Annotated in this window: 112 protein-coding genes and 1 tRNA gene (1 of these 113 cut by a window edge); 69 read left to right on the plus strand and 44 right to left on the minus strand. The window is 70.9% G+C overall.

Annotated features, from left to right (window positions below; all coding sequences use genetic code 11):
• The 11 genes from MTS1_RS10580 to MTS1_RS10630 all read right to left on the minus strand — a co-directional run.
• Window positions 1-809, minus strand: partial view of a FliI/YscN family ATPase gene (locus MTS1_RS10580; protein ID WP_023953671.1) — the 5' portion only. 511 nt of this gene lie to the left of the window's left edge; only the first 809 of its 1,320 coding nucleotides appear in the window; it begins with the start codon at window positions 807-809; its stop codon lies off the left edge, out of view.
• On the minus strand, window positions 806-1,423 hold the full coding sequence (locus MTS1_RS10585) for a FliH/SctL family protein (protein ID WP_023953672.1): 618 nt from the start codon (window positions 1,421-1,423) through the stop codon (window positions 806-808). Before MTS1_RS10585 ends, MTS1_RS10580 begins: the two co-directional genes overlap by 4 nt.
• Window positions 1,413-2,414, minus strand: a complete 1,002-nt coding sequence (fliG, locus tag MTS1_RS10590) for a flagellar motor switch protein FliG (protein ID WP_023953673.1) — start codon at window positions 2,412-2,414, stop codon at window positions 1,413-1,415. Before fliG ends, MTS1_RS10585 begins: the two co-directional genes overlap by 11 nt.
• Window positions 2,411-4,036 carry a flagellar basal-body MS-ring/collar protein FliF gene (gene fliF / locus MTS1_RS10595; RefSeq protein WP_036304749.1) on the minus strand — a complete coding sequence of 542 codons (1,626 nt, stop codon included), beginning with the start codon at window positions 4,034-4,036 and terminating at the stop codon, window positions 2,411-2,413. Before fliF ends, fliG begins: the two co-directional genes overlap by 4 nt.
• Window positions 4,036-4,341 (minus strand): flagellar hook-basal body complex protein FliE, encoded by a 306-nt coding sequence (gene fliE, locus MTS1_RS10600; protein ID WP_023953674.1) that lies wholly within the window; start codon window positions 4,339-4,341, stop codon window positions 4,036-4,038. Before fliE ends, fliF begins: the two co-directional genes overlap by 1 nt.
• On the minus strand, window positions 4,341-4,733 hold the full coding sequence (locus MTS1_RS10605) for a flagellar basal body rod protein FlgC (RefSeq protein WP_023953675.1): 393 nt from the start codon (window positions 4,731-4,733) through the stop codon (window positions 4,341-4,343). The genes fliE and MTS1_RS10605 overlap by 1 nt, the downstream gene beginning before the upstream one ends.
• Window positions 4,730-5,071 (minus strand): flagellar basal body protein, encoded by a 342-nt coding sequence (locus MTS1_RS10610; RefSeq protein ID WP_023953676.1) that lies wholly within the window; start codon window positions 5,069-5,071, stop codon window positions 4,730-4,732. The genes MTS1_RS10605 and MTS1_RS10610 overlap by 4 nt, the downstream gene beginning before the upstream one ends.
• 108 nt (window positions 5,072-5,179) lie before the next feature.
• Window positions 5,180-5,440, minus strand: a complete 261-nt coding sequence (locus MTS1_RS10615) for a signal transduction histidine kinase (RefSeq protein ID WP_023953677.1) — start codon at window positions 5,438-5,440, stop codon at window positions 5,180-5,182.
• The gene (gene fliS / locus MTS1_RS10620) at window positions 5,437-5,814 is read right to left on the minus strand and encodes a flagellar export chaperone FliS (RefSeq protein ID WP_023953678.1); all 378 of its coding nucleotides are present in this window, start codon (window positions 5,812-5,814) and stop codon (window positions 5,437-5,439) included. Before fliS ends, MTS1_RS10615 begins: the two co-directional genes overlap by 4 nt.
• Entirely contained in the window at window positions 5,811-7,190 is a 1,380-nt protein-coding gene (gene fliD / locus MTS1_RS10625) for a flagellar filament capping protein FliD (RefSeq protein WP_023953679.1), read from the minus strand. The genes fliS and fliD overlap by 4 nt, the downstream gene beginning before the upstream one ends.
• Window positions 7,191-7,281: 91 nt before the next feature.
• A complete protein-coding gene (locus tag MTS1_RS10630; RefSeq protein ID WP_036305568.1) occupies window positions 7,282-8,082 on the minus strand; it encodes a sigma-70 family RNA polymerase sigma factor in 801 nt (266 codons plus the stop codon).
• Between the two features lie 239 nt (window positions 8,083-8,321).
• Between MTS1_RS10630 and flgN the strand changes: the two genes are divergently transcribed.
• From flgN to MTS1_RS10650, 4 genes are read left to right on the plus strand one after another with little or no spacing between them, the layout of a single operon-like run.
• Entirely contained in the window at window positions 8,322-8,804 is a 483-nt protein-coding gene (flgN, locus tag MTS1_RS10635; RefSeq protein ID WP_036304750.1) for a flagellar export chaperone FlgN, read from the plus strand.
• A gap of 8 nt (window positions 8,805-8,812) precedes the next feature.
• Window positions 8,813-10,216, plus strand: coding sequence for a flagellar hook-associated protein FlgK (gene flgK, locus MTS1_RS10640; RefSeq protein ID WP_023953682.1), 1,404 nt, complete (start codon window positions 8,813-8,815; stop codon window positions 10,214-10,216).
• 13 nt (window positions 10,217-10,229) lie between these two features.
• Entirely contained in the window at window positions 10,230-11,111 is an 882-nt protein-coding gene (locus tag MTS1_RS10645; protein ID WP_023953683.1) for a flagellin, read from the plus strand.
• Complete coding sequence (locus MTS1_RS10650; protein ID WP_023953684.1) at window positions 11,108-11,476, plus strand: flagellar assembly protein FliW; 369 nt, start codon at window positions 11,108-11,110, stop codon at window positions 11,474-11,476. The genes MTS1_RS10645 and MTS1_RS10650 overlap by 4 nt, the downstream gene beginning before the upstream one ends.
• Window positions 11,477-11,489: 13 nt before the next feature.
• Here MTS1_RS10650 and MTS1_RS10655 read toward each other — a convergent pair whose 3' ends face one another.
• Window positions 11,490-12,566, minus strand: coding sequence for a sugar-transfer associated ATP-grasp domain-containing protein (locus tag MTS1_RS10655; RefSeq protein ID WP_023953685.1), 1,077 nt, complete (start codon window positions 12,564-12,566; stop codon window positions 11,490-11,492).
• A gap of 97 nt (window positions 12,567-12,663) precedes the next feature.
• On the minus strand, window positions 12,664-13,509 hold the full coding sequence (locus MTS1_RS10660; protein WP_023953686.1) for a flagellin: 846 nt from the start codon (window positions 13,507-13,509) through the stop codon (window positions 12,664-12,666).
• Window positions 13,510-13,581: 72 nt separating this feature from the next.
• On the opposite strand from MTS1_RS10660, the gene MTS1_RS10665 reads away from it, so the two are divergent.
• Genes MTS1_RS10665 through MTS1_RS10695 form a run of 7 tightly spaced genes read left to right on the plus strand, consistent with a single transcriptional unit; the run spans window position 13,582 to window position 19,820 of the window.
• A complete protein-coding gene (locus MTS1_RS10665) occupies window positions 13,582-14,436 on the plus strand; it encodes a metal ABC transporter ATP-binding protein (protein ID WP_052007849.1) in 855 nt (284 codons plus the stop codon).
• Window positions 14,433-15,314 (plus strand): metal ABC transporter permease, encoded by an 882-nt coding sequence (locus tag MTS1_RS10670; RefSeq protein ID WP_023953688.1) that lies wholly within the window; start codon window positions 14,433-14,435, stop codon window positions 15,312-15,314. Before MTS1_RS10665 ends, MTS1_RS10670 begins: the two co-directional genes overlap by 4 nt.
• A 10-nt stretch (window positions 15,315-15,324) precedes the next feature.
• Window positions 15,325-15,741 (plus strand): Fur family transcriptional regulator, encoded by a 417-nt coding sequence (locus MTS1_RS10675; protein ID WP_023953689.1) that lies wholly within the window; start codon window positions 15,325-15,327, stop codon window positions 15,739-15,741.
• Window positions 15,719-16,738: a permease gene (locus MTS1_RS10680; protein ID WP_036304751.1), complete on the plus strand. Its 1,020-nt coding sequence runs from the start codon at window positions 15,719-15,721 to the stop codon at window positions 16,736-16,738. The genes MTS1_RS10675 and MTS1_RS10680 overlap by 23 nt, the downstream gene beginning before the upstream one ends.
• Window positions 16,731-17,705: a hypothetical protein gene (locus MTS1_RS10685; protein WP_023953691.1), complete on the plus strand. Its 975-nt coding sequence runs from the start codon at window positions 16,731-16,733 to the stop codon at window positions 17,703-17,705. The genes MTS1_RS10680 and MTS1_RS10685 overlap by 8 nt, the downstream gene beginning before the upstream one ends.
• A complete protein-coding gene (locus MTS1_RS10690) occupies window positions 17,695-19,125 on the plus strand; it encodes a hypothetical protein (protein WP_036304752.1) in 1,431 nt (476 codons plus the stop codon). The genes MTS1_RS10685 and MTS1_RS10690 overlap by 11 nt, the downstream gene beginning before the upstream one ends.
• Window positions 19,122-19,820 (plus strand): DNA-3-methyladenine glycosylase, encoded by a 699-nt coding sequence (locus MTS1_RS10695; RefSeq protein WP_023953693.1) that lies wholly within the window; start codon window positions 19,122-19,124, stop codon window positions 19,818-19,820. Before MTS1_RS10690 ends, MTS1_RS10695 begins: the two co-directional genes overlap by 4 nt.
• Before the next feature lie 112 nt (window positions 19,821-19,932).
• Here the strand turns inward: MTS1_RS10695 and MTS1_RS10700 are convergent, their stop codons facing one another.
• Entirely contained in the window at window positions 19,933-22,962 is a 3,030-nt protein-coding gene (locus tag MTS1_RS10700) for a DEAD/DEAH box helicase family protein (protein ID WP_023953695.1), read from the minus strand.
• 232 nt (window positions 22,963-23,194) lie between these two features.
• Here MTS1_RS10700 and rpmB point away from each other — a divergent pair, with 232 nt between their 5' ends.
• The 7 genes from rpmB to MTS1_RS10730 all read left to right on the plus strand — a co-directional run bounded on the left by rpmB (window position 23,195) and on the right by MTS1_RS10730 (window position 27,996).
• Window positions 23,195-23,431, plus strand: a complete 237-nt coding sequence (gene rpmB / locus MTS1_RS10705) for a 50S ribosomal protein L28 (protein ID WP_005051771.1) — start codon at window positions 23,195-23,197, stop codon at window positions 23,429-23,431.
• A complete protein-coding gene (gene rpmG / locus MTS1_RS10710; protein ID WP_005051772.1) occupies window positions 23,431-23,601 on the plus strand; it encodes a 50S ribosomal protein L33 in 171 nt (56 codons plus the stop codon). Before rpmB ends, rpmG begins: the two co-directional genes overlap by 1 nt.
• A 4-nt stretch (window positions 23,602-23,605) precedes the next feature.
• Window positions 23,606-23,911 carry a 30S ribosomal protein S14 gene (rpsN, locus tag MTS1_RS10715; RefSeq protein ID WP_023953697.1) on the plus strand — a complete coding sequence of 102 codons (306 nt, stop codon included), beginning with the start codon at window positions 23,606-23,608 and terminating at the stop codon, window positions 23,909-23,911.
• A gap of 114 nt (window positions 23,912-24,025) precedes the next feature.
• Window positions 24,026-24,154, plus strand: coding sequence for a hypothetical protein (locus tag MTS1_RS16885; RefSeq protein WP_256977545.1), 129 nt, complete (start codon window positions 24,026-24,028; stop codon window positions 24,152-24,154).
• Window positions 24,155-24,156: 2 nt separating this feature from the next.
• Window positions 24,157-25,263 (plus strand): alpha/beta hydrolase, encoded by a 1,107-nt coding sequence (locus tag MTS1_RS10720; RefSeq protein WP_023953701.1) that lies wholly within the window; start codon window positions 24,157-24,159, stop codon window positions 25,261-25,263.
• A gap of 232 nt (window positions 25,264-25,495) precedes the next feature.
• Window positions 25,496-25,783: an HU family DNA-binding protein gene (locus tag MTS1_RS10725; protein WP_036304753.1), complete on the plus strand. Its 288-nt coding sequence runs from the start codon at window positions 25,496-25,498 to the stop codon at window positions 25,781-25,783.
• 236 nt (window positions 25,784-26,019) lie between these two features.
• A complete protein-coding gene (locus MTS1_RS10730; protein WP_023953705.1) occupies window positions 26,020-27,996 on the plus strand; it encodes a cytochrome c oxidase assembly protein in 1,977 nt (658 codons plus the stop codon).
• A 6-nt stretch (window positions 27,997-28,002) separates the two neighbouring features.
• Here MTS1_RS10730 and MTS1_RS10735 read toward each other — a convergent pair whose 3' ends face one another.
• Window positions 28,003-29,139: a hypothetical protein gene (locus MTS1_RS10735; protein ID WP_023953707.1), complete on the minus strand. Its 1,137-nt coding sequence runs from the start codon at window positions 29,137-29,139 to the stop codon at window positions 28,003-28,005.
• Window positions 29,140-29,181: 42 nt separating this feature from the next.
• Between MTS1_RS10735 and MTS1_RS10740 the strand changes: the two genes are divergently transcribed.
• Window positions 29,182-30,561 (plus strand): ATP-dependent RecD-like DNA helicase, encoded by a 1,380-nt coding sequence (locus tag MTS1_RS10740; protein ID WP_036304754.1) that lies wholly within the window; start codon window positions 29,182-29,184, stop codon window positions 30,559-30,561.
• Window positions 30,562-30,586: 25 nt separating this feature from the next.
• On the opposite strand, the gene MTS1_RS10745 is transcribed toward MTS1_RS10740, so the two are convergent.
• Both MTS1_RS10745 and MTS1_RS10750 read right to left on the minus strand, forming a co-directional pair.
• Window positions 30,587-31,252 carry a heme oxygenase (biliverdin-producing) gene (locus MTS1_RS10745; RefSeq protein WP_023953711.1) on the minus strand — a complete coding sequence of 222 codons (666 nt, stop codon included), beginning with the start codon at window positions 31,250-31,252 and terminating at the stop codon, window positions 30,587-30,589.
• Window positions 31,253-31,323: 71 nt separating this feature from the next.
• Entirely contained in the window at window positions 31,324-31,632 is a 309-nt protein-coding gene (locus tag MTS1_RS10750) for a DUF2470 domain-containing protein (protein WP_023953713.1), read from the minus strand.
• A gap of 78 nt (window positions 31,633-31,710) precedes the next feature.
• On the opposite strand from MTS1_RS10750, the gene MTS1_RS10755 reads away from it, so the two are divergent.
• The 17 genes from MTS1_RS10755 to MTS1_RS10835 all read left to right on the plus strand — a co-directional run bounded on the left by MTS1_RS10755 (window position 31,711) and on the right by MTS1_RS10835 (window position 52,290).
• Window positions 31,711-32,958, plus strand: coding sequence for a serine hydrolase (locus MTS1_RS10755; protein WP_036304755.1), 1,248 nt, complete (start codon window positions 31,711-31,713; stop codon window positions 32,956-32,958).
• Window positions 32,959-33,254: 296 nt separating this feature from the next.
• Window positions 33,255-34,949: an ABC transporter substrate-binding protein gene (locus MTS1_RS10760; protein WP_023953717.1), complete on the plus strand. Its 1,695-nt coding sequence runs from the start codon at window positions 33,255-33,257 to the stop codon at window positions 34,947-34,949.
• A 1-nt stretch (window position 34,950) separates the two neighbouring features.
• Entirely contained in the window at window positions 34,951-35,925 is a 975-nt protein-coding gene (locus MTS1_RS10765) for an ABC transporter permease (protein ID WP_023953719.1), read from the plus strand.
• Entirely contained in the window at window positions 35,922-36,920 is a 999-nt protein-coding gene (locus MTS1_RS10770) for an ABC transporter permease (RefSeq protein WP_023953721.1), read from the plus strand. Before MTS1_RS10765 ends, MTS1_RS10770 begins: the two co-directional genes overlap by 4 nt.
• Before the next feature lie 17 nt (window positions 36,921-36,937).
• Complete coding sequence (locus MTS1_RS10775) at window positions 36,938-37,816, plus strand: ABC transporter ATP-binding protein (protein ID WP_023953723.1); 879 nt, start codon at window positions 36,938-36,940, stop codon at window positions 37,814-37,816.
• Window positions 37,813-38,703, plus strand: a complete 891-nt coding sequence (locus tag MTS1_RS10780; RefSeq protein WP_023953725.1) for an ATP-binding cassette domain-containing protein — start codon at window positions 37,813-37,815, stop codon at window positions 38,701-38,703. The genes MTS1_RS10775 and MTS1_RS10780 overlap by 4 nt, the downstream gene beginning before the upstream one ends.
• Window positions 38,700-39,989 carry an alpha/beta fold hydrolase gene (locus MTS1_RS10785; protein ID WP_023953727.1) on the plus strand — a complete coding sequence of 430 codons (1,290 nt, stop codon included), beginning with the start codon at window positions 38,700-38,702 and terminating at the stop codon, window positions 39,987-39,989. Before MTS1_RS10780 ends, MTS1_RS10785 begins: the two co-directional genes overlap by 4 nt.
• Window positions 39,986-41,428, plus strand: a complete 1,443-nt coding sequence (locus MTS1_RS10790; protein WP_023953729.1) for an aminopeptidase P family protein — start codon at window positions 39,986-39,988, stop codon at window positions 41,426-41,428. The genes MTS1_RS10785 and MTS1_RS10790 overlap by 4 nt, the downstream gene beginning before the upstream one ends.
• On the plus strand, window positions 41,395-44,178 hold the full coding sequence (locus tag MTS1_RS10795; protein WP_233494920.1) for a beta-L-arabinofuranosidase domain-containing protein: 2,784 nt from the start codon (window positions 41,395-41,397) through the stop codon (window positions 44,176-44,178). Before MTS1_RS10790 ends, MTS1_RS10795 begins: the two co-directional genes overlap by 34 nt.
• Window positions 44,175-45,077 (plus strand): dihydrodipicolinate synthase family protein, encoded by a 903-nt coding sequence (locus MTS1_RS10800; RefSeq protein ID WP_023953734.1) that lies wholly within the window; start codon window positions 44,175-44,177, stop codon window positions 45,075-45,077. The genes MTS1_RS10795 and MTS1_RS10800 overlap by 4 nt, the downstream gene beginning before the upstream one ends.
• A 58-nt stretch (window positions 45,078-45,135) precedes the next feature.
• Window positions 45,136-46,137 (plus strand): proline racemase family protein, encoded by a 1,002-nt coding sequence (locus tag MTS1_RS10805; RefSeq protein ID WP_023953736.1) that lies wholly within the window; start codon window positions 45,136-45,138, stop codon window positions 46,135-46,137.
• Window positions 46,134-47,114, plus strand: coding sequence for an ornithine cyclodeaminase family protein (locus MTS1_RS10810; RefSeq protein ID WP_023953738.1), 981 nt, complete (start codon window positions 46,134-46,136; stop codon window positions 47,112-47,114). The genes MTS1_RS10805 and MTS1_RS10810 overlap by 4 nt, the downstream gene beginning before the upstream one ends.
• Window positions 47,111-47,821 (plus strand): GntR family transcriptional regulator, encoded by a 711-nt coding sequence (locus tag MTS1_RS10815; RefSeq protein WP_023953740.1) that lies wholly within the window; start codon window positions 47,111-47,113, stop codon window positions 47,819-47,821. The genes MTS1_RS10810 and MTS1_RS10815 overlap by 4 nt, the downstream gene beginning before the upstream one ends.
• Window positions 47,818-48,984: an FAD-binding oxidoreductase gene (locus MTS1_RS10820; RefSeq protein ID WP_023953742.1), complete on the plus strand. Its 1,167-nt coding sequence runs from the start codon at window positions 47,818-47,820 to the stop codon at window positions 48,982-48,984. Before MTS1_RS10815 ends, MTS1_RS10820 begins: the two co-directional genes overlap by 4 nt.
• Window positions 48,981-49,304, plus strand: coding sequence for a (2Fe-2S)-binding protein (locus tag MTS1_RS10825; protein WP_023953744.1), 324 nt, complete (start codon window positions 48,981-48,983; stop codon window positions 49,302-49,304). Before MTS1_RS10820 ends, MTS1_RS10825 begins: the two co-directional genes overlap by 4 nt.
• Window positions 49,301-50,800, plus strand: coding sequence for an FAD-dependent oxidoreductase (locus MTS1_RS10830; protein ID WP_023953746.1), 1,500 nt, complete (start codon window positions 49,301-49,303; stop codon window positions 50,798-50,800). The genes MTS1_RS10825 and MTS1_RS10830 overlap by 4 nt, the downstream gene beginning before the upstream one ends.
• A complete protein-coding gene (locus MTS1_RS10835) occupies window positions 50,797-52,290 on the plus strand; it encodes an aldehyde dehydrogenase (NADP(+)) (protein ID WP_023953748.1) in 1,494 nt (497 codons plus the stop codon). The genes MTS1_RS10830 and MTS1_RS10835 overlap by 4 nt, the downstream gene beginning before the upstream one ends.
• Window positions 52,291-52,480: 190 nt before the next feature.
• On the opposite strand, the gene MTS1_RS10840 is transcribed toward MTS1_RS10835, so the two are convergent.
• Window positions 52,481-53,347: a MurR/RpiR family transcriptional regulator gene (locus MTS1_RS10840; protein WP_023953750.1), complete on the minus strand. Its 867-nt coding sequence runs from the start codon at window positions 53,345-53,347 to the stop codon at window positions 52,481-52,483.
• 126 nt (window positions 53,348-53,473) lie between these two features.
• On the opposite strand from MTS1_RS10840, the gene murQ reads away from it, so the two are divergent.
• The 6 genes from murQ (at window position 53,474) to MTS1_RS10870 (ending at window position 59,687) form a co-directional block, all read left to right on the plus strand.
• The gene (murQ, locus tag MTS1_RS10845; protein WP_023953752.1) at window positions 53,474-54,379 is read left to right on the plus strand and encodes an N-acetylmuramic acid 6-phosphate etherase; all 906 of its coding nucleotides are present in this window, start codon (window positions 53,474-53,476) and stop codon (window positions 54,377-54,379) included.
• Between the two features lie 74 nt (window positions 54,380-54,453).
• Window positions 54,454-55,989 carry a PTS transporter subunit EIIC gene (locus tag MTS1_RS10850; protein WP_023953754.1) on the plus strand — a complete coding sequence of 512 codons (1,536 nt, stop codon included), beginning with the start codon at window positions 54,454-54,456 and terminating at the stop codon, window positions 55,987-55,989.
• A gap of 15 nt (window positions 55,990-56,004) precedes the next feature.
• A complete protein-coding gene (locus MTS1_RS10855; RefSeq protein ID WP_023953756.1) occupies window positions 56,005-57,087 on the plus strand; it encodes a MupG family TIM beta-alpha barrel fold protein in 1,083 nt (360 codons plus the stop codon).
• Between the two features lie 113 nt (window positions 57,088-57,200).
• Window positions 57,201-57,992, plus strand: a complete 792-nt coding sequence (locus MTS1_RS10860; RefSeq protein ID WP_023953758.1) for a phosphotransferase — start codon at window positions 57,201-57,203, stop codon at window positions 57,990-57,992.
• Window positions 57,993-58,183: 191 nt separating this feature from the next.
• Window positions 58,184-59,194: a LacI family DNA-binding transcriptional regulator gene (locus MTS1_RS10865; protein WP_036304757.1), complete on the plus strand. Its 1,011-nt coding sequence runs from the start codon at window positions 58,184-58,186 to the stop codon at window positions 59,192-59,194.
• A 100-nt stretch (window positions 59,195-59,294) separates the two neighbouring features.
• Window positions 59,295-59,687, plus strand: a complete 393-nt coding sequence (locus MTS1_RS10870) for a VOC family protein (protein WP_023953762.1) — start codon at window positions 59,295-59,297, stop codon at window positions 59,685-59,687.
• Between the two features lie 84 nt (window positions 59,688-59,771).
• Here the strand turns inward: MTS1_RS10870 and MTS1_RS10875 are convergent, their stop codons facing one another.
• Together MTS1_RS10875 and MTS1_RS10880 are read right to left on the minus strand one after the other, a co-directional pair.
• Complete coding sequence (locus MTS1_RS10875) at window positions 59,772-60,416, minus strand: TetR/AcrR family transcriptional regulator (RefSeq protein ID WP_023953764.1); 645 nt, start codon at window positions 60,414-60,416, stop codon at window positions 59,772-59,774.
• A gap of 100 nt (window positions 60,417-60,516) precedes the next feature.
• Window positions 60,517-62,031 carry a sodium:alanine symporter family protein gene (locus tag MTS1_RS10880; RefSeq protein WP_233494921.1) on the minus strand — a complete coding sequence of 505 codons (1,515 nt, stop codon included), beginning with the start codon at window positions 62,029-62,031 and terminating at the stop codon, window positions 60,517-60,519.
• 272 nt (window positions 62,032-62,303) lie between these two features.
• Here MTS1_RS10880 and mbhE point away from each other — a divergent pair, with 272 nt between their 5' ends.
• The 7 genes from mbhE (at window position 62,304) to MTS1_RS16100 (ending at window position 68,551) form a co-directional block, all read left to right on the plus strand.
• Entirely contained in the window at window positions 62,304-65,081 is a 2,778-nt protein-coding gene (gene mbhE, locus MTS1_RS10885; RefSeq protein WP_023953768.1) for a hydrogen gas-evolving membrane-bound hydrogenase subunit E, read from the plus strand.
• Entirely contained in the window at window positions 65,078-65,476 is a 399-nt protein-coding gene (locus MTS1_RS10890) for a sodium:proton antiporter (RefSeq protein ID WP_023953770.1), read from the plus strand. The genes mbhE and MTS1_RS10890 overlap by 4 nt, the downstream gene beginning before the upstream one ends.
• The gene (locus MTS1_RS10895) at window positions 65,473-66,993 is read left to right on the plus strand and encodes a monovalent cation/H+ antiporter subunit D family protein (RefSeq protein ID WP_023953772.1); all 1,521 of its coding nucleotides are present in this window, start codon (window positions 65,473-65,475) and stop codon (window positions 66,991-66,993) included. Before MTS1_RS10890 ends, MTS1_RS10895 begins: the two co-directional genes overlap by 4 nt.
• Complete coding sequence (locus tag MTS1_RS10900) at window positions 66,990-67,352, plus strand: Na+/H+ antiporter subunit E (protein WP_023953774.1); 363 nt, start codon at window positions 66,990-66,992, stop codon at window positions 67,350-67,352. Before MTS1_RS10895 ends, MTS1_RS10900 begins: the two co-directional genes overlap by 4 nt.
• Window positions 67,349-67,606, plus strand: coding sequence for a monovalent cation/H+ antiporter complex subunit F (locus tag MTS1_RS10905; protein ID WP_023953776.1), 258 nt, complete (start codon window positions 67,349-67,351; stop codon window positions 67,604-67,606). Before MTS1_RS10900 ends, MTS1_RS10905 begins: the two co-directional genes overlap by 4 nt.
• Window positions 67,603-67,932: a monovalent cation/H(+) antiporter subunit G gene (locus MTS1_RS10910; RefSeq protein ID WP_023953778.1), complete on the plus strand. Its 330-nt coding sequence runs from the start codon at window positions 67,603-67,605 to the stop codon at window positions 67,930-67,932. Before MTS1_RS10905 ends, MTS1_RS10910 begins: the two co-directional genes overlap by 4 nt.
• A 127-nt stretch (window positions 67,933-68,059) precedes the next feature.
• Window positions 68,060-68,551, plus strand: a complete 492-nt coding sequence (locus tag MTS1_RS16100) for a hypothetical protein (RefSeq protein WP_052007668.1) — start codon at window positions 68,060-68,062, stop codon at window positions 68,549-68,551.
• A 99-nt stretch (window positions 68,552-68,650) separates the two neighbouring features.
• Here MTS1_RS16100 and MTS1_RS10920 read toward each other — a convergent pair whose 3' ends face one another.
• The 3 genes from MTS1_RS10920 to catA are packed head-to-tail and all read right to left on the minus strand — an operon-like array spanning window position 68,651 to window position 70,271.
• On the minus strand, window positions 68,651-69,058 hold the full coding sequence (locus tag MTS1_RS10920) for a GNAT family N-acetyltransferase (RefSeq protein ID WP_023953782.1): 408 nt from the start codon (window positions 69,056-69,058) through the stop codon (window positions 68,651-68,653).
• Entirely contained in the window at window positions 69,055-69,618 is a 564-nt protein-coding gene (locus MTS1_RS10925; protein ID WP_023953784.1) for a pyridoxamine 5'-phosphate oxidase family protein, read from the minus strand. Before MTS1_RS10925 ends, MTS1_RS10920 begins: the two co-directional genes overlap by 4 nt.
• On the minus strand, window positions 69,615-70,271 hold the full coding sequence (catA, locus tag MTS1_RS10930) for a type A chloramphenicol O-acetyltransferase (protein ID WP_023953786.1): 657 nt from the start codon (window positions 70,269-70,271) through the stop codon (window positions 69,615-69,617). The genes MTS1_RS10925 and catA overlap by 4 nt, the downstream gene beginning before the upstream one ends.
• Before the next feature lie 56 nt (window positions 70,272-70,327).
• Between catA and MTS1_RS10935 the strand changes: the two genes are divergently transcribed.
• Complete coding sequence (locus MTS1_RS10935; protein ID WP_023953788.1) at window positions 70,328-70,729, plus strand: arsenate reductase ArsC; 402 nt, start codon at window positions 70,328-70,330, stop codon at window positions 70,727-70,729.
• Window positions 70,730-70,795: 66 nt separating this feature from the next.
• On the opposite strand, the gene MTS1_RS10940 is transcribed toward MTS1_RS10935, so the two are convergent.
• Window positions 70,796-71,311, minus strand: a complete 516-nt coding sequence (locus MTS1_RS10940) for a septum formation family protein (RefSeq protein ID WP_023953790.1) — start codon at window positions 71,309-71,311, stop codon at window positions 70,796-70,798.
• A gap of 73 nt (window positions 71,312-71,384) precedes the next feature.
• The gene (locus MTS1_RS10945; protein ID WP_023953792.1) at window positions 71,385-71,786 is read right to left on the minus strand and encodes a polyphosphate kinase; all 402 of its coding nucleotides are present in this window, start codon (window positions 71,784-71,786) and stop codon (window positions 71,385-71,387) included.
• Between the two features lie 45 nt (window positions 71,787-71,831).
• Between MTS1_RS10945 and MTS1_RS10950 the strand changes: the two genes are divergently transcribed.
• Window positions 71,832-72,587 (plus strand): DeoR/GlpR family DNA-binding transcription regulator, encoded by a 756-nt coding sequence (locus MTS1_RS10950; RefSeq protein WP_023953794.1) that lies wholly within the window; start codon window positions 71,832-71,834, stop codon window positions 72,585-72,587.
• A gap of 117 nt (window positions 72,588-72,704) precedes the next feature.
• Complete coding sequence (locus MTS1_RS10955; RefSeq protein ID WP_023953796.1) at window positions 72,705-73,592, plus strand: SDR family oxidoreductase; 888 nt, start codon at window positions 72,705-72,707, stop codon at window positions 73,590-73,592.
• Window positions 73,593-73,603: 11 nt separating this feature from the next.
• Here the strand turns inward: MTS1_RS10955 and MTS1_RS10960 are convergent, their stop codons facing one another.
• The 4 genes from MTS1_RS10960 to MTS1_RS10975 all read right to left on the minus strand — a co-directional run bounded on the left by MTS1_RS10960 (window position 73,604) and on the right by MTS1_RS10975 (window position 78,488).
• The gene (locus MTS1_RS10960; RefSeq protein ID WP_023953798.1) at window positions 73,604-76,225 is read right to left on the minus strand and encodes a helix-turn-helix transcriptional regulator; all 2,622 of its coding nucleotides are present in this window, start codon (window positions 76,223-76,225) and stop codon (window positions 73,604-73,606) included.
• 118 nt (window positions 76,226-76,343) lie between these two features.
• Window positions 76,344-76,871 (minus strand): S26 family signal peptidase, encoded by a 528-nt coding sequence (locus tag MTS1_RS10965; protein WP_023953800.1) that lies wholly within the window; start codon window positions 76,869-76,871, stop codon window positions 76,344-76,346.
• Window positions 76,872-76,958: 87 nt separating this feature from the next.
• Window positions 76,959-77,576 (minus strand): hypothetical protein, encoded by a 618-nt coding sequence (locus MTS1_RS10970; protein ID WP_144083388.1) that lies wholly within the window; start codon window positions 77,574-77,576, stop codon window positions 76,959-76,961.
• A 177-nt stretch (window positions 77,577-77,753) separates the two neighbouring features.
• The gene (locus tag MTS1_RS10975) at window positions 77,754-78,488 is read right to left on the minus strand and encodes a hypothetical protein (protein WP_023953806.1); all 735 of its coding nucleotides are present in this window, start codon (window positions 78,486-78,488) and stop codon (window positions 77,754-77,756) included.
• 300 nt (window positions 78,489-78,788) lie between these two features.
• On the opposite strand from MTS1_RS10975, the gene MTS1_RS10980 reads away from it, so the two are divergent.
• On the plus strand, window positions 78,789-79,283 hold the full coding sequence (locus MTS1_RS10980) for a DUF1269 domain-containing protein (protein WP_023953810.1): 495 nt from the start codon (window positions 78,789-78,791) through the stop codon (window positions 79,281-79,283).
• A 52-nt stretch (window positions 79,284-79,335) separates the two neighbouring features.
• On the opposite strand, the gene MTS1_RS10985 is transcribed toward MTS1_RS10980, so the two are convergent.
• From MTS1_RS10985 to MTS1_RS10995, 3 genes are read right to left on the minus strand one after another with little or no spacing between them, the layout of a single operon-like run.
• Complete coding sequence (locus tag MTS1_RS10985; protein WP_023953812.1) at window positions 79,336-79,566, minus strand: helix-turn-helix transcriptional regulator; 231 nt, start codon at window positions 79,564-79,566, stop codon at window positions 79,336-79,338.
• Window positions 79,563-80,177 carry a hypothetical protein gene (locus MTS1_RS10990; protein WP_023953814.1) on the minus strand — a complete coding sequence of 205 codons (615 nt, stop codon included), beginning with the start codon at window positions 80,175-80,177 and terminating at the stop codon, window positions 79,563-79,565. The genes MTS1_RS10985 and MTS1_RS10990 overlap by 4 nt, the downstream gene beginning before the upstream one ends.
• Window positions 80,177-80,935 (minus strand): hypothetical protein, encoded by a 759-nt coding sequence (locus MTS1_RS10995; RefSeq protein WP_023953816.1) that lies wholly within the window; start codon window positions 80,933-80,935, stop codon window positions 80,177-80,179. The genes MTS1_RS10990 and MTS1_RS10995 overlap by 1 nt, the downstream gene beginning before the upstream one ends.
• Before the next feature lie 175 nt (window positions 80,936-81,110).
• Between MTS1_RS10995 and MTS1_RS11000 the strand changes: the two genes are divergently transcribed.
• From MTS1_RS11000 to MTS1_RS11010, 3 genes are all read left to right on the plus strand, one after another.
• A complete protein-coding gene (locus MTS1_RS11000) occupies window positions 81,111-83,636 on the plus strand; it encodes an ATP-dependent Clp protease ATP-binding subunit (protein ID WP_023953818.1) in 2,526 nt (841 codons plus the stop codon).
• A gap of 145 nt (window positions 83,637-83,781) precedes the next feature.
• Entirely contained in the window at window positions 83,782-84,288 is a 507-nt protein-coding gene (locus MTS1_RS11005) for an N-acetyltransferase (protein ID WP_023953820.1), read from the plus strand.
• Between the two features lie 231 nt (window positions 84,289-84,519).
• A complete protein-coding gene (locus tag MTS1_RS11010; protein ID WP_036304759.1) occupies window positions 84,520-85,269 on the plus strand; it encodes a gamma-glutamyl-gamma-aminobutyrate hydrolase family protein in 750 nt (249 codons plus the stop codon).
• A gap of 154 nt (window positions 85,270-85,423) precedes the next feature.
• On the opposite strand, the gene MTS1_RS11015 is transcribed toward MTS1_RS11010, so the two are convergent.
• Both MTS1_RS11015 and MTS1_RS11020 read right to left on the minus strand, forming a co-directional pair.
• Entirely contained in the window at window positions 85,424-86,308 is an 885-nt protein-coding gene (locus tag MTS1_RS11015; RefSeq protein ID WP_023953824.1) for a transglutaminase family protein, read from the minus strand.
• Window positions 86,305-88,824: a circularly permuted type 2 ATP-grasp protein gene (locus MTS1_RS11020; protein WP_023953826.1), complete on the minus strand. Its 2,520-nt coding sequence runs from the start codon at window positions 88,822-88,824 to the stop codon at window positions 86,305-86,307. Before MTS1_RS11020 ends, MTS1_RS11015 begins: the two co-directional genes overlap by 4 nt.
• Before the next feature lie 68 nt (window positions 88,825-88,892).
• On the opposite strand from MTS1_RS11020, the gene MTS1_RS11025 reads away from it, so the two are divergent.
• The 3 genes from MTS1_RS11025 to MTS1_RS11035 all read left to right on the plus strand — a co-directional run bounded on the left by MTS1_RS11025 (window position 88,893) and on the right by MTS1_RS11035 (window position 90,763).
• Window positions 88,893-89,405: an amino-acid N-acetyltransferase gene (locus tag MTS1_RS11025; protein WP_023953828.1), complete on the plus strand. Its 513-nt coding sequence runs from the start codon at window positions 88,893-88,895 to the stop codon at window positions 89,403-89,405.
• Between the two features lie 45 nt (window positions 89,406-89,450).
• On the plus strand, window positions 89,451-90,119 hold the full coding sequence (locus MTS1_RS11030; protein WP_036304760.1) for a hypothetical protein: 669 nt from the start codon (window positions 89,451-89,453) through the stop codon (window positions 90,117-90,119).
• 236 nt (window positions 90,120-90,355) lie between these two features.
• On the plus strand, window positions 90,356-90,763 hold the full coding sequence (locus tag MTS1_RS11035) for a hypothetical protein (RefSeq protein WP_023953832.1): 408 nt from the start codon (window positions 90,356-90,358) through the stop codon (window positions 90,761-90,763).
• A 469-nt stretch (window positions 90,764-91,232) separates the two neighbouring features.
• Here MTS1_RS11035 and radA read toward each other — a convergent pair whose 3' ends face one another.
• The 3 genes from radA to MTS1_RS11050 all read right to left on the minus strand — a co-directional run bounded on the left by radA (window position 91,233) and on the right by MTS1_RS11050 (window position 94,553).
• Window positions 91,233-92,597 carry a DNA repair protein RadA gene (gene radA, locus MTS1_RS11040; protein ID WP_023953834.1) on the minus strand — a complete coding sequence of 455 codons (1,365 nt, stop codon included), beginning with the start codon at window positions 92,595-92,597 and terminating at the stop codon, window positions 91,233-91,235.
• A 187-nt stretch (window positions 92,598-92,784) separates the two neighbouring features.
• Window positions 92,785-93,741, minus strand: a complete 957-nt coding sequence (locus tag MTS1_RS11045) for an L-lactate dehydrogenase (protein ID WP_036304761.1) — start codon at window positions 93,739-93,741, stop codon at window positions 92,785-92,787.
• Window positions 93,742-93,773: 32 nt separating this feature from the next.
• Entirely contained in the window at window positions 93,774-94,553 is a 780-nt protein-coding gene (locus tag MTS1_RS11050) for an SDR family oxidoreductase (protein ID WP_023953836.1), read from the minus strand.
• A gap of 100 nt (window positions 94,554-94,653) precedes the next feature.
• On the opposite strand from MTS1_RS11050, the gene MTS1_RS11055 reads away from it, so the two are divergent.
• Window positions 94,654-95,511, plus strand: a complete 858-nt coding sequence (locus tag MTS1_RS11055; protein WP_023953838.1) for a helix-turn-helix transcriptional regulator — start codon at window positions 94,654-94,656, stop codon at window positions 95,509-95,511.
• Here the strand turns inward: MTS1_RS11055 and MTS1_RS11060 are convergent.
• A complete protein-coding gene (locus MTS1_RS11060; protein ID WP_036304762.1) occupies window positions 95,508-96,893 on the minus strand; it encodes an MFS transporter in 1,386 nt (461 codons plus the stop codon). The two genes, MTS1_RS11055 and MTS1_RS11060, sit on opposite strands and share 4 nt — an antisense overlap.
• 70 nt (window positions 96,894-96,963) lie before the next feature.
• Between MTS1_RS11060 and MTS1_RS11065 the strand changes: the two genes are divergently transcribed.
• The 4 genes from MTS1_RS11065 to MTS1_RS11085 all read left to right on the plus strand — a co-directional run bounded on the left by MTS1_RS11065 (window position 96,964) and on the right by MTS1_RS11085 (window position 101,051).
• Window positions 96,964-97,054, plus strand: a tRNA-Ser gene (locus MTS1_RS11065).
• Window positions 97,055-97,806: 752 nt separating this feature from the next.
• Entirely contained in the window at window positions 97,807-98,334 is a 528-nt protein-coding gene (locus MTS1_RS11075; RefSeq protein WP_144083389.1) for a hypothetical protein, read from the plus strand.
• A gap of 47 nt (window positions 98,335-98,381) precedes the next feature.
• Entirely contained in the window at window positions 98,382-98,795 is a 414-nt protein-coding gene (locus MTS1_RS11080; protein WP_144083390.1) for a hypothetical protein, read from the plus strand.
• Between the two features lie 840 nt (window positions 98,796-99,635).
• Complete coding sequence (locus MTS1_RS11085) at window positions 99,636-101,051, plus strand: hypothetical protein (protein WP_023953844.1); 1,416 nt, start codon at window positions 99,636-99,638, stop codon at window positions 101,049-101,051.
• A 28-nt stretch (window positions 101,052-101,079) separates the two neighbouring features.
• Here the strand turns inward: MTS1_RS11085 and MTS1_RS11090 are convergent, their stop codons facing one another.
• From MTS1_RS11090 to MTS1_RS11100, 3 genes are all read right to left on the minus strand, one after another.
• Window positions 101,080-101,349 carry a hypothetical protein gene (locus MTS1_RS11090; RefSeq protein ID WP_137750795.1) on the minus strand — a complete coding sequence of 90 codons (270 nt, stop codon included), beginning with the start codon at window positions 101,347-101,349 and terminating at the stop codon, window positions 101,080-101,082.
• A gap of 258 nt (window positions 101,350-101,607) precedes the next feature.
• Entirely contained in the window at window positions 101,608-102,534 is a 927-nt protein-coding gene (locus MTS1_RS11095) for an SDR family oxidoreductase (RefSeq protein ID WP_023953848.1), read from the minus strand.
• Between the two features lie 95 nt (window positions 102,535-102,629).
• Window positions 102,630-103,478 (minus strand): helix-turn-helix transcriptional regulator, encoded by an 849-nt coding sequence (locus MTS1_RS11100; protein ID WP_036304768.1) that lies wholly within the window; start codon window positions 103,476-103,478, stop codon window positions 102,630-102,632.
• Between the two features lie 210 nt (window positions 103,479-103,688).
• On the opposite strand from MTS1_RS11100, the gene MTS1_RS11105 reads away from it, so the two are divergent.
• From MTS1_RS11105 to treS, 3 genes are all read left to right on the plus strand, one after another.
• Window positions 103,689-103,871, plus strand: coding sequence for a hypothetical protein (locus MTS1_RS11105; RefSeq protein ID WP_023953852.1), 183 nt, complete (start codon window positions 103,689-103,691; stop codon window positions 103,869-103,871).
• 153 nt (window positions 103,872-104,024) lie between these two features.
• Entirely contained in the window at window positions 104,025-105,005 is a 981-nt protein-coding gene (locus MTS1_RS11110; RefSeq protein ID WP_023953854.1) for a S41 family peptidase, read from the plus strand.
• A gap of 318 nt (window positions 105,006-105,323) precedes the next feature.
• A complete protein-coding gene (gene treS / locus MTS1_RS11115) occupies window positions 105,324-107,621 on the plus strand; it encodes a maltose alpha-D-glucosyltransferase (RefSeq protein WP_023953856.1) in 2,298 nt (765 codons plus the stop codon).
• 154 nt (window positions 107,622-107,775) lie between these two features.
• Here the strand turns inward: treS and MTS1_RS11120 are convergent, their stop codons facing one another.
• Window positions 107,776-109,020 carry a phosphotransferase gene (locus MTS1_RS11120; protein WP_023953859.1) on the minus strand — a complete coding sequence of 415 codons (1,245 nt, stop codon included), beginning with the start codon at window positions 109,018-109,020 and terminating at the stop codon, window positions 107,776-107,778.
• A 190-nt stretch (window positions 109,021-109,210) separates the two neighbouring features.
• Window positions 109,211-110,515 carry an MFS transporter gene (locus MTS1_RS11125; RefSeq protein WP_233494922.1) on the minus strand — a complete coding sequence of 435 codons (1,305 nt, stop codon included), beginning with the start codon at window positions 110,513-110,515 and terminating at the stop codon, window positions 109,211-109,213.
• 70 nt (window positions 110,516-110,585) lie between these two features.
• On the opposite strand from MTS1_RS11125, the gene MTS1_RS11130 reads away from it, so the two are divergent.
• The gene (locus tag MTS1_RS11130) at window positions 110,586-111,194 is read left to right on the plus strand and encodes a TetR/AcrR family transcriptional regulator (RefSeq protein ID WP_023953863.1); all 609 of its coding nucleotides are present in this window, start codon (window positions 110,586-110,588) and stop codon (window positions 111,192-111,194) included.
• Window positions 111,191-111,892, plus strand: a complete 702-nt coding sequence (locus tag MTS1_RS11135; RefSeq protein WP_023953865.1) for a FadR/GntR family transcriptional regulator — start codon at window positions 111,191-111,193, stop codon at window positions 111,890-111,892. The genes MTS1_RS11130 and MTS1_RS11135 overlap by 4 nt, the downstream gene beginning before the upstream one ends.
• Before the next feature lie 7 nt (window positions 111,893-111,899).
• On the opposite strand, the gene MTS1_RS11140 is transcribed toward MTS1_RS11135, so the two are convergent.
• Window positions 111,900-112,088, minus strand: coding sequence for a hypothetical protein (locus MTS1_RS11140; protein ID WP_023953867.1), 189 nt, complete (start codon window positions 112,086-112,088; stop codon window positions 111,900-111,902).
• Window positions 112,089-112,252 lie beyond the last annotated feature (164 nt).

The following is a 112,252-nucleotide window of genomic DNA, read 5'->3' on the forward strand; positions in this document are numbered from 1 at the left end:
CCGGCCGCCAGCCCGATCTCGCGCTGGGCCATCGCGACGCGGGTGAGCGAGTCCATCATCAGGACGACGTGCTGGCCCTCGTCGCGGAACGATTCGGCGATGCGCGTTGCGGTCGACGCCGCGCGCAGGCGCGCCATCGCGGGCTGATCGGAGGTCGAGACGACGACGACCGAGCGGGCGAGACCCGCGGGGCCGAGGTCGTCCTCGAGGAACTCCCGCACCTCGCGGCCGCGCTCGCCGACGAGGGCGATGACGTTGGCCGAGGCCGACGACCCCCGCGCGATCATCGACAGCAGCGACGACTTGCCGACGCCGGACCCGGCGAACAGTCCCACCCGCTGACCGCGGCCGAGCGGGGTGAGCGTGTCGATCGCGCGCACACCCGTGACGAGCGACTCGGTGATGCGTTCGCGTCCCATCGCCGACGGCGGGGCATGGTCGAGGTCGACCCGTGGCCCGACGAGGGGGCCGCGGCCGTCGATGGGGCGGCCGAGCCCGTCGAGCACGCGCCCGAGCACGGCGGGGCCGACCGGCACGCGGGCTCGACCGGACAGGGCGCGCGCCGCGTCGCCGACGCGCAGTCCGTCGGTGACCCCGAGCGGCATGCAGCGCAGGATGCCGCGGTCCGCAGCGACGACCTCCGCGGGCACGCCGGCCGTGCCGCGATCGGTCGTCCCGCCGAGCTCGATCAGGTCGCCGACCGCTCCGTGCACGCCGCGGATGTCGACGCCGAGGCCGACGATCCGCGAAACGGTCCCGGTCCGCAGCGGGCGCGCGGCCTCGACGACCGCCGGCCAGCCCCCGTTCATGCGCTCTCCTCGAGCGCCCGGCGGGCCCGCGCGAACGCGGCGGCGATCCGCAGGTCGATCGCGCCGTCGGCCAGACGGATCGTCGCGTCGCCCGGCGCGAGCCCCGGGTCGACCTCGACCTCGACCGATCGTGGCAGCGTCTCGGTGAGGGCCGAGGCGACCACGTCGGCGTCGGCGGCGGAGAGCCGGACGACCGGCGCCGCGGCACCATCGCCATCGGGCACCGCGCTCTCAACCCGAGCCGCCGTCGTGAGCGCCGCGCGCACGGGATCGGACAGCTCGCGCTCGACGATGGCCTCCGCCAGCTCGATCGCCATCGCATGAAGCTCGGCCACGACGGGCGCCGTCAGCTCGGCCGCGCGCGCGTCGAACCGGGCGGCCGCGCGTTCGAGCGCCGCGACGGCGGCAGCCACGCGCGCCCGGGCGGCTGCGTCCGCCGCCTGCTCGCGTTCGGCCCGTTCCGCTGCGTCGCGCTCGGCGTGGGCTGCGGCCAGCCGCATCCCTTCGGCGTACCCGGCGGCGTGACCGCGGGCGCGGGCGCGGTCGCGCTCCTGGGTGAGCGACGGACCCGACAGGCGCGGGATCTCGAGGCGGGTGAAGGCGTCAGACGACATACTCCTCCTCGACCCGTTGCACCCGGATGTCGCCGGCGGCCTCGAGCTCGCGGATCGTCCGGACGATCGCCGCACGCGCCTCTTCGACCTGCGAGACGCGCACGGTGCCGAGCAGGCGCGACTCCTCCTGCAGCGCCTCGCGGTTGCGTTCGGTCATGTTCCGGAGGATCACATCGGCGACGGGACCCGACGAGCCCTTCAGCGCGAGGGCGAGCACGCGGACGTCGATGCCGCGCAGGACGCGCTGGGCGTCGCGGTCGTCGAGCACGACGATGTCGGCGAAGGTGAACATGCGCGAGCGGATGTCTTCGGCCAGGGCGCTGTCGCGGGCCTCGATGCTCGCGAGCAGGGCCTTCTCGACGGTCGCGTCGGAGCGGTTGATGATGTCGACCAGGGGCTGGACGCCCCCGAGGGTCTCGCGGGCGTCGCGCGTGGTCAGTGCACCCGAGCGCGCACGCAGCGCGGTGGCGACGACGGCCACGGCATCCTGCGACGCGGTGCCCATCGTCGCGATCGCCTGCGCGACGTCGGTGCGGGCGGGATCGGCGATCTCGGCCAGGACGGCCGCGGCGCGCTCGACCGGCAGGTGCGCGATGACGAGCGCGACGGTCTGGGGCAGTTCGCCGTCGAGGATGCTGGCGACCTGGGCCGGCTCGACGGCGGTGAGGAACTCGAACGACGAGCTCGTCATCGACGACGAGACCTTCGTGAGGACCCCCGCGGCCCGCTCGGGACCCAGCGAGGCCTCCAGCAGTCCTGTCGCGAGATCGCGTCCGCCGCGGACGGGCGGCAGGTGTCCGCGCACGACCCGCTGGAAGTCGGTCAGCGCGTCGCGCGTCGTCTCGAGGTCGAGGTCGCGCAGCCGGATGATCTCGGCCGCGATCGCCTCGGCCTCGTCGTCGGAGAGGTGTTTGAGCACCTCGACGGCCTGTGCCCGGTCGAGGTTCATGATGACGACGGCGGCCGTCTGGGTTCCGGTGAGGTCGCTCATGCGTCGGTCGAGTCCCGGACGAGCCGGCGCAGCAGGTCGGCGGTGCGGGCGGGGTCGCGGCGGGCGAAGTCGCCGATCTCGGCGCGGCGGCGGTCGAGGGCCACCTGCACGGGCTCGGGGTCGGGCTCCGGCTCGGGGTCGACCGCCATCGCGGGCAGGGGCACCGTGGGCGCCTCGTCGAGGAGCGGGGTCGCGAGGCCCCGGGTAAGGGCGTCGAACCGGTCGAGCGGCTCGTCGACCGGCGTGAGCGTCATGACCGACTCCGCCTCGGCGGCCGCGCGCCGACGGCGGGCGATCACCAGGCCCGCGATCGTCGCGCCGACGAGCCCGAGCACGACGACGACGGCGATGATCGCCGTGCGGAGCGTCTCGGCCGAGCGCTCGGCCTCCTCCGCCTCGCGAGCCGCGTCGAGGGCGGCCTGGGCGGCCGCGGCGCCCTGATCGCTGAATGCGACGAGCTCGACGGTCACCTGGTCGCCGCGGGCCCGGTCGATGCCGGCGGCCGAGGTCACGAGGGCCTCGAGCTGCGCGACGTCGACGACATCGGTGCCGTCGGCGTTGACCGCGACGGCGACGGTCTGCCGCGCAACGGCGCCCGCCGGGGTCGAGGTGCTCTCGACGGTCTTGTTCACGACGTTCGAGCGGTTGGTCTGCGTCGACTCGTAGGTACCCGCGCCGCCGACGCCGGCGGGAAGCTCGGTGCCCAGAACGCCGGTCTGACCCCCGGTGCCGGTGTAGCTCTCGGTGCTCGACTCCTCGGTGGCCGGCAGCGCGCCCTCGACCGGGGTGTAGGTCTCGTCGACGCGCTCGGTCGCCGCCTGCTGCATCTCGGCGGCGACCGACACCGTCGCGTTGCCGCTGCCGAGCACGGTGTCGAGCATCTGCTGCACGCTGGCGGCCATGCGGGTCTCGTAGGCCCCCGCCTGCTGGTCTGCGTTACGGGTGGCGTCGCCGCCGATCGCCGAGAGGGTGCGCCCGGCGGCATCCACGACAGCGACGTTCTCGGGCTTCATCCCGCTGACGGCGGCCGAGGTGAGGTGCACGATCGCCTCGACCTGCTCGGGTGGCAGTGCGACTCCGCGGGAGGTCTCGATGAAGACGGATGCCGTGGGCTCGACCTTCTGCGAGACGAACACGCTCTCCTCGGGCAGCGCGAGTTGCACCGAGGCCGTCGTGACGTTCTCGAGGGCGCCGATCGTGCGGGCGAGCTCGCCCTCGATCGCGCGCTTGTAGGTGACCGACTGCTGGAACTCCGAGCTCGTCACGCCCATCTTGTCGAAGAGGGAGTACCCCGACGACTCGGCGCTCGGCAGGCCCGCCGCGGCCGCCGCGAGGCGCTGCTCGTAGACCGCGGTCTCGGGCACGAGCACGGTCGAGCCGCCGTCGGTCAGCTCGTAGGGGATCGAGCCCGAGCGCAGCTGCTCGACCACCGCGCTGGCATCCGAGGCCGACAGGCCCGAGAACAGCGGGGTGAGGGTCGGGCGCGACATCCAGCTCGCCAGGGCGAACACGCCCATTGCGAGCACCGCGATGCCGATGATCGCGATCGTTCGCTGAGCGAGGGTGAACCCGGCGATCGTCGCGCGCAGGCGGGTCCAGAGCGAGGTGACGGCGGCGGGCATCAGGCCTGCATCCGCATGATGTCGTTGAAGGCTTCGACGCCCTTGTTGCGCACGGCGGCGATGAGCTCGAGGGTCACCGACGCGCGCGACGAGGCGATCATCGCGGAGTGGATGTCGTCGAGGTCACCCGTGACGGCCGCGACGGCCAGCTCGTTCGACGTCGACTGCATCGCGCGCAGCTCGTCGACCGCGCCGGTGATGCTCGCGCCGAAGCCGGCGCCGTCTGTCTGCTGCGGCGCTCGGGTGCTCGAGGTGAGGGCGGATGCAGCCGCGCCCAGGGCGTCGATGCCCGACAGCGGCGGCATCAGCGGCGTCCGATCTGCAGCGCGGCCTCGTAGGTCGTCTTCGCGCGGTCGACGACCGCCGCGTTGGCCTGGTAGCCGCGCTGCGCGAGGATCAGGTGGCTCATCTGCTCGCCGAGATCGATGTCGGGGTAGCGGACGTAGCCGTCGGCGTCGGCGAGCGGATTGTTCGGCTCGTGCACGAGCCGGCCCTCCGTGCCGCCCCAGACGGCGCCCGCGACGCGCACGCCGCCGGGATCGCCGGCCGACTCGACCGCGATGTAGCGCTGGCGGAACGCGTCGTCGCCGGGCGCGACCGCGGTGTTGATGTTGGCGATGTTGTCGCTGAGCGCGTCGAGCCAGGTGCGGTGGGCCGTCAGGCCCGACCCGGCGATGCCGATGGCGTCGAAGGTCATGAGGTCCTCATCGCGGTCTGGAGCGAGCTGAAGGTGCCGCCCACGGCTTGTGCCGCGAACTGGTACCGCAGCACCGCCTCGATGTTGGCGAGCGTCTCGGTGTCGAGGTTGACGTTGTTGCCGTTGAGACGGGTGGGGGCGGTCGACTCGCGGACGGTCGCGGTCACGGCGCCGTCGCCGCGTTCGACCGAGCGCGCCAGGGCGCTTTCGAAGCTGACAACCTTGGCCCGGTAGCCGGAGGTGTTGACGTTCGCGATGTTGTCGGCGATGGCGCGCTGGCGCTCGGCGAGGCCCGAGAGGGCGCTCGTGAGCGCGGTGGTGGTCACAGATTCGAGCACGAAGGCGTCTTCCGTCGAACGATGTGGCCGATCCCTGGCCGATGGATGAGCGATCCGTGCTCAGCATCCCCTATCGGCCACCGCAGCGATGCCGTTAGCCGCGAGCGGTCAGCCGTCGACGTCGAGGTAGACGGCGTCGGGATGCTGCTGCGGGATGCGGTCGAGGGCGTCGAGGTGCCCGCGAACGGTGTCGAGCTCGGTGCGCAGCTGCCGCGACCGGTCGGCCTGTGCGCGCACGACCGCCCGTGCCCGGTCTTGGAGATGCGCGGGGAGCGGGCCGAGCCCGGCGGGCGGATTCCACGGCAGGGCGCCGGTGGGGTCGCCGGTCAGCTCCGCCTCGAGCCTGTCGAGCAGGTCGGCCCAGGTCACGCGGGGGCCGCTTCTGCCGCACCGTGCCATGCCTCGCGGAGCGGCGCGATGAGCTCGCGGCACTCGCGGGTGCGGTCGGCGTCGCGCCCGATGTTCGCCCCGATGAGCGTCCGGGTGATGTAGTCGTAGACGGCTCGGAGCGACGCCGACCCGCTCCAGCTGTCGTCGAGCGAGCCGGTGAGCTCGACGAGGATCCGCTGGGCGTGCTGCAGCTGGTCGTTGGCGGTCTGCCAGTCTCCCGATCGCTGCGCCGCCTCGCCGCGTTCGACGTCGAGCAGCAGTCGGTCGAACAGGAGGGTGACCAGGCGCGACGGGCTGGCCGAGAGGATCGTCTCTTCGCGGTAGCGCTGCTGGGCGCGGAGGGCGGCGTTCACTTCTTCGCCGCTCCCGACAGGGCCGACAGCTGCGACTCGAGGTACGACGACTGGGTCTGCAGCCGCGAGAGCATCGTCTCCATCGCGGCGTATGTGCGCTCGAGAGTCGCGCGCCGCTGTTCGAGCCGGAGGTCCCAGCGCGTCAGCTGCTCGCCGAGCATCTTCACCTCGGATTCCTGCCCCGTGATGCGGGTGGTGAGCAGGCCCTCGTACTTGTCGGAGTAGCGCTCCGCGACCTCCTGCACGCGGGCGGCGACGCCGGCGAAGACCTGCTGCACGCCGGCGGGGTCGTCGGCCAGGGCCTTCGTGAAGGCCTCTTCGTCGAAGCTCAGCGCGCCCCACCGGTCGACGCTCAGTCCCATGGTCGAGGGGGCGACCCCGTCGAGCGGCAGCTGCACGGCACCGGTGAGCGCCTGGTGGAGCGCGCGCACCGTGCTGTCGCCCGTGAAGACGCCCAGGGTCGTCTGCTGGCCGGGGGTCGTGGCGGCGGTCGCGGCCGACCCGCGGGCGATACCCGCCAGCAGCGTGCCGATCTGCGTGACGAAGGCCTTCGCGGCGGACGCGCTGCCCGCGGCGTCGGCCGACACGGTCACCGAGACCGGCGTAGCCGACGCGCGGCTCACCGTGACGTCGACGCCGGCGAACAGCGACGTGAAGGTGTTGCTCGCCGAGGTCACGGTCTGCTCCGCGGCGGTTCCCGCCCACAGGCGCACCTGGGCGTCCGCGCCTACCGTCACGATCGCCGATCCGGGCTCGGTGGCGAGATCGGTCGCCGAGCCCGCCGCGACGGACGCGGCGTCGCCGCGGAACACCTGGAACGCGTTGTCGGCGCCCGTCTCGGTCGCGGTGATCTGCAGACGCCACAGGGCCTGACCGTCCGCGTCGACGCCCGCCGACACCGCCGACGCGGTGATGCCGGTTCCGGTGGCGCCCAGGGCGTGGGCGATGTCGGCCGCAGCGCCCGACGTCGGTCGGACCTCGATCGGCTCGCCATCTGCGCCGAGCACCGTGAAGACGAGCGGGTCGTCCGTCGCGGAGCCGAACGGCCCCGTGACGACGCTCTGGGCCGTCGCGACGCGGTCGACGACGACATCGGCGCGCAGGACGGGTGCGCCCGCCGATGCCGTCACCGTCACGCTGTCGTCCGAGCTGGTCGCCGTGCGCTGCAGGAGTGCCGTCGGGGCGGCGGCATCCTTCGCCTTCGTCACCAGCGACTGCAGCGACGCATTGAGTGCCTGCAGCTGGGCGATGACGGCTTTGCGGTCGTCGGACTTCGCGCTGAGGATCGTGCGCGGAAGGCGCTCGACGTTCATGAGCGCGTCGATGATGGCCTTGGTGTCGAGATTCGAGGCGAGGCCGTCGATCGAGATCGCCATGTGCCCGTCCTGTCGGTCGTCGGTGCGGTCGCGTGCGCGCCGTCCCTTCGCTCTATCGACCGCGGAGACAGGACCGTTAGCCCGAGACGCGTCAGAGCGCGACGGATGCCGCCGGCGTCACGCCGCGGCCGGTGCGGGGCAGCATCGCGGTGATGCGGGCGAAGTACGCCTCGCGCGTCTCGACCGAGACCCGCGAGATGGGTTCGGCCTGCTCTTCGGCGGCGAACCGCTCGAGGGCGTCGCGGAGCAGCCGGATGGCCTCGGCGCGCTGCTGCGAGACCGCGGAGTGCGAGACGCCCAGCTCGGCGGCGATCTCCTTGACGGGACGCTCGTCGATGTAGACGGCCTGGACGATGGCCCGCATGCGCTCCGGCAGAGCAGCCACGGCGCGCTCGAGGACGTCGCGGCGCTCGCGCAGCACGGCGGCCTCGTCGGGGAGGACCATCGGGCTCGGCACCTCGAGCGCCGTCGCATCGTCGATGCTCGTGACCGTGCGCGCGGCGTCGTCGAGGGCTTCGACGACGGCGGCACGGGGCAGGCCCATCGTGGCGGCGATCTCGTCGACGCCGGCGACGCGGCCGAGGCGAGCGGTCAGGGTGTCGCGGACGGCCGTGGTCTCCTTGATGCGCTTGCGGATGCCGCGCGAGGCCCAGTCCATCGAGCGCATCTCGTCGGCGAACGCGCCGAGGATGCGTCGGCGTGCGTACGCGCCGAAGGGGACGCCGAGGGCGGGGTCGAATGCATCGGCGGCCGTCACGAGTGCCAGGGCGCCGACCGACGCCAGCTCCTCGAGGGGCACGTGCGTCGCCCGCGAGTGCAGATCCCGCGCCAGATAGCCCACGAGGGGCAGGTTCTCTTCGATGAGTCGATTGCGTTCCGCGTGACCGAGGATGTGCAAGGGGGCCTCTTTCGTGGCGTGCACCCGCTCCCGCGGCCCGAATTCGCGGAAGCCGTCACGCCGGCTGAGGCCATCATAAGCAAAATGAGAAAGATCTCATACGAAATCCTGAGGAGATGTAACGGGATCGACTCATCGGCCGATAGACGAGGATGATCGCTTCAGAACGGTTCGTCGGAAGAGCGAGTCGTTCGATGCGGTCCATGGGGGGCTGCTCAGGTAAGGGGGACACCTTGGGAGCTAACGAACTGTCGATGCAGCTGTGGCGCGAGCGCGAGCTGCTCGAGATGCTGATCTTCAAGCTCGAGGAGCAGCGCCTGCTGCTCGAGGCGGGGAACACGCGCTGGATCCATCTCGCATCGCGCGAGATCGAGCGCGTCCTGGAGGAGCTGCGCGAGTCGGGTCTCGGCCGCGACGTCGAGGTCGCCGCCGTCGCCCGCGAGTGGGGCGTGCCCGAGGCCGCCACGCTGTCGGAGCTGCTCGACTCGGCCCCGACCGGCACGTGGCGCGACGTCTTCGCCGAGCACCGCGCGGCGCTGACCGAACGCATGGCCGAGGTCTCGCAGCTCAAAGAGGCGAACGAGACACACCTGCGCGCAGCGAGCCGCGCAGTGGACGAGACGCTCGCCGGACTCGAGTCCGGGACGGGCGAGTACACCACGGGCGGCGGGCGGGTCCGCGAGGACACCGCGCGCATCGTCGACCGGGAGATGTGAGGACGCAGATGTCGACATTCAGCGGGTTGGGGACGGCCGCGAGCGCGCTCGCGGCGGCGCGGCGCGGCATGGATCTCGCGGGACAGAACGTCGCCAACCAGCTGACGCCCGGCTACACGCGGCAGCGGCTCGAGACGTCGGCGGTCGCGCCGCCCGCGGGCGCGACCCGGTTCGGGCCGGTCGCCGGCCAGGGCGTCTCCGTCGACGGCATCGCGCGATTGGGCGATGCCGTGCTCGACGCGCGCGTTCGCGACACGCTGGCGGCATCCGGGTACTGGTCCGCTCGTGCGCAGGCAGCGGTGCGCGCCGAGGCCTCGCTCGCCGAACCGGGCAAGAACGGTCTGGCCGACCAGCTCTCGCAACTGTGGACCGCGTGGCAGGACTTGTCGAACGCTCCCGACTCCACCGCTGCGGCCGCCGCGGTCGTGACGCGGGGCGAGACGCTCGTGGCGCGCATCGCCGACGGATACCGCTCCGTCGCCGAGCAGTGGTCGTCGGCGCGCGATGCCGCCGAGCTGACGGTCGATCAGATCAACGCCGCCGCCGCCGAGATCGCGGAGCTCAACGCCGGGATCCGCGAGGTCGGCGTCGCGGGCGGCTCGGCCAACGAGCTCATCGACCGCCGCAATCTGCTCGCGCAGACCGTCTCGCGGCTCTCCGGCGCCGTGGGGACGGTCGAGGCGGACGGCACCCTCACCCTGCGGGTCGACGGGAACGCGCTCGTCTCGGGCACGCGAGCCCGTGAGCTCGAGGTCACCGGACCCCGCTCGATCGGCGCGGGCGAGCCGGTCGTGCTCGCCTGGCGCGAGCCCGGCGCCCCGCCCGTCGGGGTCTCGAGCGGAGAGCTGGCCGGCACCCTGTCGGTGCTCGCGCCCGCCGACTCGGGGGGAGTGCTGGCCGGGCTGGCATCGTCGTACAACGATCTCGCGGCATCCCTCGCCGCCACCGTCAACGCTCAGCACCGGCTCGGGGCGACGGCGTCGGGCGCAGCAGGAGGAGACTTCTTCGCCCTCGCAGCCGACACGCCCGCCGCGCTCGGGCTGAGCGTCGTGCCCCGCGGACGCGACGACCTGGCGATCGCCGCACCCGGCTCCGGCGCTCTCGACGGCGGCAACGCCGATGCGCTGTCGGGCATCGGGAAGCGCACCGACGGACCCGACGCGCTGTGGAGCGATGTCGTCTCGCGGCTCGCGGTCGCCACCGCCGCCGAGTCGGGACGGGCCGCGCGCGCCGAGACGACGGCGGTCGCCGCAGCGGCCGCGCAGCAGTCGGTCGCGGGCGTCGACAACGATGAGGAGACCATGAGCCTGCTGACCTATCAGACCGCCTACCAGGCGGCGGCGCGCGTGCTCACCGCCGTCGACGAAGCCCTCGACATCCTCATCAACCGCACCGGCCTCGTCGGCCGCTGACACCCGGAGCGCCATGATCAGCCGAGTCACATCGCAGACGCTCGCGCAGTCCGCCCTGCGGAACCTGCAGTCGGGCCTGAACGACCTCTCTCGCCTGCAGAACCAGGCGACCTCGCAGCGGGCTTTCGCCGCTCCGTCCGACGACCCGGCCGCCGCGTCGGCCGCGCTCGACCTCCACGCGGCCCAGCACCGCAACGCCCAGTACGCCCGCAACATCAGCGACGGCCTCACCTGGGTCACCACCGTCGACAACGCCATCTCGGCGTCGACATCGCTGCTCGGACGAGCCCGTGACCTCACGCTGCGCGGCGCGAACTCGGGGGCGCTCGACGCCAACGCGCGCGAGGCGATCGCGCTCGAGCTCGAGACCATCGCCGACGAGCTGTTCGCCCAGGCGAACACGACGCTGCTCGGACGCTCGGTCTTCGCCGGCACCACCGAAGGCAGCGCCTTCGCCGACGATTTCACGTTCGCGGGGGTGCCGGGTAGCGAGGTGCGCCGGCGCGTCGCCGACGGCGAGACGGTGCGCGTCGACGCGAGCGGCGCGGAGGTGTTCGGGTCGGGCGACGGCTCGGTCTTCGCCCTGATCGGATCGATCGTCGCCGATCTGCGGGGCGGAGCCGACGTACGGGGCCGCATCGACCAGATCGACGACCGCATGAACGCGATGCTGGGGGTGCAGGGCACGGTGGGGGCGAGGCAGAATCAGATCATGCGAGCCAAAGACGCGGCGGCCGACGCGACGGTGTCCCTCGAAGCGCAGCGCGCGGCGGTCGAGGACATCGACACCGTCGAGGTGCTCGTCGCCCTGAAGTCGCAGGAGCTCGTCTACCAGTCCGCGCTCGCCGTCACCGCCCGGGTGATGCAGCCGACGCTGATGGACTTCCTCCGATGAGCGCCCTCGAGTTCGTGACGCCGCCGCCCGGACTGTCTCCGCACACGACCTTCGCCCTCGACGAGGTCGCGGGTGGTGGAGGCCTCTACACGCTGACGGCCGCCGACGATCCCGGGGTGCGGCTGTTCGCGGTCGATCCGGGTGCCGTCGTCGACGACTACGCGCCCACGCTCTCCGACGCGCACGCCGCCGACCTGGGGCTGACCGAGCCGGCCGATGCCCGGGTGCTCGTGGTGGCGCGGATGACGGACGAGGGCATCGGCGTGAACCTCCTCGCACCCGTCGTGATCAACCGGCGCACCGGCGTCGCGGCACAGGTCATCCTCGAGGGCCAGGACCTGCCCGTCCGTGCCCTGTTGAGCTGAGGCCGGGCCGGATTCAGGCCACCGCGCGCGCCGAGGCGGCGTGCGGGAGCGACAACGCCGACACGGCGGCATCCGCGTCGATCGCTGCGAGGTAGCGCGGCTTGTGTCCCGTGCGGATCCCGGTCGCGCTGGGCTTGTTCTCGTAGACGCCCGCGGCCCAGTTGCCCTCGACGAGCACCGGTCCGGTCGGCGAGACCGCGATGTCCCAGCCGACGTAGCGCACCTGCGGCACGACGCGCGCGAGCCGGTCGACGAACTCGAGCACCTCGTCGAACATCGGCAGGCGGAAATCGGCGATGCGGATGCCGCTGTCGGGATGCGTGGGGTACACGCGGTCGTTCGAGTCGTAGCCGTCGCCCGTGGCGCGGCCGGTCTCGTCGAGCATCGCGTAGAAGCCGCCGAAGGCGTTCTGGTCGCTGACGGCTCCGCGGCCGAACTTCTGGGCCATTGCAAGCACGTGCGTTCGCTCGCCGTCGAAGTAGGTCGTCACGCGTGTGGTGTTGACGGTGCCGGCGCAGAGGGCTGCGAGCTCGTCGTGTTGGCGGATGACCTCTTCGATGAGCGTCTCGCCGCGTTCGAGCAGTCCGCGGTGGAACCGCGACCAGTCGGTGACGTCGCGGGCGAGGTAGCGGTGCACGCCGAGGCCAGCGCGTCCCATCGGCTCCTTCGTCACGATCGTGCCGTGGCGCAGCGCGAAGGCGCGCACGTCGTCGGCGTTGTCGGCGGTCACGACCAGCCACTCGCGCTGCAGGTACGGGGCGAAGGTGTCGTTGAAGGCGATCTTGTCGTGGAAGAGGTGCCGGTACGCCGGATCGTCGAACCGCACCGCGAGGCGGTGCGAGACGGGGCTCGTCATGTAGGTCGCGCGCTCGGCGCGGGTGAGCATCGCGAAGTCGTAGTCGATGTAGTCCTGGAATCCGACGCCGCGCACCCCGGCCTGCCAGAGCATGTCGACGACGACCCCGAGCGTGCTGCGGCCGTGCCGCTGCCCGGCCCGGCGTGCGCGGGCGACGAGGCTGCTCGGGTTCACACGGCGCGCCCGCTCCCACAGGAAGGGGAGTCCGGGCGTCAGGGTTCGGGGGGATGTCATCGGGTTCCTCGTCAGTTCTCTCAGGCGCGTTCCCGCGGTGCGCCCGCGACGGCGATGGGTCCTGCGTCGGGCGGCGCAGGACCCACCGTCGCGAGGCTTACCGGAGCAGCTGGAGCACGCCCTGGTTGGCCTGGTTCGCCTGCGCGAGCATGGCGGTGCCCGCCTGCGACAGGATGTTCGCCGCGGTGTACTTGACCATCTCGGCGGCCATGTCGGTGTCGCGGATGCGGCTGTTGGCCGCCGACAGGTTCTCCGCCGACACGTTCAGGCTGTTGATGGCCGACTCGAAGCGGTTCTGCGATGCACCGAGGCTCGACCGGGCGGTCGAGATCGCGTTGATCGCGGTGTCGATCGTGTCGACCGTGCCGCGTGCGGCCGCGTTGTCGGTGATCACGAAGCCGGCGCCGACGGCGGTGCCGTCTGCCGAGGCGAGCGTGCCGACGGCGGTCGCGACGTCGGCCAGGTCGATCGTGATCGCGTCGTTCTCGGTGCCGCCTGCGCCGACCTGGAACGTCAGCTCCCCGCCCTTGAGCAGGTCGATGCCGTTGAAGTTGGTCGACTCGGCGATACGGCGCAGCTCGAGGCTGAGCTCACCGGCCTCCTTGGTGATGGCGGCGCGCGAGTTGTCGTTGTTCGAGCCGTTGCCGCCCTGGACAGCCAGGTCGCGCATGCGCTGGAGGATCGAGTGGACCTCCGTCAGGGCGCCTTCCGCGGTCTGGATGACCGAGATGCCGTCCTGAGCGTTGCGCGAAGCCACGTTGAGCCCGTTGACCTGAGACTTCAGGCCTTCCGAGATCGCGAGGCCGGCGGCGTCGTCCGCAGCGCGGTTGATGCGCAGACCGCTCGAGAGCTTCTCGAGCGACTTCGACACATCGTTCTGCGTGCTGGACAGGTTGCGGTACGCGTTGAGCGCGCCCACGTTGGTGGCGATCTGCATTCCCATGGTTCATTCCTCCGTGATTGGGATGAGCGGGAGCCCGTCCTGGGCTCCCGGAGTCCGTCCGTGGACTCCTGGATGCCTCTATCGACCGCTCATCGTCATCGGTTAGGCGGGTACGCTGACCCGGTGAGCCTGCTCGAGATCCGTGGTGCCGCACTGCGGCGTTCCGGGCGTGAGCTGTGGAGCGGGCTCGACCTCACCGTCGAGCCGGGCGAGCTCATCGCGGTCCTCGGCCCGAGTGGTTCGGGCAAGACGACGCTGCTGCGCGCGATCCTCGGGCTCGAGCGGTTGAGCGAGGGATCGATCACGGCGCTCGGCCGACCGGTCAAGCACAAGGGCAACCGGTCGATCGGCTACCTGCCGCAGGCGCGCCCACTGCCACGCGACACCGCGCTGCGCGCCCGCGACCTCATCGCCCTCGGCGTCGACGGGCACCGGTTCGGCCTTCCGCTGCCGCGCCGGCGCGACCGTGAACGGGTCGACCGCCTGCTCGACGGTGTGGGGGCGACGGCGTTCGCCGACCGCCCGGTGGGCGTGCTGTCGGGCGGGGAGCAGCAGCGTCTGCGCGTGGGGCAGGCCCTCGCCGACGATCCGCAGCTGCTGCTGTGCGACGAGCCGCTGACGAGTCTCGATCTGGCGAACCAGCAGGCCGTCGTCGGGCTCATCGACCAGCATCGGCGCTCGGGTGCCGGGGTGCTGCTCGTGACGCACGACATCAACCCGGTGCTCGGCAAGGTCGACCGCATCCTCTACATCGCGAACGGCCGCTTCACGCTCGGCACCCCGAAAGAGGTGCTGACCTCGCCCGTCCTCACCGACCTGTACGGTGCCCCGGTCTTCGTGCTGCGCGCCGGCGACCGGCTGGTCGTCGTCGGCGCCCCGGACGCCGACGCCTCGCACCACCACCACGACCACGGAGACCACGCATGAACTGGGCCGATGTCTGGGATGCGATGTTCGGCGGCCTCCCCGTCTACGGCGACATCCTCGCGCTCGTGCAGAACTCGGTGTGGGCGGGAGCCGTCCTCGGCCTCGTGGGCGGGCTCATCGGCGTCTTCGTGCTGCAGCGCGACATGGCCTTCGCCGTGCACGGCATCAGCGAGCTCTCCTTCGCGGGCGCCGCCGCCGCGCTGCTGATCGGGGTCGATGTGGTGACGGGATCCATCGTCGGGTCGATGATCGCCGCCGCCCTCATCGGGTGGCTCGGCTCGCGGGCGCGCGACCGCAACTCCATCATCGGCGTCCTCATGCCGTTCGGCCTCGGCCTCGGCATCCTCTTCCTCTCGCTCTACGACGGCCGCAGCGCCAACCGCTTCAGCCTGCTGACCGGTCAGATCGTGTCGGTGCAGTCGGGTCAGCTCGGATGGCTGATCGGCATCGGAGCGTTCGTGCTCATCGCCCTCCTGCTGATCTGGCGCCCCCTGCGCTTCGACTCGCTCGATCCGCAGTCCGCCGCGGCGCGTGGCGTGCCCACCGTCGCGGTGTCGCTCGGGTTCATGCTGCTGCTCGGGCTCATCGTCGCCGTCGCGGTGCACATCATCGGCGCGCTGCTCGTGATGGCGCTGCTCGTCACGCCCGCCGCCGCGGCCGTGCGGGTCGCGACCGGGCCCCTTGCGGTGCCGCTGCTGGCCGCCCTGTTCGGCGTGGTGTCGGCGGTGGGCGGCATCCTGCTGGCCGTTGCCGGAACGCTGCCGGTGAGTCCCTACATCACCACGATCTCGTTCACGATCTACCTGGTGTGCCGCATCGTCGGCGGCCGCCGTGGCCGGGTCCTGCGCACCCAGCCGATGCCGAGGCGCGCCGAGTAGACTCGCCGCCATGGCTCAGCGGAACACCTGGCAGCGCGAGCGCGTGCGCACGGCGCTGTCCGATGCCCGCGGGTTCGTCTCGGCGCAGGACCTCCACGCGTCGCTGCGCGACGACAACACCGGCATCGGGTTGGCGACGGTCTACCGAGCCCTCGCGACCCTGGCCGCCTCGGGCGAGGCCGACCAGCTGCAGAGCCCCGACGGCGAGGCCATCTACCGCGCCTGCTCGAGCGACGGCCATCACCATCATCTGATCTGCCGATCCTGCGGCCTGACGGTCGAGATCCAGGCCTCGGATGTCGAGGAGTGGGCGCACCGCACCGCCGCCGCCAACGGTTTCACGCAGGCCGAGCACATCGTCGACATCTTCGGCGTCTGCGCCGCGTGCTCCGCGGCCCGAGCCGATGAGAAGCGTGGCGGGGCCTAAGACCGCACGGCTCGCGCCATCTCCCGCGACGCGTTCGGCCGTCGCGCTCGGGATCGGTGCGGCCGTCGTCGCCGTTCTCGTCGCGGTAGCCGCGCTCACCCCCGGGCCGTCCCTGCCGACGCGGGCTCAGGACGGCGTGACGCTCGGACTGAGCGTGCTCATCGAGTCGCTGCCGTTCGTCCTGCTCGGCGTCGTGCTGTCGATCGTCGTGCAGGTGTGGGTGCCGCCGGGAGTGATCGAACGCTGGATGCCGCGGCGCGCCTGGGCCCGCCGCGCCGTGCTGTCGCTGCTGGGGATGCTCATCCCGGTCTGCGAGTGCGGCAACCTGCCGTTTGCGCGAGGCCTCATGATCCGCGGGTTCTCGGTGCCCGAGACGATGACCTTCCTCATCGCGGCGCCGATCGTGAACCCCATCGTCATCATCACGACCCACCAGGCGTTCGGGTTCGACGACGGCATCCTGATCGCCCGGCTGCTCGGCGGGTACGCCGTCGCGAACCTGATCGGCTGGCTGTACTCGCGGCATCCCGATCCCGACGGCCTGCTGACCGATCGTTTCCTGGCGGCGTGCGAGCTCGCGGCCGAGGATCCGGGCGGCAAGGGGCGCCGCAGCCTCGCGCAGTTCGTCGTCGAGCTGCGAGCCGTCATGCCGGCCCTCGTCCTCGGTTCGGCGATCGCCGGCGCCGTGCAGGTGCTGGTGCCGCGCGACACACTGCTCGCGATCGGGTCGAACCCGGCGCTGTCGATCCTCGCGATGATCCTGCTCGCGATGATCGTGTCGATCTGCTCCAACGTCGACTCGTTCTTCGCTCTGTCGTTCGCGTCGACCTTCACCCCCGGGTCGATCGTGGCGTTCCTGCTCGTCGGCCCGCTCGTCGACGTGAAGATGCTCGCGCTCATGCGCACGACGTTCCGCAGTCGCGTGCTCGTCGGGCTCGTCGTGATCGTCGTGCTCTTCGCGATCGCCGTCGGAGGGATGGTGAATCTCTTTGCCTAAGTCATCGGCCCTGCTGACCCGCCTGTTCGGAGTCGGGCTCGCCGCCGCGCTCGCGGCCATCACCGTCACGCTCGCCCTCACGGGCCGGATCGGGCTCTACATCAACCCGGAGTCGGCCTGGTTCGCCGTCGGGATGTCGGTGCTCGGGCTGATCGGGACCGTCGTGAGCTTCGCGCTGCCGCTCGGCGCCGAGGCCGATCACGGACACGACCACGGCGAGCTGCACGGGCACGGGCACGGGCGCGGGCATGGTCACGCTGCCGCGGCGCACGAGCATCAGGACGCCTATAGCGATCCTGCGCCCGCTGCCCCGGCCACGCCCTCGGACGCACTGCCGACCGCGGCGCCGACCTCCCGTCGCGACGCCCGCGCCGCGGCGCTCGCCGGCGACACCGCCGCCCTCGCCGGCGACACCGCCGCGCCCGGTGCCGCCGTCGCGCCGGTGCGCCCGCGCCCCGATTGGCGTCTCGTGCTGGGCTCCGCGGCCGCGGGGACGGGTGGGCTGCTCGCGACGGGCATCGTCGCGGTGGCGCTCGTGACGCCGCCGGCGACTCTGTCGGCCGAGCTCGCGATGTCGCGTGACACCGGCACGCCGCCGCTGTTCCAGGGCGCCGACACGGTCGCCCTTGCGACGACCGGCGACACGTCGTCGTTCGGTGTCGGCGAGTGGGCGAGCGTCTTCGCGACGGCGACGAACCCGGAGGCGTTCGAGGGCGACGAGATCAGCCTGACCGGTTTCGTGACGCCGTCGAGCTCGGGGGGCTTCGGGCTGACCCGGCTCGTCATCACCCACTGCGTCATCGATGCTCAGCCCGCGAGCATCCCGATCGGGGAGGCCTCCGACATCCCCGCGACGGGGGAGTGGGTGACCGTCACCGGCGTGATCCGCGACCGCGACGGCACCCTCGTCGTCGAGGCCACCGGGGTGCAGACCGTCGACGAGCCCGAGGACCCCTATGAGTACTGACGGGACGGCCCGGACCTCGCGGCGCGGGCGGACGCGCGTGCGCCGTTCGCGACGGTTCGTCGTCGCGATGGTCGCGGTCGTGGGGGCTCTCGCCCTCGTCGGCGGCGCCAGCGCCGTGCTGACGACGGTGCAGGGGCCGCGTGCGACGTCGACGAGCGTCGACCCGCAGGCCGGGATCGAATCGGCGGGATCGCGCCTGATCGTGACGACGACGCAGTCGCTCGAGGAGATCGATCCGGCGCAGGTGCACATCGAGCCGGCCGCGGACTTCACCGTCGACACGTCGGGGCGCCAGATCGGCATCCGGTTCACTCTGCCGCTGCGTGACGCGACGGACTACACCGTTCGGATCGACGGCGTCCAGGGTCTGGGCGGGGGTCCGGCCGCGACGATCGAGGAGTCGTTCTCGACGCCGGCGCTGGAGACCTACATCCTGCAGCGCGGTGGCGCCGAGGACACCATCTTCCGCACGGGGCTCGACGGCGAGGACGCGGTGCCCGTGTTCGCGGATCCGCACATCGAGGACTTCCGGGCGACATCGACCCATCTCGCGATCGTGACCGCCGACGACGAGGGTGTGTCGACGCTCGTCGTCACGGACCGTGAGGGCCAGGGGCGGCGCGAGCTCGCGCTGCCCGGACGCGGCTTCGTCACCAACCTGCAGACCGCCGATCGCGGCGATCTGATCGGCTACACGTACACCGACGCGGGAATCGGCTCGGGGGGCGGTCTCGAGAGCGCGTTGTTCACGGCGTCGCTCACCGAAGCCAGCGCCGATGACGAGCCGGCGCAGCTGCAGTTCGCGGGCGGAGACGCGCGCATCGATGACTGGCGGTTCGTGCCGGGGACGGATGCCGTGCTCCTGCTCGGCTTCGACGGGGCCCTGACACTCGTCTCGGCGGCCGGGGGCGAGCCCGTCTCGCTCGGCAATGCGATCACGATCGACGGCATCGCCCGTGGCTCGACGGAAGCCATCGTGCAGCGCGCGACCGGGCTTGTCGCGATCGACCTCGCCACCGCGGAGGAGCGGCCGTTGAGCGCCGCGGATGCCGCAGCCGGCGAGACCCAGTCGGTCACGGCGCTGCCCGGCAACGCGGACGAGACGCTGCGTGTGCTCTCGCGGCTCGACGGCTTCACGGTGCTGTCGACGTCGGCTGCGGTCGTGGGCGCCGACGGCGCGACGCGTGACGTGTTCACGGTCGCCCCGGAGAATCTGCTGCTGCACACGTGCGTGTCGCCGAGCAGCCGGTACGCCGCGTTCCTCATCGCGCCCGATGCGGTCTCGAACCCGTACGACGCGTATGCGCTGCCGCTGCCCGAACGCGTGCAGACCCACATCGTCGACCTCGGCACCGGCGAGGAGGTATCGGCTCTCAGCGGGTTCGACATCTCGTGGTGCCAGAGCGCGCCGCGGCCATGAGCGTCGGCGATGACGTCGTGCCGCCGGGTTTCCATCCGGCGACGAGGGAGGAGCTCGCGCACCTTCCGGTGCAGGTTGCCCCCCGGCTGCTGGGTGGCCTCCTCGAGGTCGTGGTGGATGGGGCGCGGGTCGTCGCTCGGCTGACCGAGGTCGAGGCCTACCACGGACGTGACACGGGCGACCTGCCCGACCCCGGATCGCACGCGCGGATGGGACAGACCGCGCGCAACGCCACCATGTGGGGCGAGCCCGGGCATCTGTACGTCTACCTCAGTCACGGCATCCATTCCTGCGTCAACGTCGTCTGCGGTCCGTCAGGCGTCGCGGGTGGGGTGCTGCTGCGCGCGGCGGAGATCGTCGAGGGCGCGGATGTCGCCCACGGGCGGCGTGCCGCCGCCCGGACGCACCGCGATCTCGCTCGCGGGCCCGGACGGCTCGGCGAGGCCCTCGGCCTCCGGCATCCGGTGCACGACGGCATCGACGCCGTCGCACAGGTCGAGCGGGACGGGGCCGTAGCTCGCCTGCTGCTCCGGGACGTCCCGGAGCCCGACGTTCTGACCGGCCCGCGAGTGGGAGTCGCGGGAGTCGCGGGAACCGACGCGTTCCCGTGGCGGTTCTGGATCGCCGGTGACCCGACGGTCTCGCCGTTCCGATGGGGTCGCGGCGCCGCCGAGGCAGCGTTGCGCGGCCGCTGACACTCGATCGCCCCGCCGCCCCGCCGCCCCGCCGACCCGACACGAATGGTCGTGTCGGGGCCGGATACGGCGCCGTTCGCGTCGGTTCGCGGGGCAGGGGGGGAAGGAGCCGTCAGTCCCAGCGTTCGACGACGGCGAGGTCGCCGGCGACGGCTCCGCCGCGGCGCGCCTCCGCGAGTGTCGCGAGCGCATCCGGACTGTCGACGAAATGGAGCGCGCACGGGCCCACCGCCCGCTGCCAATCGTCGGCGAAGGCGCGGATCCGCGGCCCCGACATGCCGAACGCCGAGGGCACCGGCAAGAACTGAGCCGGGCTCGATCGCGATGCGCGCTTCAGCAGCCATCGCACGATCGGGCTCCGCCCGCCGGCATCCACCTGCAGCAGGAATCGCGGCGTCCGCACCGGACCGAGCAGCTCCGCCATCGCTCCGGCGAAGGCGTGCTGCTCGGCGAGAGAGGCGTTCCGCAGGTGCAGCTCGAACTGCTGGATGCCGCCGGCATCCGCCGGTCGCTCGACGATCACCTCGGCTGCCGCGGCCTCGCTCAGGCGCCCGGAACGCTGCAATGCGGCCACGACGACGCCCGCGATGCGGCGGTACAGCTCCGGCGCTTCGGCATGCGCACGCCGGGAGCGCCACCAGGCGCGGGCGATCGGCATGCCCACGGCGAGGGCGGCGACCAGCCCCGCCGCTCCGGCCGCGAGCTCCGCGAATCCCGCCGCGCCCGCGCCGCCCGCCGCGCCCGCGCCGCCCGCGATCATGAGAGCGAGCGACGCCGTGGTGACGACGCCTGCGGCGGCGGTTCCGGCTCCGAGCGCGGCATCCGCTCGTCCCCGCGTCCGGAACGTCGGCTCGCCCCTGCGCGGCGCGACGGTCGCGTCGATCGACTCCCGGTCGAGGTAGTCCTCGCCGACGCGCCACAGCGCGCGCGTGCGCTCGCGCGCCTCGACCACCGTCAGCGCATCGAGGTCGTGCGCCGCGGGGCGGCCCGACGCGAGCAGGCGGCGCTGATCGGCCGTCAGCACACCGGGGAGGCCGCGGATGATGCGACGAGGATCGTCGCGGTGCACACCCCAGAGGCGCTCGAGCTTGCGCCGCAGCCGCGACAGGTCGGGGGACGCGTCGATCGGCGACGACGGCGGCAACATCGCCGTCACGGTCCAGATGTGCGCGACCTTCTCCGGCCAGCCCGGATCCAGCCGCAGCGCGCGCCCGCGCAACTGCTGGGTCGCGGGTGCTGTCGCCACCGACGACAGGTCGATGAGCGTGTTGACGGCCGGGCAGTCCCACCCCTCGCCGAAGAGCCCGCGCGTTCCGACGATGACGTCGAGTTCGCCGCGCGCCAACAGGATCGAGGCGGCGCGGACGAAACCCGCGGCGCCGACACCCGGTGCCGAGATCTCGGACACGCCCGGATCGTCGGGCACCGCGACTACCGCGATCGTCGGCGGCGATCCGCTCTCGGGGGCGAGAGCGGCCGCCCACGCCGCGGACAACGCCTTGACGTGACGCGTCGCGATGCGCGTCGTCGATCCGGTGACCAGGGCGCAGCGCAGGTCGGCGGTCGCGGCATCCGTCGCGAGGACGTCGAAGGTCCGCACCGCGCCCGCCCGCCCGATCAGTCCGCCATGGCGGTTGCCGTGCTCGCTGAAGTCCGAGACGACGAGGGCGCGCAGGCGCGAGCCGACCCGGTCTCGTTCGAGCCGCAGGATGTCGCAGACTGCTCGGTCCTTCGACAGCGACGATGCCAGCATCGTGTCGATCGGATCGCGCGTGCGGCGCAGGCCCCGGTCGGTCAGCGAGAAACCGAAGTCGGCGAGGGTCGCCCGGATCCGCTCCCACCGTTCCCGGGCGGCCGGATCGGGGAGGATGCGGTCGAGCGCGAACCGCCCCAGGAGCCGCAGCGACTCCTCGGTCGTCGGCGTGCGCTGCGCCGCGGCCGGAAGGCGCTCGACGAGCGGATGATCCGGATGGACGGTCGCGAGCATCGCCGCGGCAGCCTCGGATCCGGCGAAGTCGTCGGCGAACGCGCGCGACAGCCGGACGTCCACGCGGTCGTTCCGCGCACCGCGCGCGGGCGGGGCGGGAGGCGGTACGAGGGGCGCAGCTGCCAAGCCGCCGCCGCCCGCGCCTGCGTCATCTGCGTCGGATGCCGCGTCGCCGACAGCATCCGGCGTCGGTTGCAGCATCCTCACGAGGTGATCCGCGCCGTCGCCGTGCGCGAAGGTCGAGCGGAGGAGCAGCCCGAGGCCCATCGCTGCTCCCGAGAGGAATGCGAGCTCGTCGGACGTCGGCTCGACGAATCGTACGTGCTCGCGGAAGGGGGCGAGGTTGCCCTCGCGGACGACCGCGGGGATCGGAACCTCGTAGTCGACGTTCCCCAGAAGCGACGTGTAGTTGTCGTAGGCGTCGCCGTCGTCGGCAGAGGGGAGCGTGGCGGTCAGGCCGATGACGAGCGGGGAACGTCCGGCCGCGCGCAGCCGTGCCACGAGCGCCGCGACCACGAGCGCCCAATGGTCGAGCAGATGATGGCACTCGTCGAGCACGACCGTGTCGACGCCGTGATCGACGAGGCGCTCGATCAGCGCGCGAGCATTCGGATGCAGCGCGCGCGACAGCGCATCCGGGTCCTCCTGAGCGATGCGGCGTCGCAGTGTGCGGGAACGCCGCGCGATGCCGGCTGCGTACGCGCGGCGGTTGCCCGAGCGGAGAGCGTCGAGCCAGGCGGATGCCGCATCCGTCGACCGGCCGTCGCTCTCGAGCTCGAGCCGCCAGCGCTCGTGCGCCAGCGCGGCGAGGGGATTCTCGCCGTCGAGCACGCTCAGCGACTGGTAGGTCAGGGCGGTCAGCTCGCTCGGGGCCTCGCCGGCGGTCGAGACATCGGCGGCGTCCGGCGCCAGGCGCCGCGCCTCGGCGGCCCATTGCTCGCGAATCGTGATCGTCGGGGCGAGGACGAGCGTCCGCGTCCCGCGTCGCATCGCGAGCAGGAGGCCGAGAAGCGTCTTGCCCGAGCCCGGCGGCGCGACGATGTGCAGCGGCCCGGGGCCGGAGGCGTCCACGCGTTCGAGTGCATCAGCCTGGTAGTGCCGCAGCCGGCCCTCGAACCGCCATCGCCCGAGGGGAACATCGGCCTCCGGCGACATAGCGGCAGTATGTCAGACGGCACCGACGCGGCATCCCGGGCAGCCGGCGGCCCCGACCGCGGTCAAGGCGACACGCCGTCGCGTGCTAGACTGACTGTTTGTCTGCGCGCACTCCAGCACGCAGTACGTACCCACTCCCCATCACAGGCCCGAAACGGCCGGGTGGAGCGCGGGTGCAGACAAGGGATCTTGGGTGGCACCGTCCGGTGTCACGGTACTAAGGAGAATCACTATGGCAGCAGTGTGCCAGGTGACCGGAGCAGTTCCCGGCTTCGGTCACAACATCTCGCACTCGCACCGCCGGACGAAGCGCCGCTTCGACCCGAACGTGCAGAAGAAGACCTACTACGTTCCTTCGCTCGGTCGCAAGATCACGCTGAACGTGTCGGCTAAGGGCATCAAGGTCATCGACGCCCGCGGCATCGAGTCGGTCGTGAAGGACCTGATCGCGAAGGGTGTGAAGCTCTAATGGCGAAGAAGGCTCAGGACGTCCGTCCGATCATCAAGCTCCGTTCGACCGCCGGTACGGGGTACACCTATGTGACGCGCAAGAACCGTCGCAACAACCCCGACCGCATCGTGCTGAAGAAGTACGACCCGGTGATCCGCAAGCACGTCGAATTCCGAGAGGAGCGCTGATCTCATGGCTAAGAAGAGCAAGATCGCGCGCAACAACCAGCGTGAAGAGGTCGTCGCCCGCTACGCCGAGAAGCGTGCCGAGCTGAAGAAGACCCTCGTCGACCCGAACGCGACCGACGAGGCCCGCGAGGCCGCCCGCGTCGGCCTGCAGAAGCTCCCGCGCAACGCGTCGCCGGTTCGCGTCCGCAAGCGCGACGCGATCGACGGTCGCCCCCGTGGCCACCTCTCGAAGTTCGGCATCTCGCGCGTCCGCTTCCGCGACATGGCACACAAGGGCGAGCTGCCCGGTGTGACCAAGTCGAGCTGGTAAGCGGCCTGCAACACAGCGCCGAAGCCCCCGCCCCGATTCGTCGGGACGGGGGCTTCGTCGTTCCCGCCGCCTGCGCTCGGGACGGGTATCCGCGGCAACGGCTACGGTCGGAGCATGGACATCAGCTCGATGATCATGGGCGGCGCGATCGCGTCGGTGATGTGGATCGTCTTCGTGCCCTGGTCGAAGCTCCGGCGGTTGCGAGAGCTCGACGAGCGCACCGAGCGCGCGGACGGAGACTGACCATGCCGTTGGATCCCTTCTTCGCGGAGCGGCTGCGCACGCACCGGCGCTACCTCCTGCGGCAGGCCTGGCGATCGGTCACGTCCGCGGTGGCCGATCGGATGCCGCGAACCCCGCGATCCCCCGCCGCGGAGGGCGTACCGGGAACCGCCCCCACCTCAGCCCCCAGCCCGGCCCCCACGCCCGCCCCGGCGAAGCCCGCGGGCAAGCGCCCGCTCACGCCGCGCGAGCGTCACCGCAAGGCCGCGCTCGCCTGGGACCGCCAGGAGCTCCGGACGGTCGGCACACCGGGCCCCGAGATCGCCACGTCCGAGCACGTCGTCCCGGTGCCCGGCTACCCCGACGTGCGTGTGCGGGTCTACCGCCCCACCACGCTCGTTGCGGGCGAGCCCGCCCCCGCGTGCCTCGTGATCGGCGGTGGCGCTTTCCGTATCGGCGGCATCGACTACCCGACGGCGGATGCCGCGTGCCGGCGCCGTGCCGAGGCATCCGGTGTCGTCCTCGTCGCGGTCGACTACTCGCTGGCGCCCGAGCACCGCTATCCGACCCAGATCGAGCAGGCGTACGCGGCATGGCGGTGGCTCCACGACGAGGCGGGGGCGCTCGGCATCGATCCGGACCGGGTGGGCATCTCGGGGTCGTCGGCGGGTGGCAACATCGCGGCCGTCCTGACGCTCATGAACCGCGATCGGGCGCGCCTCCCCGTCGCCGTGCAGATCCTCGAGGTGCCGGTGACCGACCTCACGGGGAGGTTCATCGATCTGCGCGCGACCTACGCCCTCGGCATCCCCGCGTTCATCGCCGTGCGCGAGCTCGTCTCGGTCGCCCGCACGTATCTCGGCGACCGCTCGCGGGCGCGCGAGTCCTACGCTTCGCCGATGCGTGCCGATTCGCTCGCCGACCTTCCGCCGGCGGTGATCCTGACGGCGGAGTACGACCCGCTGCGCAGCGACGGAGCGGCCTACGCCGCCAAGCTGCGCCGCGCCGGGGTGGAGGCGAGCGCGACCCGGTACCTCGGGGTCACGCATGACACCCCTATCTTCGTCGGAGCGCTTCCCGCGGCGCGCCGGTGGGAGGCCGAGGTCGTCGCAGCACTGCGCCGGATCTGACCGTCGCGCCGACCCCGGCGACCCCGCGCAGGCGTCACATTCGTCCCATGCGCCCCGAAAACGGGCGACACGCCGGGTGAAAGCGCCCCTGGAAGCCGGCAAATCCGCGAAATTCCGCGGAATCCGCGTATATTCGGGACCGGTCGAACGACCAACCGCGGGACGCGAGTCCCCGGGAACCACCCACGCTGTCGGCGGCGCGTCCGTCGTCCGCCGTCTGGAGGACAACCCTATGGCTGACAAGTCCATCACCAAGACCGAGCTCGTCGCGAGCATCGCCAGCGCCACCGGTCAGAGCCAGGCCGCCGTCTCGGGCGTGCTCGACTCGCTCTTCACGACCGTCTCCGAGGCCGTCGCCAAGGGCAGCAAGGTCTCGATCCCGGGCTGGATCGCCTTCGAGCAGGTCGACACCGCCGCTCGCACCGGCCGCAACCCGCAGACCGGCGAGGAGATCAAGATCGCCGCGGGCAAGCGCGTCAAGGTGACCGCCGGCTCGAAGCTGAAGGCCGCCGTCAAGTAATCGACGACGATTCACCGGAGGGGGATGCCGTACGGCATCCCCCTCCGTCGTCCCCCTGCCCTGCCCCTGCCCCGCCCCGCCCCCGCCCCGCCCCCCGCCCCGCCTCGCTTCTCGAGGTCCCACTTGAGCCGGAAACCCGGCCGACATACCCGGCCCGAATGGGACCTCGCGGCTCAGCCGCTGAGGGGCTGAGGGGCTGAGAGGCCCGGGGCGCCCGGCCGCCGTAGGCTGGTGGGGTGGAATCCCGAGCGCAGCGTCTCGCCGGACCGGCGATCCTCGCTGTGTCGGCTCTCATCGTCGTCCTCATCGGCCTCGCGGCCGGCGGCGGCGCCGCCCCGCTGCAGCTGCTCGACCCCGGACCCCTCGTCCGGTGGGGTCTGCCGGTCATCAAGCTCGTCGTCAACCTCGCGGCGGCGGGCATGGTCGGATCCCTCGTCGTGGCGCTGTTCGCCCTGCGCGCGGGCGAGCGCCCGTTCGACACGGCCCTCGACGCCGCCTCGATCTCCGCGGCGATCTTCACCGTCGCGAGCGCGGGTACCGCGTTCTTCACCTTCCTCAACCTGTTGGGCGCGGCTCCCAGCGCCAGCGCGGAGTTCGGTCAGCAGCTCGGCCGATTCCTCGTCGACACCGAGGCCGGGCGCGCCTGGCTGCTGACGACGATCGCCGGCGCCGTGCTCACGGTGCTCACCTTCGCCGTCCGCGGCTGGACCTCGACGCTCATCGTCGGCATCCTCGCGGCGGCATCCCTCATCCCGATGGCGACGCAGGGCCACTCGGGCGAAGAGGCCAACCACAACATCGCGGTCACCGCGCTGGCGCTGCACATCGTCGCCGCGGCGGTCTGGCTCGGCGGCCTGCTGCTGCTCGTCATCATCCGGCCCGTCGTCGACCGGGCCGACATGGTCGCGATCGTGTCGCGCTACTCGAGCATCGCGCTCGTGGCCTTCATCGTGGTCGCGGTCTCGGGAACGGTCCGCGCCGCCGTCGCGATCCTCTCGCCGGCCAACCTGTTCTCGCCGTACGGGGCGCTGCTGCTGGTGAAGGTCGTCGCCCTCATCGCGATGGGCATCCTCGGCGCCTCGTATCGCGGACGGCTCATCTCCAAGCTCGCCTCATCGGGCGCGGCGCGGGTGTTCTGGCTGCTCGTCACCGTCGAGATCGTCTTCATGGGCATCGCGAGCGGAGCGGCCGCCGCGCTCGCGCGCACGCCGCCGCCCGTCGACACGACCCTCCCCGAGCAGCAGACCCCGGCCCAGATCCTGACCGGCACGGTCCTGCCTCCCGAGCTGACGATCGACCGCTGGTTCACGATGTGGGATGTCGATCTGCTCTGGGTCTTCGCCGTCGGGTTCGGCCTGTTCTTCTACCTCGCCGGTGTCCGGCGTCTGCGCAAGCGCGGCGACCGCTGGCCGATCTACCGGACGGCGCTGTGGGTCTTCGGCCTGCTCCTGCTGCTGTGGGTCACGAGCGGGCCCATCAACGCCTACCAGGACTACCTCTTCAGCCTGCACATGGTCGGGCACATGCTGCTGTCGATGGCGATCCCGCTGTGCCTCGTGGCGGGGGCGCCCGTGACGCTGGCCGCCCGCTCCATCCGCAAGCGCGACGACGGGTCGCGCGGTGGACGCGAGTGGATCCTCTGGGCCGTTCACACCCCGTTCTCGCGCGTCGTCACGCATCCGGCGTTCGCGTCGATCATGTTCATCGGCTCGCTGTGGGTGTTCTACTACACCGATCTGTTCCGCTGGTCGCTGTACGACCACATCGGACACGAGTGGATGGTCGTCCACTTCCTCATCTCGGGCTACCTGTTCGTGCTGTCGCTCATCGGCATCGACCCGGTGCCCTACCGCCTGCCGTATCCGTTCCGTCTGCTCACGCTCATCGCGGTCATGGCGATGCACGCCTTCTTCGGCATCGCGATCATGATGTCGTCGGGGATGTTCGCCGCGGAGTGGTTCGGATCGATGGGCCGAACGTGGGGGCCGACGCCGCTCGAGGACCAGTACATCGGCGGCGGCGTCGCCTGGTCGGTGGGGGAGATCCCCACCCTGATCCTCGCGATCACGGTGGCGATCCAGTGGAGCCGATCGGATGACCGGATGCAGCGCCGCCGCGACCGTCAGGTCGACCGTGCCGGCGACACCGAGCTCGAGGAGTACAACGAGCGCCTCGCCGAGCTCGCGCGCCGCGACGCCGCGCGGAGCCGCTGACCCCGCTCAGCCCTGGTCGGCCGACACCTGGATGGATGCGGTGCCGTCGGGCAGGATCGTGATCGATCCGGTCAGGAAGAACTCGACGTCCTCCGACACCTCGTTGAGTCGCCCGTCGTAGATCGAGCGGATGTCGACGTCGATGTGCGCGACGGCCCGGGTGCTCGGGATGGCCCACTGCGCGCCGTCGGGGACGACCTCGATCTTCGGGTTCTCCGCGATCGACCACTGCGGCGCGCCTTCGACGCGGTTGCGGACGAAGTACCCGAACGGGCATCCCGTGGGCTGCAGCACCTGCTGCGTCGCGCACGATGCGAGGAACTCGTCGACGCGATCCTGCACGACGTCGACGAACTCCGGCGTCGGCTGCGCCTGCAGATCGACGGGGACCGCCTTCTGCGGAGCGTCGGAGAGCACGGCCACCCCGGGGGTCTGCGCCGTCGGGGTGTCGACCGAGATCGAGTAGGCGCCGGGAGAGAAGACGAGCATCGAGACCGGCACGAGCGGATCGGCATCCACGCCCTCGGGTGCGACCTGCCGGGTGTCGAGCTCGAAGCCGTTGACCTGGAACCGGGTGGCTCCCCGCACGGTCAGGTCGATCGCCGACAGCGGGCTGTGCGCGAAGCGCCATGCGGGGGCGACGCCGATCCAGCCGTCCTGCTCGACGTCGAACTGCGTGCGGCCGCGGTGACCGTTCGCGAGGTAGGTCACGGTGATCTCGGTGACGTCGCCGCGGACGCGCTCGCCGATCACCGAGACGTCCGACAGCGGTGCGAGGGCGGCGCGGCGCAGCAGCACCTCGGATGTCGTCGACGGCAGCTCCGCCGCGGCGAGCTCGGCCGAATCCATCGCGACGCCCGGCAGGCGCAGGGCGTCGGCGGCGCTGCCGCTGCTCAGCAGCGACAGATAGCGCTCGACGAACGCGGCGGGACTGTAGAGCGTGCGGTACACCGCGACTCCGCCGACGCCCAGAGCCCCGAGGGCGAGCACCGACAGCAGCCCGATCGCGGTGAGGTCGAGGGCGAGCCGGCGACCGCTGCGTGCACCCCGACGGCGACCCTGCCCGGGGCGGCGGGCGCTCTCGGGCGCGCTCGACTCATCGTCGCCGGTCGCGGCGTCCGGAGTCGTCTGCGCCTCGTGCACAGCACAAGTCTAGGAAGGCTCACCTGTGGCTACCATGAATCGGTGACCTTGCCGCCTCTCTCCGCTGAGCAGGAGGCACTGTTCCGCCGGATCGAGACGACCCGCGACCACGTCTTCGTCACCGGGCGAGCCGGTACCGGCAAGTCGACACTGCTGCAGCACCTCGCGTGGAACACCGACAAGCAGATCGCGATCTGCGCTCCGACGGGCGTCGCTGCGCTCAACGTCGAGGGGCAGACGATCCACTCCCTCTTCCGGCTGCCGATCGGACTCGTCGCCGACAGCGAACTCGAGCAGTCCGAGCCGACGCGCCGCATCCTCAACGCGATCGACACGCTCGTCATCGACGAGATCTCGATGGTCAACGCCGATGTGATGGATGCGATCGACCGGTCGTTGCGACAAGCGCGTCGTCGGCGCTCCGAGGCGTTCGGCGGCGTGCAGATCGTCATGTTCGGCGACCCATATCAGCTCTCGCCGGTGCCGCCGCGCGGCGACGAGCTGAAGTACATCCGCGATCACTATCGCTCGTTCTGGTTCTTCGACGCGCAGGTGTGGGCGGGCCCGAAGGCGGATGCCGGCGCGATCCGCTCGGATGGACTGCTCGATCTCGGCCGGGTCGGCGCTCCGCTGCACATCGCGGAGCTCGGCGAGATCCATCGTCAGGCGGACGCGGGGTTCAAGGAGATGCTCAACGCCGTCCGGTACGGCGTCGTCACGGCCGACATCGCCGCCGCTCTCAACGCGGCGGGCGCCCGCACACCGCCGCCTCCCACCGGTGACGAGCCGCCCGTCATCACGCTCGCGACCCGCAACGATGCCGTCAACCGCATCAACCAGCGGCATCTCGACGCCCTCACGGGCCCGGTGCAGACGGCGAAGGCCGATGTCAGCGGCGACTTCGGGCGGGGGGAGACGTCGTACCCGGCCGACCCCGAGCTGCAGCTGAAGGTCGGCGCGCAGGTGATGTTCCTCCGCAACGACGTCGCGGGCTATGCCGGTGACGGCCCGCGCTGGGTCAACGGCTCCATCGGAACCGTCACCCGCATCGCGGGGTCATCGGTCCGCGTGGAGCTCGACGGCGAGGAGCACGACGTCGAGCCTGCCGTCTGGGAGCGGTTCCGTTACGCGTACGACCCGGGCTCGCGCAAGCTGACCCGCGAGATCGTCGCGGAGTTCACGCAGTTCCCGCTCCGACTGGCCTGGGCGGTGACGATCCACAAGTCGCAGGGCAAGACCTACGACCGTGCGATCGTCGACCTCGGGTCGGGCGCCTTCGCGCCGGGGCAGACCTACGTCGCGCTCTCGCGACTGACCTCGCTCGACGGGCTCTACCTGTCGCGACCGCTCCGGCCCAGCGACATCCTGGTCGACCACGACGTGCGGCGCTTCATGGCCGCCGTCCGCGCCGCCGGCATGTGACCGGCGGCGTCACGCGTCGCGGGGATCAGGCGACGACGGATGCCGCGCGCGCGGCCTTCGCGTCGGCGAGATCGGTGAACAGGTCGGTGTTGAACTGGTAGGCGACGAGCACCTCGTCGATCACCCGCTGCTGCTCGGCCTCGTCCCAGGGAGCGGCGTCGAGCTGCTCGCGGTAGCGCTCCTTGAACGCCGCCGGATCGGCGATGTCGCCGAAGATGTAGAAGCCGATGCCGTTGGTCTCGAAGCCGAACTGGCGGGCCATCAGCTTGCCGATGAACAGGCCTCCCGACAGGTCGCCGAGGTAGCGGGTGTAGTGGTGCGCGACGAAACCGCCGGCCCAGGTAGCCCCGACCTCGTTGATGCGGGCGACATAGCGCTCGGTCGTCGGCAGCGGCGTGATCCGCTCGCGCCAGTCTGAGCCGATCAAGAACTCGAGGTCGGCCTCGAGCGCGGGGAGCCGGGTGAGCTTGTCGCTGATGAACGTGGCGGCCACCGGGTCGGCCGACATCCGGGATGCCGCGGCTTCGAGCGCCTCGTAGATGAACCAGTGCTGCGCGACCAGGGCGACGTAGTCGTCGCGGGTGCCCTTGCCGCGCATGAGGTCGGACATGAAGCCGGCGCCTTCGCTGCCGGAGTGCGCAGAGCTGGAGCGCTCGCGGAGAGCGGTCGAGAAGGGGATCGGTTCGAGCATGGCCCGACGATAGCACTTAGGTACAGCTAACCTGAAGGTTTCTCGCCGACCTCTTAACGAATCCGTAACGCTCAGTCGTGCGGGCGCGGCTCCACGCCGAGTCGCGCACAGGCCTCGTCGTACAGCGCGACGATCTCCCGGCGCACCTCGCGGCGCTCGGTGATCGGGCCGCCGGGCCACGCCACGCGGATCTCCCGGATGCCGCCGTCGGGCCCCACCGCCTGCCAATCCCCGCCGTCGCCGTCGAAGTGCGTCATCGTCGCCGCCGCGGCATCCGGTTCGCCGAACGCGCGCGCGATGAGCAGGTTGTCGTCGCGGTGGTCGTCGTTCATGTGACCGAGCACGCCGGAGATGGCGTCGGCGTCGAAAACGTGTGTCATGGGTCCACCCTAGGTTCGCGGGATCCTCAGGAGCGGTGTGATTCACTGGAGGCATACATCTCGGGGGGTGGCTCAGGAATGCGTGCGACTCGACGCCGTCGAAGCGCGGGGATCGCCGTTGCGGTCGCGCTCGCGCTCGGTCTTTCGGCGTGCGCGCCCGCGAGCGTCAGCAGCGTCGCCGTGCCCCCGCAGGCCGACGGTGAGATCGGCGGCGACACGCAGGCGCAGCTCACCGCCGCGGTCGAGCGTGCGATGGCGATGACCGGCTCGGCCGGTGCGATCGCGGGCGTCTGGGTGCCCTGGTCGGGCGAGTGGGTGCAGGGCTTCGGCACCAACCCCGACGGGACCGAGGTCACTGCCGACGACTCCTTCAAGGCCGGACCCGTCACCCGCGCGATGACGTGCGACGTGCTCTACGGCATGGCAGCCGACGGCACGGTCGAGCTCGACGACCCCGTGACGGAGTGGATCGTCGGATTCCCCGCGACCCCGGTCGTCACCCTCGAGCAGCTCTGCGACAGCACGTCCGGCCTCGGTTCGTACCAGCCGCGTCTGCAGGGCCGGTGGGAGGCGAATCCGGCGCGCCCGTGGGCTCCGCACGAGCTCCTCGCCTACGGTCTGGCGGCCTCGGGCCCGACGGGCGGCACCTCCTACGTCGATTCGGATGCCGGGTACGTCCTCCTCGGCATGGCGCTGGAGCGCGCCTCGAGCAGCACCGCCGCGGAACTGTTCCAGCGCTACGTCTTCGAGCCGCTCGGCATGGCAGGCTCATCCCTGCCCTCGCGCACCGCGGACATCGGACTCCACGGCACGCAGTCCGTGCTGACGCCCGAGGGGACGCCCGACTGCGCGACGGCGGCCGACCTCACCGCTCTGTCGCCCTCGGCCGGGTTCACGGCCTCGGGCGTCGTCACGACGGCAGCCGACCTCGGCCGCTATGTCCGCGCGCTCGCGACGGGGCTGCGTCCGTTCGACGACGACCAGCGGTTCGGCTCCCCCATCCCGGTGGGCGAGGGGTCGCCGACCTGGTACACCGTCGACGGCGGCACCTATCAGGCGGGAACCCTCATCGGGCAGTACGGCTCGATCCCGGGCTACCAGACCGTGGCCTTCGCCGACCGCGAGACGGGCCTCACGGTCGTCGCCGTGCTGAACAACTCCCGCGCTTCGGCCGAGGCGGTCCGCGTGCTCGGGTGGCAGCTCGCCGCGATCGCGTCGAAGGCTCCCGCCGCCTCGGGCGAGACCGCGCCGCCGGCGGGTCTGCCCTGGACGCCCGAGCAGATGGACGGCGACCTCGCGTCGGTCGCGATCTGCCCGCTTCCCTGACGGGGCTGCGCCGCAGCGCGAGCTTCGGAGAATGTCGCCTACCTCGGAGCGATGACTCGGTAGCAGCCGATATCGCCGTGATTCTCCGAGTCTCGCGCGCCCGGGGCGACGCTCGCTGTGTTTCGCGGATGTGAAGAAACGGCCGGATCGCGTGACGATCGTGTCACGCGGACCTCCCCGCGCTGCAGACCTCGGTAGAACGGATGCAGCGTGATCGTGCAATTGCACATTGCACCGTGATGTTGTTTCATGGACAGCACTCGACGCAATGGAGCAGAGAAAGGGAAGGTCCACCGATGACCACCACCAGGAGATTCGCCGGCATCCTCGCCGCGGGAACGGCCATGGCACTCGCCCTCACGGCGTGCGCCGGTGGCGGCGGTTCGCCGCAGCAGACCGGCACCGACGGAACGCCGCAGACCGGCGGAACCGTCCACATGCTCCAGAACGCCGACTTCTCGTACCTCGACCCCGCCCGTGGCTGGGACGGCGGCGTCAACGCGTTCTACCGTCTGCTCTACCGCGGCCTCACGATGCAGGCCGCGGGCGACTCCGACGACCCGAACGCTATCGTTCCCGACCTCGCGACCGGCCTCGGCGAGGTGTCCGACGACGGACTCACCTGGACCTACACGCTCAAAGACGACCTCTTCTTCGACAACGGCGACCCGATCACCTCCGCCGAGATGGAGTTCGGCATCTCCCGCGCATGGGATCCGCAGATCGGCATCGGCTCGCCCTATCTGAAGTCCGTCATAGACGCGCCCGCCGACTACCAGGGCCCCTACGTCTCGGGGGATCTCCCCACGATCGAGACGCCCGACGCGAAGACGATCGTCTTCCACCTCAAGGCGCCCTTCCCCGAGTTCGACAACGTGCTCGCCCAGCCCAACGCCGTGCCCTTCCCAATCGGTTCCGGCGGCGGCGACGAGTTCATCAACGACGTCATCGCGTCAGGCCCCTACACGCTCGATTCCTACACCCCCGGCAGCACCATCAAGCTCGTGCGCAACGAGCACTGGGAGCCCGAGACCGACGAGGTGCGCAAGGCGTACCCCGACCAGTGGCAGTTCGACATCGGCATCGACGGCGCGACGATCGACGAGCGCATGATCGCCGGGCAAGGCGCCGACCAGAACGCGATCGCGGGCAAGATCGCGGGCGCCACGCTGCCCCGCATCCAGACGCCGCAGCTGCAGGAGCGTGCCATCACCGCTCCGGCGTACTGCACGACCTACATGTCGCTCAACACGTCGAAGCCGCCCTTCGACGACCTGCGCGTGCGCCAGGCGGTGAACTGGGCGCTCGACCGCGCCAGCATCCAGAACGCGTCGGGTGGAAACCAGCTGGCGGATGTCGCGACGACGATCATCCCGCCGGCGGTCAGCGGGCACCTCGACTACGACCTCTACCCCTCCGACGGCAACACCGGCGACGTCGACGAGGCCGTGGCGCTGCTCGCGGAGGCCGGGCTCGGCGACGGGTTCGAGTTCACCCTCGACATCCGCTCGAACCCCGTCGCCCAGGCGCAGGCCGAGGCCGTGCAGCAGGGCCTCGAGCGCATCGGTGCGACCGTGAAGCTCAACGTCATCGACACCTCGATCTACTACGAGACCATCGCGACGCCGTCGCAGCAGAACAACGCCGCGATCACCGGGTGGTGCCCCGACTGGGCCTCGAGCGCCAGCACCTTCATCCCGCCGCTGTTCGACGGCGCGGCCATCACCGAGAAGGGCAACCAGAACCTCGCTCAGCTGAACGACCCGGCCGTCAACGAGCGGATCGCCGAGATCCGTGGGATGACCGACGTCGATGCCGCCAACGAGGCCTGGGGCGAGCTCGACCAGCAGATCATGGAGCTCGCGCCCATCGCGCCGATGGTCTTCGAGAACGGCATCTTCCTGCCGGGGTCGAACATCGCCGGCTACATCCCCAACACCAACATGACCGACCTCACGATCGTCGGTCTGAAGGACCCCTCGAAGGGCTGACATGACCTTCAGCTCGGCCCCCCTCGAGGTCGAGGCCACGCCGGGCGGTGATTCCCCTCTCGACGAGTCGGTGGAATCCCGTCCGGCGTCCGGCCGGAAACTCCTCCGAGGCTTCCTCACCGATGTGCCCGCGATGCTATCGCTGGCCTACATCGTGCTCGTTCTGCTCATGGCGGTCTTCGCGCCCCTCATCGTTCAGATCAGCGGCTGGTCTCCGTACCAGTTCGACCAGAGCGCGATCGACCCCAATATGGGCGCGATCCCGATCGGGCCCCTCGGCGGCATCAGCGCCGAGCACTGGTTCGGGGTCGAGCCCGGCAACGGCCGCGATATCTTCGCCCGGATCGTCTACGGCGCCCAGGTCTCGATGACGGTCGCGCTGTCGGCCACCCTCTTGACCACGGTGCTCGGAGTCGTCCTCGGGATGCTGGCCGGATACCTCGGCGGCTGGGTCGACACGGTCATCTCGCGGGTCATGGAGTTCCTCATGGCCTTCCCCGCGCTCATCTTCATGATCGCGATTCTGTCGGCGCTGCCGGCGGACAAACGCGTGCTGCTGCTCGTCGTCGTGATCTCACTGTTCGGGTGGCCCTACCTCGCCCGCATCGTGCGCTCGCAGACGCTGTCGCTCAAAGAGCGCGAGTTCGTCGAGTCGGCTCGCGCCTCGGGCGCCTCGAGCGTGCAGATCATCTTCCGCGAGATCCTGCCGAACCTCTCCTCGACCATCATCGTGATGGCGACCCTCGCGGTGCCGGGATACGTCGGCACCGAGGCGGGGCTGTCGTTCCTCGGTGTCGGGGTCGTCCCGCCCACGCCGAGCTGGGGCCAGATGATCGCCTCGGCGGCGCCCTGGTATGCGGTCGACCCGATGTACTTCCTCATCCCGGGCGCCTTCCTCTTCCTCCTGGTGCTCTCGTTCACGACCCTGGGCGACCGCATCCGCGCGCTCGTCGGCAGCGCGGAGGTGCGCGCGTGACCCGCTTCGTCCTCTCGCGCGCGACCGGCATGGTCGTGGTGCTGTTCCTCGTGACGCTCTTCACGTTCGTGATCTTCTTCGTGCTCTCGCCCGACCCGGCGGTGCAGATCTGCGGCAAGAACTGCACGCCCGAGCGCATCGACCAGATCCGTGCGAACCTCGGGCTCGACCAGCCCTTCCTCACGCAGTTCTTCACGTACCTCTCGGGTCTGTTCGTCGGCCGCGAGTACGAGATCGCGGGCGCGACGGTCGCATGCGGCGCCCCGTGCCTCGGGTACTCGTTCCAGACCGGGCAGCTCGTGGGCGACATGATCGTGCAGCGCCTGCCCATCTCGGCGACGATCGCGATCGGGGCGGCGGTGCTCTGGCTCGTCGGCGGCGTCGTCGGGGGCGTCCTCAGCGCCGTGCGCGAGGGGAAGTTCACCGACCGGTTCGTGGCCGGGCTGACCCTCGGGTCGATGTCGATCCCGAACTACGTCCTGGCCCTGGCCCTGCAGTTCGTCCTGGTCGTCTCGCTCGGATGGCTGCCGTTCCCGCAGGCGGTGCCGTTCGCCGATGATCCGGTGCAGTGGTTCCTGAACTTCCTCATGCCGTGGATCGTGCTCGCGGTCGGATACGCCGCCGTCTATACGCGGCTCACGCGGGCGAACGTGATCGACACCCTGCAGGAGAACTTCGTGCGGACGGCGCACGCGAAGGGGCTGCGGCCGAGCCTCGTGTGGCGCCGCCACGCGTTGCGCCCGGCGCTGACCCCCATCGTGACGATCTTCGGGATGGACGTCGCCGGTCTCCTCGGCGGCGCGGTGATCACCGAGACCGTGTTCGGCATCAACGGCGTGGGCAAGCTCACCGCCGACTCGATCTCGTCGAACGACCAGCCGGTCATCATGGCGGTGACGCTGCTCTCGGCGTTCTTCGTCATCGTCGGCAACCTCGTCGTCGACCTGCTCTACGCGGCGATCGATCCTCGCGTGCGGACGGCGGCCAAAGCATGAGCGGCGAAAGGATGCCGATGACGGACGACCTCCTGCGCGTCGATGACCTGACGGTGCAGTTCCGTACCGCCGGCGGCTCCGCCCGCGTCGTCGACGGCCTGAGCTTCGCGATTCCGCGCGGCGGGGCGCTCGGGATCGTCGGCGAGTCGGGCTCGGGCAAATCGATGACGAGCCTCGCGATCATGGGGCTGCTGCCCCGGGGCGGCAGCGCCACGGGCTCGGTCACCTTCGACGGACGGGATCTGCTGACCCTCCCCGGCCGGGAGATGCGGCAGGTTCGCGGCGACCGGATCGCGATGATCTTCCAAGACCCCCTCTCGTCGCTCAATCCGTACTACACCGTCGGTACGCAGATCGCCGAGGCGTACCGGTCGCACCGGTCGGGCGTCTCGCGCCGTGAGGCCCGGCGGGTCGCGATCGAGGCGATGGAGCGGGTGCACATCAGGGATGCCGCGAAGCGCGTCGACCACTACCCGCACCAGTTCTCGGGCGGAATGCGTCAGCGCATCATGATCGCGATGGCGCTCAGCATGGAGCCCGAGCTGATCATCGCCGATGAGCCGACCACGGCCCTCGACGTGACGGTGCAGGCGCAGATCCTCGATCTGCTCGCCGAGATCCGCCGCGACACGGGCGCCGGCCTCATCCTCATCACGCACGACCTCGCGGTCGTCAGCGAGGTGACCGAGCAGATCGTCGTCATGCGAGCCGGTCGCATGGTCGAGCGGGGCAGCGTCGAAGGGGTCTTCAGCGACCCGCAGGAGGAGTACACGCGGCGACTGCTCGACGCCGTTCCCCGCATCGACGACGCGATCGGCGAGCTGCGCACGACCGATATCGCGATCGTGCCGGACAGCGAGATCACGCCGGACGACGGAATCGAGGAGACGGCATGACCGACCAGACCGCGCCGCTGTGCCGTGCAACGGGCCTCGTGAAGGAGTTCGCGAGCCCGGGTGCGACGATGTTCTCGCGCAGCAGCCGCTTCCGCGCCGTCGACGGCGTCGACCTCGACATCCGGCGCGGCGAGACTCTCGCCCTCGTCGGCGAATCGGGTTCGGGAAAGTCGACCGCCGCGCGGCTGATCGCCCGTCTCATGGACGCCACGGCGGGGACGATCGAGTTCGAGGGGCGGGATGTCACGCACCTGCAGGGGCGCGACCTCCTCGCTTTCCGCAGCGACGTCCAGGTGATCTTCCAGGACCCGTACTCGTCGCTCAACCCCAAGCACACCGTCGAGCGACTCGTGACAGCACCGCTGCGGTATCAGAATCGGAAGATCCCGGGCGGGGCGCGCGCGTTCACGCGGTCGCTCATGGACCGGGTGGGGCTCAACCCCGACCATTCCGACCGGTATCCGGCGCAGTTCTCGGGAGGTCAGGCACAGCGCATCGGCATCGCCCGGGCGCTCGCGGTCGGACCGAAGATGGTCATCTGCGACGAGGCGGTGTCGGCGCTCGACGTCTCGGTGCAGGCGCAGGTGATCAACCTGCTGACCGCGCTGCAGCGCGACGAGGGCTTCGCGTACCTCTTCATCGCGCACGACCTCGCTGTCGTCCGCCAGATCGCGACCCGCATCGCCGTGATGAGCCGCGGTTCCATCGTGGAGACGGGGGAGCGCGACCGCGTCTTCGAGAGCCCTCAGCACGAGTACACCCGTACGCTGCTCGCGGCGGTGCCCCGCATCAACCCCGAGTGGGACCGCCGCCGGCGCGCCGCCGAGAAGGCTCGCCGTGCCCGCGCAGCAGCCGCGGCATCCGACACCCAGACGGAGGCGTCATGACGACCGAATACCACCTGCCCGGCATCCGCGTCGCGGAGCGTCGCATCGAGGTCCCGCTCGACTGGAGCGCCGGTACAGCAGCGGCCGGGACGATCGAGCTGCTCGTGCGCGAGCTCGTCGATCCCGACCGGGCGCGCGATGAGCTGCCGCTGCTCGCGTTCCTGCAGGGCGGCCCGGGTGGTTCGAACCCACGGCCGCTGCGTCGCGAGGGCTGGATCGACGAGGCCCTGCGCGATTATCGCGTGGTGCTCGTCGACCAGCGCGGCACCGGGGGCAGCACGCCCCTCGAAGCCGTCGACGTGGCCGGGCTCGACGCCGCGGCCGGCGCGGACCTGCTGTCCCTCCACCGCGCCGACTCGATCGTCCGCGACCTCGAGCACGTCCGCGAGACGCTCTACGGCGGGCGGCGGTGGGCGACACTCGGGCAGAGCTACGGCGGCTTCCTCACGCTCACCTACCTGTCGACGGCGCCCGAGGCGCTGACCTCCTGCTACGTCTGCGGCGGCATCCCCGGCACCCCGCCGCGGGCCGCCGAGGTCTACGCGCGCACCTTCGACCGGGTCGCGGCGAAGACGGCGGAGCTGTACCGGCGATTCCCCGAGGATGCCGAGGCGATCGCGCGCATCGCCGACCGGCTCGCCGAAGGCGACGTGACCCTCCCCGACGGCGACGTGCTGACCGTGCGCCGCTTCCAGTCGCTCGGGATCGACCTCGGGATGAAGCCCGGCCACGAGCGCCTGCACTGGCTCGTCGAGAAGGCGTTCGCCCGGCCCGGGCGGCTGTCGGAGGCGTTCCTCGCCGACGTGCAGTCGCTCAGCTCCAGCGCCGGCAACCCGCTGTTCTGGACCCTGCAGGAATCGATCTACGGCGACCCGAGCAGCGGGCCGACCGCGTGGGCGGCGCAGGCCGAGCGCGACCGTCGTCCCGAGTTCGACGAGGACCGGCGGCCCTTGCTGTTCACGGGCGAGATGGCCTTCCCCTGGATGTTCGACGAGGTGCGTCTGCTTCGCGGGTTCCGGGAGGCCGTCCATGCGCTGGCCGCCCGCGACTCCTGGACGCCGTTGTACGACCTCGACCGGCTCGCCGCGAACGACGTGCCGCTGGCGGCGGCGGTGTACTTCGACGACATGTACGTCGATGCGGGGCTGCAGCTCGAGACGCTGTCGCGCATCGGCAACGCCCAGTCGTGGGTGACGAACGAGTTCGAGCACGACGGCATCGGCTCGGGTCGCACGTTCACGCGACTGCGCGAGCTGGTCCGAGACCGCGGAGGAGAGAAGCGATGACCGCCCCCGACACCCCCCGTCCGCCCTACGCCGGCACGCGGTACCCGCGGCTCGCGCAGGTGCCGGCGTTCACCGAGTTCGTCTCGCGCGACTGGGCCGACGTGCCGACCCGCCCACAGCTGCCCGCGGGCGCCCCGGCCGCGGCATCCGATCATCGCGACCGCCTGAGCGCCGCGCTTCCCGGGCGGGTGATCGTCGCGGCCGCCGGTCACGCGCCCGTCCGCAACGACGACGCCCACTACGGCTTCCGCGCCGACAGCGGCTTCGTCTGGCTGACGGCGTGCCAGGTCGAGGGGGCCGTGGTCGTGCTGTGGCCCACAGCCGGCGGTCATGACGCCGTGCTGTACCTGCCGCCGCCGTTCCGCCCCGGTGACGCCGGCTTCTTCTCGGATGCGAACCACGGCGAGCTCTGGGTCGGCCCCTCGGCCGGTCTGCCCGAGTGGTCCGACGCGCTGGACATGACCGTCGAGCCGCTCGCCGCGCTCGACCGGCGCCACGGCGAGCTGCGGGGTGCCGCCGCCGCGCGCTCTGCAGCCGCGCTCGCCGCCGAGGTGGGGGCCGAGGTGTCGGTCGAGCTCGAACGCGCGCTCGCCCGCCTGCGAATGGTGAAGGACGCGTGGGAGATCGGCCAGCTCCGCGAGGCCGTCGACGCGACGGTCGCCGGATTCGGCGCGGTCGTGGCCGAGGTGCCGCGGGCGATCGCCGACGGCCTCGGCGAGCGGTGGCTGCAGGGGACGTTCGACCGCCACGCACGCACGTTCGGGAACGGACCGGGCTACTCCACGATCGTCGGGTCGGGCGCGCACGCGCCCATCCTGCACTGGGTGCGGTGCGACGGCGAGGTCGTTCCGGATGCCGCGCTGCTGCTCGACATGGGCGTCGAGGCCCGGTCGCTCTACACCGCCGATGTGACCCGCACGGTTCCCGCGAGCGGAACGTTCTCGCAGACCCAGCGCGCGGTGCACGATCTCGTCGAGAAGGCGCACCGTGCGGGACTCGACCGCATCCGGCCGGGCGTGGCGTATCTCGACTTCCACTTCGCCGCGATGGAGGTCGTCGCGCAGGGGCTGCACGACTGGGGGCTGCTGCCGGTCTCGGTCGACGAGGCACTGTCACCCGAGGGGCAGCAGCACCGCCGATACCTCGCCTGCGGGATCGGCCATCACCTCGGGCTCGACGTGCACGACTGCAGTCAGGCGCACTACGAGGACTACATGGGTGCGGCGCTCGAGCCGGGCGTCGTCATGACCGTCGAGCCCGGTCTGTACTTCCACGCCCACGACCTGACCCTCCCGCCCGAGTTGCGCGGCATCGGCGTGCGCCTCGAAGACGATGTGCTCGTCACCGACGCGGGCTCGGAGGTGCTGTCGGCGGCCCTGCCGATCTCCGCCGCCGAGGTCGAGGCGTGGACGCGCGCGCAGTGGGCGGACGAGCGATGACGGATGCCGCACCCCGCGCGCTGCCGTTCCCCTACGGGGCGGTGCGACTGAAGCCGACGAGCGCGTTCGCCCCCGCCCATGACCGGATGCTGCGCCTCGCCCGGGTCTACCCGATCGACCGGATCCTCGCGGTCTTCCGCGCCGGCGCCGGGCTCGACACCCGCGGGGCGGTGCCGCCGGGCGCGTGGGAGGGCTTCGGTCATCCGGCGGAGGAGTCGTGGGGCGAGCACGACTATCCCGGTCGTGAGGTCGCGCAGACGGCGAATCTGCTGCGCGGACACTACACGGGCCATTTCCTCTCGATGCTCGCGCTGGCTGCTGCGGGCGAGGACGACGACGAGCTGCGATCGCGCGTGGACGAGCTCGTGGGCGGGCTCGCCGAGGTGCAGCAGGCGCTCGCCGCCACCAGACGGTACTCGCACCCGGGCCTTCTCTTCGCCTCGGGCGAGTGGCAGTTCGCGCGGCTCGAGCATCTCGCGCCCTACGGCGAGATCTGGGCGCCGTATTACACATGCCACAAGCTCATGGCGGGCCTGCTCGACGCCTACGAGCTCGCCGGCAACGAGCAGGCCCTCGAGGTCGTCACGGGTATGGCGCACTGGATCGCGGGCCGCCTCGAGAAGCTCGATCACGACCACCGCCAGCGCATGTGGTCGCTCTACATCGCGGGCGAGTTCGGCGGCATGAACGAGACGCTCGCGCGGCTCAGCGCCGTCGCCGGCGAGCCGCGCTTCCTCGCGGCGGCGCGAGCGTTCGATCAGGCAGACCTGCTCGACGCGGCATCGTCGGGGCGCGACATCCTCGACGGCATGCACGCCAACCAGCACCTGCCTCAGCTCGTCGGTTACGTGCGCGAGTACGAGCTCACCCGCGAGCGCCGCTACCTCGCCGCCGCGATCGGGGTGTTCGACCAGATCGTCCCGGGACGCATGTACGCGCACGGCGGCACCGGCGAGAACGAGCTGTGGGGCCCGCCGCGCACGGTCGCGGGCGACATCGGCCGGCGCAACGCCGAGACCTGCGCGACCTACAACCTCGTCAAGCTCGCCGAGGCGCTGTTCGGTCATACGCTCCAGCCCCGCTTCCTCGACTACGCGGAGCGGGCGCGGCAGAACCAGATTCTCGGCTCGCGGCGCGCGGTCGACTCCGACGACAGCCCCGAGGTGACGTACATGTTCCCGGTGCACGCCGGTGCGCTGCCCGAGTACGACAACGTCGGCACGTGCTGCGGCGGGACCGGGCTCGAGAACCACGTCAGTCATCAGGCCGGGATCTTCTTCCGCGAGACCGGCGCGAAGCCCGCGCTGTGGGTCGCCCGCTACACGCCCGCCGAGCTGCGCTGGGATGAGCGAGGGATCCGCGTCGACATCGACCAGGAGCATCCCTTCGCAGACCGCGTCACGCTCCGAGTGCGGACGACCCAGGCCCGCCCGGTGCGGTTGACGATCCACCTGCGCATCCCCGAGTGGGTGGCCGGTGGCGCCGAGGTCGCCGTCGACGGACGCCGGTTGGAGCTCGACGCGCGCCCGGGCGGTTCCGTCACGATCGACCGTGCTTGGCAGGGCGACGAGAGCATCGAGCTGGCGCTTCCCGCTGCGCTCCGCTCCGAGCCGACGATCGACGACCCGGAACTGCGCAGCCTGCGCTACGGGCCGCACGTGCTCGTCGCGCGCGACGAGTCGACGACGACGATCGAACGATCATGGAACACGCAGCGGATGCCGGGAGGTGCGACCCGTGCCGACGTCGACGATGTCTCGGCGGCGCTCGCGGCGACCGGCGCGGTTTCGATCGCCGGGCTTCGCCACGAACCGGTCTGGAACGGCTCCGACGAGCGGTACCACCTGTATTCGCGAGGCGCAGACCGGACGATCGGGTTCGCCGGCGTCGAGACGGGGGTGCCCGCACGGCGGCGCGCCGACGGCACCACACTGGTCGACGACCTGTGGGTCGAGCCCGCGCCGCAGGACGACGCCGAGCTGCTCGACCGGCTCGTCGCGGTGTGCCGCAGCGGCATGGCGGACTCGCTCGTGAGCGCGTCGGAAGCACGGGCCGTCATCGGCGCCGGGCTCGACGCCGGCCTCGGGATCGGCGCCGAGTCGGCCGTGACCGCGGATGCCGCGCGTCGCGCGCGGGACGTCGTCGGGGCGTTCAGCACGACCCCGGATGCCGCCATGCCGCCGACCGTCGACATCGGGGTCTCACCCGCGCCGGCGGCGTCGGGGTGGTTCACCGTCCCTCCCGCCGTCGAGGTGCGGGCCACCGGCGTGGCCGGCGACCGGCTGCGTCTCGAGCTGCGCATCGACGACGGCGCCTGGCGCACGGCCGACGGCCCCGTCATCGTCGATCGCGAGGGCCTCGTGCGGCTCGAGGCGCGCGCGATCGACGGGGACGGGCGGTCGAGTACCGTGCGGCGCGAACTCGCGATCGACACCCAGCCCCCGCAGAGCGAGGCGCGGGTGAAACAGCTCGGCGCCGCCGTCGAGATCACGCTCGTCGCCACCGACGACGTCTCCGGTGTCGACGGCATCCGCTGGGCGGGGGAGGGGACCTTCTGGGCGACGTTCCAGGAAGCCTTCGTCCGCGCCCTCACGGATCGCGAGCAGGTGATCGAGTTCGCCGCGACGGATCGGGCAGGCAACGAAGAGGCGCGTCACCGACTCACTCTTCCGCCCGCCCCGGAATTGGATACCATTGCAATTGCACTGACACCGGCGCCTGACATCGCCAGATCGGAGAACGACTCATGACCGACCGCAAGCCCTGGCACGGCGTCAACCTCGCGACCACGCTGCCGTTCCGCGACGACCTGTCCGTCGACTACGACGCCTACGCCGAGCTCGTGCGCTTCACGACGCAGAACGGCGTGACCGGCATCATCCCCAACGGCTCGCTCGGCGAGTATCAGACGCTCACCGAGGAGGAGCGCAAGCGTGTCTTCCTCACCGCCGTCGAGGCCGCGCCCGGCGCCGCCGTCATCCCGGGCGTCGGAGCCTACGGCGCTCTCGAGAGCGTGCGCTTCGCCGAGCACGCCGCCGAGAACGGCGCTCCGGCCGTCATGCTGCTGCCGCCGAACGCCTACCGGGCGAGCGACGACGAGGTCGTCGACCACTATCGCCGGGTCGCTGCGGTCGGCCTGCCGATCCTCGCGTACAACAACCCCATCGACACGAAGGTCGACCTGCGTCCCGACCTGCTCGCGCGGCTGTTCGCCGAGGGGCTCATCGTCTCGGTCAAGGAGTTCTCGGGCGACGTCCGTCACGCCTACGAGATCCGCGAGCTCGCGCCGGGCCTCGACATCTCGATCGGATCCGACGACGTCGTGTTCGAGCTCGGCCTCAACGGCGCCGTCGGCTGGGTCGCCGGCTACCCCAACGCGATCCCCGCGTCGACGGTCGAGCTCTACACGCTCTCGACCTCCGACGACCCGCAGGACTGGGTGCGGGCGCGCGAGATCTACCGCGACCTGCACCCGCTGCTGCGCTGGGACTCCAAGACCTGGTTCGTCCAGGCGATCAAGCTCTCGCAGCAGGTCGCGGGCGTGCTCGCGAGCACGACGACCCGTCCGCCGCGCCTCGCCCTGCCCGACGAGGTGGCCGCGCGTATCATCGCGGACACCGAGGCCGTGCTGAGCAAGGGCTACCGCTGACCCGCGGCAACCGTCCCCGCTGAACCCGCCCCGCCGCCGACGACCGAAAGGCTCCTTCATGCGCACGAAGCGCGTCTTCCACGCCGTGGACTCCCACACCGAGGGGATGCCCACCCGTGTCATCGTCGGCGGCGTCGGCACCCTGCCCGGGGCCACGATGGAGGAGCGGCGGCAGCGGTTCATGGTCGAGAACGACGGGCTGCGACGCCTGCTCATGAACGAGCCGCGGGGTCACAGCGCGATGAGCGGGGCGATCCTGCAGCCCCCGACTCGGCCGGATGCCGATGTCGGCGTGCTCTACATCGAGGTGTCGGGATGCCTGCCGATGTGCGGCCACGGCACGATCGGGGTCGCCACCGTGCTGGTCGAGACCGGCATGGTGCCCGTCGTCGAGCCGGTCACGACGATCCGGCTCGACACCCCCGCGGGGCTCGTCGTCGCCGAGGTGGAGGTGTCGGACGGTCACGCCGATCGCGTGACCATCCGCAACGTGCCCTCGTTCGTCGTCGGGCTCGGCCGCTCGGTCGAGGTTCCGGGGTTCGGGCGGGTGCCCTACGACCTGGCGTTCGGCGGCAACTTCTACGCGATCGTCCGGCTCGACGACCTCGGGCTGCCGTTCGAGCGTGCCCGCAAGGACGACCTGCTGCGCGCCGGGCTGGCGATCATGGCCGCCGTCGACGAGGACGACAGCCCCGTGCATCCGGTCGACGGCACCATCCGCGGCTGCCATCACGTCTATCTCGAAGCGCCCGGGTCGACCGCTCGGCACTCGCGGCACGCGATGGCCATCCATCCCGGCTGGTTCGACCGGTCGCCGTGCGGCACCGGCACGAGCGCGCGCATGGCGCAGCTCCACGCCCGGGGCGAGCTCGCGCTGCACACCGACTTCGTCAACGAGTCGTACATCGGCACCGCGTTCACGGGCCGCCTCGTCGAGCAGACCGAGGTCGCCGGCATCCCCGCGGTGATCCCGACGATCACGGGCCGTGCGTGGGTCACCGGCACGGCGCAGTACATGCTCGACCCGAGCGACCCGTTCCCCGAGGGGTTCGTCCTGTGAGCGCAGCGTCGGCGGGTATCCCCGTCGTCTCGGCGGCCGACATCGAGCGCGCGATGACCCCGCCCGCGGCCGTCGAGGCGATCGACGCGGCGCTGCGATCCGGACTCGACGTCGAGGCCGACCACGAGCGCATCTTCGCGCCGCTGTCGGCGGGCGACTTCCTGCTGATGCCGTCGGAGTCACCGGATGCCGTCGGCATCAAGGTGGCCACGATCGCGCCCGGGAACACGCGGCTCGGGCTGCCGAAGATCAGCGCCTGGTATCTGGTGTTCGATCGCGCGACCCTGCAGCCCGCGGCGATCATCGACGGCACGCGACTGACGACGCTGCGGACGCCGGCGGTCACCGCGGTCGCCGTCCGCGCTCTGCTCGCCGCCGACCCACGCGGCGCCCGGCGGCGGATCGATCGTCTCGCGGTGCTCGGCTCGGGCCCCCAGGCGATCGAGCACGCGACGACGCTCGCGGCGATCCTGCCGGTCGGCGAGGTGACGATCGTCGGGTGCACGCCCGAGCGGGTCGAGGACGCCGTGGCGATCCTCCGCGACCGCGGCATCGACGCGCGGACGGCGACGCTCGCGGCTGCCCGGGACGCGGATGTCGTCGTCACGGCGACGTCGTCGAGCACGCCCGTCCTCGACCTGGACGACATCGCCCCGGGCGCCGTCGTCGCCGCCGTCGGGGCGCACGGACTCGATCACCGTGAGCTCGGGTCCGATCTCGTCCGGGCGGCCGACATCGTCGTCGAAGCCCGCGCCTCGGCCGTGCGGGAGAGCGGCAACCTCGCGGGCGCAACACGCGGCGGCGAGCCTCTCGCCGAGCCCGCGAACCTCGTCGAGCTCGTCTCGGGCCGCCTGTCACGCCGCCCCGGCGCGCCCGCCGTCTACACCGGCGTCGGCATGGCCTGGGAAGACCTCGCCGTCGTGCAGGGGATCATGGAGGTCATGCGGCGGGGGTCCGCATCGGAGGAGACGACATGAGCACGCCCGAGTTCCGCAACGTGGTCCGGCTGGACAAGCAGCCCAGCATCCGTTCGACGGTCACGCGCGCGCTTCGCGCCGCCGTCATCAGCGGCGAGCTGCAGCCCGGACGGGTCTACTCCGCGCCGAGCCTGGGCGAGCAGTTCGGCGTCTCGGCCACGCCCATCCGCGAGGCGATGCTCGACCTCGCCCGCGAGGGGCTCGTCGTCACGATCCCCAACCGCGGGTTCCAGATCACGGAGGTCTCCGAGCGCGACCTCCGCGAGGTCACCGAGCTGCGCCTGATGCTCGAGCCGCCCGCCGTCGAGCGTGCCACCCCGCTCATCCCGGCGTCGGCGCTGCCGGACCTCCGGCGCAAGGCCGCCGACATCGTCGCGGGCGCACAGTCGGGCGACCTGGTCGAATACCTCGCCGCCGACAGCGACTTCCACCTCGCGCTGCTGCAGTACGCCGGCAACGCCCGGCTCGTCGACCTCGTCGCGGGGCTGCGCTCGCAGACGCGATTGTTCGGACTGGCGAACCTCCACGAGCAGGGGCGCCTCGTCGCGTCGGCCCACGAGCACGACCTCATGCTCGATGCGATCGAGGCGGGCGACGCCACGGGCGCCCGTGACCTCGTCCACCGCCACATCGAGCACGTGCTCACCGACTGGTCGGGCGAGGCCCCCGCACGCTCGGATGCCGCGGACGGTGGTGTCGGCACGTGACGGATCGCCCCGGGCGCCCCGACGTCCTCATCATCGGTGCGGGCATCGTCGGCGCCGCGGTCGCCCGAGCGGCGGCCGAGGCCGGGTTCTCGGTGACCGTCGTCGAGCGAGGGACCATCGCTGCCGGCACGACGAGCCGGTGCGAGGGCAACCTCCTGGTCTCCGACAAGGAGGTCGGGCCCGAGCTCGAACTCGCGCTCCACTCGCAGCGCATCTGGCGCGGCGAACTGGCCGAACACGCGTCCAGGTGGGAGTTCGAGGCCAAGGGCGGGCTCGTCGTCGCGGCGAGCGAGGGCGGCAAGGCGGCCCTCGACGCGCTCGCCGAGCACCAGCGCTCGCTCGGCATCCGGGCCGACGACGTGCCCGACATCGCGGCGCTGCACGACATCGAGCCATACCTCAACCCCGCGATGGCCGGCGGGGTGTACTACCCCGACGACGCTCAGGTTCAGCCCGTCCTCGCCGCGCACCATCTGCTGCGGCTCGCCCGCGACCGCGGAGCCCGGCTGCTGACGGGTGTGACGGTCACCGGCATCCGCACCCGCGCCGGTCGCGCTATCGGCATCGACTCCTCGGCGGGCGCGATGGACGCGGGCGTCGTCGTCAACTGCGCCGGGCCGTGGGCGGGCGAGATCGCCGCGCTCGCCGGGCTCGAGCTGCCCGTCCTGCCGCGGCGCGGCTTCGTGCTGGTGACCGAGCCTGTGCCGGTGACGGTGCGGCACAAGGTGTACGCGGCCGAGTACGTGCAGAACGTCGCGTCGTCGGACGCGGGGCTCCAGGTCTCGTCGGTCGTCGAGGGAACGCCCAGCGGCACGATCCTCATGGGCGCGAGCCGCGAGCGCGTCGGCTTCGACACGTCGTTCTCGGCCGAGGCAGTCGGACGCGTCGCGCGCGCGGGCGCCGAGCTGTTCCCGGTACTCGCCGACGTGCAGATCCTCCGGACGTACTCGGGCTTCCGGCCGTACTGCCCCGATCATCTGCCGGTCATCGGCCCCGACGCCCGGCTTCCGGGGCTCTGGCATGCCGCGGGACACGAGGGCGCGGGCATCGGACTCTCCGTCGGCACGGCCGCCCTCATCGTGCAGGCGCTTCGCGGCGAGCCCACCGACCTGCCGCTCGACGCCTTCCGGCCCGAACGCTTCGCCGAGCGGGTTGCGGCATGAGCGCGGAGATCGCGGGCGACGACACCTTCCGCTTCGACGGTGCACCGGTGCCGTTCCTTCCCGGCCAGACCGTGGGCGGTGCACTCGCGGCATCCGGCGTCGTGTCGTGGCGGGCCTCGCGAGCAAGCGGTGAGCCGCGCGGGCTCTTCTGCGGGATCGGTGTCTGCTACGACTGCCTGCTGAGCGTCGACGGGCAGCGCTCGCAGCGCGCCTGCGTCACTCCCGCACGTCCCGGCCAGGACGTCCGAAGCGACGACCCGGACGCACCCCTCGCGCTTCCCGCGCCGTCGTCAGCCGCGCCGGAAGGGGCTGGATCGTGAGCGTCGAGAGTCGTGCCGACCTCGCCGTCGTCGGGGCGGGCCCCGCCGGTCTCTCGGCCGCCGTCACGGCTGCCGAGGCCGGGCTGCGGGTCGTCCTCGTCGATGCGGGCACGCAGACGGGCGGCCAGTACTGGCGGCATCCCGACGAACGGCATCTCGACGCCTTCGCCGATCCCGAGCACACGGGGCACCACCACTGGGAGCACTATCGCGGGCTGCGCGATCGGCTGCGGCGTCAGGTCGAGGCTGGAGGTGTCGTCCACAGCGCCGGTCGGCAGGTGTGGCGGATCGACCGCGCGGCGGGCGCCGGGTTCCTGCTGCGGACGACCGCCGTGACCGGGGCGGATGCCGCGGCGCCGGTCGATCGCGCGATCCGCGCCGGGCGTGTGGTGCTCGCGCCCGGCGCCTACGACCGTCAGCTGCCCGTGCCGGGCTGGACGCTGCCCGGCGTCATGGCCGCCGGCGGCGTGCAGGCGATGCTGAAGGCGAACCAGGTCGCGGCCGGCCGTCGCGCCGTCGTCGCCGGAACCGGGCCGTTCCTCCTCTCGGTCGCCGCGGGACTCGCGCGGGCGGGAGTCGAGGTCGTCGCTGTCTGCGAGGCGAACGCGCTGTCGCGCTGGGCCGCGACCCCGCTGCGGGCGCTGCAGGAGCCGGGCAAGCTCATCGAGGGGGTCGGCTACGCGACGACCTTCGTCCGTGGCCGCATCCCGCTGCGCACCCGCACCGTCGTGACGTCCGTCACGGGGGAGGGGCGCGTGACCGGCGCGACCATCGCCCGGGTGGATGCCGCGGGGCGCGTGCGTCCGGGAACCGAACGCACCCTCGACGTCGACCTCGTCGCCTTCGGCTGGGGCTTCACCCCGCAGATCGAGCTCGTGGTCGGTGCCGGGGCCGAGACCCGCATCGACGTCGACGGGTCGCTCGTCGCGGTCGTCGACGGCGACCAGCGCACGAGCGTGCCCGGTCTCTACGCCGCCGGCGAAGCGACCGGCATCGGCGGCGCGGTGCAGTCGTGCGCCGAGGGCGAGTTGGCAGCCCTCGCCGCGGCCGTCGACGCGGGGCTGCCGGTTGCGGCGGCCCCGGCGCGGCGCTTGCGACGGCGGATCGCCCGCGGCCGGAGCTTCGCCGTCGGGATGCACCGGGCGAGCCCCGTGCCCGAGCAATGGGCGACGTGGCTCCGCGACGACACCCTCGTGTGCCGGTGCGAGGAGGTGCCGCTTTCGGCCGTCCGCGACACGGTGACCGACCTCGCCGCCGACGACGCGCGGGATGTGCGCGTGACCGCGCGCCCCGGCATGGGGATGTGCCAGGGGCGGGTGTGCGGCTTCGCACTCTCGTGCCTCGTCGAACGGGAAACGGGGCGACCCCGCCAGGCGGCCGACGTCGAGCCCCTCGTCCGTCGACCGATCGGCACACCCCTCCGCGTCGCAGATCTCGCCGACCTCGCCGACCTCCCCGACCCCGCAGACCTCTCTCCTCGGAAGGAACGCTCATGACCACCGCCGCCTCCCCCGCCACGGCGACGCCCGTCGCCGACACCCCGATCGCCGAGGTCGACGCGTTCGTCGGGATCGCCGCCGACGCGTCATCCGCTTGGCGTGCCGCCCCGATCGCCGTCCGGGGCGAGGCCCTGCGCGCGGTGGCCGAGGGCCTGGATGCGCGTGCCGACGACCTCGTGCTTCTCGCCGGCCGCGAGACGCATCTCGCCGAGGCGCGGCTGCGGGGTGAACTGAAGCGCACGACATTCCAGCTGCGCCTGTTCGCCGATGTGCTCGCCGAGGGGTCCTGGCTCGATGCACGCATCGATCACGCGGTCGCCGACTATCCGATGGGGGCGCCGCGCCCCGACATCCGCCGTCAGCTCGAGGGCATCGGCACGGTGCTCGTCTTCGCCGCGAGCAACTTCCCGTTCGCGTTCTCCGTCGCCGGCGGCGACACCGCCAGCGCGCTCGCGGCGGGGAACGCCGTGGTGCTCAAGGCTCACCCGGGGCACCCGCACCTGTCTGAGCTCACCGGCGAGATCGTCACGGCCGCCCTCGCGGCGGCGGGCGCGCCGGCGGGCATCTTCACGGTCATCCACGGGACGGATGCCGGGGTGCACGCGCTGCGGCATCCTGAGGTCCGTGCCGCCGCGTTCACCGGCTCGATCGCCGGTGGCCGGGCACTGTTCGACATCGCGATGTCGCGGCCCGAGCCGATCCCGTTCTACGGCGAGCTCGGCAGCGTGAACCCCGCATTCGTCACGCGCGGTGCCGCCGCGGGGCGCAGCGCGGAGATCGCCGAGCAGTTCGTCGCCTCGGTCACCGGCAGCGCGGGGCAGCTGTGCACGAAGCCCGGGCTGCTGCTTGTTCCGGCGAGGTCGGGCGTCGTCGACGCCCTCGCCTCGACCGTGCTGCCGGAGCCCGCGCCGCTGCTCAACGACTCGATCGCCTCGGGCTTCCGCCGCGCGCTGGAGGGCGCCGCGGGGCATGACGGCGTCGACGTGCTCGCCGGGACGCCCTCGTCGGACGGCGACGCGCCGCCCGCGCCGGCGCTGCTGCGGACGACCGCCGCCGCGGTGATCGCCGACCCCGACGCACTCGTATCGGAGATGTTCGGGCCGGCGGCTCTCGTCGCCGAGTACGACGACGACGCCCAGCTCGTGGCGGTCGCGAAGCTGCTCGAGGGTCAGCTGACCGCGACGATCGTCGCCGAGGAGGGCGATGCGGTGGCGGCCGAGCTGCTGCCCGTGCTCGCGACGAAAGCCGGACGGGTGCTGTGGAACCAGTGGCCGACCGGCGTCTCCGTGACGTGGGCGCAACAGCACGGGGGACCGTACCCCGCGACGACAGCGGTCGGCACGACGTCGGTCGGAACCGCCGCGATCACCCGCTTCCTGCGGCCGGTCGCGTACCAGAACGTGCCCGACGCGCTGCTGCCCGCCGCGTTGCAGGAGGCCAACCCGCTGGGCATCCCCCGTCGCGTCGACGGCATCCTGCACCCCTGACCCCGCCCCCGCCGGGCGCGCCCCTGTCGACTCGCCACGAACTGCGGATCCCGCACCCCTTGGACCCGCCTTTCGTGGCGACTCGACGGGATGGGCCCCGCCCGGCCCCGCCAACCCATACGTCGACTCGCCACGAACTGCGGATGCCGGCACGCCCGGACCCGCGCTTTCTGGCGAGTCGACGGGCAGGTCACCTCAGGTGCTGGGTGTTGACGGCGGCGCGGGTGGCGCTGAGCGCCGCGTCGAGGTCGGGGTAGCGCAGCTGCGCTACCCGGATGAAGACGAAGTCGGCGACCGCGAGCTGCGCCATCCGGCTCGCGAGCGCGGCGGCGCGCAGGGTCGCCTCCCGTGCCGGGGTGCGCAGGGTGGCGGATGCCGCGGCCGCGAGGGGCGACTCGGTGTCGTTGGTGATCGCGACCGTGAACGCTCCCGCGTCGGAGGCGATCTCGACGGCTCGGAGCACGTCGATCGTGCCGCCGCTGAACGAGAACGCGATCGCGGTGGTGCGCGCGTCGGCGAGGGCTGCGTGCACGAGCTGCACGTGCGTGTCGTGCGAGCTCAGGCACATGATCCCGATGCGCTGCAGCTTCTGCGCGAGGTCGGCAGCGGCGAGGCCCGACGCGCCGACGCCGAAGGTGACGACGCGCTCGCTGTCGGCGATCGCCCGGGCGATGCGCTCGAGGGCCTCGAGATCGAGCATCCGGCCGGTCTGCTCGATCGTGCGCGCCTCGTGGAACGCGACCTTCGCGACCATCTCGGCGGGCGAGTCGGAGGGGTTGAGCTCGCCTTCGGCGATGTTCGAGCGCTCGAGCTCGATCGCTCGCCGCGATACCTCCTGTGCGAGCTCGACGCGGAACGACGGATAGCCCGCGAATCCGAGGCTCTTCGCGAAGCGCACGACCGACGCCTGCGACACCGACGCGCGCTCGGCGAGGCTGGTGACGGTCGCGGTCACCGCGAAAGACGGATCGTCGAGCACCGCGCGAGCCACCTGCACCTCAGCCGGGCGCAGGCGGGGGATGATCGCGCGGGTCGCTTCGAGGACGTCGCCGTCCATGTGCCTCCTCGGGAAGTCGGTTCAGTCTTCCACAGATCTTGACAAAAGATGCCGCAAAGAGCACCCTGTGTGAAACAACGTGCCACGCACCCATCGGCGTGCGCAGCATCCCGACGAGGAGCACCCGTGACCACCCCGCACCCGACCCCCGCCACCGAGACGCCCAACCCGCTCACCGGCGAGCTCGACGCGATGTCCGTCGACGAGATCCTCCGCGTCATGAACGACGAGGATGCCGGCGTGGCCGGCGCAGTCTCCGCGGCCATCCCCGAGATCGCCCGCGCCGTCGACCTCGCTGTCGCCGCACTCTCGGCCGGAGGACGCCTCGTCTACCAGGGGGCCGGCACCAGCGGCCGCCTCGGCGTCCTCGACGCGGCCGAGTGCCCGCCCACTTTCGGCACCGACCCCGCGCAGGTCGTCGGCCTGCTCGCCGGCGGTCACGAGGCGATGTTCCGCGCAGTCGAGGGAGCGGAGGACTCCCGCGAGCTCGGCGCCGACGACCTCTCCGGCATCGAACTCACCGAGCGCGACGTCGTCGTGGGCATCGCGGCATCCGGTCGCACGCCCTACGTCATCGGCGGACTCGACGAGGCCCGCCGGATCGGCGCCGCGACGGTGGCGATCTCGTGCAGCCCGAACGCCGAGATCAGCGCCCACGCCGACGTCGCGATCGAGATCGACAACGGTCCCGAAGTGCTGACCGGCTCGACCCGGCTCAAGGCCGGCACGAGCCAGAAGCTCGTGCTCAACATGATCTCGACGGCGACGATGGTGCGTCTCGGCAAGGTCTACGGCAACCTCATGGTCGACGTGCGCCCGAGCAACGAGAAGCTCGTCGCCCGTTCCGTCCGCATCGTCCAGGCCGCGACCGATTGCGACACGGCGACCGCGCGCCGCGCGCTCGACGAGGCTGACGGTCACGCCAAGACCGCGATCGTCGCGATCCTCTGCGACGTCGACGCGGCCACCGCCCGCGAGCGGCTGAGTGCGGGCGCGGGCTTCGTCCGCGAGGCCGTGCGCGCACGCGGCTGACCCGCCGCCGCAAGCCGAACCAGCCCCGAACCCAGCACCCAACACCCGAACCCCGTCCGCCGGAAGGAATCACCGTGGATTACCCCGAACTCAGCGAGGAGATCCTGCCGCTCGTCGGCGGCTCGCAGAACATCGCCTCGTACACGAACTGCATGACGCGGCTGCGACTGAATCTGCACGACCCGTCGAAAGCGGATGTCGCGGCGCTGCGGCGCCTGGACGGCGTCATGGGAGTCGTCGACGGTCCGCAGCTGCAGGTCGTCGTCGGTCCCGGTCACGCACAGCGCCTGCGCGACGCCTTCGCTGAGGTCGTCGATGCTCCGGCCGAGGCTCCCGTCGACGACCCCGAGGACGAGGTCGCCGACATCGCCGCGGCTGCGGCGGGGAGCCGGGCCGCGGGAGCGCGGGCATCCGGCGGCGGCGAGCCCGTCGACGCGGCGACCGACCTGCGCACGCTGCAGCAGCAGAACACGCAGAAGGTGAAGTCGCGGCACACCTCGCGGGTGCACGGGCTGTTCCGTCACATCGCGAACATCTTCGTGCCCATCATCCCGGGGTTCATCGCCTGCGGACTCGTCGTGGCGATCGGAAACATCTGGAAGCTCATCGACCCGAGTGTCACCGCCAACCCGTGGTTCCTGGTGTTCGCCGCCCTCGGCACGATCGTCGTCACCTCGCTCAACCTCATCGTGGGTCTGAACACGGCGAAGGAGTTCGGCGGCACCCCCGTGCTCGGCCTCATCGCCGGCGCCATCTCGTACCTCCCCGCGCTCGCCGGCATCGCCGCGACGACGGCCGCCGACGGCACGGTCACCCCCGCTCAGCCGCTCGTCCTTCCGCTGTTCGGCGAGCTCAAGCCCGCGCTCGGCGGCATCATCGGCGTCATGGTCACGGCGTGGCTGTTCACGGTCATCGAGAAGTGGATCCGCAAGCGCGTTCCCGCCTGGGCCGACCTCTTCGTCGTGCCGGTCGTGACGCTTCTCATCGGCGCCGTCATCTGCATCTTCGTGATCATGCCGATCTCGGGCCTGCTCATGCAGGGCATCAACTGGCTGCTCATCGACTTCGCCCTCGAGCGCGGCGGCGTCGTCGGCGGATACCTGCTGTCGTCGCTGTTCCTGCCCCTGGTCATGCTCGGCATCCACCAGGGTCTGACTCCGATCCACGCGCAGCTCATCACCGATCACGGCTTCACGGAGCTGCTGCCGGTTCTGGCGATGGCCGGGGCGGGCGAGGTCGGCATGGCGATCGCGATCTTCCTCAAGACCAAGAGCACCCGGCTGAAGAACATCATCCGCGCGGCGCTGCCGATCGGTGTGCTCGGGGTCGGCGAACCCCTCATCTACGGCGTCTCGCTCCCGCTGTTCTACCCCCTCATCACGGCGTGCCTCGGCGGTGGTTTCGGCGGTGCGTTCGTCGCCTTCGGCATCCAGGCCACGGGAGGATTCGGCGCCGGTGCGCTCGGCCTCTCGGGCGTGCTCATGACCGCCGTCATCACGAACGGCGCGTGGCTCTGGTACGTCGGCGGCCTCGTGATCTCGTACATCATGGGCTTCGTGCTGACCTGGTTCTTCGGGTTCAAGGAGCACATGGTCGAGCGGCTCGGCTGAGACGGGAGCGCCCCGATGCTGTTCTCGATCTACCCCACGGATGCCGCCGAGACGCGGCGGGCCGTCATCGACCAGGTGCTCGCGACGGCGCCGTCGCCCACAGCGGCGCCCGGCGCGTCCGTCGACTGCGGTGACGAGCGGATGCTGTTCACCTCGCTGCACATGGTCGACACCGGCGAGCTCGATGCGTTCGGCGACGTGCTGCGCGCGGCGCACGACGACGACGGACTGACCTTCTGCGCCGACGTCTCGCCCGTCGCGCTCGAGCACGTCGTGGCCGGCGAAGAGGGGTGGGGCTGGCTCGCGCGCCGCGGCATCACGATGCTGCGACTCGACTACGGCTTCGACGCGCATGAGATCGGCCGGATCGCCGAGGCCTCGGGGTGCCGCATCGCCGTCAACGCGAGCACCGTCGACGCGGCGTTCCTCGACGAGCTGGCGGGGCTGCCCGTCGCCGGGTGGCACAACTTCTACCCGCGCCCCGAGACCGGACTCACGACGTCGTTCCTCGTGGCGCAGTCGCGGCTGTTCCTCGACCGGGGGATGCCGGTGTTCGCGTTCATCCCCGGCGAGCGCGAGCTGCGTGCACCGCTGCACCTCGGTCTGCCGACGCTCGAGGAGCAGCGGCACCGCAACGCCTGGCGCTCGTACCTCCAGCTGCGGCGGCTCGTTCCCGAGGCGGTCGTCGTCTGCGCCGAGGGCGCGGTGGCCGACGACCACGCGGCCTGGATCGCGGAGTTCGAGGCGACGGGCACCGTGACGCTGCCGGTGGTGGGGCTCGATGCCGCGGCATCCGTGCTGGTGGAGCGGCCCTGGCGGTTGCGGGTCGAGGAGGCGGCGGCATCCTTCCGGCTGGACGAGACGCGCGGCGGCATCCGTCCTTCGCGCATCCGCAACGCCGATGCGCGCGAGCGCGGCAGCCTGCAGGCCGACCTCGACGTCTACGGGCGGTATCGGGGCGAGGTGCACCTGATGCGCGTCGATCGCCCGCTCGACGCGGGTCAGGCTCGCATCGGCGAGGTCGCGGCGCCCTACCGCGGCATCATCGACGACCTGCGCCCCGGCCAGCTCCTCCGCCCGATCCCCTTCCCCGCCTGACCCCCGCCTCGACCCGTCGAGTCGCCACGAAATGCGGATGCGGTCGGCCCCGGACCCGCTGTTTCTGGCGACTCGACGGGGCTAGAGGGGGGTGGGGGCTTACGCTCGGGGGCGTGCGGGAAGTGGGGGAAGCGGGGGAAGCGGGGGAGGTGGGGGATGCGGGGGAGGAGCGGCTCGACGGCGGCAATGCGAGCGGCAGCGTGGTGCGCATCGGCGACACCGTTCGCAAGGCGTGGACGGCATCGACTCCCAGTGTCATCGCGTTCGTCGAGGCGCTTCGAGCGCGCGGGATCGACGCTCCCGAGCCCCGCGGACGCGACGGCACCGGCAGGCAGGTCACCGAGTTCGTCGAGGGGACGCTCGCGATCGACGCGGGCCCGATGGGCCTCGATCAGATGCGACGCGTCGGAGCCCTCGTCCGCGACATCCATGACGCGTCTGCGGCGTTCGTCGCGCCCGCCGGCGCGATCTGGGAGACGGCGATCGCGGCGCCGGGTGACGAGCTGGTGTGTCACAACGACCTCGCGCCCTGGAACCTGGTCGTGGGGGAGCGTTGGGTCTTCATCGACTGGGATGCCGCGGCCCCGAGCACACGGCTGTGGGACCTCGCTTACGCCGCGCAGACCTTCGCTCTCGGCGACCCCGCGGAGGAGCCGGCGGTGGCCGCGGGGCGCCTGGGCTCGTTCATCGACGGCTATGGCGCATCCGCCGCGCTGCGCGCGGAGCTGCCGCGCGCGATGAGCGACCGGGTCGATGCGATGTACGCGCTCCTCGAGACCTCGCACCGGTCTGGCCGTGAGCCGTGGGCGACGATGTTCGTCGAGGGGCACGGCGCCCACTGGGCCGCCGTCCGCGACTACGTCGACCGCCACCGCCCCCTCTGGTCCCGCGCCCTGACCCCCTGACCCCCGGTCCCTCTGTCCCTCTGTCCCTCCGTCGACTCGCCAGGAATGGCGGGTCTGGGGTGCGCCGCATCCGCACATCGTGGCGAGTCGACGGATGCCGCGGAGCCGGGGCAGGGCGATTACTGGTACGTAGCAGTGATACGTAGTATCAATCGCGAGAGGCCGTCGTCGACGAACGTCGGTAGAGTCACATGCCAGGAAAGGCAGTCATGGGGAAACGGCCAACCAGCCGCGACGTCGCAGCGCGTGCCGGCGTGTCGCAATCGACGGTCTCGCAGGTCTTCACCGGGCGCGCCGGCATCTCCGCCGCCACTCGCGAGCGGGTGCTGGAAGCGGCGCGCGAGATCGACTACCGGCCGAACCTCGCCGCCCGCTCGATGCGCACGACGCGAACGGGCCGCCTGGCGGCCGTCCTCCCCATCACCGCGTTCCACTCGGCTCCGCTCATCGCCGGCACGATCGAGCGCGCGCGGGCCGCCGGCTACGACGTCGAAGTGCAGAGCATCCCCAACGCCCCGGACCAGCGTCGTCCGCGACTGCTGGAGATGATCGACTCCCGGCAGTTCGAGGGCATCCTGTGTTACGCGCCCGTGCCGGGCGATGATCTCGTGCACGTCGATCCCAACGTCCCGGTCCTGACGCTCGCCGAGTTCGACGACGACATGCGCGTCTCGGGCGAGATGCTCGACGTGCACCCGCTCGTGAGCATGGTCGAGCGGCTCGCGGAGCTCGGGCACCGCCGGTTCCTGCACATCACGGGAGCGCGGAGCTATCCCTCGGCGGATGCGCGCCGTCGGGCGTACGAGGCGACGGTCGCTCGCCTGGGCGTGCAGTCCGTCGGAGTCGTCGAGGGGGACTGGAGCGCGCAGTCCGGCCTGGACGCGATCCGCTCGCTCGACGAGGGTTCGCTCCCGCTGGCCGTCATCGCCGCCAACGACTTCATCGCGACCGGCGCCATCCGTGGAGCCCTCGAGCGCGGCTGGACCGTGCCGGGGGATGTGAGCGTGACGGGCTGGGACGACTCGCCGACGAGTGCATTCCAGACGCCCTCCCTCACGAGTGTGTCGATGGACTACGTCGAGCTCGGCCGCCGGACCGCTGACCGGCTCATCGCGCTCATGCGGGGTGACCAGCCGCCGTCCGCCGCCGGTCCCCTCCAGCACGTGGTCTGGCGCGAGTCGACTGCGGCCCCGTCCTCCTGACGTCGAGTCGCCAGGTTGTGCGGGTCACGGGGGCCCGGCATCCGCATCTTCTGGCGAGTCGACGGGGGCGCGCGCCGGGGGACGGGCGTAGCGTTCGGGCATGCCCGCGCCGGTTCCCTACCTCCACTTCGCCGGCGACGCCGCCGAAGCTCTCCGCTTCTACAGGTCGGTGTTCGGCGGTGAACTCCAGCTCCACACCTTCGCCGACTTCGGTCGCCGGGACGGACGTGGAGATCTCATCGCGCACGGCGAGCTGCGCGGCCACGTGGATCTGTTCGGAGCCGATGATCCCGGGGGTGCCGCACGGCCGTCGATGTCCGGGATGATGTTCGCCCTCCTCGGCGCGGGAGACGAGCAGACGTCACGCCGCTGGTTCGACCTGCTGGCCGACGCGGGCACGATCATCGACCCGCTGCAGCGTCGTGCCTGGGGCGATCACGACGGGCAGGTCACCGACCGCTACGGCCTCACGTGGCTGATCGGCTTCTCCTGAGCCCCGCCGCTCGACTCGCCAGGAAATGCCGATCCGGGCCGTCCCGCATCCGCAGACTCTGGCGAGTCGACGGTCGGTCCCGGGTCAGGGGGTGGCGCGACGGGCGGGGGCGAGGTCCTCGAGAAGGAACTCGTCGAAGCAGGCGCGCAGTTCGTCGGCCATATCGAGCGTCGTCCGATCGAGGAGCCACTGGATCTGCAGGCCGTCCCACACCGCGATCGACCGCGCGGCGGCGCTGGGGATGTCGACGTCCGCCCGCAGGCCGCCCTCCGACCGGATGACGCTGAGCGCGTCGACCACGATCTTCCGGCTGGTCTCGTACCGGTTCCGGAAGAAGTCGTGGGCGGGGTGGTCGGGTGAGGTCGCCTCCGCCGACAGGGTGCAGAACAGCTCGATGACCCCCGGGATCGTCGAGTTGTAGTCGGCGAGGGCAACGAGATCCTCCAGCGCATCGCGTCCCGAGTGCTCCTCGAACGAGAACCTGCTGCGCGCGAGGTCGTCACGGTGGTCCAGCACCGCCAGCAGCAGCTCGGCTTTGTTGCGGAAGTGGTGCAGCAGCCCAGCCTCGCTCATGTCGACGCGGTCGGCGATCTCGCGCAGCGAGCCCTTGCGGTAGCCCGCGCCCGCGAAGACGGAGAAGGCGGCGTCGAGGATCAGCGTGCGCGTGCGCGCGCTCTTGGCGTATGGGCCTCGAATGGCGGTTCGGGGCGTCTGGATCACGCGCGGCATCTCTTCATCCTGGCGGCAACCCCCGCATGGTGCGGAGCGCGCGCGGCAATGCGAAGCGTTTCGGTCGCGATCGGCGGGTCATGAGCCGTCGAGCCGACGGTCATCGGCGGTTGTGCAGGTGGTCGCGGTGCTTGGCGGCCTGTCGTGCGCGCACGGGCAGGTCGATCGGGCCGGTGACGGTGAGCTCGTCCTCCCAGCACTCGATGCCGCGGACACCGGGCAGTCGCTCGCGCGTGAATACGGGGTCGAGCCCGGCGCGCCGCTGCTCGGTGTAGTCCTTGAGAAGCCGGAAAGCGATGCCCGACAGCAGCGCGATCGCGATGAGGTTCGTCAGCGCCATCAGCCCCATCACGCCGTCGGCGAAGTTCCACACAAGGTCGGCTCCGACGACCGATCCACCGAGGACGGCGGCGACGACGAGCACGCGGTACCCCGTCAGCACGGTGCGGTTGGTCGAGATGAACTCGATGTTCGATTCGCCGTAGTAGTAGTTCCCGAGGATCGACGAGAACGCGAGCATGAAGATGATGATGCTCAGGGCGATGTTCGACCACTCACCGAGGGTGTCGACGAGGGCTCCCTGCGTCAGATCGATGCCGCGTGAGGCCCCGGCGAGGTCGGGGACGGAGACGAGGATGATGAAGGCGGTCACCGAGCACACGAGGAACGTGTCGAAGTAGACGCCGAGGGTCTGCACGAGACCCTGCTTCACCGGATGGGTCACGGCGGCGCTCGCGCCGGCGTTCGGGGCCGAGCCCAGCCCCGCCTCGTTCGAGAACATGCCGCGCTTGACGCCGGTGAGGACGATATAGCCGAACGCAGCCCCGACGACCTCGTTGAAGCCCCAGGCCGACGTGAAGATCTCGGCGAACACCGGCCCGATCCGGTCGAGGTGCAGCGCGACGACGATCACGCCGAGCACGAGGTAGGCGAGCGCCATGATCGGCACGAGCACTTGCGTCACCGAGGCGATGCGGCGCACCCCGCCGAACACGACGAGCCCGGTGAGGAGCGCGATGCCCGCCCCGATGACCCACGGCAGCCAGGGCAGGTCGCCGCCGACGCTCGAGCTGATGGTCGCCGAGATCGTGTTGGCCTGCAGCGAGCTGAACGCGAAGGGGAAGCAGACGATCAGGATGACGGCGAAGAGGATGCCGAGCCACCGGGCGCCCAGACCGCGCTGCATGTAGTACGCCGGGCCGCCGCGGAAACTGCCGCGGTCGCGCGTCTTGAACAGCTGTGCCAGCGACGATTCGATGAAGCTCGACGCTCCGCCGACGAACGCCATGACCCACATCCAGAACACCGCACCCGGGCCGCCCACCGCGATGGCGGTGCCGACGCCGGCGATGTTCCCGACTCCCACGCGGGAGGCCGCGGAGATCGTGAAGGCCTGGAAGGCGGAGACCGACTGCGGCTTGCCGTCCGCGGTCTGCGGCGTCTTGTCGGTCAGGGTGCGGAACATCTCGGGGATCAGGCGGAACTGCACGACGCCCGATCGGACGGTGAAGTAGAGCCCGAGGACGACGACCACGGGGAGGATGATCCAGGTCCAGAGATGGTCGCCCCACGTGAGCAGCCAGTCGTTCACGGCATCCATGCCCGTCGAATCCATGTTCGCCAGTATGACGACTCGGAGTGCCCGGTGCGAGGGCGACGCGACCGAACGCGACGCACCGGTCGCGTGAAAAACCACTCATGTGTGCGATGTCAAGTGTTCGCGCGCACCTGATTCCCCCAGGTGGCCCCCGGTACGCTGTCAGCTGGTGAGCCGGGAAGTCTGGTCGGCGCGTAGTCGTCGATCGAACCCGGAGGATCCGTGCTCACTGTCCTGCCTGCCCTCTGTTGCCGCGCGCCCGCGAACGCCCTGACCGGGCGGCGGCGCGCATGACTCTCATCGCTGCCGTCGCCGCAGCCTGGCTGTTAGTGGCCCTCGCCCCTGCGTTCGTACGCCTGACGGGGCGGTACGCCGGGTGGCCTCTGGCGGGGGGCATGCTCGGGGTGCTCGGGCTCGTGCTCTCGGCATGGAACCCGCAGCAGGTCGTCCGCGAATCAGTGCCGTGGATCCCAGCACTCGACATCGCGCTGCGCCTCCGGCTGAACGGGCTGGCGCTGCTGTTCGCCGTCGTGGTGCTCGCGATCGGCGCGGTGGTGCTCGTCTACTCCACCTCCTACCTGCGCCAGCCTCGATCGCCGGGCTTCTACGGCCTGATGACGGCGTTCGCGGCCGCGATGCTCACCCTCGTCCTGGCCGACGACCTCGTCGTCCTCTTCGTGACGTGGGAGCTGACGACCCTGTGCTCGTATCTGCTGATCCTCCGCTCGGGCCCCGCGGCGAAAGAGCCTGCGACGCGTACGCTTCTCGTCACCGCCGCCGGCGGTCTCGCTCTCCTCGCCGCCGTTGTGACCCTGATCGCCCGCACCGGCACCACCGAACTCACCACCGTCCTCGCCCATCCGCTGTGGCGCGAAGACCCGGGATTCGCGACGATCGTCGCGGTGCTCGTCGCTATCGCGGCCATGACGAAGTCGGCGCAGTTCCCGTTCCACGCCTGGCTGCCGGATGCCATGGTGGCGCCCGCCCCGGTGAGCGCCTATCTGCATGCGGCGGCGATGGTGAAAGCGGGGATCTTCCTGCTCATGCTCTTCGCGCCCGCCGCGTCCGCGGCGGCGATCTGGTCGCCGCTTCTCGTGGGGGTCGGGCTCTGGACGGCTCTCATGGGGGCGTTCTTCGCGGTCCGGCGCGCCGACATGAAGGAGCTGCTGGCGTACTCGACCGTCAGTCAGCTCGGCCTTCTGGTCGCGGTGATCGGCGTCGGCACGCCGACGGCGATGCTCGCGGCGAGCGCGCATGTGGTCGCTCATGCGCTGTTCAAGTCCGCCGGCTTCATGGGCGTCGGACTGGTCGAGAAGCGCACCGGGACCCGGATCCTGACCGAGCTCCGCGGATCATGGCGGATTCTTCGCTGGGATGCCGCGATGCTGATCCTCGCGGCGGTCAGCATGGCCGGCATCCCTCCGATGCTCGGGTTCATCAGCAAGGAGCTGCTTCTCGACTCGTTCCTCACGGCGGCTTCGCCTGCGCTGTCATGGACGCTCGCGATCGTGGCCGCCGCCGGAGCCGTGCTGACGGTGGCGTACAGCGTGCGCCTGGTGCTTCCCCTGCTGCCCGGTCGCCTCGGTGCCGCTCGGCCCGGTGAGCACGGGCCGCAGGCACGCCCCTGGCGCGACACCCGAGCGATGTCGGTCGCGGTATCCGTCCCGGCGATCCTGGGGTTGGCTCTCGGGGCGGGGGCGCCGCTTCTCGACCCGGTCGTGCGACCTGCGGCAGCGGGGGCCGCGGGCGTCGACGTGGCATCCGTCTCGGGCGTCTACCTCTGGCACGGTGTGAACGCGGCGCTGCTGCTGTCGCTGACGGCGATCGTGCTCGGAACGCTGGTCGGCCTCCGGCTGCGCGGTGCTCCCGCTCCGCCGGCACCGCAGCGGTGGTCGGGCGTCCTCGCCGTCCAGCACGCGCAGCGGGGCATCATCGCGCTCGGACGCCGCGTCGGCGACCTGACGCGCTCCGACGCCCCCGCCGCGAACCTCGTCGTGCCGATCCTGCTGATCGGGGCCGCCGCGGCGGCGCTGCCCACGCTGTGGCGCGGCTGGCCGCGCTACGACGAGCCGTTCCTCGTGCTCGATCTGCTCCTGCTCCTGCTCGTCGCGGCAGGGGTGATCGCGGTCTCGGTCGCCACCCGCCGCCTGACCGCGATCATCAGCGTGGGTGTGGCCGGGTTCGCCGTCGTGCTGTGGTTCCTGGTTCTGGGGGCTTCGGATGTCGCGGTGACGCAGCTCCTCGTCGAGATCCTGACCGTCGTGGTGATGGTGCTCGTGCTGCGCCGGATGCCGCGCCGCCTGCGCCCGTCGCGCCCGCGACGACGCGTGCTCGCAGCCATCGCCGCGCTCGCCGCCGGGGTGACCGCGACGCTCGCCGCGCTCGTGTTCACCGGACACCGCGAGCTCTCGGACGTCGCCGCCTTCTTCCTCCGCGAGGCGAAGGAGCTGACCGGCGGCACCAACATCGTGAACACGATCCTGGTCGACTTCCGGGCGCTCGACACGCTCGGCGAGCTCGTCGTCCTGGGGATCGCCGCGGTCTCGATCACGGCGCTTCTCGAGGCGCGCCGAGCAGTCGACCGTCCGTCGGGGAAGGGAACCGCTGCCGCGCTTTCGAACGCCCGCGTCAACGCGGTCTTCCTCACCGCCGTGGGACGCATCGTGGCGCCGGTGATGGTGGTGGGGTCGGCCTATGCGCTGCTGCGCGGCCACAACGCCCCGGGCGGCGGCTTCATCGCAGCGCTCATCGGTGCCGCCGCCATCGCGCTGATCTACCTCGCCGCCCCGAGCGACGAGATCCCGCGGATCGAGCGCTCCTACCTCGCGATCGCCGGAGCGGGCATCGTCATCGCGGTCGGCACCGGTGTGCTGGGGCTTCTCGACGGCTCGTTCCTCCGGCCGCTGCACTTCGACATCGGCAGCCTGCACCTCACCACGGCCCTCGTCTTCGACCTGGGTGTGTATCTCGCGGTCTTCGGGGTCATCCTCGCCGCCATCAATCGCCGCGGTCTGTCTCCCGCCGATGCGGTCCGAACCGACCGTTCGTCAGAAAGGAGCGTCCGGTGATCCTCGCCCTCACGATCGGTGTGCTCGTCGCCGGAGCGGTCTACCTGCTGCTGCAGGAAGACCGGCTGCGCGTCATCCTCGGCTTCGTGCTGCTCTCGCACGCGGTCAATCTGCTGCTGTTCAGCGCCGGCGGCATCGGTTCGCGCGACGAGCCGCTCGGCGAGGCGCTGGACCCGGCGACCACGGCCGATCCGTTGCCGCAGGCGTTCGTTCTGACCGCGATCGTCATCGCCTTCGCGATCACCATCTACCTGCTCGTCCTCGCCGTCACGGGCAGCCCGTCCGAAGACGCCGGGCTCGACGATGCGGGCGCCGACGATGCAGGGCCCGACGATGCAGGGCCCGACGATGCGAAGGCCGCGGCCCCGGCCCCGACCCGAGGAGGACGACGATGAACGACGCGCTGCTTCCGCTCATCGTCGCGGTGCCTCTCCTCGCGAGCGGTGTCGCCGCATTCGCGCGCCATCGTCATCGGTGGGCGATCGTCCTGCTCCTGACGATCCTGACGGCGAACATCATCGCGGCCGCCGGGCTCGTGTGGGCGACAGCCGATGGATCGGTGGTCGCCCACGGGATCGGCGGATGGCCCAACGGCATCGCCATCCCCTTCGTCGCCGACGCCTTCTCCGCCCTCATGCTCACGGTGGCGGGCCTGCTCACCCTCGTCTGTGTCGTCTTCGCGATCGTCGCGGACACCGGTCGCAATCGGCTCTTCCCGGCACTCGTCCTCGTGCTGACGGCGGGAGTGAACGGCGCGCTCCTGACGGCCGACCTGTTCAACCTCTTCGTCTTCATCGAGGTCATGCTGCTGCCCTCGTACGGGCTTCTGGTGCTCTCGCGTCGCGGGCGCGGCACCGACGAGTCGGTGACCGGCTCGAGGCTCTACGTCACCTTCAACCTGTTCGTCTCCACGGTCTTCCTGGGCGGGGTGGCGCTCGTCTACGGTGTCGCGGGCACGGTGAACCTCGCCGAGCTTGCCGGCGCTGCTCAGGAGTCGCCGCTGGTGGCGGCAGCGCTCGGGGTCTGCCTCTTCGCGCTCGCCATGAAGGCTGCCGTGGTCCCCGTGCACGGGTGGCTCGCCCGCGCGTACCCGTCGACGACGCCGGCTATCACCGCGATGTTCTCGGGTCTGCACACGAAGGTCGCGATCTACGCCATCTACCGCATCTACGCCGTCGGCTTCGAGGGCGACCAGACCTACCTCTGGATCGGCGTGGCCGTCTTCAGCGCGACGATGCTGATCGGTGTGCTCGGCGCGGTCGGCGAAGACCGGATGCGGTCGATCCTCGCCTTCCACATGGTCAGCCAGATCGGCTACATCCTGCTCGGCGTCGCGCTGTCCACCCCCGTGGGTCTGGCCGCGGGCATCTTCTACCTGCTTCACCACATGATCGTGAAGGCATCGCTGTTCCTGTCTGCGGGCGCCATCGAGACCCGATTCGGGACGGACCGCCTCGACGACCTGCGCGGTCGTGTCGGCCGTGAACCCGTGCTGATGGTCGCCTTCGGGGTCGCAGCGCTGTCGCTCGCCGGCATCCCGCCGTTCTCGGGCTTCTTCGCGAAGCTCATGCTGCTCGTCGCGGCGGTCGAGGACGGACAGGTCGCGGCGGCGGTCATCGCGATCGTGGTGAGCCTGATCACCCTGCTGTCGATGCTGAAGATCTTCAACGCCGTGTTCGCCCGCACAGTCAGCGGCGGTGAGCCGGTCGGGCCGGCCGGGCCGGTCCGGCGCGGCGGGCTCGCGGTGGCGCAGCGCCCCACGACCCGCGCAGCGCTCGCGGTGCCGGCTGTCGTGCTCGCCGCGGCGACCCTCGCCCTCGGGCTCGGCGCGCAGGGGCTGTTCGCCCTCGCGGAGGTCGCGGCCGCCGGCTTGCTCGATACGACCGGCTACGTCGGGGCGGTGCTGCCGTGATCCTCAGCATCCTCACTCTGCCCTTCCGATTCGCGGCTTTCGTCTGCTGGTTCGCCGCGCAGCTCACGCTGACGTCTGTGAGAGTGCTCGGCGACATCCTCAGCCCGGGGCTGGCCGCGACGCCACGCGTCGTTCGGCTTCCGCTGGGGTCGGCGGGTGACCTGCACGTCACCGCGATCAGCGTCCTCATCACACTGACTCCCGGCACGCTGGCCCTCGGCGCGGCGCGAGATGATGCCGGGGCGCGTTTCGTCATCGTGCATTCGCTGTACCACCGCGACACCGATTCGGCGCTGGCCGACTTCGCCGACATGGACCGCCGGATGACGCGCGCGGTCGCACTGGGAGGACCGAGATGAATCTGCTGGACCTCGCCGCGGCGGGATGCGCGATCGCGATGATCGCGTCCGTCGTGCACATCCTGCGCGGCCCGACCCCCGCCGACCGTGTCATCGCTGCCGACCTGCTCACCTTCAGCCTGGTCGGGCTCGTCGCGCTCGTCGGCGTACGTCTGGCGCGCGAGGGCACGTTCGACCTCGTGCTGGTCGCGACCCTCGTCGCCTTCCTCGCGGCGGTCTCTCTGGCCCGCGCGCTGACGGGAGGGCGTCGATGACGATCCTCGAGCTCATCGGTCAGATCATCGCCCTGCTGGGCGCGCTCATCTTCGTCGTCGCCGCGGTCGGCCTGCGGCGCTTCCTCGACCCCTACGCGCGCATCTCAGCCGTCGCCACTGCGGCCGGCCTGGGGGTCGCGTTCATCACGGTCGGCGCGGTGCTGCAGGTCCCGACCGTGGACAACGTCGTCAAAGTCGTGCTCGCGGTGCTCCTGCAGCTGATCACCTCGGCGGTGGCGGCCATCGTCATCGCCCGCGCTGCGGTGAGCTCGGGGCATCGGTTCAGCGACGGCACCGATACCGCCGCTCTCGACGAGGACGCGTGACACGCGCGGTGGGGCGGGCCGGGGCGCGGGCGCCGTGGCATATGGTGAGGGTGTTCGGCCGTGAGACCGAGCAGGTGCGCCGGGAAGTCTGGTCGGCAAGACGATGACCGCTACCCGAAGGGCTCCCGTGAATCCCCGCATCGCCGTTGCCGGTGACCGACCCGAACCGATGGCGGCAGCCATCGCGTCCCTCGCCACCGAGGGCGAGCCCACCTGCCTGGTGTGGACGGTGAATCTGGAGGCGGAGCCGACGGCCCGCCGCTCCCGCATCGAACTCAAGCAGCGTTACGACTCCCTCCTCGCCCACGCGTCGGGTCTCGCGGCGCTGCGGAACCTGGTCGTCCTGCTGCGGCATGCCGACCGCGTCCCCGAACGCAAGATGCATGCGGCCGCGGCAGCGCTCGCCACCCGGCTGCACGCCGATCTCGAACGGGCGCGCGGTCGCTACGTGGATGTCGCCGTCGTCGACATCAGCTCGTGCACCGACACCCGGCGTCTGCTCGACCGCGTCGAAGAGGTGGCGGGCACCGCGGCCGGCCCGGTCGGGAATGTCGCGCTCACCTGGAACGAGATCCGCGACCGCAGCATCCACTCCGCCGCTGCCGCGTCGCAGTTCTGAGCCCCGCCGCCGCCACCGCCCGTCGAGTCGCCAGGATGTGCGGATCCGGCGCCCCGCGCATCCGCACATCCTGGCGAGCCGACCGCCCGGGGCGAGGGGTCAGCGCTCGGCGACGATGTCCATGCCCGGACCCTCGGCGGTGCGGGGAGCGAAGCCGTGGCGCTCGTAGAACGCGGCTCGGCCGCGCGCGGCGAAGAGCTGGATGTCGTTCACGCCGCGCTGACGTGACTCGTCGACCAGCATCCGCAGGATCTCGCTCCCGATGCCGCCGCCACGCGCTGCCGTCGCCACGATCATCTCCGTGACGAATGCGTGCAGGGCGCCGTCGCTGATCAGGCGACCGAGGCCGATCAGGCGACCGTCGTCATCACGCGCCGTGCACACGACCCAGCTGCCGGCGAGCGCGTTTTCGAAGGTCTCGAGCGACCACTCGGCCCAGCCCGTCTCGCCATAGAGCATCGCGAACTCGGCGGCCGTGGGAGGCGCGAAAGAGTAGTGCACCGTCATCCTGCGTCTCCGAGCAGGGCGTGCCGCCAGCCCGCCCCATCGCGCTCGTAGACGACGCGGGTGTGGCGACGGTCGAGCGATCCCTGCCAGAACTCCACGCGGGTCGCCTCGATGCGCCACAGCGCCCAGTCGCCTTCCGCGACGTCCCGGCGTGCCGCCTCCGACCGTGCCGCGAGGTCGGCTGCGGTGTCGTCCGCGCTCGCCTCACAGACCGGCCCGCGCACGCGCACGGCGCGCATGACCGGCTGCCACCAGAACGCCAGGGCTGCTGCGGGCTGCGCTGCGAGCTGCCCGCCCTTCGCGGAGGAGCGCGTGCTCGCGAACGCCCAGCCGCGGTCGTCGACGTCTTTGACGATCAGTGTGCGGGCATCGGGGATGCCGTCCGCGGCGACCGTCGCGAGGGTCGCGGCGTGGGGCTCGGCGACACCCGCGGCGGCTGCTTGGTGGATCCACTTCTCGAACAGCGTCACCGGCGATGCGGGGAGCCGGTCGGTGTCGAACGCCGGAGGGGTGCCGGTCAGCGAGGCCTGCGAGCGCAGCCACTCGCGCAGCGCGCTCATGCTGCGAGCCAGGCGACGTCGGCGAAGAGCTCGCGCAGGTCGTTGACGAGTCGAGCGGTGTGGAAGCCGTCGGCCGCGGCGTGGTGCACCTGCACGGCCATGGGCAGCAGCATCCGTCCGTCACGCTCGACGTAGCGCCCGAGCGTGAAGATCGGCGCGAGGTGAGCCTCGACGCCCTCGACGTTCAGGTTGAAACCGGTGAAGTCGGTCCACGGCAGGCTCGACACGTCGAAGCTGTTCGGGGGAGGCGGACCCTGCGGGAAGAGCTCGGTGCTGCCGGCGTGATCGGCGATCACGCGGGCAGCGGCGTCGTGGAAGGCGGCGAAGTCGCGGTCGAAGGCCACCGAGACGCTCGAGAACGTCTCGGTCTCGGGGTGGAAGACGGTGAACGAGGGCTGAACCTCCGGCCAGACCGCGGGCGCGCCGTCGGCGGTGAGCGTCATGCGGAACTCCGGATGGCGGTTGACGATCGACGCGATCGCCCAGATCTGCGCGACGTAGGTGCGGCGCCCGGAGGAGCGCACCGCCGCGACGAAGTCCGTCACGTCGATCTCGACCGTCATCGAGTAGGTGCAGCGAACGGTGCGCAGGTAGTGGTCGAAGTGCCGCCGTCGCGGCCAGGTGTCGAGGTCGATGGGGGCGGCGTCGTGCATGTCCTCATCCTCCCAAAGCAGCCGTCGCGCCGCAGATGCGCGAAAGTAGAGGCACTATGACCGACACCAAGCCCTCCGTTCTCTTCGTCTGCGTGCACAACGCCGGTCGCTCGCAGATGGCCGCGGGGTTCCTCCGCGACATCGCCGGCGACCGCATCGAGGTCCGCTCCGCCGGGTCCATGCCCGCCGATCGGATCAACCCGGTCGCGGTCGAGGCGATGGCCGAGCTCGGCATCGACATCACCGCCGAGCAGCCGAAGGTGCTCACGACCGAGGCCGTGCAGGCATCCGACGTCGTCATCACGATGGGATGCGGTGACGCTTGCCCGTTCTTCCCCGGCAAGCGCTACGAGGACTGGAAGCTCGACGACCCCGCGGGTCAGGGCATCGACGCCGTCCGCCCCATCCGCGACGACATCCGCGAGCGCATCCGTCAGCTGGTCGACGAGCTCATCTGACGGCGCCGCGAAACGACGATCGCCCGCAGCGGACGGGTGTCCGTTGCGGGCGATCGAGAAGAAGCGTCAGCGCGCGGCGCCGGCGAGGGTGCCGGTGACCTGGCCCTGCGGGTCGCCGATGAGGCAGAGGATCTCACGGTCGCCGGCGTCCCAGCTGCCTGCGGTGGGGACGTAGTAGTTGAAGCCGAGCACCGACTCCTCGTACGAGATGCCGACGAAGGGGGCGAACGCGTCGTAGCAGACCTGCTCGGCCTCGGTCTGGGCCGCCTCGACGCCGGGGAACTCGTCGGCGTCGATGTCCTGTGCGTGGTAGGCCTCGAGGTCGTGGGCCTCGCTGCACGGGACGGTGGGAGTCTCGGTGACCTCGGTGTCGGCCGTGCCGGAGTCGAGCATGCAGTCGCCGACGCGGATCGCGAAGACGTCGGTGCTCGCGTTCGACTCGGCGATCGCGCCGGACTCGTCACGGACCGGGGCGGCCGCTCCGCCACCGGTGAAGGCGTTGAGCGTGGAGCAACCGGTCGCGAGCAGGGCGACGGTCAGCGCGGCGGCGGGCAGGGCGAGGAGTCGACGAGCAGTGTTCACGTCGTCCGACTCTATCCACTTTCCGCCATTTCTGGGAAATCCTGATGATTCTCCTGAGTGTTCATCCGCCGCTTCAATGAAACGCTTCACGCCACGCCACACCGGGCACGTCGCGAAGGGCCGTGTAGACGGGGATGCCCCGCTCTCGGGCGATCGCGACGTCCTGATCTGCGCCGCGCGACTCGCCGGGCAGGCGGAGGACCGCGTCGCAACGCTGCAGCAGGCGATGGGCGACCGGGTACATCACCTTCTCGGCCAGGGGGTCGGTGGGACCCGAGGCTCCTGCACTGAAGAGCACGGGCAGGGCGACCCACTCGCCGATCATCGGGATGTGCCCGGCCTCGAAGAGCGGCCACGCCGCCTCCTCCAGGCGATCCAGGTTGCGCCGCATCAGGGCAGGGTCGCCGCCGGTGCCCGACGCATAGGGTCCGGCGATGAGGATCATGAGGGAATCGGTCGTGGCTTGTGCGGTCATGGCTCGATAGTATGCATAAACATGCACAAACGTGAAGGAGTCGGAATGCTTGCCGCATCGCGAAAAGATCTGCTGCTCGCGCGGCTCCGCGCCGACGGTCGCATCGTCGCGAAGGAGCTGGCTGCCGAGCTGGGGGTCTCCGAAGACAGCATCCGCCGCGATCTTCGCGAGCTGGATGCCGCCGGCCTCGCGGTTCGCGTCTACGGGGGTGCGGTTCCGGCGTCGCCCGCGGTCGCCGATTACGCGTCGCGTCAGGCGGTCGCAACCGAGAGCAAGCAGCGCATCGCCCGCTTCGCCGCCGGCCTCGTCGAGCCGGGGAGCACCGTGATCGTCGACGGGGGGACCACGGCGCTCGCCACCGTTCGAGCGCTCGATCCGGCACTGACGTGCACGATCGTGACCCACAGTCCGACCGTGGCCGCGGCGCTGCTCGACCACGCGGCCGAGGTCATCATCATCGGCGGGCGGCTGTTCAAGCACTCGGCGGTCGCGAGCGGTGCCGCGGCGGTCGAGGCCGCCCGGATGGTGCGGGCCGACCGCTTCCTGCTCGGGGTCACCGGCATCCACGCCGACGCGGGCCTGACGACGGGCGATGCCGACGAAGCGGCCATGAAGCGCGTGCTCGCCGAGCGCGCTGCCGAGACCTACGTCCTCGGCAGCGAGGAGAAGATCGGCGCGGTGTCGCCGTTCACGGTGCTGCCGTTCGACGAGGTCACGGGGGTCATCGTCGACCCCGCGGCTCCGGCCACCAGCCTGGCGGCCCTCGACCGCCGCGGCGTTCCTTTGCTCCGCGCCGGGTGACGCGTTCCGGGTGACGCGATCGTCGCAGCTCGCTAGGCTGAGCGCCATGCAATGCCGGTGAACTCGCTTCCGACCCCCATCCGCGCGTCGACGCCGACGTGATCGAAAGGTTCACCCATGCACGCTTCTTCTGCTGCGCCCGCTCTGCCGCTGTCCGGAAAGACCGCCCTGGTCACGGGCGTCTCGCGCCGCCGGGGCATCGGCTTCGCCGTCGCCACCGCCCTCGCCGGACTCGGCGCGAACGTCGTCATCCATCACCACCGGCCGCATGACCTCGACCTGCCGTGGGGCGGCGACGATCTCGACGCTGTGCGCGACGGCATCCGTTCTCACCTCGTGGGCGACGCGAGCTTCGCCGACATCGCCGGCGATCTGAGCGTCGCGACGGCGGCGGCCGACCTGGTCGATGAGGCGGCCGCGGTGACGGGCGCGCTCGACATCCTCGTGTGCAACCACGCCAAGAGCGGCGACGACGGCAGCATCCTCGATATGACGCCCGAGCGTCTCGACGCGTTCTGGGACGTCAACACCCGCGCGACCCTGCTCCTCACCGCGGCGTTCGCCGCCCGCTTCGCCGACGTCCCGTCGGTGCCCCGCCGGCCCGGGGACCGGATCTCGGGGTCGAAACCGTACGACGCACCCCGGGGGCACGTCGTGTGGATGACGTCGGGCCAGATCCACGGCCCGATGGTCGGTGAGGTGGCCTATGCGACCAGCAAAGCCGCCCTCGCAGGCGTCACCGGAACGGTCGCGGCGGAGCTGCTCGAGCTCGGCATCATCCTCAACACCGTGAACCCCGGACCGGTGAACACGGGCTATCTCGACCCCGACACCACCGACCGCTCGCTCGACGACTTCGACGACTGGCTGGCGACGACGGCGTTCGGACGCGTCGGGCGTCCCCAGGACCCCGCCGAGCTGATCGGCTGGCTCTGCAGCCCGGCGGGGTCGTGGCTGGTCGGCCAGGTGCTCACGAGCGACGGCGGCTTCAGCCTGGTCGGCTGAGGGGAGGCGCTTCAGCGCTTGTTCGTCGCGGCGAGGGCGACGATCTCGCCCCGGGTGGACGCTCCCGTCTTCCGGCGGATGTTGCGGATGTGGTTCTCGACCGTGCGCACGCTCAGGACCAGCTTGGCGGCGATGTCGCCGTTGGACATGTCGGCCGCGATGAGCTGGACGATCTCGCGTTCGCGCGGTGTGAGAAGCATCGCCGTGCGGTCGCGCCGCGTCCGTCTGACGTTCGTATCGGCCAGTTCGCGGGCCGCTTCTCGGCAGGCCGCTGCGCGGTCGTTGTCGCCGTGATCTCGGTAGAGGTGCGCGGCGAGGTTGAAGTACTTCAGGGCTTCGGTCGCCATCCCCTCGCTGCGCAGCCCGCGGGCGGCAGCCTCGACTCGGGCCGGGTCCTGCGCGTGGGCGGCGGCGCGGGCCTCGAGGAAGATCGCGTACATCGGCCCGCCCAAGCGCTGCGGTTGGTCGGCGACCTGCGCGGCGAGCTCGGGGTCGTAGTGGATGTAGAGGGAGGCGAGCATTGCCAGGTCCGCCGCGAGGCCGTACCCGCGGCGTCGCGCGTCGCGTGTCACCTCGGCGAAGATCTCGGCCGCGACCTCGGTCGCCCCGCTGACAGCGACCGAGAACGCCTCCGTCCAGCGCAGGTCGCTCAGCACCATGCCGTCCGACGCCCCGGCGATCTGCGCGGCATGCTCGCGATACCCCGACGCCGCGCTCTCGTGTCCGGCGCGTGTGGAGATGACCGCCATGAGGACGAGCACGGCCCGGTCGGGCGAGAAGTAGAGGGTCTTGGCGCTGATCCCGGTCGTCAGCAGGATCGCGAGCGCGTCCTGCGCTTCGTCGAGGTTTCCCAGCGCGAGGTGACCGAGTGCGCCGAGGTAGGAGTGGCACGCGAACCCGATGCGATCCAGCGCGGAGATCGACTGCTGCGCGCCCGCCGCGGCGATGTCGACGAGTTCGGTGACCCGTCCCGTCGTGTAGAGGACGAGCCCGCGCATCAGCACGACTCCGACGCGCAACCATGGCCGGAGCTCGTCGTCGAGGCCGTCGAGCACGGTGATGCAGTCGGCGATCCGTCCGGAGACGAGGTGGCAGGCCGCAAGCAGGACCCCGGCGATGTCGGCGCCGAGCCCGCCCGCGGCGGCCCGCGCGGCGAGCACTCGCTCGTCATCGGGAGTGACTCCCTCGAGCTCCCAGCGGACAGCGCGGGCGAGGGTGTCGAGAGCCTCGGCGTAGGCGAATCCCGTCGGGACCTTCTCCGTGAGAGGGCGCACGACGTCGGACAGATCGGCGCCGCGCGATAGAAGCCAGCGCGAGTGGAAATGGCGCAGTGTCAGTTCCGCTTCATGATCCCGGCTGGTGCCGTAGAACAGTTCGGAGCACCGGCCGATGACGTCCTCGATCTCGCGCGGGTCGCTCGGCCCCGTCATGAGCAGTCCGAGGTAGCGCACGGCAGCGCCGGGGTCGCCCTCCTCCTGCCATCGCGCCCGCGCGACACCGACCTGGACGTCGAAGGCCTCGGTGAACATGCGCGAGACCGCCGGGACGTCTGCCAGCTGCAGCGGAGCCGGTGTCGGTGACGCCGACCGCTGCGGAACACCGGCGGGGCGGAGCCGCTCGAGCAGCAGGGCGCGAGTCTGCGTGTCGAGACGCGAGCTCTCGTGCGCGAGTCTGTCGGTCGCGTGGCTGAGGATGCGCCGGCGCCGAGCCGTCGCGGGCTGATTGCGGAAGTAATCCCCCAGCCCGGGCGGGTGCACGGCGACCATCGCGCGTCGATCGGCACCGACCTCGGTGACGCGCACGAGCTGATTGTCCTCCAGCTCCTCGAGCAGGTCGGCGCCCAGGAGGGCCCACGCCGCGGTCACCTCCACCGTTCCCGTCGTGGCGAGCAGCTCCACGGCATCCCGGATCTCCGGCCGGTAGGAGTAGAGCACCGACTCGTAGGCGCCGCGGGCGTCGTCGGACCAGAGCGCGGGGCCGGAGACCCACTGGTCCCCCGAGCGCCAGATCAGACCGTGAGCGAGCGCCCCGTCGAGCAGTGCGACCGCCAGACCGGGGATTCCCGCCGAATCCATGTGGATGCGCGCCGAGACGCTCGGCGCGAGCGATCCGTCGACCCTCTCGTCCAGGAGCGAATGAAGGACATCGAGCCGCAATCCCTCGAGCGCGATCTGCACCACGGGATGGGCGGCCTTGATCAGCAGGTGCTCGTCCGGGTCGGTCAGCGCGCGGCGGAGAGTCGACGCGACGATCGGGCGTCGCAGCAGCCGGTGCAGCTGGATCAGCGCGGACCACGACGCCGAGTCGAGCAGGTCTGCATCGTCGATCATCACGACGCTGTCGCCGCTGGAGAGGTATCGGGCGAGAGCATCGCTGATCGCGGCGGCCGTTCCGCCCTCCTCTGCGACCGCTCTCCGATACGCGGGCGGGAGGGCCACGCGCAGCGCCTCGAGCGGGGAGTGGGATGCCGTCCCCACCACGTTGAGGATGATGTAGTCGAGATCGGCGAGGGTGCTCCGCACCTGGCTGAGGATCTCGGATCTGCCCGACCAGCGGATCCCGACGAGTTCGACGCTGGTCCCTTGGCGGAGGAGTTCGACGATGCGATGCGTCTCATGGGACCTGACGGACAAGCGCGCTTCCTTTCGGTGCGTGGGCGGTGAGGGCTCTCGATGACCGAGAACCGGGTGCCTCCCACACACAATCTGGCACTGATCGCTGTCAGTTTTCCAGGACCGCCGTGCTCCCGTCTCAGCTGAGCAGCTGCATCTCACGAGGCGACCCCATGTCGACGCGCTCCGCCTCCGGGCGCGGGCGGCGCCGCTGACCCGGGATGATGAAGAGCGTCAGGGCGAGCGCAGACACCGTCAGACGCCCTTCGATGCTCTGCAGGTACGCGAAGGTTCGAGCTTCGATGCCCGAGAGCGCGAAGCGGGGGGTGCCGAGCACCTGCTCCTGCGTGACCGGCTGCGGGTCGCGGCTGCTGTTCGCGTCGCCGCGAAGCCAGGCGCCGTCCTCCGTCAGAGAGTCGACGCGGTGCACGTACTGGCTCTGCCCCGACCCGAGGTCGAGCGAGGCGACGACGACCTCTCCCACTTTCCGGAGCTCGTCTCCGGTCGGGTTCTGTACCGAGAGGACGTCGCCCACCTGGAAAGTCGGCACCATCGAGCCGCTCGAGACCGTCACGAAGCGGTCGCCGCTCACCGTCGTCCATGCGAAGGGGAGCACCAGCAGGACGAGGAGGAGCACCGCGCTGCTGCGGAGGAATGCGCGGATCATGCGCGGTCCTTTCGGTCGGTCACGGGTCAAGGTGCGTTCCGGGAAGGCTCGGGGGCGGCGCGGGGAGGGCGCCGCCCCCGAGGTCGATCACGCCGGGTTCATGTAGCTGACGACGAAGTCGGCCGTCACGCGGTGCTCGTCACCGGCGTCGCCCTCGAGGACCGTCGGGTCCTCGAGCAGGATGCGCACCGGCACCTGGATCGAGGCGTTGCCCTCGATCGCGGAGGCCAGGCCGAGGGCCGTCGTGAACTCGACCGGCTCGGCCAGCGTTCCGGCCGCGACCCAGCTCGTGACCTGACCCGAGGCGTCGGTGACGCCGTAGCGGACCTGCAGGTTCTGCGCGAGGTTCGGCGAGATGTCGCCGCGCGTCTCGAAGCTGGCCGCGTACTGCGCCGCGTCACCGCCCTTGTTGGTGACGGTCCAGGTCGCGTCGACGAACTGGTTGTACTTCGTGGTGTCGAAGACGTGGTCGATCGGGGCGCCGGCGACCGTGAGGAGCGCGCCTCCGATGTCGTCGATGTCGCTTCCGGGAGCCGTCGCCGAGAACCGGTTGTCCACGATGGACGTCACGTGGTCCCAGTTCGCTCCGACGCCGACCATCCCGACACCGAGGGCTCCCGCCGCGATCACGGCCAGCAGCTTCTTCCGGTTCTTGTTCGACTGCGTCTTCTCCATCGTCTTCTCCATCGTCTTCTCCATCGTCATCTCCACTCGTTTCGTATGGGAAACCGCACCCGACCGGGATGTTCTGCCCGGGTCGCCGTTGCTGCGCGGCTAATCAGAGGTTAGGAATCGCGCGGGATCCCTCAGCCGCGAAGCCGGGTCAGGTGAGTGACGACGAGTGCCCACCTAGGTGCGTGCCCCGGGTGGGCGCACGCACACCTAGGTGCCGGGTGCGTCGTGATGCTGCTCCCGCCGGCGCAGGAGGAGGCCGACGACCATGGCGAGCGCGGCCAGGAGCGAGGGCACCAGCCAGATCGACGACGGGGCGCCCGAGGCCGCCAGCCCGTTCCCGTGGCCGGGGGCGTCGCTCGGCGTGCCCGCGATGTACGACAGCTCGAAGTTCGCCGTCACCCTCTGCGTCTGACCCGACGGCAGATCGGAGGCGTCGCCGAGCGTCACTCGTACCGGGATGCTCGTCGAGCCGGGGCCCACCATGGTGGAGGCGCCCGTCACCGTGGAGTAGGGGACGGGATCGGCCAGGGTTCCCGCGGGCAGCCAGCGCGTCGCCGTCCCGTCCTCGCCGCTGATGCCGTACTCGATCGCGAGGGCTTCGGCGAGCGGCGCGCTCACGTCGCCCACGGTGACGAAGACGCCCTCGAAGCTGTAGTCCGCCTCCCGGTGCGCGGTCAGCGTCCAGCGAGCCTCCGCACTGTCGCCGGGGCGGGCGGTGTCGAAGGAGTGGATCAGCGGCGATCCCTCGAGGACGAGGCCGGGCGGATCGGCACGGCCCTCGTCCTGGGTTGCGCTGGCGGGAGCGCCGGCGGCGAACGTCAGCCCGAGAAGGGCTGCCGTGGCGAAGCCGATCCGGTGGAGGAGCTGTCCGGAGCGTCGCTCCGGAGCCGCGTTCGCCTTCGGCCTCGGGGCTCGTCGCGGACGTCGTTCTCTGTGTGGCACGGTGCGCTCCTCTCCTGTACGAGAGCGCATCGGTCAGCGTCGTGCGGCACGCCCCCATGGACGCGCCGGATCCGCTGCGGCGCTCCGGTCAGATGCTCGCAGGCGTCTCTGTCTGGCGGCGGACGCCCGGTTCGGATTGCGTGCTCATCGCGGTGCGGCTGAGTGCGGCTCGTCGCGTTCTGAGTGCCGGCCGAAAGCGGAGGGCGACGCTCCGGGGGCGCCCCCGACCCCCCTTGTTGCTGTTCCGACGCGGAGATACCGTCGCCCCCGAGGGGACGAACCACACGGAATGAGGATTTCATGGCCGATTTGATCGTGATCGCTTTTGATACCGAGGCGGATGCCGAAGCCGCCTACAACGAGATTCAGGTTCTCCAGAACGACCTGGTCGTCGAACTCGCCGGCCTCGCCCTGGTCAAGGTCGACGACGAGGGGAAGACGAAGGTCGAATACCCCGGCGTCGTCGGGAAGGTGGGAGCCGGCGCCGCGGGCGGAGCGCTGTTCGGGGCGCTGATCGGCATCCTGTTCTTCGTGCCCATCGCCGGGCTCGTCTTCGGCGGACTGTTCGGGGCGCTGTTCGCGGGCCTCGACAAGACCAATCTGGATGCCGAGTTCCGCGACCGCGTGAAGTCCGCCGTCTCCGCCGGGAAGTCGGCGGTCGTGCTCTACGCGACGAAGATCACGACGGACAAGTTCGCGTCGGCGCTCGCCGGCTACAACGGCACCGTCGTGCAGACGTCGCTGTCGGAGAAGGACGAGCGAGAGCTCATCCACGACCTCAGCAGCACGCGGTAATCCGGAGCGCGTCCGGGTCGGGGTGTCATTCGCCGCACCCCGGCCCGGTTCGTCAGTCCGCGCGGACCAGCAGGTCGCCGATCTCGCAGTCGAGCGCCCGACAGATCGCGGAGAGCGTCGAATAGCGGATGGCGCGGGCGCGATCGTTCTTGAGCACCGAGAGGTTCACGACCGAGACGCCGACCATCTCGGACAGGCGCGTGAGGGTCATCCCGCGCTCGGCGAGCAACTCGTCGAGGCGGCAATGGACCCCGCTTGGGCCGTCGTCGTCTGCCGGGCTCACACGAGGCCCTCGGTGTCGCGCTGCAGGCGCACGCCACGTCGGAAGGCGACCGCGATGAGGCCGACGGTCACACCGACTGCCCATACCGGCGCCCATTGCCAGAAGTCGAGGAAGTGCAGCGGTTCGACCTCGTCGACACCCAGGGCGGTGAGGATGCCGTTACGCCCGATGTTCTCGAGGACGAGCACGACGAATCCTCCTCCGACGAGCGCCCACCCGATGACATCGAAGGCGCGAGCGGTCGCCGGGACGAAGAACCGACCGCGCAAGAAGCTGCGCGCCACGTACATCACGGCGGCGATCACGGCGAGGCAGGTGATCCCCCACGCCACGACCGAGCCGGCCAGCGCGGCGGCGGTGCCGCCGTCGACCTCCGGCGCGATGACGAGGGCGGTCTGCACGATGCCGTCGACGTACCCCGTCCCCGACCCGACGGAGGCGGAGAACGGTTCATCGTCGATGTCGATCCTCCAGGCGACGCCGGCGTCTCGGAAGACGTCGAGAAAGCGCGCGACGACCGTCAGTACGACGGTGACCGCCGCGCCGATGCCGAGGAGGAGGACTGTGATCGCGTCGGCGGCATCCGACCGGGGTTCACGGGTGAGGGTCATCACACCAGTCCTTCCGTGTCGCGCTGGAGCCGTGAGCCGTACCGGAACACCGCGGCGAGGGCGGCGAGCCCGAGGCCCGCGGCGATCGGCCAGAACGGCAGGGTGATGTTGAGAGTCGCTTCCGGCCACCAGGCGAGCGGGTCGTCGATTCCGGGGATCTCGGTCCACCCCGCGCTGCCGCGCGCGAACAGCTCGTGCGAGGCCATGCTCCCGGCGATGTCCGAGAGCACCTGAGCGGCGGTACCGCCGGCAGCGACGATGACAGCGGTCGCCATCGTCATGCGAACGATGATGCGGGTGAAGGCGCGTCCGGCCAGGAGCTGGAAGCAGGCCACGGCGATGAGCGCTGCGATCGCGGCGGGTATCAGCGACCACAGCGCCTGCCCGGCGGTCCAAAGCCCGCGCGCGAGAGGGCTGATGCCTGCCGCATCCACCTCGGCGACCGTGAAGCCGCCGCCGACGACCTCGGCCGTCGGGCCCGTATCGATCGTGACTCCCGGAAGGAGCTCGGGCCAGAATGTCGCGACCGGAACGCTCATGCGCGGCGCGTCGGCGGCGAGGTTCTGAACCACGGAGATGGCCGCGCCGAGCAGGCCGAAGGCCGCCCACAGCGCGGACAGTGTCAGTGCGACGCTCACGACGGGAGAAGGTTCGCCGCGACGGCGTGCGCGTGCTGCAGCGACACCGAACACGGTGGCCGCGACGACGATCACCACCGCGATCACCAGGATCGGGCCGATGTTCCACAAGACCAGCATTCTCTGGACGCTCCATATCGATAGTCGTTGTTATCGAGAAACGTTATGGCCTGACCCCGCCGAGCGCAACCCCGCGTAACGCTATGCCGACGGCGAACACGGGCATACCCGTATCCGTGCCTGGTTACTCTCTTTCGTAAGCGCCCGGAGTCCCGGCGCTCGAAGGAGGCTGACGATGTTCGAGAGATTCACGGATCGTGCCCGTCGCGTGGTCGTGCTCGCCCAAGAAGAGGCGAAGATGCTCAACCACAACTACATCGGGACCGAGCACATCCTCCTGGGTCTGATCCACGAGGGTGAAGGCGTCGCGGCCAAGGCCCTCGAGAGCCTGGGCATCTCGCTCGACGCCGTGCGCGAGCAGGTGCAGGACATCATCGGTCAGGGGCAGCAGCAGCCGACCGGTCACATCCCGTTCACGCCGCGCGCGAAGAAGGTCCTCGAGCTGTCGCTGCGCGAAGCGCTGCAGCTCGGACACAACTACATCGGCACCGAGCACATCCTTCTCGGCCTCATCCGCGAGGGCGAGGGCGTCGCCGCTCAGGTGCTCGTCAAGCTCGGCGCCGACCTGAACAAGGTGCGCCAGCAGGTCATCCAGCTGCTCAGCGGCTACCAGGGCAAGGAGCCCGCCGGCGCGACCGTCGGCGCGGGCGAGCAGACCCAGGCGCCGCAGGGCGGCTCGGCCGTGCTCGACCAGTTCGGGCGCAACCTCACGCAGGCCGCGCGCGACAACAAGCTCGACCCGGTGATCGGCCGCGAGAAGGAGATCGAGCGGGTCATGCAGATCCTCTCGCGTCGCTCCAAGAACAACCCCGTCCTGATCGGCGAGCCCGGCGTCGGCAAGACCGCCGTCGTCGAGGGCCTCGCCCAGGCGATCGTCAAGGGCGATGTGCCCGAGACGCTCAAGGACAAGCAGGTCTACTCGCTCGACCTCGGATCGCTCATCGCCGGTTCCCGATACCGCGGCGACTTCGAGGAGCGCCTGAAGAAGGTCACGAAGGAGATCCGCACCCGCGGCGACATCATCGTCTTCATCGACGAGATCCACTCGCTCGTCGGTGCAGGCGCGGCCGAAGGCGCGATCGACGCGGCGTCGATCCTCAAGCCGCTGCTCGCCCGCGGCGAGCTCCAGACGATCGGTGCCACGACGCTCGACGAGTACCGCAAGCACTTCGAGAAGGATGCCGCCCTCGAGCGCCGGTTCCAGCCGATCCAGGTCGGCGAGCCCAGCATCCCTCACGCGATCAACATCCTGAAGGGCCTGCGCGACCGCTACGAGGCGCACCACAAGGTGCAGATCACCGACGGTGCACTGGTCGCCGCGGCCAACCTCGCCGACCGGTACGTCAGCGATCGCTTCCTGCCCGACAAGGCCATCGACCTGATCGATGAGGCCGGCGCCCGCCTGCGTCTGTCGATCCTGTCGTCGCCGCCCGAGCTGCGCGAGTTCGACGAGAAGATCGCCAAGGTCCGTGAGGACAAGGAGCGCGCGAGCGAGGAGCAGGACTTCGAGAAGGCCGCGGCGCTCCGCGACGAGGAGAAGTCGCTGCTCGCCGAGCGCCTGCGTCTCGAGAAGCAGTGGCGTTCGGGTGACGTCGCGTCGCACGCGGTGGTCGACGAAGGCCTTATCGCCGAAGTGCTCGCCCAGGCCACCGGCATCCCGGTGTTCAAGCTCACCGAGGAGGAGACCAGCCGTCTCGTCTTCATGGAGAAGGCGCTGCACCAGCGCGTCGTCGGCCAGGAAGAGGCCATCGCGGCGCTCTCGCGCACGATCCGTCGTCAGCGTGCTGGTCTGAAGGACCCCAAGCGTCCCTCGGGCTCGTTCATCTTCGCCGGTCCCACCGGCGTCGGAAAGACCGAGCTGGCCAAGGCGCTCGCCGAGTTCCTGTTCGACGACGAGGGTGCGCTGATCTCCCTCGACATGTCGGAGTTCGGCGAGAAGCACACCGTCTCGCGTCTGTTCGGTGCCCCTCCCGGATTCGTCGGATTCGAAGAGGGCGGCCAGCTCACCGAGAAGGTGCGCCGCAAGCCGTTCTCGGTCGTGCTCTTCGACGAGATCGAGAAGGCCCACCCCGACATCTTCAACTCGCTGCTGCAGATCCTCGAAGAGGGTCGTCTGACCGACGGTCAGGGCCGCATCGTCGACTTCAAGAACACCGTGATCATCATGACGACGAACCTCGGTTCGTCGGCGATCGCCGGTGGTCCGGTCGGCTTCCAGGTCGAGGGCAACGCGCAGACCAGCTACGAGCGGATGAAGGGCAAGGTCGACGAGGAGCTCAAGCGGCACTTCAAGCCCGAGTTCCTCAACCGCGTCGACGACGTCATCGTCTTCCCGCAGCTGAACAAGGCCGAGCTCCGTCAGATCGTCGACCTGTTCACGAAGCGACTGAGCGACCGTCTGCTCGACCGCGACATGACGGTGGAGCTGTCGGATGCCGCGAAGGACCGCCTCATCGAGATCGGCTTCGACCCGGCGCTCGGTGCCCGGCCGCTGCGTCGTGCGATGCAGCGCGAGGTCGAGGACCAGCTCAGCGAGAAGATCCTGCACGGAGAGCTCAACGCGGGCGACCACGTCAAGGTCGACACCGAGGGCGGAAAGTTCGTCTTCGAGACGGCTCCGCGCGAGGGCAAGGTCGCGGTCGGCGTCGGCGCGGCCGGCGAGATCGCCGCGACCCCCGACATCGCTGCGAGCGGCGACTGACCGGGTTCGCGAGAGCGACCAGCTGCACGGAGGGGCGGATGCTGCGGCATCCGCCCCTCCGGCGTTTCCGGCGCGGGTGGGTCGTGCGCTGGCTCGGAGGGCGAGGGCATGGCTCGGACGGCCGCCGGTGCCCGAGAATGGCGGGATGCAGTCGAACACCGTCGTCGTTCGTGCCGTCGACAGGATGGATGCGGATCGGGCTGCCGTCTCGGGCCTCCTTCGCAATTACCACCTGCAGACGGAACACGAGAAGGCCCAGCACGGGGCGGTGGACCGGCTCGCCGGTGCTGAGCTCCCGGCGCGATACCAGGCCGAGATCGACGACCCGGCGTCGGCGTTCGCGGGAGCGGTGGTCGTCGTCGCCGAGGGGCACGACGGGGTCGTCGGCATGGTGGCGTTGCAGCGCTCCGGACGCGACGTCGAGGTGAAGCGGCTGTGGGTCGCGCCGGCCGGACGCCGGCGCGGGGTAGCGGCGGCTCTCATGGCATACGCGCGCGAGCACGCCGAGCGAGCGGATGCGGAGGGGCTGCGGCTGTCCGTCTGGGACTGGCGCGCCGACGCGCTCGCCCTCTATCGGTCTCAGGGTTTCACCATCGAGCCGTCGTGGGAATCGCGCGCGCGACTGATCTGCCTGCGCCGAGCGCTGCGCTGACCTCAAGCTCGTCGCCCTCCGCTCATCTCCGCGCTCCGTTTCGCTTCCCGGTGTCGCCAACAGGCTGAGCGCGGTGGCGTGCGGTGTCTCGGTCGCCGTGTGCGCCCGGAGCCGGTCGACGGGACACGTCGCATGGACCTCGGCGCGTTGCCCGCGGTCTGCCGCCCGCATCCCGGAGGGCGGTGTGCCGCGTGTGATCGGCGCGAAACACAGCGGTTCTACGATCGGCGCGTGAGCAGCGACGACGCCACGACGGCGCCCCGACCCGTCATCGGCCTGACGACCTACCTCGAGCGTGCGCAACAGGGGGTGTGGGACGTGCGGGCGAGCTTCCTGCCGCAGCAGTACTTCGACGGGGTGACGTCATCGGGCGGTGCCGCGCTGCTGCTGCCGCCGCAGCCGTCGCCCCGGGCCGCCGCGGATGTCGTGCTCGACCGGATCGACGGCCTCGTGCTCACGGGCGGCCTCGACGTGCAGCCCGAGCTGTACGGCGCCGAGCGGCACCCCCTCACGGATCCGGCCCGGTCCGACCGCGACGACTGGGAGCTGGCGCTGCTGCGAGGCGCCCGCGAGCGCGGCATCCCGGTTCTCGGCATCTGCCGCGGATTGCAGCTCATCAACGTCGCCGCGGGCGGCACGCTCCATCAGCATCTCCCGGACGTGCTGGGCACCGATCGCTACCAGCTCGGCGACGGTGTCTTCGCGCGGAACGAGGTCGCGGTGTCGGCCGGGACGATGCTGTCCGAGCTCGTCGGAACGGGCGCCCTCACCGTGAGCAGCTATCACCACCAGGGCATCGACCGCCTCGGCGACGATCTCGTGGTCTCGGCGCGCAGCGGCGAGGGGCTGCCGCAGGCGATCGAGTCTCCCGGGTCGGATTTCCTCGTGGCGGTGCAGTGGCATCCCGAGGAGGATGCCGCCGACCGCCGGCTCTTCCTCGGCCTCGTCGCCGCAGCGACGGAGTACGCAGCGGGCCGCTGAGCCCGCCGGCATCCGTGGCCGGTCGGCACGCGCTTACGTGCCGCGATGCAAGCATTCGTGCCCGACACCCCGGAGTTGGATGCCCCGCCCCGGGGTGTCGGCGCGGATCCCTTGCATCCGCGCACGGCGGAACGCGCACGGCACCCCCGGCGCGTCAGGGCTCGAGCGGGGCGACGTCGACCGAGACGCGCAGAGTCGAGGTCTTCGCCTCGGTGAAGATGATGCCCTTGACGGGCGAGACGTCGCCGTAGTCCCGGCCCCACGCGACCGTGACGTAGCGGTCGTTGGCCCACTGGTCGTTCGTCGGGTCGATCGCGAGCCACTGATCGGTGCCGGGCAGCCAGACCGCGAGCCACGCGTGCGAGGCATCGGCTCCGAACACCCGCTCCTTGCCGGGCGGTGGCTGGGTCGCGAGGTAGCCCGAGACGTAGCGTGCCGCGACGCCGTGCGAGCGCAGGCACGCGAGGGCGACGTGAGCGAAGTCCTGGCAGACGCCGGCGCGCTTCTCCAGCGCATCGGCGACGGTGCTCGTGACGGTCGTCGCGGTGCTGTCGTAGTCGAAGTCGGTGTAGATGCGGTGCATCAGGTCGGTCGCCGCTTCGCCGATCGGGCGCCCCGGGGTGAGCGAGACCGCGCCGTAGGCGGCGGTGGCGTCCGACTGCGCGACGCGGGGAGACGGCATCGCGAACTCCGCGGCGCGCCACGCCCCCTCCTGGTCGGGATGCCGCAGCGGTCGCGCCGACTCCCAGGGCAGGTCGAGTGCTGCCGGGTCGTACTCCGGCGCGGAGACCACGACCTCGCTCGACGCCTCGATCGACAGCGCCTCATGCGCGTCGGTGACGTGGAAGTAGGTCGACCAGTTGCCGAAGTAGTCGGATTCGCGACGCATGTCGCCCGGGGCGGGGGAGACGACGACATCCGCCTCGCGCACCCGTTGCCCGGGCAGCTCGCGCGGGATCAGGTGGAACTGCCCGACGCTGTCCTCGACGGGGGCGCTGTAGGTGTAGGCGGTGCGATGCCAGACGCGGTACTGCTTCACGCGCGAGCCTCCATCAGTTCCTCGATGAGGGCGAGCGACGACAGGGCGACCGGGGGCGGGCCGCTCTCGAAGTGCAGCTCGTCGATCGCGTCGCCGAGCTGTTCGAGCTGCGCCATGAGGTCGTCGAGCAGCGCGGAGAGCGGCGATCGGATGCCGTCGACGGCATCCCCCAGCGCATCCGTGTCGATCGCGTCGACGAGGTTCTCGAGGTCGTCGACCAGGCGCTCCGGACGGGTCGACCCCGTCGATGCGGGAGCCGCGGCGAGATGCGTCCGCAGTTCGGCGAGGCAGAAGGCGAGCGAGCGGGGGTTGTCGGGGTCGCGCAGCAGCAGGTCGAGCACGTCGCCGAGGCGCACCGACCCGCGGAATCGGCGGCGGTGGGTGACGATGCTCTCCGACGCGGTGAGCAGCGCCTCGAGGACGGCCCGTTCGGTGCGCGCGTCGCGGCGGTCGACGACGACCCGCAGCACGTGGCACACCTGCAGTGCGCGCTCGAGGAAGCGTCCCGCCTCGATGAAGTGCCATCCGGTGTCGCGCATCATGTTGGCCGTCACGCCCTGCAACGACAGCACGACGGTGAGCATGCGTCCCGCCGACTCGGCCGTACGGTGCGCGTGCGATGAGGCCCGGAGCGCACGGGCGGCGCGTTCGATGCCCGCGAAGACGCGCCAGGTGTCGCCCGACAGCTGGTCGCGGACTCCGTCGAGCGCCTCGCGCAGTCGGCTGAGCGCATGGGCGGCCGAGCCCACCCGCGCGGGGTCGAGCAGGAGCGACCGGAAGTCGGCGTCGGCGGCATCCGGTCCCGGCCCGGCGAGCCGGTGGACGGCGTCGCGCAGCACGCGGGCGCTCGTGTGGCTGGCGCGGCCGGCTCCGGCGAGGTCGAGCTGCTGCTGCGCCGTGAGCACGAGCCGCAGCAGGTCTTCGGCGCGCTCGGCGTAGCGACCCGACCAGAACATGTCGTCGAGGGCGCGCGGAGCGATGCTCGGCGCGCTGCGGCCGCCCGGGAGCGGGCCGATCTCGATGAGGCCCTGGTCGGCGTCGCCTTCGGCGGCCTTCAGCACCCACACGTCCTTCGTGGTGGGGGCCGAGTCGGGACTCTCGCGGACCGTGGCGAGCCCGCCGAGGAGCGGGCGGTAGGCCGAGCCGTGGCGCAGAGTGAATGCGCGGAAGATCAGAGCCCGGGCGCGTGCCCCCTCACCTGTCCACACCGGCGCCTGCGAGAGCGGCAGCAGCTCCTGCCCGACGTAGCGGTGCGGGTTCGCCTCGATGCGAGCGGCGACGGCCGAGGCATCCCGTCCCGCGAGATCGCGGCGCGACCCGTCGATCGTCCGGACGAGCAACGTCGGGTCCTGCGCGCGCACGCGCTCGATGACGGTGGCGCGCGCTTCGTCGTCACCGCACCACCACGTCGGGACGGCGGGCAGGCGCAGCTGTTCGCCGAGCAGCGCCTCGCACGCGGCGGGCAGGTAGGGCAGGAGCGCCGGGTTCTCGAGGACGCCCGCTCCGAGTCCGTTGACCAGGCGCACGGTTCCGCGCCGCACCGCCTCGGTGAGGCCGGCCACACCCAGGCGCGAGTCGGAGCGCAGCTCGAGCGGGTCGCACCATTCCGCGTCGACGCGGCGCAGGATGACGTCGACCTGCTCGGTCGGTTCCCGGCGGGGCCAGCCGGTGGGCTTCATCCACACCCGGCCGCCGCGCACGACGAGGTCGCTGCCCTGCACGAGCGACAGGCCCAGGCCCCGCGCGAGGAAGGCCTGGTCGAACGCGGTCTCGGAGTGCGGCCCCGGCGTGAGGACGACGACGCGGGGCTCGGTGACGCCCTCGGGTGCGGATGCGGCGAGCGTCGCGTGCAGCGCCGAGAAGTAGGGCTCCATGCGGTGCGGGTCGCTCTGCTGGTACAGATCGGGGAGCACCTGCGAGATGACGCGGCGGTTCTCCATCGCGAACCCGAGGCCGGATGGGGCCTGCACGCGGTCGGCGAGCACGCGCCATTCGCCGTCGGCGTCACGACCGAGGTCGGTGCCCGACAGCAGCAGCAGATGCCGGTCTGCCGCGGTCGCCCGCGCGAGGGGGCGGAGGAATCCCGAGTGGCCGAGCACCGCGGCGGCGGGGACGACCCCCGACGACAGCAGGGTCTGCGGTCCGTACAGGTCGGCGAGGACGGCGTTCAGCAGCTCGGCGCGCTGTGCGAGGCCCGTCTCGAGCGGGGCCCAGCTGGCGGCGTCGACGACGAGCGGAACGGGGTCGAGCTGCCAGGGCTGGGCGCCGCTGTCGGGCCGGACGTAGGTCACGCCGTCATCGGCGAGAAAACGGGTGATCTCGCCTTCGACGCGGCCGAGCTCGGACGGCGTCAGGGCCAGCGCGAGGCCCGCGAGAGACTGCCAGGCCGGGCGGAGGCCGCCGTCGGCGTCGACCACCTCGTCGTAGCGTGACAGGTCTGCAGGTCCGTGGGGAAGCGACGACAGCGGCAGTGTCGGCTGGGACACTGCGGCTGCGTAGTCACGGAGCACGCTCACGTCGGCACTCCAAAGCGGGAGGGATCTCGGGCTGAGGCAACCTTACCGGCGCGGACTATCGTTGAGGTGTGAGCTCCGACGACCCGGCCTTCGTCGTCCGCCCCGCACGGGCGAGCGACGTCCGCGGCATCCGCGAGATGCTCGAGCCCTGGGTGCAGCGACGAATTCTGCTCGGCAAGGACCTCGTGGTGCTCTACGAGTCGGTGCAGGAGTTCGTCGTCGCCGAGGCCGACGGGCAGCTGATCGGATGCGGCGCCCTCCATGTCATGTGGGAAGACCTCGGCGAGGTGCGCACCCTCATCGTCGTCGACGAGTGGCTGCACCGTGGGGTGGGCGGCGCGATCGTCGACCGGCTCGAACAGGGCGCTCGGGAGCTCGGCCTGTCGCGCCTGTTCTGCCTCACGTTCGAGGTCGACTTCTTCGCGCGTCGCGGCTTCGAGGCGATCGGCGAGCAGATCGTCGATGCCGACGTGTACTCCCAGCTGCTGCGGAGCCCCGACGAGGGCATCGCGGAGTTCCTCGACCTCGCGCACGTCAAGCCGAACACCCTGGGCAACACCCGGATGCTCAAGCACCTCTAGGCGTGCCGCCTCGGCGGCATCCGGCCCGCGTCCTACCCTGGCTTCATGACCGACACGCCGCCTCGCCGCCGTCATTCGCCCGCGGTCTACCGTCGGCGACGTCTCGTGCTGCTCCTCGTCGTGCTCCTCGTCATCGCGGCCGTCGTGCTCGCGTTCTGGCGCCCGTGGGAGGGCTCGACCGCGGGCAGCGCGCCCGCTCCGACCGTGTCGTCGGATGCCGGCGAGGCGTCGGCGTCTCCTCCGGCCGACCAGCCCGCGCCCGCGGCATCCCCGAGCGCGCCTCAGCCGTCTTCGGACGCCACGCCGGCCGACGTCGAGGCATGCTCTGCTCGATCGGTCCAGGTCTCCGCGGTCACCGATAAGGACGCCTACGGCGCCGGCGAGCTGCCGCAGCTGTCGATCTCGCTGACGAACTCGGGCGCGGAGCCGTGCCTGCTCAACGTCGGCACGGCGACGCAGAAGCTGACGGTTTCGAGCGGCCCCGACGTCTGGTGGCGCTCGACCGACTGTCAGAGCGAGTCGAGCGACCAGGTCGTGCAGATCGATCCCGGACAGACGGTCTCGAGCGTGACGCCGATCACCTGGGATCGCACGCGGTCGTCGGTGGACAGCTGCGACGGGGAGCGGCCGGCAGCGCCCGCGGGCTACTTCAATCTGGTGGTCGAGATCGGCGGGCTGGCGGGTCAGCAGGAACGTCAGTTCGTCCTGCGCTGAAGCCGTCGCGTGGGTGAGACTTTTCTCACCGGCTAGAGGCAGACAGGGGTCGGGACCGGTCGTAACCTGGATGCAGTTCCCCGAGGAACCCCCGCTGTCCCCAGCAGCGAGTAGTCGCGTAACCCCCCAGAATCGCGACGACGGATCCCCACCTCGGGCGAGCGATGGGCCCTCTCGATTTCCTCAGTCCCCAATGAAGAGTTCGAGAGGGCCCCTTCTCTCTCTAGGCTGAGGTGATGGCTGGAAAGAAGCGGGGCGCGAAGAAGCCGCTGCCCGAGTTCCGCAACCCGCAGCTCGCCGACGCTCTGCAGACGCAGGACATGGCGGCCCTCGCGTTCGCCCTGCGGCACGGCCCGACCGTCGTGCCGCTCATGCGGCCGGGGAACCGGGATGATCCGCGCGACGTCGGGGAGATCTGGACCTATCGGGATCCGAACACGGGGGATGTCGCGCTGCTCCTGTTCAGCGATGCGGCCCACAAGCCCGAGGCGCTCCCGGCCCATGTCGCGCTGCAGTCGCCCGGCGGTCTGCGCGCGTTCCTCGGGGTTCACGAGTCGGAGATCACCACGGTGTTCTTCGACATCGCGGGCCCGCACCCGATGCAGGCCGCCCCGCAGGACGTGATCGCCGCCCTCGACGCGTGATCGTGCGGTCTCGGGTTCGGGTTTGGGCTCGGGGTTTGGGGTTTGGGGCTCGTGGTTTGGGTTGGCGCTTCGCGCCCGCTCGAGCGCTGAGTTTGGGCGTGAGCTGCCAGGTGGCCGGGGTGGGCTTGGGCTCGAGGTTTGGGCTGGCAGTCGGTGCCCCGTCATCCCTCGGGTGGGGGCGTGAGCTGCCAGGTGAGGCGGGGTGGTTGGGGGCTGGTCGCTGAGTTGGCAGTTGGTGCCCAGTCATCCCTCGGGCGGGGGCGTGAGCTGCCAGGTGAGGCGGGGTGTGTTGGGGTGCTGGTCGCTGGGTTGGCAGTTGGTGCCCTATCGACGCGTGGGTGGGGGCGTGAGCTGCCCGGTGAGGCGGGGTGGGCTTGAGCTTGAGGTTTGGGTTGGCAGTTGGTGCCCCGTCATTCCTCGGGCGGGGGCGTGAGCTGCCAGGTGAGGCGGAGTGAGGGGCGTGCGCGGGTCAGAAGCCGGCGTCGGTGGCGGATGCCGCGGGCTGGCGCACCTGCAGGTCGCGCATAGCTCCCCCGATGGTGCGGGATGAGGCATCCACCACCGCGGTATAGCCCATGCGCTTCGCTTCGGACTGCCGCTGGCTCGACTGGGTGACCGGGCGGATCTCGCCCGCGAGGCTGAGCTCACCGAAGGCCGCCACCTGTCGCGACACGGCCTTGCCGCCGACGGCGCCGGCGATGGCGATGGCGATGGCGAGGTCGGCGGCGGGCTCGACGAGGCGCACGCCGCCCACGGTCGAGACGTAGACATCCTGGTCACTCGTGACTGCGACTCCCCGCTTCTCGAGCACGGCGAGGATCATCGCGACGCGAGCGCTGTCGACGCCGCTGACGACACGGCGGGGGTTCGGCGCCCCGGTCTTGAGCGTCAGTGCCTGGACTTCGACGGGCAGCGCGCGTCGACCCTCGAGCGCGATCGTCACGCAGGTTCCGGGGACGGGGTCGCCGTGGCCCAGGAACAGCGCGCTCGGATCGGGCACCTCTGCGATGCCGTCGCCGGTCATGTCGAAGCATCCGACCTCATCCGTCGGCCCGAAACGGTTCTTCAGTGCTCGGACGAACCGGAGCGAGGTCTGCCGGTCTCCCTCGAACTGGCAGACGACGTCGACGAGGTGCTCCAGGACGCGGGGGCCGGCGATCGACCCGTCTTTCGTGACGTGTCCGACGATGAGGACGGGGAGGTCGCGCTCTTTCGCGACACGGATCAGCGTCGACGCCACTTCGCGCACCTGGCTCGGCTGGCCGGCCACTCCGTCGGAGAGCGATGACGACACCGTCTGCACCGAGTCGACGATGAGCAGATCGGGACGCACCTCGTCGACGTGGCCGAGCACCGTGGCGAGGTCGGTCTCGCTTGCGAGGTAGAGCGCGTCGTGCAGCGCGCCGGTCCGCTCGGCCCGGAGCCGGACCTGACCGAGCGACTCCTCGGCACTCACGTAGAGCACGCGACGCCCCGAGCGAGCCGACTGGGCGGCCACCTCGAGCAGCAGAGTCGACTTGCCGACGCCGGGCTCACCCGACAGCAGGATCGCCGCGCCGGGGACGACGCCGCCGCCGAGCACGCGGTCGAACTCGCCGACACCGCTCGACCGCCGTGGTGCCTCGGTCGTGTCGATCTCGGTGATCGGACGAGCGGCGCGCGCAGCGCCGGGACTCACCGCCGTCACGGTCGACGTGATGCCGGTCTGCGTCGCCGCCTCGACGACGGTGCCCCACTGCTGGCACTCCCCGCAGCGGCCGACCCACTTCGCCGTCGTCCACCCGCATTCCGTGCACTTGAAGGCCGTGGTGGGGGCGGGACGTCGAGAGGCCATGCGTCCAGGGTAGGCGCGACCTCCGACATCCCCTCGTCTGTCAGCGCCGGCGCCGGTTCGGGCGATACATACGTCGGACCGGTGGTGCGGATGTCGTCTTCCCGCGGCTCCGGGACGACACCAGCACCGCCGGTCCGACGGATGTATCAGCGCCCCGCGCGACACCGCGCGCCGGGCGCGCGCGAGGTCAGCCGCGCAGGGAGGTGGCGACGTCGCTGAGGGCCGCCGCCGAGTGCTGGAACAGCTCGAGCTCGCGCTTGGAGAACTCGATCTCGCGCACAGGGAACGCGCCCCGGCGGTTGACGACCGACGGCACGGACAACGCCATGCCGTCGACACCGTGGAAGTCGCGCAGCACCGTGGAGACGGGCAGTACGGCATCCTCGTCGCGCAGGATCGCCTCGACGATGCGCGCGCTCGAGAGGCCGATGGCGTAGTTCGTCGCACCCTTGCCCTGGATCACCTTGTATGCGGCGTCGCGGACGTCGACGGCGATCTGGTCCAGCTCCTCCGCGGTGAACTTGGGCTGACCGTCGAGGGGCACCCAGTCGAGGATGGGCACCGTGCCGATGGTGGCATGCGACCACAGCGGGAACTCGGTGTCACCGTGCTCGCCGACGATGTAGGCGTGCACGCTCGAGATCGAGACACCGGCGCGACGGGCGATCTTCCAGCGCAGACGCGAGGTGTCGAGAACGGTGCCGGAGGCGAAGATGCGCTCGGGCGGCAGGTCGGTGGCCTCCTGCGCGAGAACGGTGAGCACGTCGCACGGGTTGGTCACGATGACGAAGGTCGCGTTGGGGGCGACCTCGAGCAGCTGCGGCATCATCGAGGCGATGATGCCGGCATTCACGCCCGCGAGCTCCGTGCGCGTCTGTCCGGGCTTCTGCTTGGCGCCGGCGGTGATGACCACGACGTGCGAGCCCTCTGCGACAGAGATGTCGGACCCGCCGATGATGTCGCTCGAGCCGGTGAACTGAGCGCCGTGTGCGAGGTCGAGCACCTCGGCCTCGGTCTTCTCGGTGGCGATGTCGTAGAGGGCCACGTGACGGGCCGAGCCGCGGATGAGGGCCGCGTAGGCGACGCTGGATCCGACGGCGCCCGCGCCGACGACGGTGAGTTTGGAGTTCTCGATCGCGCTCATGATCTCAGTCTGGCAGGGGCGCATGAGAGTCGCTACCGGGCCCCTCTCCGACCTGCGTGGGGGTCGGAGGAGTTGAGTGTCCGCACGACATCTGCGTAGTCGCCGCGCGCTTCACCATGGCGCAGGAACTTCACGCGCTCGACGAGCACTTCACGCACATCGGCATCCCGCTCGAGGATCGCCATCACCTCGTCGACGAACTCGTCGAGCGGCTGCGCTTGCGGGTTCTCGGCGTGACCGGGCATGAGGTCGGTCTGCACAGCCGGCGGCACGAGCTCCACGATCTCGACGGGGGAGCCGGCGTACTGCAGACGCAGCGATTCGCTCAGCATGTGGATCGCCGCCTTCGTGGCGTTGTAGCTGGGCGTCGCAGCGAGCGGGGCGAAGGCCAGCCCCGACGAGACCGTCATGATCGTCGCGGCGGGGCGGGTCAGCAGGTGCTCGATGAATGCGCCGATCAGCCGGATGGGCCCCATCAGGTTCGTCGTGACGGTGCGTTCCGCGCTGTCGACGAATCCCACGGGAGAGGTCCAGTCCTCCGCATTCATGATGCCCGCCATCGTCACGAGCACGTCGAGGCCGGGATGCCGTTCCAGAACCTCGGCGGCGGCGCGTTCGATGGATGCGGCATCCGACGTGTCGATCTCGACGCCGTCGATGCCCGGGTGCGACGAGCGGAGGTCGTCGATGAGTTCGCGCCGGCGGCCACCGACGATGACCGTGTTGCCGCGCTCGGCGAGAGCGATGGCGAGCGCGCGGCCGATGCCGCTCGTCGCGCCGGGGATGAAGATGGTGCGTCCGGTGATGTCCATGCGACGACTCTCGTCGCGGCATCCGTGCGCGTCCAGGCACGCGTGAACGGGGGAGCGGCGATCCCTGGCTCGAGCGGGTCGCCGCGGTCACAATGGATGCGTGGACCGCGCCGCACTCGCCCGATTCCTCCGCGCACGTCGAGAGCGGCTGCGTCCGGAGGACGTCGGACTGCCGTCGGGGGAGCGCCGCCGGGTGCCGGGACTCCAGCGCGAAGAGGTCGCGCAACTCGCTCTCATGAGCGCCGACTACTACACGCGTCTCGAGCAGGAGCGCGGTCCGCAGCCGAGCCTGCAGATGCTCGCGTCGCTCACGCGGGCCCTGCGCCTCTCGCGCTCGGAGCGCGACCACCTGCACCGGCTCGCCGGGCACACGCCGCCCGAACGTTCCGGCGCTGCCGATCATGTGGCACCGGCGCTTCAGCGGGTGCTCGACCGGCTCGACGACATCCCGGCGCTCGTGATCACCGAGCTCGACGAGACTCTCGCCCAGAACGACCTCGCGCGGGCTCTCTTCGGTGCGCGCGAACGACGCACCGGTCGCGAACGCAGCGGCGCCTGGTGCTGGTTCGTGCATCCTGTCAGCGAGCGGGCGGTGTATCCGGCATCCGATCACGACCGGCAGAGCCGGGCCATCGTGGCGAATCTCCGCGCCGTCGCGGGCCGGGGTGGCGCAGGGTCGCGGGCCGCGCGTCTCGTCGACGACCTGCGCGAGCGGAGCGCCGAGTTCGCCCGGCTCTGGGATCTCGAGGAGGTCGCCGAGCGGTTCGCGGATCACAAGGTCGTGATGCATCCGGCCGTCGGCGAGATCGAGGTCGACTGCCAGGTTCTCTTCACGGAGGACCGCTCGCAGGCGCTCCTCACCCTCACCCCCGAGCCCGGGTCGGAGGCGGCGGAGAAGCTGCGGATGCTGTCGGTGCTCGGCCCGCTCGCGTCGGAGCGCTCGCCGGGCGCGCGCTAGCCCGCCGCTGCCGGGGCGGTGGCTGAGGGTGCGCTGTTCCGGATGCCGGCGAAGGCGATGAGCCCGCCTGCGGCCATGAGTGCGGCAGTGACGATCGCCGCCCGGTGGAAGCCGGCGAGGTCGAGCGTGCCGCCCACGATGGGCGCCAAGAAGGCGATGACCACGAGGCCGGCGACCCGCGCGACGGCGTTGTTCACGGCTGACGCGATGCCCGAACGTTCCGGGTCGACGGCGCCGAGGATCGTCGCGGTGAGGGGCGAGACCGTCGCGCCGAGCCCGAGTCCGAACACGACGAGGCCGGGGAGCACCTGCCACCAGTAGTCGAAGCGCTCGCCGACGAGCAGCAGCATCAGTGCGCCGCCGGCCATGACGAGGGGGCCGACGGTCATGAACAGGCGCCCGCCGAGGCGTTCCGCGAGCGAGCCGGCCCACGGGCTCAGCGCGATCAGCAGCACCGTGGTCGGCAGGCTCGCCAGGCCCGCCAGCGTCGCGCTGAGGCCGGCGCCCTCTTGCAGGTAGACGCCGACGACGAAGCCGTTCAGCGAGAGGGCCGCGTAGACGAACAGGGTCGCGAGGTTGCCGGTCCAGTAGTTGCGCGCGCGGAACAGTCCGAGGGGCAGGATCGGATGCCGCGACGTTCGCTGCCGCAGCAGGAAGGCCGCGAACATCACGGCGCCGCCGGCCAGCGGCATCCAGATCGCGGGGGAGGTCCACCCGAGGTTCGGCTGCTCGATCAGCGCGAAGACCATGCCGCCGAGGCCCGCCGTGCACAGGGCGGCGCCGAACCAGTCGATCCCGGCGTCGGCCCGGCGCTCGTCGTGGACGGGGAGCCGCGCGACGAGCCACAGCGTGACGGCCACCGGCAGCACGTTGATGAGGAATGCGTAGCGCCAGGAGAGCAGGTCGACGAAGAGGCCGCCGAGCAGCGGCCCGACGAGCGAGGCGCCCGTCGTGAAGGCCGTCCACAGGCCGATGGCGCGCGAGCGCTCGTGGCCCTGGAGGAGCGAGGTGATGAGGGCGAGCGAGCTCGGCACGAGGAAGGCGCCAGCCGCACCTTGGACGGCGCGCGCGGCGATGAGGAAGACCGGGTCTTGCGCGAGACCTACCGCTACCGAGGCGACACCGAAGCCGATCAGTCCGATGCGGAGCACGAGGAGGCGCCCGTAGGCGTCGCTCACCGAGCCCGCGAGCAGGATGAGGGACGACAGCGTCAGCAGATACGCGTCGACCGCCCATTGCTGCGTCGCGAGTCCGCCGCCGAGCTCGCGCTCGATCGCCGGGAGTGCGACGTTCACGATCGTGCTGTCGAGAAAAGCCACGGATGACGCGAGCGACGCGATCGCGACGATGAGAGCCGTCTGCGGGGTCGATGATCGCGTCACAGACACACGCTACGCCTGGCCGGGGGCACGTGGTTCGCAGCATCGCCTCGGATGTCGTAAGCTGGTCGGCGGTGACGTGTCCGAGCGGCCGAAGGTGCAACTCTCGAAAAGTTGTGTAGGGTAACCCCCTACCGTGGGTTCAAATCCCACCGTCACCGCCAATGAAAACCCCCGGTTATCCGGGGGTTTTCTGCATATGTGGTGCGTTCCTGGTGCGGATCTGGGTCGTGCTGTCAACCGCGGTTCTGTGGCCGATGAGGGATGGCGCGATCTGGCGCAGAAGGTGGGACGCTGTGCCCGGTAGCGTCTGGCCGTCTCTGCGGCGAGCCCGGCCATGGCTGCGGCGGGTATCGCTTGTAGTAACGCTTCCAGGCGAACACGTTCGCAGCACCTGCGAGAGCTACCCACAGTCCCAGGAGTACCCAGCGCAACGGGGCGCCGGGCTCGTCCAGCGCATGTAGCAGCAGCAGTCCCGCCACGGGGTAGCAGAGAACGCCCGCGACCATGAGCTGGTGGTTTCGCCGACGAGCCGCAGGATCCGTCGGCGGCTGAGGTGTTTCCATAGTGCGATGCGCCTCCGAACCCATCATCGGGGTAGGGCCGCAACCGTGGGAATAGGCTTGGCGGCCGGCGCGGCGCTGACCGTCGGAATGCTCGTCTAGGGGGCGTTTGCTGCCTTCGGGTCGCTGACGTCCCGGAGTAGTGCTTCTAGGATGGCGACGTGACGACCCCCGAGGGTGGCGCAGCCGCAGCAGATCATCGAGATGTTCGGTGACGTCTCGAAGGCGGATGTCATCACGAGTTTCATGCCCGGCACCAACACGACGATGGAGAGCTTCTACTCCTCCACCGCCGACGAGGGGCTGACATCCCTGACGCGGCGGATGGTCGAGTATCCCCCGATGGTGTGGAGGTGGCGGGCTTCGTGCTCAAGCAGGGGTTCTTCCCGAACCTCGCTCCGCCGGACGTGGCGGTGTTCGGGCCGCAGGTGAATCTGTGGGCTCTGCCGCTCGGCAGCCGTTACGCGGCGTTCGAGGAGGAACTGGATGTCATCACCGACTCGACACCTCTCCTTTCCGTCGAGCACTCATTCGGGTCGAGCCCCGGCGGTCAAGCTGAACGGCTGGGTGCTGACTTCCAGGCGCGCGTGATCCTGGCAGGCATCGGGATGCTGGACGGGTGGGAACCGCAAGACGGCACCGCTTACTACGCCATCCAAGGCCCCACCGACATCAACCGGGCGCTCGACGGGATACAAGTGGACCCGTTCGGATACGCCGTGACCGCCAGCGAAGAGAACGGCTTCACCGAGCTCGACTCCGGATTCACAGGCTTCCGTCCCTTCGGGCAACACGGGGACGTGATCTCACCGGACCCGTCCGTGAACCTCCAGACGCATCTCCACCTGGAGCGCATCTTTATGGAACTGGCGAATCAATGAAGCGGTCTCGTGCAGTGTCGGTCACTGCAGTTCTGACGCTGGCAGGCATGACGATGGTGGGGTGTGCGATGGCAGGAAGGCCGACGCTCGAACAGGCGCGGACGGATACTGAGGCAGCGATGCAACGAATCGCGGACGAGATCCCCGGAGGTGTCGTCGAGGTACGAACTCCCGACTCGGCTTACCTGGCTTGCGACGGCGGCGGGTACTACTCCATCAACCGTTGGGCAGTCACGCCACAGCCGGGTTTCGACGGCGAAGCATTCGTCGACGCGCTCCCCGGCCGCCTTGGTTCTGATTACGTGATCGCCGAGACGGTGGACATCAAGTCCCCAGCCGTGGCCTTCAATCACGCCAGCGGGGCGGTCCTCGACGTCAAGGTAGTCGGGACCGAAGGGGACATCGTCGTGGACCTTCTCGGTCTCGCTCCATGCGGCGATGGCGAGCCACCGAACGAGTGAAGCGCCGTCACTGCTTCATTGCGCCATGACAGGCGAGCGCGTCGGATGACGCTGCTTCTGTCCCCGGGCTAGTTTCGGCTGTGACCCTCGGTTGCGCCAGCCGTGTCCGCCGCGGGGCCAGCGACCGGCCCACCCGCGTCCCGCAGTCGTGACACGAGGCTATGGTGGCCGCCAGGTGGGCGTGTCTGGTCCCGCCTTCGGCCCCGCGGCGGCCACTGCCTCGATTCTCTCTCTCTGGAGCGATGACTACCGTGCGCTGGGGCTGGTCGTCGGTCCTTCGGTGCCGGAAATCCGGTCACGCCGCGGACATAGCTGGGCGTCGCGTGGGCGGCGCATGACCGGCAACTGGTCACGGTTTCGGGGCACGGAAGCTGGTTCTCGAGCAGCGGTGAGGGGCTGAAGTGTCGGGGGCGTGAAGCGATGGGGGCGACCTACGAGGCCCCTAGCGACTGGAGCTGAGTCGCCGCACCCGCTTCCACCCTCCGGCTTCGTTCGATGCAGTTCGAGGTATCAGTGCCCGCCATCGCATTCCGGCACTCCAGCGGCATTCTTTTCGACGTTCAGGTGATCGATCTGGACCGCCGCACGGTCGTCTCCCTGCCGGGCATCTCTGCCTGCGGTGAAGGGGAGCCGCCGGCGGAGTAGTCGGGATCGGCTGATCGCTCGCCACGCGATCTCGCCTCCAGCGGCCCTCGATCGGCGATCCGCTCGAGCCCGACTGCCGCCTCGCGACCCGGCACTCACTCTCGGCGGTCGCGCACTCAGATCCCCACGGTGAGCCTCTAGGTGCCGTGGGCCACTCCTAATCTCGTGCGTGGACGAGAACGAAGGGGAAGCACCGTGAGATGGCTCAGGGCTCGGTACCTGACGGCGGTGGCCGCGGTGTCCATGGTCGCGCTGATCGGCGTCACCGTGCCCGCGCACGCTGCGTCGACCGCCGCGGAATCGGTGCAGTCTGAGGCTGCGAGTCCGCGGGCTCTCGAGGAGATCATCGCCTCCGGCGACGACTCCGTCAGGGCGCCGGGAGAAGCATTCCATGTTCTCGCCTATCGTGTGGCCCTGCCCGCCATCACCGGAAGATTCGAGTTCACCGTCCCCGCCCACGTTGAGATCGTGGCCATGCAACACCAGTCGCAGGGGCAGCTCGCCTTCACTCTTCACGATGACGGCCGCACGGCGCGGTCCGTCTCCGCGAGCGTCCCGATGCCCACCGGCATCTTCATGCAGATGCGCTTGTCCGAGGACGCGCCCCGTGGAGCGGTTCTGGAAGGCGGCGCGATGCGGTTGCTGGCGCCGAACGGCGAACCGCTCGCCGCCGGCACCTTTACGGTGACCGTGCTCGATCTGCCGCTCGTGGAGCAGCACCCCGTCGACGTCATCGTCGACGTCGGGAGCGGCGCCGAGTTCACGACATCCGCCTCCGGTGACGGCGTCCGCACCCAGTGGCAGGTGTCGGCCGACGGCGGTGCGACCTGGTCCGACATCGTCGGGGCGACCGCCGCCACGCTCCGCCTGGAGGCCACGACGGCCGAGATGAACGGATGGCGATACCGCGCGGTACACACCAACGCCGCGGGGTCTGTCCACACGAATGGCGCCGTCCTCACCGTTCGCGGTGCACCGTATTTCATCACGCACCCGTCGGATGTCGTCGCTTCGCTCGGAGGGTTCGCCAGCTTCTACGTCTGGGTGGTGGACAATGCGACCCCAAGCACGCTCCCTGTCACCTGGGAGGTCTCGCGGGATGGTGTGGTCTGGGAGGCGTACGAGTCCGGAACGTTCGAAGAGTGGGTTCAATCTCCCAACAGCCTCTTCTTCTCAAACGTCACCGCGGACATGGACGGTCTCCGGTTTCGAGCCGTGGCCGAGAACCACCTGGGCCGCGCTGTCAGCGACCCGGCTCTGCTCACCGTTGCCGCGGCGCCGGTCATCGATTCCCATCCCGCCGACGTGCGGACGCTCGTCGGCCACGATGCGGTGTTCCGGGCGAGCACCCCCGCGGTCTCACCGAACCGCACGCAGCAGTGGCAGCAGCGGGTCGCGGACGGGGAGTGGGTCGATATCCCGGGTGCGACGCAGCCCGAGTACTCGACCGGGCCCACCACGCTGGGCATGGACCGGACCGAGTACCGGATCGTGTTCGCGAACGCCTACGGCTCGACAGCATCCGAGCCTGCGACCCTGACGGTGCGGCCCTCTCTGCCGGCATCGGTCAGCGTCGCGCCGATCGTCCGGCTCGTCGATCGGCTGCCCTGACTCCGCCCGCGGGCGGCCCGGCCCGGGGTCAGCCGTCGCGGGCTCGGTCGCGAGCGCGTTCACGCTGCCGGAAGATCAATCCGACGATGATCACGACGGCCGAGAGCAGTGAGGGAACGACCCAGAACGATGAGGGCGCGCTTGGCGCGGTCAGATCCGACACAGCGTCATCGACGGTCGTGGACGCGAGATGGGAGAGGGCCGAGCCCGGAGGAGCTGCGGCATCGGCGGCCGCCTGCGCCGGTGTGGCGAGCCCGACCCCGAGGGCGCCGATCGCGACGATGGCGACCCGTGTCACGGCGAGAGACCACCGGTGACGCGCGGGGGTCAGCTGCCGGATGTTCCTCCTACGCATCGCGTCGCTCGCCCTCTCCTCGCACAGCGTCTCTACAGGTGCCGGGCAGCACCCGTAGACATGATCGCCAGGGCTCTCCTCGCTCATCCGGCGCCGGCACACGATCTGCGCGTCGAGCGAGGCGCATTGCGTGGTGCGCCGCGCCCGCGTGCGTGTGTGCTGTGTCTCGCGCGGTAACGTGCCGGCCGGCTCCCGCTCCGCTCAGGCCGTGAAGCGGTCGCCGATCATCTCGAGGGAGGCGTCCCAGAGGCGCGGTCCGTCCGTGAGGTCGCGGAACGGCGCCCAGAACTCCTGGCGACGCGGGGCACCCGCGATGACGCGACGCGGGCCGTAGAACTCGTCGCCGCGGGAGTCGGGGCCGGCGGCCGCGAGAAGGGCGGGCTCGGCGGCGCTCGGCACGGTTCCGGCGAGCCCGACGCGCGAGAGCGCGACGATCAGCGCCCGGCCCGGCGACGCCTTCGCTCGGCCCATTCCGGGCTGCGCCGCGAGCAGGTTCGTCGGGCTGACGCCGGGATGCGCGATGTTGCTCGACACGCCCCATCCGCCGGCGCGGCTGCGCGCGTCGAGCTCGCGGGCGAAGAGGGCGACGGCGATCTTCGACTGCCGGTACGCGGCCATATCGTCGTAGCTGCGCCGCCAGTCGAGGTCGTCCCAGTTCAGTCCGCCCGAGCGGGCCGCCACGCTCGTCTGGTGCGTCACGCGTCCTTCGCCGGCGCGGAGCAACGGCAGCAGGCCCAGAGTGAGGGCCACGTGGCCGAGGTGGTTGACGCCCCATTGCAGTTCGAAGCCGTCCGCGGTCGGCTGTCGTGACCCGGGGGTCATGACACCGGCGTTGTTGACGAGCAGGTTGACGGGGCGGCCCGTCGTCGCGAGGTCCCGGGTGAACGCGGCGACCGAGTCGAGCGAGGCGAGATCGAGCGGCCGCGTCGTGACGTGGGCGCCGGGCACCGCGCGGCGGATGCCGTCGAGGGCGGCCTCGGCTTTCGCGGGCGACCGTGCCGGCAGGACGACCGTCGCCCCCGCGGCCGCCAGTCGCGTCGCGATCACCCGGCCGATGCCGTCGGTCGCGCCGGTGACGACGGCGAGGCGTTCACGCAGGTCGGAGAGGGGAGCGGTGCCGCGGGTCATGGTTCCTCCATCGTTCACGCGAACCGGGGTGGCCCGCTCGTCCCATGCTGATCGCGGTGCCCGGCGGCAGCCAGAGCTGACTCATCCACTGATCGTCAGGTCACCCCTCGGCCGGCTTCGGCGCCGATGACGGACAGCAGTTGAAGCTTGTCGTGGCTTTCGCTCCCCGGCACCGCCGTGTAGACGAGCAGGCGGTGCGACTGGTCGGGGTCGAGGAGGGTCTGGCACTGCAGCTCGAGCGCGCCGACTTCCGGATGGCGGAACCGCTTGACCTCGGGCGGAGCGATACCGACCTGCTGCGCGTCCCACAGAGCGCGGAACTCCGTGCTGCGTTCTCTGAGCGACGCCGCCAGCGCGGCCGCGCGTGACGACGGGCCGCGCAGGGCCACGATCTCGCGAAGACCGCCCGCGTACACCCGAGACAGGACCGCGTGCTCGGCCTCGTCGTACGTCGCGCGTGCGGACGGGTCGGTGAACCAGCGGTAGCCGAGGCTGCGGGCATCTCCGGTGTAGCGGGTCGCGTCACCGACGAGTGCCACGCTCAGCGGCGTCTGCCTCAGGGTCTCGCCGAGTTCCGTGACGATCTCGGCGGGGGTGTCGTGCAACCGGTCGAGGATGCGCAGCAGCCCGGGGCTGACGTGATCGCTGGCGGGACCGCGAGCGGGCGGCGCGTGCCCGGCGAGGCGGAAGAGGTGGTCGCGCTCGCCGAGTGTCAGGTGCAGCCCCTGCGCGATCGCGGCGAGCATCTGTTCCGACGGGCGGGGGCCGGTACCGCGCTCGAGTCGGGCGTAGTAGTCCGTCGACATGTTGCAGAGCGCGGCGACCTCCTCGCGTCGCAGCCCCGGAGTGCGGCGACGCTGGCCGCGCAGCAGTCCGACGTCCGCGGGCTGCAGCGCCTCGCGCCGCATCCTCAGGAACGCGGCGAGTGTGTCTCGATCGATCATGTGGCGTTCGCCTTCCGGGGTCGCACGGTGCGGCATCCGTTCTACCGGTCGGCGGCGAGCGCAGCCAGGACCTGCCGGTCATCCTTTCGCCTCGGCTGGCGGTCGAACCGAGGAGCCGACCTGCCCGATCCGACCGGCGGGATCACGTCATGAAACGCGTGACGCGGCGTCTCGTGGGTGACGATCACTCACCGACGAACAGGCGCACCCATGACGCAGCTCGACTCCTTCTCCCCGCAGCACCCAGCCGACACCCGCGATGAGCCTCCCCGAGACGTCGTGGACATCGTGCGTGGGCTGCTGATCGTGAGCGCGCTCGCGCTCGCTGTATGGGCGAGCACCGTCGGCCTTGCGTATGCCGTCGCCGAGGTGGTGCTGGCCGTCACCGACTGACATGTCCCTCTCGAGGATGACCCTCGCCCGGGCAACTACATCGCCGTAGTGATGTGCGTGCCGGGTGCGCCTCGAGAAGATCGAAGGGTGCCACGATCGCGAACCACGACAGCAGCAAGCCCCCATGAGAAGACTCGTCGTCGGAGGCGGCGCGTGATCGGGGCGACCGTCGCGGTGGGGGCGATTGCGGCTGTGACAGCCGTCGGTGTCGTCGCGATCGATGTCTACGGCCCCCGATTCGGCGTCTACCTGGTTCCGCCCTCGGTGCAGAAATACGCGGAGATCGCCGTCGAGCGGCTCGATCGCGGTTATCACACCGATAGTGCCGAGTGGCCAGCGGCCCGTGCCGCCCTCCTCGAGGCCGGAGCCCATGCCTCGACCTACGCCGACCTCTATCCCGCTCTCGGGGAAGCGGTCGCGGTCGCCGGCGGGCCGCACTCGCGCTTCATCCCCCCGGGCGACGCGTCGTCAGCCGACGAGGTCGCGTCCGCACCTGTGCCGACGGTGAGCTCGCAGGGCGGCATCACCACGGTTGTGCTCCCCGAGATGATCTCCCCGGATGCGAGCGACCAGGATGCATACGCGACGACCGTCGCCGACGGGATCGATCATGCGGCAGCGGGCACGTGCGGGTGGATCATCGATCTGCGCGGCAATGTCGGCGGCAACATGTATCCGATGCTCTCGGGGGTGGCCTCCCTGATTCCCGATGGGCCGGCACTGTCGTTCCGCGACCGTCATGGCGGTGACGCCGTCGTCTCGGTGCGGCCGAACGGGGCCGCGCTGGGCGAAAGCGTCTTCGTGGACGTCGGCGACCGTGCGAAGCTGACGGGCGTGCCGCTCGCTGTTCTGCAGGACGACAGAACGGCTTCCAGCGGGGAAGCCGTTCTCGCATCGTTCCGCGGGCTCGACGGCGTCCGCACGTTCGGAGTGCCGAGCGCGGGATACAGCTCCGCGAACGTGAGTGCCACGCTCTACGACGGCGCCACGCTCGTGCTCACCGAGAGTGCGTACGTCGACCGGACGGGACGCAACTACGACGAGCAGAGCATCGATCCGGATCAGCCGGTGGCGGCATCCATTGCCCACGATGAAGCGCGCGCTTGGCTTGAGGAGCAGGGATGCGCCGGTTGATCCTCACGCGTCGTGCCCGCGGACGCGGTGTCGTCCCACCCGCGTGCAGCCCCTAAGAGGCGTAAAGGACCCGGTCGAGGGGTTTCCAGCCCGCGATCTCGCGGCGTCCGTGTGAGATGCGCGCCCAGGCGGCGAGGTCGGCGTGCTCGTCGTCATGATCGGGGTCTGCTTCTCGCTTCGGCGCGTTGCCGGCGCACGGATGCCGTCGCGGAGAGAACCTACGACGGTTTACCAGGAAGCTGCACTGTCCCCATAATGGTTCCCCTGCCCGGGCACCAGCCCTTTCCGCCGGATCCGCGCCGCCCCTAGCGTTGAGGCATGGCGCGCGACGACGAACAGCCGGAGGACCTGTACACCGCCCCGATCACCCTTCCGGGGGCGGCGGGCACCGACGGCGACGAGACAGATCTCGAGGTGCCCGAGATCAGTTACGACGAGCAGCGCTACCCGGCCCGCCCGCGGCGACTGCGTCCGCGCGACCAGTTCCGCGGCGGCAGCGTCCGCCGCAACATGACCGACCCGCGGACGGCGAACGGCAGCAACCCCTCGTACGTCGAGTGGCTCGTGCGGCAGTCGATGCTCAAGGACGCCGACGTGCTCGCGCGCCAGCTGTCGGGACAGCCCGCGATGTGGCGCAATCCGTACGCCCGCCCCGACGCGCGCCGCGCGATCTCGACGACGGACGTCTGGTTCACGGCGTACCCGATCTCGCTCATCACGCGCCCCGGGCAGTCGTTCCTCGCCGCCCTCGGCGACGACGCCCTGTGGTCGGTGTTCGAACGCATCGGCATCACCGCGATCCACACCGGGCCGGTCAAGCGCGCCGGCGGCATCACCGATTGGCGCGAGACGCCCAGCGTCGACGGTCACTTCGACCGCATCAGCACGTCGATCGACCCGGCCTTCGGCACCGAGGAGGAGTTCCGGACGCTGTGCGACGTCGCCGACGCGCACGGCGGCAGCGTGATCGACGACATCGTTCCCGGCCACACCGGCAAGGGGGCGGACTTCCGCCTGGCCGAGATGGGCTTCAAGGACTACCCGGGGATCTACCACATGGTCGAGATCCCGCCGGAGGACTGGCACCTGCTGCCCGATGTCCCCGAGGGATACGACAGCGTCAACCTCGACCCCGCGAACGAGCACGAGCTCGCCGAGCGCGGCTACATCATCGGGGCCATGCAGCGCGTCATCTTCTACACCCCCGGGGTGAAGGAGACGAACTGGAGCGCCACGGCGCCCGTCATCGGTCCCGACGGTGCGACGCGGCGCTGGGTCTACCTGCACTACTTCAAGCAGGGCCAGCCGTCGATCAACTGGCTCGACCCGACGTTCGCGGGGATGCGCCTGGTGATCGGAGACGCGCTGCACTCGCTCGGCGAGCTCGGCACCAGCGCGCTGCGTCTCGACGCCAACGGCTTCCTCGGGGTCGAGAAGAGCGCGGAGGGTCTTCCCGCCTGGTCGGAGGGGCATCCCCTCTCGCACGCCGCGAACCACATCATCGCGGGCATGGTCCGCAAGGTCGGCGGCTTCACCTTCCAGGAGCTGAACCTGACGATCGAGGACATCCGCGACACGGGGGCGGTCGGCGCCGACCTGTCCTACGACTTCATCGGACGCCCGGGCTACCACCACGCCCTGGCGACCGGGCAGACCGAATTCCTCCGTCTCGCGCTGACCTCGTCGCTCGAGCTCGGCGTCGCGCCGGTGCAGCTCGTGCACGGGATGCAGAACCACGACGAGCTCACCTACGAGCTCGTGCACTGGGCGACGCGGCACGGCGACGACGAGTACCGCTTCCGCGGGCGCGACATCACGGGCAGCGAGCTCGCGGAGGAGATCCGAGCCGATCTCACCGAGCACCTCACGGGGACGGCCGACTACAACCGCGTCTTCACGCAGAACGGCATCGCGTGCACGACGACCTCGCTCATCGCGGCATCCCGCGGCATCGCGCGCCTCGACGACATCACCGACGCCGACGTTCCCGGCATCCGTGACGCCCACCTGCTGCTGTGCGCCTACAACGCCTGGCAGCCCGGGGTCTTCGCTCTGTCGGGCTGGGATCTCGTCGGCATGCTGACGGTTCCCGCCGACGAGGTCGCCGACCTGCTGGGCGCGGGGGACACCCGCTGGATCGAACGGGGCGCGCACGATCTGCTCGATGCCGACCCCACCGCGACGCGGTCGGCCTCGGGGATGCCGCGTGGCCGGGCTCTGTACGGCGCGCTGCCCGCGCAGCTCGACGACCCGGAGTCGTTCGCCTCGCGGCTGTCGGGCATCCTCGATCTGCGCCGCGAGTACGGCATCGCGACGGCCTCGCAGGTCGACATCCCCGAGGTCGCCCATGCCGGGATGCTCGTGCTCGTGCACCGGCTCGACGAGGGTGACCCCCACGCGGACGCCGCCATGCAGGTGACGGTGCTGAACTTCTCGCCCGAGCCGACGGAGGGCACCGTGCGCTCTGAGCAGCTCGTCCCCCGCAGCGAGGTCTACGACGCCGCGTCGGGGGAGACGATCGGGCGCGTCGACGACCTGCAGAGCTTCAGCGTCTCGCTGCCGGGCTACGGGGCGACGTTCCTGGTGCTGCGCGCGCCCGAGCCTCTCGAGGACTGAGGCCGCGATACATCTGTCGGACCGGCGGTGCTGGTGTCGTCTTGGCGGCGCGTCCGGTGGACACCGGCATCGCCCGTCCGACGAATGTATCGGCAACGAGCACTCGGCGCGGGCTCGGGGCGCCGGGCGCCGGGCGCCGGGCCGGAGCCCGGGTTCAGGCCAGGGCGGCGTCGATGCCGGCGAGAGGCACGGGCAGCCAGTCCGGGCGATTGCGTGCTTCGTAGATGGACTCGTACACCGCTTTGTCGAGCACGAGGGCGCGCAGCAGCACCGGGTCGAGATCGATCGCGCCGGGGGCGGCGGCGTACGACTCGACGAAGGCGTCGCGGCAGGCCGACGCCCATCCCATCGGGTCGGGGCCGTCGCCCACCGCGCCGGCGTAGTCGAACGAACGCAGCATCCCGGCGACGTCGCGCGGAGGCAGGTCGGGGATGGCGCGCTCGGCCATCGGCCGCAGCGGCTCGCCCTCGAAGTCGACGATGCGCCATCCTCCGGCGGGCACAGCCAGCACCTGACCGAGGTGCAGGTCGCCGTGGATGCGCTGGAGGTGCGGCCATGGGCGCGCGAGCGCCGCGTCGTACAGCGCCCCGATGGCCTCGACGCGGTCGGCGACGGCAGGCACCTCGTTCGCCGCGATCGACAGCCGGCGGCGCCACGCCGCCCCCGTCGCCTCGACCTGCTCGGCCGCTGCCTCCGTCGTGTCGAGGGCGTCGCCGAGCGCACCGTGCACACCGGCGACGGCGATGCCGAGATCACGGGCAGCGTCGGTGAAGTCGCGGTTCTCACGAGCCGCCTCGAGGGCCACGGCCCACCCGTCGCGGACGCCCCGGAGGAACTCCTGGGCGAAGCCGAGGGTGCCGCGGGCCGCCCCCGAGTCGCGTCCGATGTCGGGCCATTCGGCGTCGAGGCTGCCGAAGAACCGCGGGACGAACGGTGAGCCGGCGTCGCTCAGCACGCGCTGCACGGTCACGTCGGGGTTCTCGCCGTGGTGGAGCGTGCGGAAGAGCTTCAGGATGATCGTCGGCTCGCCGTCGACGTCATAGACGATCGAGGTGTTCGACTGCTCGCCGGTGAGCACACGAGATCCGGTGACGCGCGTCACGTCGACGCCCATCTCGGCCAGGGTGCCGACGGTGAACCCGGTGTCCCGCGTCGCGTCGACGAGGTAGTCGTCTCCGTCGCGGGCGACCACGTCGTCGCCGTCGGCCGGCGCCGAGATCCGGGCGAGCGGCACGTTGTAGAGCGTCGGCAGCGCGCCGGCGTCGTCCATCAGGAGGTAGCGCGTCGCCCCGCCGGATGCGGGCTGCGCGTCGAGGATGCGGAATCGCGGTCGGTGGCTCTTGCCGGCATACCACCGCTGTCGCGCCGCCCAGGCGCCGAGCTCGTCTGTCAATCGCACGGTCCCACACTGTCGGTTCCGAATCTCCGAGCAAAAGGGCTGGACGCGCGCGGGGGAGAGGCGTAATGCTCGGTCTCGACGCGGGCCCGCACAATTGCAGCGACGCGAGCGATATCGGCGTGGTGAATCGCGGCAACAGTGGCGGACGATCGCCGCGTGTCAGCGGGCGAGGACGGCCGCGTCTCGACGCTCAAGCGCGAGGCGCAGACGCGGGCGCGGCTGCGACCCCGACGCCGGCCGGGTCGCCGTCGGGTGAGGCGCGGTGCGCCGCGGCGTCGACGATCCGCGCGCGCCGTACGGTCACCGCGGCGATGACCATGAGCGCGGCGCCGAGAGCGTACGGGGCCGCGTGCGCGACGCCCGCGTAGAGGACGCCCGCGAGGATCGGGGCGATCGTGCCCATCGCCGCGGTGAGCGACTGGGTGACCCCGCCGAGCCAGCCCTGCTCGTCGGCGCCGACCGCGTTGGACATGACGCCGTCGAGAGTCGCCTGCGCCGCACCCTGTCCGGCAGCGAGCGCGAGCGCGCCCAGGACGAACAGCCACGGCTGGGCGACGAGTGCTGCGACGACGGCCAGGGCGATGAGGCCGGCTGTCTGAGCGGCGATGCCGGCCACGATGACGCCGCGTTCACCCATCCGCGGCAGCAGGTAGCCGAGCAGGATGCCCTGGACGAGGATGTCGATCACCCCGACGACGGCGATCAGCAGTCCGATCGCCGTCGGCCCCCAGCCGATGGAGTCGAGCGCGAGAACGCTGAAGTTGTTGACGAAGAAGCCGAACGGCAGGGCGAGGAGCGCGAAGGCGATGAGCAGCGCGCGCAGCTCCGGCCGGACGAAGGCGCGGCGGAACACGGCGAACGGGTTGAGATCCGACACGGCGATCGCGGTGATGCGGTTCTTGCGGTCGAGACTCTCGGGCAAGAGGAAGACGCTGAGTGTCGCGATAAGGAACGAGATCCCGGCGGTGACGAAGACCGGAAGGGCGAGGTCGATCGCGGCGAGCAGGCCGCCGAGCGCGGGGCCGACCATCGTGCCGATCCCCGACAGCGCGCCGAGCAGTCCGAATCGCTGGGCGCGCTTCTCGGGCGGGGTGATGTCGGCGAGGTAGGCGAATAGTGCGGGAAGGTCGCCGGCCGTGGCGCCCTGGATGACGCGCGCGAGGAGCAGCACCCACAGGGCGCCTCCGACGCCGAACAGGACCATGCTCAGAGCGGCCCCGAACGACGCGACGATGATCACCGGGCGGCGCCCGAAGCGATCGGAGAGGCGCCCGAGGAAGGGCGCCGCGATGAAGGCGCACAGCCCGTTGACGGCCTCGAGCGCGCCGACCCACAGCGCGAGCTCGCCCTCGGCCGAGACGTATCGCAGCACCACGAACGGGAGAACGGGCAGGACGACGGTCATGCCTGCCGTCGTGAGAGTAGTGAGCACGATCAGCATCACCCAGCGGCGGTCGGCGCCGGCGAGACGTGAGTGCGAAAAACCTGGAGTCATACCGAAACTGTACCGATACCAGGTTCGGTGTCAATACAGGTTTTGTCGCACGCGCCCTAAGATCGACGTCATGACCGAGACCGCGCCGCTGGGGCGCCGCGAGCGCAAGAAGGCGGCCACGCGCAAACGGATCTCGGATGTCGCGACGGTGATGTTCCTCGAGCGGGGGTTCGACGACGTCAGCATCCGCGAGATCGCCGACGCCGCCGACGTCTCGCCGACGACCGTCTTCGCGCACTTCAGTCAGAAGGAGGCACTGGTCTTCGACGAGGACGACGAGCAGCGCGAGCGTCTCGTCGCGGCGGTGCGTGAGCGTCCCGCCGGGACCTCGATCGCCGGCGCCATCCGCGCCTACTACGAGCGGGAGATCCGCTCGGGCGCGGCAGAGCACGGCGACGACGTGGCCCGCCGTTTCATGGAGTTCCTCAATGCCACGCCCGCGCTGCGGGACTATGCCGCGCGTATGTGGCTGCGGCACGAGGATGCGCTCGCCGAGGCGGTGGCGGCCGAGCTCGGTGAGGAGCGGCCCGACCCCCACGTCCGGGCGTTCGCGAGGTTCGTGCTCCAGATCCAGACGATGGTCAACGAGAGCGACGATCCCGAGGCGACGCTCGACGCCGGGTTCGCCGTGCTCGAGAACGGCTGGGCGGCCGTCGAGCATCGTGGAGCGGGGCGATGAGTCGCCGCAAGTCGCTCGTCAACACCGTGGCCGACGATCTGCTCGACGGCATCATCGCCGGTCGGTTCGAGCCGGGCGGCGCCCTGCCGACCGAGGCCGAGATCGGTGCGGAGTTCGACGTCAGCCGGGTGACGGTGCGCGAGGCGCTGCGCACTCTGTCGGCTCGCGGCATCGTCCGCGTGGTCTCGGGTGTGGGGTCACGGGTCGCGCCGGTCGAGGAGTGGCGGTCCGTTTCCGACGCGCTCCGGTTCCGGGCGGCGCACGGCGACGACACCCTGGTGGCGGAGCAGCTCATCTCGACGCGTCGGGTCATCGAATGCGAGGCGGCGGCCCTGGCCGCGCCCCTCATCGACGACGCCGCCTTGGGGGAGTGCGCGGCGTGCGTCGACGAGATGGTCGCGGCCGCGGCCGCGGGAGACGTCGATCGCTTCGTAGACGCCGACCTGCGCTTCCACGCCGGGATCCTCGGCGCCTCGGGCAATCTGTTCCTCGGCGTTCTCCTCGCACCCCTCACCGAGGTGCTCGCCGAGCGACGCGCGCAGACGTCGCGGGTGCCCGAGATCCAGGAGCACGCGATCGCGGAGCACCGGGGCATCGTCGACGCGTTGCGCACGCGCGATCCGGATGCCGCACGGGCGGCGATGGATCACCACCTGCAGCAGACGCTCGACGACTTCCGCCGCTACGTGGCCGGCTGAGCCGGGCTCACGCCGAATCCGGCTCGTCGTCGTCGAGGGGTACCTCGTGGCTCTGCTCCCAGACGTCGGCCTCGTCGGCCTCGGTCGACGGTGCGGGGATCTCCGGCGCCGCGCCGGCGTCGGTCGTCGGCTGCTTCTGCTCCTCGGCATCCGCTACGGGAACCTCAGGGCCGTGCTCGCGCTCGATCTCAGACATGCCTGTCTCCTCTCGTTCCTGCGGTCGGGCAACCATCTCATGCCAGCGTGCGGTTCCGGCGGGCGCGGATGCAACCCCCGCGACGCGGCGAGTGCCGGTTGACGGCGAGGATGCCGGTGCTGCATGCTGTCATACATCTGACAGCTGCCCGACTCGCTCGACGA

Origin of the sequence: Microbacterium sp. TS-1, assembly GCF_000509385.1 — a bacterium.
Lineage (GTDB): Bacteria > Actinomycetota > Actinomycetes > Actinomycetales > Microbacteriaceae > Microbacterium > Microbacterium arborescens.

Excerpts from the sequence above, each read along its gene's own strand:
- MTS1_RS10585 (WP_023953672.1), bottom strand. The coding sequence starts at position 1,423 with ATGTCGTCTGACGCCTTCACCCGCCTCGAGATCCCGCGCCTGTCGGGT.
- fliG (WP_023953673.1), bottom strand. The coding sequence starts at position 2,414 with ATGAGCGACCTCACCGGAACCCAGACGGCCGCCGTCGTCATCATGAAC.
- fliF (WP_036304749.1), bottom strand. The coding sequence starts at position 4,036 with ATGCCCGCCGCCGTCACCTCGCTCTGGACCCGCCTGCGCGCGACGATC.
- fliE (WP_023953674.1), bottom strand. The coding sequence starts at position 4,341 with ATGCCGCCGCTGTCGGGCATCGACGCCCTGGGCGCGGCTGCATCCGCC.
- MTS1_RS10605 (WP_023953675.1), bottom strand. The coding sequence starts at position 4,733 with ATGACCTTCGACGCCATCGGCATCGCCGGGTCGGGCCTGACGGCCCAC.
- fliD (WP_023953679.1), bottom strand. The coding sequence starts at position 7,190 with ATGGCGATCTCGATCGACGGCCTCGCCTCGAATCTCGACACCAAGGCC.
- flgK (WP_023953682.1), top strand. The coding sequence starts at position 8,813 with ATGTCGACATTCAGCGGGTTGGGGACGGCCGCGAGCGCGCTCGCGGCG.
- MTS1_RS10645 (WP_023953683.1), top strand. The coding sequence starts at position 10,230 with ATGATCAGCCGAGTCACATCGCAGACGCTCGCGCAGTCCGCCCTGCGG.
- MTS1_RS10650 (WP_023953684.1), top strand. The coding sequence starts at position 11,108 with ATGAGCGCCCTCGAGTTCGTGACGCCGCCGCCCGGACTGTCTCCGCAC.
- MTS1_RS10655 (WP_023953685.1), bottom strand. The coding sequence starts at position 12,566 with ATGACATCCCCCCGAACCCTGACGCCCGGACTCCCCTTCCTGTGGGAG.
- MTS1_RS10660 (WP_023953686.1), bottom strand. The coding sequence starts at position 13,509 with ATGGGAATGCAGATCGCCACCAACGTGGGCGCGCTCAACGCGTACCGC.
- MTS1_RS10665 (WP_052007849.1), top strand. The coding sequence starts at position 13,582 with ATGCCTCTATCGACCGCTCATCGTCATCGGTTAGGCGGGTACGCTGAC.
- MTS1_RS10670 (WP_023953688.1), top strand. The coding sequence starts at position 14,433 with ATGAACTGGGCCGATGTCTGGGATGCGATGTTCGGCGGCCTCCCCGTC.
- MTS1_RS10675 (WP_023953689.1), top strand. The coding sequence starts at position 15,325 with ATGGCTCAGCGGAACACCTGGCAGCGCGAGCGCGTGCGCACGGCGCTG.
- MTS1_RS10680 (WP_036304751.1), top strand. The coding sequence starts at position 15,719 with ATGAGAAGCGTGGCGGGGCCTAAGACCGCACGGCTCGCGCCATCTCCC.
- MTS1_RS10690 (WP_036304752.1), top strand. The coding sequence starts at position 17,695 with ATGAGTACTGACGGGACGGCCCGGACCTCGCGGCGCGGGCGGACGCGC.
- MTS1_RS10695 (WP_023953693.1), top strand. The coding sequence starts at position 19,122 with ATGAGCGTCGGCGATGACGTCGTGCCGCCGGGTTTCCATCCGGCGACG.
- MTS1_RS10700 (WP_023953695.1), bottom strand. The coding sequence starts at position 22,962 with ATGTCGCCGGAGGCCGATGTTCCCCTCGGGCGATGGCGGTTCGAGGGC.
- rpmB (WP_005051771.1), top strand. The coding sequence starts at position 23,195 with ATGGCAGCAGTGTGCCAGGTGACCGGAGCAGTTCCCGGCTTCGGTCAC.
- rpmG (WP_005051772.1), top strand. The coding sequence starts at position 23,431 with ATGGCGAAGAAGGCTCAGGACGTCCGTCCGATCATCAAGCTCCGTTCG.
- rpsN (WP_023953697.1), top strand. The coding sequence starts at position 23,606 with ATGGCTAAGAAGAGCAAGATCGCGCGCAACAACCAGCGTGAAGAGGTC.
- MTS1_RS16885 (WP_256977545.1), top strand. The coding sequence starts at position 24,026 with ATGGACATCAGCTCGATGATCATGGGCGGCGCGATCGCGTCGGTGATG.
- MTS1_RS10720 (WP_023953701.1), top strand. The coding sequence starts at position 24,157 with ATGCCGTTGGATCCCTTCTTCGCGGAGCGGCTGCGCACGCACCGGCGC.
- MTS1_RS10725 (WP_036304753.1), top strand. The coding sequence starts at position 25,496 with ATGGCTGACAAGTCCATCACCAAGACCGAGCTCGTCGCGAGCATCGCC.
- MTS1_RS10745 (WP_023953711.1), bottom strand. The coding sequence starts at position 31,252 with ATGCTCGAACCGATCCCCTTCTCGACCGCTCTCCGCGAGCGCTCCAGC.
- MTS1_RS10750 (WP_023953713.1), bottom strand. The coding sequence starts at position 31,632 with ATGACACACGTTTTCGACGCCGACGCCATCTCCGGCGTGCTCGGTCAC.
- MTS1_RS10755 (WP_036304755.1), top strand. The coding sequence starts at position 31,711 with ATGCGTGCGACTCGACGCCGTCGAAGCGCGGGGATCGCCGTTGCGGTC.
- MTS1_RS10760 (WP_023953717.1), top strand. The coding sequence starts at position 33,255 with ATGACCACCACCAGGAGATTCGCCGGCATCCTCGCCGCGGGAACGGCC.
- MTS1_RS10765 (WP_023953719.1), top strand. The coding sequence starts at position 34,951 with ATGACCTTCAGCTCGGCCCCCCTCGAGGTCGAGGCCACGCCGGGCGGT.
- MTS1_RS10775 (WP_023953723.1), top strand. The coding sequence starts at position 36,938 with ATGACGGACGACCTCCTGCGCGTCGATGACCTGACGGTGCAGTTCCGT.
- MTS1_RS10780 (WP_023953725.1), top strand. The coding sequence starts at position 37,813 with ATGACCGACCAGACCGCGCCGCTGTGCCGTGCAACGGGCCTCGTGAAG.
- MTS1_RS10785 (WP_023953727.1), top strand. The coding sequence starts at position 38,700 with ATGACGACCGAATACCACCTGCCCGGCATCCGCGTCGCGGAGCGTCGC.
- MTS1_RS10790 (WP_023953729.1), top strand. The coding sequence starts at position 39,986 with ATGACCGCCCCCGACACCCCCCGTCCGCCCTACGCCGGCACGCGGTAC.
- MTS1_RS10800 (WP_023953734.1), top strand. The coding sequence starts at position 44,175 with ATGACCGACCGCAAGCCCTGGCACGGCGTCAACCTCGCGACCACGCTG.
- MTS1_RS10805 (WP_023953736.1), top strand. The coding sequence starts at position 45,136 with ATGCGCACGAAGCGCGTCTTCCACGCCGTGGACTCCCACACCGAGGGG.
- MTS1_RS10815 (WP_023953740.1), top strand. The coding sequence starts at position 47,111 with ATGAGCACGCCCGAGTTCCGCAACGTGGTCCGGCTGGACAAGCAGCCC.
- MTS1_RS10825 (WP_023953744.1), top strand. The coding sequence starts at position 48,981 with ATGAGCGCGGAGATCGCGGGCGACGACACCTTCCGCTTCGACGGTGCA.
- MTS1_RS10835 (WP_023953748.1), top strand. The coding sequence starts at position 50,797 with ATGACCACCGCCGCCTCCCCCGCCACGGCGACGCCCGTCGCCGACACC.
- MTS1_RS10840 (WP_023953750.1), bottom strand. The coding sequence starts at position 53,347 with ATGGACGGCGACGTCCTCGAAGCGACCCGCGCGATCATCCCCCGCCTG.
- MTS1_RS10855 (WP_023953756.1), top strand. The coding sequence starts at position 56,005 with ATGCTGTTCTCGATCTACCCCACGGATGCCGCCGAGACGCGGCGGGCC.
- MTS1_RS10865 (WP_036304757.1), top strand. The coding sequence starts at position 58,184 with ATGCCAGGAAAGGCAGTCATGGGGAAACGGCCAACCAGCCGCGACGTC.
- MTS1_RS10870 (WP_023953762.1), top strand. The coding sequence starts at position 59,295 with ATGCCCGCGCCGGTTCCCTACCTCCACTTCGCCGGCGACGCCGCCGAA.
- MTS1_RS10875 (WP_023953764.1), bottom strand. The coding sequence starts at position 60,416 with ATGCCGCGCGTGATCCAGACGCCCCGAACCGCCATTCGAGGCCCATAC.
- MTS1_RS10880 (WP_233494921.1), bottom strand. The coding sequence starts at position 62,031 with ATGGATTCGACGGGCATGGATGCCGTGAACGACTGGCTGCTCACGTGG.
- mbhE (WP_023953768.1), top strand. The coding sequence starts at position 62,304 with ATGACTCTCATCGCTGCCGTCGCCGCAGCCTGGCTGTTAGTGGCCCTC.
- MTS1_RS10895 (WP_023953772.1), top strand. The coding sequence starts at position 65,473 with ATGAACGACGCGCTGCTTCCGCTCATCGTCGCGGTGCCTCTCCTCGCG.
- MTS1_RS10905 (WP_023953776.1), top strand. The coding sequence starts at position 67,349 with ATGAATCTGCTGGACCTCGCCGCGGCGGGATGCGCGATCGCGATGATC.
- MTS1_RS10910 (WP_023953778.1), top strand. The coding sequence starts at position 67,603 with ATGACGATCCTCGAGCTCATCGGTCAGATCATCGCCCTGCTGGGCGCG.
- MTS1_RS10920 (WP_023953782.1), bottom strand. The coding sequence starts at position 69,058 with ATGACGGTGCACTACTCTTTCGCGCCTCCCACGGCCGCCGAGTTCGCG.
- MTS1_RS10925 (WP_023953784.1), bottom strand. The coding sequence starts at position 69,618 with ATGAGCGCGCTGCGCGAGTGGCTGCGCTCGCAGGCCTCGCTGACCGGC.
- catA (WP_023953786.1), bottom strand. The coding sequence starts at position 70,271 with ATGCACGACGCCGCCCCCATCGACCTCGACACCTGGCCGCGACGGCGG.
- MTS1_RS10935 (WP_023953788.1), top strand. The coding sequence starts at position 70,328 with ATGACCGACACCAAGCCCTCCGTTCTCTTCGTCTGCGTGCACAACGCC.
- MTS1_RS10945 (WP_023953792.1), bottom strand. The coding sequence starts at position 71,786 with ATGACCGCACAAGCCACGACCGATTCCCTCATGATCCTCATCGCCGGA.
- MTS1_RS10950 (WP_023953794.1), top strand. The coding sequence starts at position 71,832 with ATGCTTGCCGCATCGCGAAAAGATCTGCTGCTCGCGCGGCTCCGCGCC.
- MTS1_RS10955 (WP_023953796.1), top strand. The coding sequence starts at position 72,705 with ATGCACGCTTCTTCTGCTGCGCCCGCTCTGCCGCTGTCCGGAAAGACC.
- MTS1_RS10965 (WP_023953800.1), bottom strand. The coding sequence starts at position 76,871 with ATGATCCGCGCATTCCTCCGCAGCAGCGCGGTGCTCCTCCTCGTCCTG.
- MTS1_RS10970 (WP_144083388.1), bottom strand. The coding sequence starts at position 77,576 with ATGACGATGGAGAAGACGATGGAGAAGACGATGGAGAAGACGCAGTCG.
- MTS1_RS10980 (WP_023953810.1), top strand. The coding sequence starts at position 78,789 with ATGGCCGATTTGATCGTGATCGCTTTTGATACCGAGGCGGATGCCGAA.
- MTS1_RS10990 (WP_023953814.1), bottom strand. The coding sequence starts at position 80,177 with ATGACCCTCACCCGTGAACCCCGGTCGGATGCCGCCGACGCGATCACA.
- MTS1_RS10995 (WP_023953816.1), bottom strand. The coding sequence starts at position 80,935 with ATGCTGGTCTTGTGGAACATCGGCCCGATCCTGGTGATCGCGGTGGTG.
- MTS1_RS11000 (WP_023953818.1), top strand. The coding sequence starts at position 81,111 with ATGTTCGAGAGATTCACGGATCGTGCCCGTCGCGTGGTCGTGCTCGCC.
- MTS1_RS11005 (WP_023953820.1), top strand. The coding sequence starts at position 83,782 with ATGCAGTCGAACACCGTCGTCGTTCGTGCCGTCGACAGGATGGATGCG.
- MTS1_RS11030 (WP_036304760.1), top strand. The coding sequence starts at position 89,451 with ATGACCGACACGCCGCCTCGCCGCCGTCATTCGCCCGCGGTCTACCGT.
- MTS1_RS11035 (WP_023953832.1), top strand. The coding sequence starts at position 90,356 with ATGGCTGGAAAGAAGCGGGGCGCGAAGAAGCCGCTGCCCGAGTTCCGC.
- radA (WP_023953834.1), bottom strand. The coding sequence starts at position 92,597 with ATGGCCTCTCGACGTCCCGCCCCCACCACGGCCTTCAAGTGCACGGAA.
- MTS1_RS11045 (WP_036304761.1), bottom strand. The coding sequence starts at position 93,741 with ATGAGCGCGATCGAGAACTCCAAACTCACCGTCGTCGGCGCGGGCGCC.
- MTS1_RS11050 (WP_023953836.1), bottom strand. The coding sequence starts at position 94,553 with ATGGACATCACCGGACGCACCATCTTCATCCCCGGCGCGACGAGCGGC.
- MTS1_RS11080 (WP_144083390.1), top strand. The coding sequence starts at position 98,382 with ATGACGATGGTGGGGTGTGCGATGGCAGGAAGGCCGACGCTCGAACAG.
- MTS1_RS11095 (WP_023953848.1), bottom strand. The coding sequence starts at position 102,534 with ATGACCCGCGGCACCGCTCCCCTCTCCGACCTGCGTGAACGCCTCGCC.
- MTS1_RS11100 (WP_036304768.1), bottom strand. The coding sequence starts at position 103,478 with ATGATCGATCGAGACACACTCGCCGCGTTCCTGAGGATGCGGCGCGAG.
- MTS1_RS11105 (WP_023953852.1), top strand. The coding sequence starts at position 103,689 with ATGACGCAGCTCGACTCCTTCTCCCCGCAGCACCCAGCCGACACCCGC.
- treS (WP_023953856.1), top strand. The coding sequence starts at position 105,324 with ATGGCGCGCGACGACGAACAGCCGGAGGACCTGTACACCGCCCCGATC.
- MTS1_RS11125 (WP_233494922.1), bottom strand. The coding sequence starts at position 110,515 with ATGACTCCAGGTTTTTCGCACTCACGTCTCGCCGGCGCCGACCGCCGC.
- MTS1_RS11130 (WP_023953863.1), top strand. The coding sequence starts at position 110,586 with ATGACCGAGACCGCGCCGCTGGGGCGCCGCGAGCGCAAGAAGGCGGCC.
- MTS1_RS11135 (WP_023953865.1), top strand. The coding sequence starts at position 111,191 with ATGAGTCGCCGCAAGTCGCTCGTCAACACCGTGGCCGACGATCTGCTC.
- MTS1_RS11140 (WP_023953867.1), bottom strand. The coding sequence starts at position 112,088 with ATGTCTGAGATCGAGCGCGAGCACGGCCCTGAGGTTCCCGTAGCGGAT.